At 64.2% G+C, this 110,357-nt stretch carries 115 protein-coding genes (2 of these 115 only partly in view); 66 read left to right on the top strand and 49 right to left on the bottom strand.

Going from position 1 to position 110,357, the window contains the following annotated elements:
- The 4 genes from BM154_RS10335 to BM154_RS10350 all read right to left on the bottom strand — a co-directional run.
- Positions 1-279, bottom strand: the start of a protein-coding gene (locus tag BM154_RS10335; RefSeq protein ID WP_139225432.1) for a polyamine ABC transporter substrate-binding protein. The gene continues 798 nt to the left of window position 1, outside the view; the window shows 279 of its 1,077 coding nt (coding positions 1-279); its start codon is at positions 277-279; its stop codon lies off the left edge, out of view.
- 183 nt (positions 280-462) lie between these two features.
- Entirely contained in the window at positions 463-804 is a 342-nt protein-coding gene (locus tag BM154_RS10340; protein ID WP_074882921.1) for a cupin domain-containing protein, read from the bottom strand.
- Between the two features lie 34 nt (positions 805-838).
- The gene (locus BM154_RS10345; RefSeq protein ID WP_074882923.1) at positions 839-2,245 is read right to left on the bottom strand and encodes an NAD(P)/FAD-dependent oxidoreductase; all 1,407 of its coding nucleotides are present in this window, start codon (positions 2,243-2,245) and stop codon (positions 839-841) included.
- Between the two features lie 43 nt (positions 2,246-2,288).
- Positions 2,289-3,104 carry an AraC family transcriptional regulator gene (locus tag BM154_RS10350; RefSeq protein ID WP_074882924.1) on the bottom strand — a complete coding sequence of 272 codons (816 nt, stop codon included), beginning with the start codon at positions 3,102-3,104 and terminating at the stop codon, positions 2,289-2,291.
- A gap of 193 nt (positions 3,105-3,297) precedes the next feature.
- Here BM154_RS10350 and metE point away from each other — a divergent pair, with 193 nt between their 5' ends.
- A complete protein-coding gene (gene metE, locus BM154_RS10355; protein ID WP_074882926.1) occupies positions 3,298-5,595 on the top strand; it encodes a 5-methyltetrahydropteroyltriglutamate--homocysteine S-methyltransferase in 2,298 nt (765 codons plus the stop codon).
- Positions 5,596-5,835: 240 nt separating this feature from the next.
- On the opposite strand, the gene BM154_RS10360 is transcribed toward metE, so the two are convergent.
- Entirely contained in the window at positions 5,836-6,384 is a 549-nt protein-coding gene (locus tag BM154_RS10360) for a cysteine hydrolase family protein (protein ID WP_074882928.1), read from the bottom strand.
- Positions 6,385-6,477: 93 nt separating this feature from the next.
- Here BM154_RS10360 and BM154_RS10365 point away from each other — a divergent pair, with 93 nt between their 5' ends.
- A complete protein-coding gene (locus BM154_RS10365) occupies positions 6,478-7,449 on the top strand; it encodes a GlxA family transcriptional regulator (protein ID WP_074882931.1) in 972 nt (323 codons plus the stop codon).
- An 18-nt stretch (positions 7,450-7,467) separates the two neighbouring features.
- Here the strand turns inward: BM154_RS10365 and BM154_RS10370 are convergent, their stop codons facing one another.
- Positions 7,468-8,142, bottom strand: a complete 675-nt coding sequence (locus tag BM154_RS10370) for a DUF1028 domain-containing protein (RefSeq protein ID WP_074882933.1) — start codon at positions 8,140-8,142, stop codon at positions 7,468-7,470.
- A 151-nt stretch (positions 8,143-8,293) separates the two neighbouring features.
- On the opposite strand from BM154_RS10370, the gene BM154_RS10375 reads away from it, so the two are divergent.
- The 3 genes from BM154_RS10375 to BM154_RS10385 all read left to right on the top strand — a co-directional run bounded on the left by BM154_RS10375 (position 8,294) and on the right by BM154_RS10385 (position 12,392).
- Positions 8,294-8,881: an RNA polymerase sigma factor gene (locus BM154_RS10375; RefSeq protein ID WP_074882935.1), complete on the top strand. Its 588-nt coding sequence runs from the start codon at positions 8,294-8,296 to the stop codon at positions 8,879-8,881.
- Positions 8,878-9,858: a FecR family protein gene (locus tag BM154_RS10380; RefSeq protein WP_074882938.1), complete on the top strand. Its 981-nt coding sequence runs from the start codon at positions 8,878-8,880 to the stop codon at positions 9,856-9,858. The genes BM154_RS10375 and BM154_RS10380 overlap by 4 nt, the downstream gene beginning before the upstream one ends.
- A gap of 104 nt (positions 9,859-9,962) precedes the next feature.
- Positions 9,963-12,392, top strand: coding sequence for a TonB-dependent siderophore receptor (locus tag BM154_RS10385; RefSeq protein ID WP_083414535.1), 2,430 nt, complete (start codon positions 9,963-9,965; stop codon positions 12,390-12,392).
- 196 nt (positions 12,393-12,588) lie between these two features.
- Here the strand turns inward: BM154_RS10385 and BM154_RS10390 are convergent, their stop codons facing one another.
- Positions 12,589-14,112 carry a fumarate hydratase gene (locus BM154_RS10390; protein WP_074882939.1) on the bottom strand — a complete coding sequence of 508 codons (1,524 nt, stop codon included), beginning with the start codon at positions 14,110-14,112 and terminating at the stop codon, positions 12,589-12,591.
- 196 nt (positions 14,113-14,308) lie between these two features.
- Here BM154_RS10390 and BM154_RS10395 point away from each other — a divergent pair, with 196 nt between their 5' ends.
- Complete coding sequence (locus BM154_RS10395; RefSeq protein ID WP_074882942.1) at positions 14,309-15,436, top strand: GGDEF domain-containing protein; 1,128 nt, start codon at positions 14,309-14,311, stop codon at positions 15,434-15,436.
- A complete protein-coding gene (locus BM154_RS10400) occupies positions 15,429-16,367 on the top strand; it encodes an iron-sulfur-binding ferredoxin reductase (protein WP_074882944.1) in 939 nt (312 codons plus the stop codon). Before BM154_RS10395 ends, BM154_RS10400 begins: the two co-directional genes overlap by 8 nt.
- 60 nt (positions 16,368-16,427) lie before the next feature.
- On the opposite strand, the gene pyk is transcribed toward BM154_RS10400, so the two are convergent.
- Both pyk and BM154_RS10410 read right to left on the bottom strand, forming a co-directional pair.
- Positions 16,428-17,879: a pyruvate kinase gene (pyk, locus tag BM154_RS10405; RefSeq protein ID WP_074882946.1), complete on the bottom strand. Its 1,452-nt coding sequence runs from the start codon at positions 17,877-17,879 to the stop codon at positions 16,428-16,430.
- Positions 17,880-17,950: 71 nt separating this feature from the next.
- A complete protein-coding gene (locus BM154_RS10410) occupies positions 17,951-18,859 on the bottom strand; it encodes a universal stress protein (RefSeq protein ID WP_074882948.1) in 909 nt (302 codons plus the stop codon).
- A gap of 188 nt (positions 18,860-19,047) precedes the next feature.
- Here BM154_RS10410 and BM154_RS10415 point away from each other — a divergent pair, with 188 nt between their 5' ends.
- The 3 genes from BM154_RS10415 (at position 19,048) to BM154_RS10425 (ending at position 20,299) form a co-directional block, all read left to right on the top strand.
- On the top strand, positions 19,048-19,425 hold the full coding sequence (locus tag BM154_RS10415; RefSeq protein ID WP_074882950.1) for a tetratricopeptide repeat protein: 378 nt from the start codon (positions 19,048-19,050) through the stop codon (positions 19,423-19,425).
- A gap of 33 nt (positions 19,426-19,458) precedes the next feature.
- Complete coding sequence (locus tag BM154_RS10420; protein WP_074882952.1) at positions 19,459-19,881, top strand: DUF4124 domain-containing protein; 423 nt, start codon at positions 19,459-19,461, stop codon at positions 19,879-19,881.
- A 61-nt stretch (positions 19,882-19,942) separates the two neighbouring features.
- The gene (locus BM154_RS10425) at positions 19,943-20,299 is read left to right on the top strand and encodes a PilZ domain-containing protein (RefSeq protein ID WP_074882953.1); all 357 of its coding nucleotides are present in this window, start codon (positions 19,943-19,945) and stop codon (positions 20,297-20,299) included.
- 575 nt (positions 20,300-20,874) lie between these two features.
- Here the strand turns inward: BM154_RS10425 and fdxA are convergent.
- Both fdxA and mutS read right to left on the bottom strand, forming a co-directional pair.
- Positions 20,875-21,198, bottom strand: a complete 324-nt coding sequence (gene fdxA / locus BM154_RS10430; protein WP_074882955.1) for a ferredoxin FdxA — start codon at positions 21,196-21,198, stop codon at positions 20,875-20,877.
- Between the two features lie 142 nt (positions 21,199-21,340).
- A complete protein-coding gene (gene mutS / locus BM154_RS10435) occupies positions 21,341-23,914 on the bottom strand; it encodes a DNA mismatch repair protein MutS (protein ID WP_074882958.1) in 2,574 nt (857 codons plus the stop codon).
- Between the two features lie 78 nt (positions 23,915-23,992).
- On the opposite strand from mutS, the gene BM154_RS10440 reads away from it, so the two are divergent.
- From BM154_RS10440 to recX, 3 genes are all read left to right on the top strand, one after another.
- Complete coding sequence (locus tag BM154_RS10440) at positions 23,993-24,505, top strand: CinA family protein (RefSeq protein ID WP_074882960.1); 513 nt, start codon at positions 23,993-23,995, stop codon at positions 24,503-24,505.
- Positions 24,506-24,588: 83 nt separating this feature from the next.
- Positions 24,589-25,644, top strand: coding sequence for a recombinase RecA (gene recA / locus BM154_RS10445; RefSeq protein WP_074882962.1), 1,056 nt, complete (start codon positions 24,589-24,591; stop codon positions 25,642-25,644).
- On the top strand, positions 25,644-26,108 hold the full coding sequence (recX, locus tag BM154_RS10450) for a recombination regulator RecX (RefSeq protein WP_074882964.1): 465 nt from the start codon (positions 25,644-25,646) through the stop codon (positions 26,106-26,108). Before recA ends, recX begins: the two co-directional genes overlap by 1 nt.
- 68 nt (positions 26,109-26,176) lie before the next feature.
- On the opposite strand, the gene BM154_RS10455 is transcribed toward recX, so the two are convergent.
- On the bottom strand, positions 26,177-27,238 hold the full coding sequence (locus tag BM154_RS10455; RefSeq protein ID WP_074882966.1) for an LOG family protein: 1,062 nt from the start codon (positions 27,236-27,238) through the stop codon (positions 26,177-26,179).
- A 51-nt stretch (positions 27,239-27,289) separates the two neighbouring features.
- A complete protein-coding gene (locus BM154_RS10460) occupies positions 27,290-27,691 on the bottom strand; it encodes a quorum-sensing-regulated virulence factor family protein (protein WP_074882968.1) in 402 nt (133 codons plus the stop codon).
- A 243-nt stretch (positions 27,692-27,934) separates the two neighbouring features.
- Here BM154_RS10460 and BM154_RS10465 point away from each other — a divergent pair, with 243 nt between their 5' ends.
- A complete protein-coding gene (locus tag BM154_RS10465; RefSeq protein ID WP_074882970.1) occupies positions 27,935-28,645 on the top strand; it encodes a tRNA-uridine aminocarboxypropyltransferase in 711 nt (236 codons plus the stop codon).
- Here the strand turns inward: BM154_RS10465 and BM154_RS10470 are convergent.
- A complete protein-coding gene (locus BM154_RS10470; protein ID WP_074882972.1) occupies positions 28,629-29,525 on the bottom strand; it encodes a DMT family transporter in 897 nt (298 codons plus the stop codon). The genes BM154_RS10465 and BM154_RS10470 overlap by 17 nt on opposite strands.
- A 158-nt stretch (positions 29,526-29,683) precedes the next feature.
- Between BM154_RS10470 and erdR the strand changes: the two genes are divergently transcribed.
- Both erdR and BM154_RS10480 read left to right on the top strand, forming a co-directional pair.
- Positions 29,684-30,334, top strand: a complete 651-nt coding sequence (erdR, locus tag BM154_RS10475) for a response regulator transcription factor ErdR (protein WP_074882974.1) — start codon at positions 29,684-29,686, stop codon at positions 30,332-30,334.
- Between the two features lie 75 nt (positions 30,335-30,409).
- Positions 30,410-30,775, top strand: coding sequence for a diacylglycerol kinase (locus BM154_RS10480; RefSeq protein WP_074882976.1), 366 nt, complete (start codon positions 30,410-30,412; stop codon positions 30,773-30,775).
- 11 nt (positions 30,776-30,786) lie between these two features.
- On the opposite strand, the gene BM154_RS10485 is transcribed toward BM154_RS10480, so the two are convergent.
- Positions 30,787-31,713, bottom strand: coding sequence for a LysR family transcriptional regulator (locus BM154_RS10485; protein WP_074882979.1), 927 nt, complete (start codon positions 31,711-31,713; stop codon positions 30,787-30,789).
- 122 nt (positions 31,714-31,835) lie between these two features.
- On the opposite strand from BM154_RS10485, the gene fpr reads away from it, so the two are divergent.
- Positions 31,836-32,615, top strand: coding sequence for a ferredoxin-NADP reductase (gene fpr, locus BM154_RS10490; protein WP_070885588.1), 780 nt, complete (start codon positions 31,836-31,838; stop codon positions 32,613-32,615).
- 231 nt (positions 32,616-32,846) lie between these two features.
- Here the strand turns inward: fpr and bfr are convergent, their stop codons facing one another.
- The 5 genes from bfr to pyrC all read right to left on the bottom strand — a co-directional run bounded on the left by bfr (position 32,847) and on the right by pyrC (position 36,602).
- Complete coding sequence (gene bfr / locus BM154_RS10495; RefSeq protein ID WP_074882981.1) at positions 32,847-33,317, bottom strand: bacterioferritin; 471 nt, start codon at positions 33,315-33,317, stop codon at positions 32,847-32,849.
- 204 nt (positions 33,318-33,521) lie between these two features.
- A complete protein-coding gene (locus BM154_RS10500; protein WP_070883855.1) occupies positions 33,522-33,740 on the bottom strand; it encodes a bacterioferritin-associated ferredoxin in 219 nt (72 codons plus the stop codon).
- 206 nt (positions 33,741-33,946) lie between these two features.
- Positions 33,947-34,879, bottom strand: a complete 933-nt coding sequence (gene argC, locus BM154_RS10505; protein WP_074885270.1) for an N-acetyl-gamma-glutamyl-phosphate reductase — start codon at positions 34,877-34,879, stop codon at positions 33,947-33,949.
- 5 nt (positions 34,880-34,884) lie between these two features.
- A complete protein-coding gene (gene rnt / locus BM154_RS10510) occupies positions 34,885-35,559 on the bottom strand; it encodes a ribonuclease T (protein WP_074882984.1) in 675 nt (224 codons plus the stop codon).
- Complete coding sequence (gene pyrC / locus BM154_RS10515; protein WP_074882985.1) at positions 35,556-36,602, bottom strand: dihydroorotase; 1,047 nt, start codon at positions 36,600-36,602, stop codon at positions 35,556-35,558. The genes rnt and pyrC overlap by 4 nt, the downstream gene beginning before the upstream one ends.
- 148 nt (positions 36,603-36,750) lie before the next feature.
- On the opposite strand from pyrC, the gene BM154_RS10520 reads away from it, so the two are divergent.
- Together BM154_RS10520 and BM154_RS10525 are read left to right on the top strand one after the other, a co-directional pair.
- Positions 36,751-37,692 carry a flagellar protein MotY gene (locus BM154_RS10520; protein WP_074882988.1) on the top strand — a complete coding sequence of 314 codons (942 nt, stop codon included), beginning with the start codon at positions 36,751-36,753 and terminating at the stop codon, positions 37,690-37,692.
- A 99-nt stretch (positions 37,693-37,791) separates the two neighbouring features.
- Positions 37,792-39,009, top strand: a complete 1,218-nt coding sequence (locus tag BM154_RS10525; RefSeq protein WP_074882991.1) for an argininosuccinate synthase — start codon at positions 37,792-37,794, stop codon at positions 39,007-39,009.
- A 214-nt stretch (positions 39,010-39,223) separates the two neighbouring features.
- Here the strand turns inward: BM154_RS10525 and BM154_RS10530 are convergent, their stop codons facing one another.
- The 6 genes from BM154_RS10530 to BM154_RS10555 all read right to left on the bottom strand — a co-directional run bounded on the left by BM154_RS10530 (position 39,224) and on the right by BM154_RS10555 (position 42,332).
- Positions 39,224-39,565: a HopJ type III effector protein gene (locus tag BM154_RS10530; RefSeq protein WP_074882994.1), complete on the bottom strand. Its 342-nt coding sequence runs from the start codon at positions 39,563-39,565 to the stop codon at positions 39,224-39,226.
- Positions 39,562-39,864, bottom strand: coding sequence for a DUF1244 domain-containing protein (locus BM154_RS10535; protein ID WP_074882996.1), 303 nt, complete (start codon positions 39,862-39,864; stop codon positions 39,562-39,564). Before BM154_RS10535 ends, BM154_RS10530 begins: the two co-directional genes overlap by 4 nt.
- A 75-nt stretch (positions 39,865-39,939) precedes the next feature.
- Entirely contained in the window at positions 39,940-40,311 is a 372-nt protein-coding gene (gene folX, locus BM154_RS10540; RefSeq protein ID WP_074882999.1) for a dihydroneopterin triphosphate 2'-epimerase, read from the bottom strand.
- Between the two features lie 3 nt (positions 40,312-40,314).
- Positions 40,315-40,875, bottom strand: a complete 561-nt coding sequence (gene folE, locus BM154_RS10545) for a GTP cyclohydrolase I FolE (protein ID WP_074883002.1) — start codon at positions 40,873-40,875, stop codon at positions 40,315-40,317.
- A gap of 21 nt (positions 40,876-40,896) precedes the next feature.
- Positions 40,897-41,607: a dihydromonapterin reductase gene (folM, locus tag BM154_RS10550; RefSeq protein ID WP_074883005.1), complete on the bottom strand. Its 711-nt coding sequence runs from the start codon at positions 41,605-41,607 to the stop codon at positions 40,897-40,899.
- A 152-nt stretch (positions 41,608-41,759) separates the two neighbouring features.
- A complete protein-coding gene (locus tag BM154_RS10555) occupies positions 41,760-42,332 on the bottom strand; it encodes an antibiotic biosynthesis monooxygenase (protein ID WP_074883008.1) in 573 nt (190 codons plus the stop codon).
- A gap of 386 nt (positions 42,333-42,718) precedes the next feature.
- Between BM154_RS10555 and BM154_RS10560 the strand changes: the two genes are divergently transcribed.
- The gene (locus tag BM154_RS10560; protein ID WP_074883011.1) at positions 42,719-43,672 is read left to right on the top strand and encodes a MerR family transcriptional regulator; all 954 of its coding nucleotides are present in this window, start codon (positions 42,719-42,721) and stop codon (positions 43,670-43,672) included.
- 12 nt (positions 43,673-43,684) lie between these two features.
- Here the strand turns inward: BM154_RS10560 and BM154_RS10565 are convergent, their stop codons facing one another.
- Positions 43,685-44,287, bottom strand: a complete 603-nt coding sequence (locus tag BM154_RS10565; RefSeq protein WP_074883014.1) for a hypothetical protein — start codon at positions 44,285-44,287, stop codon at positions 43,685-43,687.
- A gap of 61 nt (positions 44,288-44,348) precedes the next feature.
- Entirely contained in the window at positions 44,349-44,801 is a 453-nt protein-coding gene (locus BM154_RS10570) for a PAS domain-containing protein (RefSeq protein ID WP_074883017.1), read from the bottom strand.
- Between the two features lie 129 nt (positions 44,802-44,930).
- Between BM154_RS10570 and BM154_RS10575 the strand changes: the two genes are divergently transcribed.
- Positions 44,931-45,398 carry a flavodoxin gene (locus BM154_RS10575; protein ID WP_074883020.1) on the top strand — a complete coding sequence of 156 codons (468 nt, stop codon included), beginning with the start codon at positions 44,931-44,933 and terminating at the stop codon, positions 45,396-45,398.
- A 104-nt stretch (positions 45,399-45,502) separates the two neighbouring features.
- Positions 45,503-45,916, top strand: coding sequence for a hypothetical protein (locus BM154_RS24290; protein WP_074883024.1), 414 nt, complete (start codon positions 45,503-45,505; stop codon positions 45,914-45,916).
- Between the two features lie 60 nt (positions 45,917-45,976).
- Here BM154_RS24290 and BM154_RS10585 read toward each other — a convergent pair whose 3' ends face one another.
- Positions 45,977-47,509, bottom strand: coding sequence for a sigma-54-dependent transcriptional regulator (locus BM154_RS10585; protein WP_074883027.1), 1,533 nt, complete (start codon positions 47,507-47,509; stop codon positions 45,977-45,979).
- A gap of 170 nt (positions 47,510-47,679) precedes the next feature.
- Here BM154_RS10585 and mdcA point away from each other — a divergent pair, with 170 nt between their 5' ends.
- From mdcA to BM154_RS10625, 8 genes are all read left to right on the top strand, one after another.
- Entirely contained in the window at positions 47,680-49,347 is a 1,668-nt protein-coding gene (gene mdcA, locus BM154_RS10590) for a malonate decarboxylase subunit alpha (protein WP_074883029.1), read from the top strand.
- A gap of 140 nt (positions 49,348-49,487) precedes the next feature.
- A complete protein-coding gene (locus BM154_RS10595) occupies positions 49,488-50,369 on the top strand; it encodes a triphosphoribosyl-dephospho-CoA synthase (protein ID WP_074883032.1) in 882 nt (293 codons plus the stop codon).
- A gap of 1 nt (position 50,370) precedes the next feature.
- Positions 50,371-50,670 carry a malonate decarboxylase subunit delta gene (locus BM154_RS10600; protein ID WP_074883035.1) on the top strand — a complete coding sequence of 100 codons (300 nt, stop codon included), beginning with the start codon at positions 50,371-50,373 and terminating at the stop codon, positions 50,668-50,670.
- Positions 50,663-51,514 (top strand): biotin-independent malonate decarboxylase subunit beta, encoded by an 852-nt coding sequence (locus tag BM154_RS10605; protein WP_074883038.1) that lies wholly within the window; start codon positions 50,663-50,665, stop codon positions 51,512-51,514. Before BM154_RS10600 ends, BM154_RS10605 begins: the two co-directional genes overlap by 8 nt.
- A gap of 2 nt (positions 51,515-51,516) precedes the next feature.
- Entirely contained in the window at positions 51,517-52,323 is an 807-nt protein-coding gene (gene mdcE / locus BM154_RS10610) for a biotin-independent malonate decarboxylase subunit gamma (RefSeq protein ID WP_074883040.1), read from the top strand.
- Between the two features lie 9 nt (positions 52,324-52,332).
- A complete protein-coding gene (locus BM154_RS10615) occupies positions 52,333-52,965 on the top strand; it encodes a malonate decarboxylase holo-ACP synthase (protein WP_074883044.1) in 633 nt (210 codons plus the stop codon).
- Positions 52,962-53,897: a malonate decarboxylase subunit epsilon gene (gene mdcH / locus BM154_RS10620; protein WP_074883047.1), complete on the top strand. Its 936-nt coding sequence runs from the start codon at positions 52,962-52,964 to the stop codon at positions 53,895-53,897. Before BM154_RS10615 ends, mdcH begins: the two co-directional genes overlap by 4 nt.
- Positions 53,898-54,151: 254 nt before the next feature.
- Complete coding sequence (locus tag BM154_RS10625; protein WP_074883052.1) at positions 54,152-55,498, top strand: SLC13 family permease; 1,347 nt, start codon at positions 54,152-54,154, stop codon at positions 55,496-55,498.
- A 49-nt stretch (positions 55,499-55,547) separates the two neighbouring features.
- On the opposite strand, the gene BM154_RS10630 is transcribed toward BM154_RS10625, so the two are convergent.
- Complete coding sequence (locus tag BM154_RS10630; RefSeq protein WP_074883054.1) at positions 55,548-56,465, bottom strand: LysR family transcriptional regulator; 918 nt, start codon at positions 56,463-56,465, stop codon at positions 55,548-55,550.
- Positions 56,466-56,535: 70 nt separating this feature from the next.
- A complete protein-coding gene (locus tag BM154_RS10635; protein WP_074883057.1) occupies positions 56,536-56,847 on the bottom strand; it encodes an I78 family peptidase inhibitor in 312 nt (103 codons plus the stop codon).
- 248 nt (positions 56,848-57,095) lie between these two features.
- On the opposite strand from BM154_RS10635, the gene BM154_RS10640 reads away from it, so the two are divergent.
- From BM154_RS10640 to BM154_RS10660, 5 genes are all read left to right on the top strand, one after another.
- Entirely contained in the window at positions 57,096-58,022 is a 927-nt protein-coding gene (locus tag BM154_RS10640) for an ABC transporter ATP-binding protein (protein WP_074883060.1), read from the top strand.
- Complete coding sequence (locus BM154_RS10645; RefSeq protein WP_074883063.1) at positions 58,019-58,780, top strand: ABC transporter permease; 762 nt, start codon at positions 58,019-58,021, stop codon at positions 58,778-58,780. Before BM154_RS10640 ends, BM154_RS10645 begins: the two co-directional genes overlap by 4 nt.
- Before the next feature lie 93 nt (positions 58,781-58,873).
- Complete coding sequence (locus BM154_RS10650; protein WP_074885274.1) at positions 58,874-59,476, top strand: CoA pyrophosphatase; 603 nt, start codon at positions 58,874-58,876, stop codon at positions 59,474-59,476.
- Positions 59,477-59,498: 22 nt separating this feature from the next.
- A complete protein-coding gene (locus BM154_RS10655; protein WP_074883066.1) occupies positions 59,499-60,023 on the top strand; it encodes a gamma carbonic anhydrase family protein in 525 nt (174 codons plus the stop codon).
- Positions 60,023-60,214: a DUF1289 domain-containing protein gene (locus BM154_RS10660; RefSeq protein WP_074883068.1), complete on the top strand. Its 192-nt coding sequence runs from the start codon at positions 60,023-60,025 to the stop codon at positions 60,212-60,214. The genes BM154_RS10655 and BM154_RS10660 overlap by 1 nt, the downstream gene beginning before the upstream one ends.
- A 20-nt stretch (positions 60,215-60,234) precedes the next feature.
- Here the strand turns inward: BM154_RS10660 and BM154_RS10665 are convergent, their stop codons facing one another.
- Positions 60,235-60,906 carry a COG3650 family protein gene (locus BM154_RS10665; RefSeq protein ID WP_074883071.1) on the bottom strand — a complete coding sequence of 224 codons (672 nt, stop codon included), beginning with the start codon at positions 60,904-60,906 and terminating at the stop codon, positions 60,235-60,237.
- Positions 60,907-60,972: 66 nt separating this feature from the next.
- On the opposite strand from BM154_RS10665, the gene BM154_RS10670 reads away from it, so the two are divergent.
- A complete protein-coding gene (locus BM154_RS10670) occupies positions 60,973-61,368 on the top strand; it encodes a DUF488 domain-containing protein (RefSeq protein WP_074883075.1) in 396 nt (131 codons plus the stop codon).
- Positions 61,369-61,567: 199 nt separating this feature from the next.
- Here BM154_RS10670 and BM154_RS10675 read toward each other — a convergent pair whose 3' ends face one another.
- From BM154_RS10675 to BM154_RS10685, 3 genes are read right to left on the bottom strand one after another with little or no spacing between them, the layout of a single operon-like run.
- Positions 61,568-61,882 (bottom strand): NIPSNAP family protein, encoded by a 315-nt coding sequence (locus tag BM154_RS10675; protein ID WP_074885277.1) that lies wholly within the window; start codon positions 61,880-61,882, stop codon positions 61,568-61,570.
- Positions 61,883-61,941: 59 nt separating this feature from the next.
- Positions 61,942-62,193 (bottom strand): hypothetical protein, encoded by a 252-nt coding sequence (locus tag BM154_RS10680; protein WP_074883078.1) that lies wholly within the window; start codon positions 62,191-62,193, stop codon positions 61,942-61,944.
- 8 nt (positions 62,194-62,201) lie between these two features.
- A complete protein-coding gene (locus BM154_RS10685; RefSeq protein WP_074883080.1) occupies positions 62,202-63,077 on the bottom strand; it encodes a LysR family transcriptional regulator in 876 nt (291 codons plus the stop codon).
- Positions 63,078-63,163: 86 nt separating this feature from the next.
- Between BM154_RS10685 and BM154_RS10690 the strand changes: the two genes are divergently transcribed.
- From BM154_RS10690 to guaA, 4 genes are all read left to right on the top strand, one after another.
- Complete coding sequence (locus BM154_RS10690; RefSeq protein WP_074883083.1) at positions 63,164-63,628, top strand: multidrug/biocide efflux PACE transporter; 465 nt, start codon at positions 63,164-63,166, stop codon at positions 63,626-63,628.
- A gap of 93 nt (positions 63,629-63,721) precedes the next feature.
- Positions 63,722-64,258, top strand: coding sequence for a sugar ABC transporter ATPase (locus BM154_RS10695; RefSeq protein WP_074883086.1), 537 nt, complete (start codon positions 63,722-63,724; stop codon positions 64,256-64,258).
- Between the two features lie 254 nt (positions 64,259-64,512).
- Complete coding sequence (gene guaB / locus BM154_RS10700; RefSeq protein ID WP_074883089.1) at positions 64,513-65,982, top strand: IMP dehydrogenase; 1,470 nt, start codon at positions 64,513-64,515, stop codon at positions 65,980-65,982.
- 211 nt (positions 65,983-66,193) lie between these two features.
- On the top strand, positions 66,194-67,771 hold the full coding sequence (gene guaA / locus BM154_RS10705) for a glutamine-hydrolyzing GMP synthase (RefSeq protein ID WP_074883092.1): 1,578 nt from the start codon (positions 66,194-66,196) through the stop codon (positions 67,769-67,771).
- A 146-nt stretch (positions 67,772-67,917) separates the two neighbouring features.
- Here the strand turns inward: guaA and BM154_RS10710 are convergent, their stop codons facing one another.
- A complete protein-coding gene (locus BM154_RS10710; protein WP_074883095.1) occupies positions 67,918-69,864 on the bottom strand; it encodes a putative bifunctional diguanylate cyclase/phosphodiesterase in 1,947 nt (648 codons plus the stop codon).
- Between the two features lie 550 nt (positions 69,865-70,414).
- Between BM154_RS10710 and BM154_RS10715 the strand changes: the two genes are divergently transcribed.
- Positions 70,415-72,541, top strand: coding sequence for a TonB-dependent siderophore receptor (locus BM154_RS10715; RefSeq protein WP_074883098.1), 2,127 nt, complete (start codon positions 70,415-70,417; stop codon positions 72,539-72,541).
- 174 nt (positions 72,542-72,715) lie between these two features.
- Here BM154_RS10715 and BM154_RS10720 read toward each other — a convergent pair whose 3' ends face one another.
- Complete coding sequence (locus tag BM154_RS10720; protein WP_074883101.1) at positions 72,716-73,087, bottom strand: PH domain-containing protein; 372 nt, start codon at positions 73,085-73,087, stop codon at positions 72,716-72,718.
- A gap of 85 nt (positions 73,088-73,172) precedes the next feature.
- Entirely contained in the window at positions 73,173-73,739 is a 567-nt protein-coding gene (locus tag BM154_RS10725; RefSeq protein ID WP_244157129.1) for a TetR/AcrR family transcriptional regulator, read from the bottom strand.
- Positions 73,740-73,893: 154 nt separating this feature from the next.
- Here BM154_RS10725 and BM154_RS10730 point away from each other — a divergent pair, with 154 nt between their 5' ends.
- The 6 genes from BM154_RS10730 (at position 73,894) to BM154_RS10755 (ending at position 80,217) form a co-directional block, all read left to right on the top strand.
- Positions 73,894-74,907, top strand: coding sequence for a saccharopine dehydrogenase (locus BM154_RS10730; RefSeq protein WP_074883104.1), 1,014 nt, complete (start codon positions 73,894-73,896; stop codon positions 74,905-74,907).
- A gap of 155 nt (positions 74,908-75,062) precedes the next feature.
- A complete protein-coding gene (locus tag BM154_RS10735) occupies positions 75,063-76,082 on the top strand; it encodes an extracellular solute-binding protein (protein WP_074883107.1) in 1,020 nt (339 codons plus the stop codon).
- Between the two features lie 2 nt (positions 76,083-76,084).
- Positions 76,085-77,659, top strand: coding sequence for an ABC transporter permease (locus BM154_RS10740; protein ID WP_074883110.1), 1,575 nt, complete (start codon positions 76,085-76,087; stop codon positions 77,657-77,659).
- 143 nt (positions 77,660-77,802) lie between these two features.
- Positions 77,803-79,179 (top strand): multicopper oxidase family protein, encoded by a 1,377-nt coding sequence (locus tag BM154_RS10745; RefSeq protein ID WP_074883113.1) that lies wholly within the window; start codon positions 77,803-77,805, stop codon positions 79,177-79,179.
- A 15-nt stretch (positions 79,180-79,194) separates the two neighbouring features.
- Positions 79,195-79,671, top strand: a complete 477-nt coding sequence (gene tadA, locus BM154_RS10750; protein ID WP_074883117.1) for a tRNA adenosine(34) deaminase TadA — start codon at positions 79,195-79,197, stop codon at positions 79,669-79,671.
- Positions 79,672-79,758: 87 nt separating this feature from the next.
- A complete protein-coding gene (locus tag BM154_RS10755) occupies positions 79,759-80,217 on the top strand; it encodes a hypothetical protein (protein WP_074883120.1) in 459 nt (152 codons plus the stop codon).
- Positions 80,218-80,228: 11 nt separating this feature from the next.
- Here BM154_RS10755 and BM154_RS10760 read toward each other — a convergent pair whose 3' ends face one another.
- Complete coding sequence (locus BM154_RS10760; protein ID WP_074883122.1) at positions 80,229-80,732, bottom strand: lipocalin-like domain-containing protein; 504 nt, start codon at positions 80,730-80,732, stop codon at positions 80,229-80,231.
- A 1-nt stretch (position 80,733) separates the two neighbouring features.
- Entirely contained in the window at positions 80,734-81,567 is an 834-nt protein-coding gene (locus BM154_RS10765; RefSeq protein WP_074883125.1) for an SDR family oxidoreductase, read from the bottom strand.
- A gap of 100 nt (positions 81,568-81,667) precedes the next feature.
- Here BM154_RS10765 and BM154_RS10770 point away from each other — a divergent pair, with 100 nt between their 5' ends.
- On the top strand, positions 81,668-82,558 hold the full coding sequence (locus BM154_RS10770) for a LysR family transcriptional regulator (protein ID WP_074883128.1): 891 nt from the start codon (positions 81,668-81,670) through the stop codon (positions 82,556-82,558).
- Positions 82,559-82,585: 27 nt separating this feature from the next.
- Here the strand turns inward: BM154_RS10770 and mltF are convergent, their stop codons facing one another.
- The gene (mltF, locus tag BM154_RS10775; RefSeq protein ID WP_074883131.1) at positions 82,586-84,049 is read right to left on the bottom strand and encodes a membrane-bound lytic murein transglycosylase MltF; all 1,464 of its coding nucleotides are present in this window, start codon (positions 84,047-84,049) and stop codon (positions 82,586-82,588) included.
- Positions 84,050-84,238: 189 nt separating this feature from the next.
- On the opposite strand from mltF, the gene purL reads away from it, so the two are divergent.
- Both purL and BM154_RS10785 read left to right on the top strand, forming a co-directional pair.
- Positions 84,239-88,135 carry a phosphoribosylformylglycinamidine synthase gene (gene purL / locus BM154_RS10780; RefSeq protein ID WP_074883134.1) on the top strand — a complete coding sequence of 1,299 codons (3,897 nt, stop codon included), beginning with the start codon at positions 84,239-84,241 and terminating at the stop codon, positions 88,133-88,135.
- Positions 88,136-88,411: 276 nt separating this feature from the next.
- Complete coding sequence (locus BM154_RS10785) at positions 88,412-88,729, top strand: YqfO family protein (protein ID WP_074883137.1); 318 nt, start codon at positions 88,412-88,414, stop codon at positions 88,727-88,729.
- A 72-nt stretch (positions 88,730-88,801) separates the two neighbouring features.
- Here BM154_RS10785 and tatC read toward each other — a convergent pair whose 3' ends face one another.
- From tatC to tatA, 3 genes are read right to left on the bottom strand one after another with little or no spacing between them, the layout of a single operon-like run.
- Positions 88,802-89,548 (bottom strand): twin-arginine translocase subunit TatC, encoded by a 747-nt coding sequence (tatC, locus tag BM154_RS10790; protein WP_074883140.1) that lies wholly within the window; start codon positions 89,546-89,548, stop codon positions 88,802-88,804.
- Positions 89,545-89,832 (bottom strand): Sec-independent protein translocase protein TatB, encoded by a 288-nt coding sequence (tatB, locus tag BM154_RS10795; protein ID WP_074883143.1) that lies wholly within the window; start codon positions 89,830-89,832, stop codon positions 89,545-89,547. The genes tatC and tatB overlap by 4 nt, the downstream gene beginning before the upstream one ends.
- Positions 89,832-90,065 carry a twin-arginine translocase TatA/TatE family subunit gene (tatA, locus tag BM154_RS24645; protein WP_074883145.1) on the bottom strand — a complete coding sequence of 78 codons (234 nt, stop codon included), beginning with the start codon at positions 90,063-90,065 and terminating at the stop codon, positions 89,832-89,834. The genes tatB and tatA overlap by 1 nt, the downstream gene beginning before the upstream one ends.
- Positions 90,066-90,215: 150 nt before the next feature.
- On the opposite strand from tatA, the gene gspK reads away from it, so the two are divergent.
- On the top strand, positions 90,216-91,187 hold the full coding sequence (gene gspK / locus BM154_RS10805) for a type II secretion system minor pseudopilin GspK (RefSeq protein WP_074883148.1): 972 nt from the start codon (positions 90,216-90,218) through the stop codon (positions 91,185-91,187).
- Between the two features lie 338 nt (positions 91,188-91,525).
- Here the strand turns inward: gspK and BM154_RS10810 are convergent, their stop codons facing one another.
- On the bottom strand, positions 91,526-93,571 hold the full coding sequence (locus tag BM154_RS10810) for a PhoX family protein (RefSeq protein ID WP_074883152.1): 2,046 nt from the start codon (positions 93,569-93,571) through the stop codon (positions 91,526-91,528).
- 242 nt (positions 93,572-93,813) lie between these two features.
- Between BM154_RS10810 and BM154_RS10815 the strand changes: the two genes are divergently transcribed.
- The 12 genes from BM154_RS10815 to BM154_RS10870 are packed head-to-tail and all read left to right on the top strand — an operon-like array spanning position 93,814 to position 104,478.
- A complete protein-coding gene (locus BM154_RS10815) occupies positions 93,814-95,448 on the top strand; it encodes a bifunctional UDP-sugar hydrolase/5'-nucleotidase (RefSeq protein WP_074883154.1) in 1,635 nt (544 codons plus the stop codon).
- Positions 95,445-95,870, top strand: a complete 426-nt coding sequence (locus BM154_RS10820; RefSeq protein WP_074883156.1) for a pilus assembly protein PilZ — start codon at positions 95,445-95,447, stop codon at positions 95,868-95,870. Before BM154_RS10815 ends, BM154_RS10820 begins: the two co-directional genes overlap by 4 nt.
- 3 nt (positions 95,871-95,873) lie before the next feature.
- The gene (gspD, locus tag BM154_RS10825) at positions 95,874-97,826 is read left to right on the top strand and encodes a type II secretion system secretin GspD (RefSeq protein WP_083414538.1); all 1,953 of its coding nucleotides are present in this window, start codon (positions 95,874-95,876) and stop codon (positions 97,824-97,826) included.
- A 5-nt stretch (positions 97,827-97,831) separates the two neighbouring features.
- Complete coding sequence (locus tag BM154_RS10830) at positions 97,832-99,280, top strand: GspE/PulE family protein (RefSeq protein ID WP_083414575.1); 1,449 nt, start codon at positions 97,832-97,834, stop codon at positions 99,278-99,280.
- Between the two features lie 2 nt (positions 99,281-99,282).
- Positions 99,283-100,485 (top strand): type II secretion system inner membrane protein GspF, encoded by a 1,203-nt coding sequence (gene gspF / locus BM154_RS10835; RefSeq protein WP_074883162.1) that lies wholly within the window; start codon positions 99,283-99,285, stop codon positions 100,483-100,485.
- A gap of 14 nt (positions 100,486-100,499) precedes the next feature.
- Positions 100,500-100,934 (top strand): type II secretion system major pseudopilin GspG, encoded by a 435-nt coding sequence (gspG, locus tag BM154_RS10840; RefSeq protein WP_074883165.1) that lies wholly within the window; start codon positions 100,500-100,502, stop codon positions 100,932-100,934.
- A 3-nt stretch (positions 100,935-100,937) separates the two neighbouring features.
- Positions 100,938-101,387: a type II secretion system minor pseudopilin GspH gene (gspH, locus tag BM154_RS10845; protein WP_074883168.1), complete on the top strand. Its 450-nt coding sequence runs from the start codon at positions 100,938-100,940 to the stop codon at positions 101,385-101,387.
- Positions 101,384-101,749: a type II secretion system protein gene (locus BM154_RS10850; RefSeq protein ID WP_074883171.1), complete on the top strand. Its 366-nt coding sequence runs from the start codon at positions 101,384-101,386 to the stop codon at positions 101,747-101,749. Before gspH ends, BM154_RS10850 begins: the two co-directional genes overlap by 4 nt.
- Positions 101,746-102,336, top strand: a complete 591-nt coding sequence (locus BM154_RS10855; RefSeq protein WP_074883174.1) for a prepilin-type N-terminal cleavage/methylation domain-containing protein — start codon at positions 101,746-101,748, stop codon at positions 102,334-102,336. The genes BM154_RS10850 and BM154_RS10855 overlap by 4 nt, the downstream gene beginning before the upstream one ends.
- Complete coding sequence (locus tag BM154_RS10860) at positions 102,333-103,439, top strand: GspL/Epsl periplasmic domain-containing protein (protein ID WP_083414576.1); 1,107 nt, start codon at positions 102,333-102,335, stop codon at positions 103,437-103,439. Before BM154_RS10855 ends, BM154_RS10860 begins: the two co-directional genes overlap by 4 nt.
- A complete protein-coding gene (gene gspM, locus BM154_RS10865) occupies positions 103,436-103,822 on the top strand; it encodes a type II secretion system protein GspM (protein ID WP_074883180.1) in 387 nt (128 codons plus the stop codon). Before BM154_RS10860 ends, gspM begins: the two co-directional genes overlap by 4 nt.
- Complete coding sequence (locus tag BM154_RS10870) at positions 103,819-104,478, top strand: general secretion pathway protein GspN (RefSeq protein ID WP_074883183.1); 660 nt, start codon at positions 103,819-103,821, stop codon at positions 104,476-104,478. The genes gspM and BM154_RS10870 overlap by 4 nt, the downstream gene beginning before the upstream one ends.
- Positions 104,479-104,499: 21 nt before the next feature.
- Here BM154_RS10870 and BM154_RS10875 read toward each other — a convergent pair whose 3' ends face one another.
- From BM154_RS10875 to BM154_RS10885, 3 genes are all read right to left on the bottom strand, one after another.
- Positions 104,500-105,003: a L,D-transpeptidase family protein gene (locus tag BM154_RS10875; protein WP_074883186.1), complete on the bottom strand. Its 504-nt coding sequence runs from the start codon at positions 105,001-105,003 to the stop codon at positions 104,500-104,502.
- A 248-nt stretch (positions 105,004-105,251) separates the two neighbouring features.
- Positions 105,252-105,974: a pirin family protein gene (locus BM154_RS10880; protein ID WP_074883188.1), complete on the bottom strand. Its 723-nt coding sequence runs from the start codon at positions 105,972-105,974 to the stop codon at positions 105,252-105,254.
- Positions 105,975-106,094: 120 nt separating this feature from the next.
- A complete protein-coding gene (locus tag BM154_RS10885; protein WP_074883190.1) occupies positions 106,095-106,982 on the bottom strand; it encodes a LysR family transcriptional regulator in 888 nt (295 codons plus the stop codon).
- Between the two features lie 97 nt (positions 106,983-107,079).
- On the opposite strand from BM154_RS10885, the gene BM154_RS10890 reads away from it, so the two are divergent.
- Entirely contained in the window at positions 107,080-108,228 is a 1,149-nt protein-coding gene (locus BM154_RS10890) for a pyridoxal phosphate-dependent aminotransferase (protein ID WP_074883192.1), read from the top strand.
- 70 nt (positions 108,229-108,298) lie between these two features.
- Entirely contained in the window at positions 108,299-109,081 is a 783-nt protein-coding gene (locus BM154_RS10895) for an amidohydrolase (protein ID WP_074883195.1), read from the top strand.
- Positions 109,082-109,103: 22 nt separating this feature from the next.
- Here BM154_RS10895 and BM154_RS10900 read toward each other — a convergent pair whose 3' ends face one another.
- A complete protein-coding gene (locus BM154_RS10900) occupies positions 109,104-109,505 on the bottom strand; it encodes a MerR family DNA-binding protein (RefSeq protein WP_074883198.1) in 402 nt (133 codons plus the stop codon).
- Between the two features lie 67 nt (positions 109,506-109,572).
- Between BM154_RS10900 and BM154_RS10905 the strand changes: the two genes are divergently transcribed.
- Positions 109,573-110,357 carry the 5' portion of an SDR family oxidoreductase gene (locus tag BM154_RS10905; RefSeq protein ID WP_074883201.1) on the top strand. Its footprint extends 286 nt past the window's final position, so only the first 785 of its 1,071 coding nucleotides appear in the window; the start codon lies at positions 109,573-109,575; its stop codon lies beyond the right edge, outside the window.

Genomic DNA, 110,357 nt, shown 5'->3' on the forward strand with positions numbered 1-110,357 from the left:
GCTCTTGTCCAGCTCCTTGAGCGCGCCGCCCTGGATCTGCCGGGCCATGAAGTGGTTGGAGGGAAACACCACATCATAGCCAGAGCGGCCGGCCATCAGCTTGGCGTCGAGGGTTTCGTTGCTGTCGTAAACGTCATAGTGGGGCGTCACGCCGCTGGCCTGCTGAAAGCTCTTCAGCGTGTCGGGAGCGATGTAGTCGGTCCAGTTGTAGATGCGCACGTCCTGCGCCGCCTGGCTGACCGAGGCGACGAGCATCAGCGGGATAAGCGTTTTCAGCATGGGAAACCTCAACCGTTGTTGTCGATGTTGTGGAGGCAGCACAGGACCTGTTCAAAGTCTGCTGCGCGTCGGCACTGCTGCGTTAAAAACAGACTCAGAATGCTCATTTACAGCGCGTAAACTGCGCTTCTTCGCCTGTTTTTGCCTTGCATTGCTCTAGCTCGCGAAACTTTGAATAGATCCTCAGAAAATCAGTACATAGGTCTTGCGCAGCGTTTCTTGTATGTCCCAGACGCCTGTGGTGTTGGCCGGCAACATCAGTGCGTCGCCCGCTTTGATTTCGATGGGCTCGCCCACGTCGGGAATGAAGGTGCAGCGCCCGGCGATGAAGTGGCAGAACTCCTGCTGCACGATCTGCCGGCGCCAGCGCCCGGGCGTGCATTCCCAGATGCCGGTTTCCACACCATCGTCGCGCTCCACGCAGGTCACCGAGGTGATCGCGGCAGGTTCGCTGAGCGGCACGGCGACCGGATTGTGTTCGTCGAGGGAGGCGCTGGCGGTATCACGGAAGTGGGTGATGTTCATGACTTCAAACCTTAAATAATGTGGGAGAGAACCTTCACTTCATGAAGCCTTCCATCAGGCTGGCGATGCGCTGCGCCATGTAGCGCTGCCAGGGCCGGCTGGCTGGGTCGGCGAGCAGTTTGTCTTCGCGCACGAAGCTGCGGATGATCGCGTTGTAACCCAGCCAGCGACAGGGCTCGGGCTCCCAGCGCGGCAGGTCCTGTACGCGGGTATCGTGGCGCACCCAGGGCTGGCGGGTGAGCGCGGTGCTGTGGCCGAGAATCAGGTCGGCCAGGGTGCGCCCGCCGAGGTTGCTGGCGCCCACGCCTTCGCCGCCGTAACCGCCGGACAGGGCGATGCCATTGCCGCGGTCGCAGAGCATGTGCGGGTGGAAGCGCCGCGCCATGCCCAGATTGCCGCCCCAGGCGTGGGTGATGCGCACGTTGCGCAGCTGTGGGAACAGCTCGCTGAACAGGTAGCGGCGCAGGCCGCGCTCTTCGTCGTTGAGGTTGAAGTCGCTGCGCAGCTTGCTGCCGAAACGATAGCCACCGCGGGCGCCGAAGATCAGCCGGTCGTCGCGGCTACGCTGGCCGTAGGTAACCTGGCGGCTGGCTTCGCAGAATGCCTGGCCGCGCTCCAGGCCGATTTCCGCCCAGGTCGAGGCCGGCAGCGGTTCGGTGGCGACGATCAGGCTCTGCACCGGAATCTGGTGGCGACCCAGCGGCGGCAGCCTGGGTGAATAGCCCTCGACGGCCGGCACCACCCAGTCGGCGCGCACCTCACCGGCCTCGCAACGCACGCTGCCGGCCTGCCAGCTCAGGGCCGGGGTGCCTTCATAGATGCTCACGCCCATGGCTTCCACGCAGCGGGCCAGGCCGCGCACCAGGCGGGCCGGCTGGATGGTCGCGCAGTGCGGGCTGTGAATCGCCCCGTAGGCACCGGGGATGCGCAACTGCTGGGCCAGCTCTTCGGCGGGTAGCCAGCGGTAGTCATCCTCGCCCAGGCCTTCCTCACGGTACCCGCGCAGGTACTCGCGCAGGCGCAGTTCCTGCTCCGGATAGCGAGCCGCGCAGTACAGCACACCGCCCTTGCGGTAGTCGCAGTCGATGTCTTCGCGCGCCAGTACCTGGCCGACTTCATCGGGAATGCCGTGCAGCAGCTCGTAGGATTCGCGCCGCGCCTCGGGAGTGAGGCCGGCGAGCAGGCGATCCTCGCCGAGCAGGTTGCCCATCAGCCAGCCGCCGTTGCGCCCGGAGGCGCCGAAGCCGGCGATCTTCGCTTCGAGGATGACGATGCGCAGCTCGGGTGCCTGGCGCTTGAGGTAGTAGGCCGTCCACAGCCCGGTGTAGCCCGCGCCGATGATCGCCACGTCGGCTTGCAGGTCGCCGGGCAGAGCCGGGCGTGGCGTCAGCGGCTCATCGAGTTGATCCATCCACAGGCTGATGTTGCGCCAGTCGTTCATGCACCGCTTCCACAAGATATATGGGACAAGACTAGAGGCCGACTCAGCTGTTGTCTTGCGTGCGTGCCCGCGCGTAAAGGTCTTTCAGGTAGGCCTTGGGCGTCATTCCGGTGCTGCGGCGGAAGGTGCTGTAGAAGGCGGTCAGGGAGTTGAAGCCGGCTTCGAAGGCCAGTTCGTCCATGCGCCGCAGGTCGCTGCCGGCCTGCAGGCGCTCGAGCAGATGCTGCAGGCGCGCCTGATTGACGTAGCGGTAGAAGCTCTGGCCGAGCACCTGGTTGAGCAGGTAGGAAATCTGGTTACGGCTGTAGCCGGTTGCGCTGGCCACCTGCTGAAGACTCAGGGCGGGGTCGAGAAAGGGCTGACGACGCTGGAAGTAATCCTGCAGGTCCTGGGCCATGAAGCCCAACTGGCGGGTCGACAGGCCCAGCTTGCTGATCGCCGCGCTGTTTTGCATCGGCGCCCGCGCATCGGGGCCTTCGTGTACCAGCGAAGCGTATTCGTTGACCCGCCAGATCAGCCCGTCGCGCACGGTGATGGCCTCGGCGGTACGAAACGACACCAGCCCCTCGCCGCCATGCAGCGTGGTGCGGTACTGGATGAACGCGGTATGGCCGTCGATGCGGATGCGGTCGGTGTGTTCCAGCGCCTCGTCCGGGTGGCGCGGCATGGTGCTGAGCACGTAGTCGCGCAGCTCCGCCAGGCCCATGGCGCGGTTGAGGAAGAAGTCGTGGTACTCGACCTCGGGGTGATAGAGCGTCATCACCGCGTCGAGGTCACGGTACTTCCAGCTGTAGTGATAGCGCAGCACGGTTTCGCGGGTGCGTTCGGTCTGCGCGGGGTCGTCGGGAAGCTCAGGCATGCGGGTTGGGTCCAGAAGGCTGTCGTCAGCTTGCCCGACTGCGCCAGCCACCTCAAGCCGAGGAGCGGCGCTCATGAGGCGGACTTGTTTAACATGAAGGAAACTTGTTTTTAACGTTAAAAGGTTGAGTTTGTTTCACTCGGCTAGAGCCTCGACAATGCATGCCATCATTTTATGCAGTGGAGATAACGCCATGGCCCTGGCACACAGCCTCGGATTTCCCCGAATCGGACGTGACCGCGAACTGAAGAAAGCCCAGGAGGCCTTCTGGAAGGGCGAACTGGACGAAGCCGGCTTGCGCGCCGTGGGCCGTGAGCTGCGTGCCCGGCACTGGCAGGTGCAGAAGGATGCCGGCCTCGACCTGCTGCCGGTGGGCGATTTCGCCTGGTATGACGGGGTGCTCGCCCATTCGCTGACCTTCGGCGTGATTCCCGAGCGCTTTCGCCCGGCCAGCGGCAAGCCAACCCTGGAGACCTTGTTCGCCATGGCCCGTGGCGTCAGTGGCGATACCTGTTGCGGCGGCGCCCATGCCCAGGAGATGACCAAGTGGTTCGATACCAATTACCACTATCTTGTGCCCGAGTTCAGCGCCGACCAGCAGTTCGCACTGAGCTGGGAGCAGCTGTTCGAGGAAGTGGCAGAAGCCCAGGCCCTCGGCCATAGCGTCAAGCCGGTGATCATCGGCCCGCTCACCTACCTGTGGCTGGGCAAGCTCAAGGGCGATACCCAGGGCTTCGACAAGCTGGAACTGCTCGAACGCCTGCTGCCGTTATACGGGCAGATCTTCCAGCGCCTGGCCGAGCAGGGTGTGGAATGGGTGCAGATCGACGAGCCGATTCTGGTGCTCGATTTGCCCCAGGACTGGAAGAACGCCTTTGAGCGTGCCTACAACAGCCTGCAGCGCGAGCCGCTGAAGAAGCTGGTCGCCACCTACTTCGGCGGCCTGGAGGACAACCTCGGCCTGGCCGCCAACCTGCCGGTGGACGGCCTGCATATCGACCTGGTGCGTGCGCCAGAGCAGTACCCGACCATTCTCGACCGCCTGCCGGCCTACAAGGTGCTGTCCCTCGGCGTGGTCAATGGCCGCAACGTATGGCGCTGCGACCTGGAAAAGGCCCTGGCGGTGATCGGTCATGCCCACAGCCGCCTTGGCGAACGCCTGTGGGTGGCGCCGTCCTGCTCGCTGCTCCACAGCCCGGTCGACCTGGAGCGTGAGGACGGGCTGGATGCCGAGCTTAAAGGCTGGCTGGCCTTTGCTACCCAGAAGTGCGCCGAAGTGGCGCTGCTGGCGCGGGCCGTCAACCAGCCCGATGCCCCCGAGGTACGCACGGCACTGGCTGAGAGCTGCGCCGTGCAGGCCAGCCGTGCGGCGTCGCCACGCATCCACAAGCCACGGGTGCAGGCTCGCCTTGCAGCGGTGAAGGCCAGTGACAGCCAGCGCCGTTCACCGTTTGCCCAGCGTATCGCCAAACAGCGTATTGGCCTGGCCCTGCCACCATTCCCCACCACCACCATCGGCTCCTTTCCGCAGACCTCGGCGATTCGTCTGGCCCGCCAGGCGTTCAAGCAGGGCAAGCTGTCGCTGGGTGATTACACCGATGCGATGCACAGTGAGATTCGCCATGCGGTGGAGATTCAGGAGCGCCTGGGCCTGGACGTGCTGGTACACGGCGAGGCCGAGCGCAACGACATGGTCGAGTACTTCGCCGAGCAGCTCGATGGCTACCTGTTCACCCGTTTCGGCTGGGTGCAGAGCTACGGGTCGCGCTGCGTCAAACCGGCGATCATCTATGGCGACCTGAGCCGCCCCAAGGCCATGACCGTGGAGTGGATCCGTTATGCCCAGAGCCTCACCGCCAAGGTGATGAAGGGCATGCTCACCGGCCCGGTGACCATGCTGATGTGGTCGTTCCCCCGCGAGGACGTCAGCCGCGAAGTGCAGGCCCGGCAACTGGCCCTGGCACTGCGCGATGAAGTGGTGGATCTGGAAGCGGCCGGCATCAAGATCATCCAGATCGACGAGGCGGCGTTCCGCGAGGGCCTGCCGCTGCGCCAGGCCGAGTGGCAGCGCTACCTGGACTGGGCGACCGAGTCGTTCCGCCTGTGTGCCAGCGGGGTGCGCGACGAAACCCAGATCCACACCCACATGTGCTACAGCGAGTTCAACGACGTGATCGAGTCCATCGCCGCCATGGATGCCGACGTGATCACCATCGAAACCTCGCGTTCGGACATGGAGCTGCTGCAGGCTTTCGAGGCCTTCGAGTACCCCAACGAAATCGGCCCGGGCGTCTACGATATCCACTCGCCGCGGGTGCCGGACACCGCCGAGATGGTCAAGCTGATGCGCAAGGCGGTGCAGCGCATCCCGGCCGAGCGGCTGTGGGTCAACCCGGACTGCGGCCTGAAGACCCGTGGCTGGCCGGAGACCGAGGCAGCGCTGGTCAATATGGTCGCGGCGGCGCGACAGCTGCGCAGAGAGCTGGCCTGAGTCTTAAGGTCGCCACCTGTTAAACCTGCGGCCTGCTCTCATGTAAGAACTGGCGGGGGTGCCTAATCCATGCCGGTGAACTCGCGCGCATGGCGCGCTCCCGCAGGTGCTGGCACCGTCTGCCGATGACTTACAGCATGTAGGATGGGTGCCAACCCATCTATTTGCCGATGGGTTGGCACCTACGCGGCCCGACCCATCCTACAGACTCGCATTGCGGGCTTTTGGCCGAGGAGCTGTTCAGCCCGCCAGGTACTGTTCGGCCGAGGTGACGGTCGCATAGGCGAAGGCCAGGGCGGCCATATAGGCTGCCTGCACCTGCGCGGCCGGCACCTGTTTGCCCTCGAACTCCTGATCGCGGGTCGCGCAGGCATCGTGGATCACCGTGGTGGCGTAGCCGAAGTCGGCGCTGGCGCGGGCGGCGGCGTCGATGCACATATGGCTCATGGCGCCGACCAGGGTGATCTGCTCGATGCCTGCCTCGTCCAACCGTGCTTTCAGATCCGTACCGAGAAACGCATTGACCTTGTGCTTGAGCACCACGGCTTCGCCGGCCAGCGGCTGCACCTCGGCATGGATCTGCGCGCCCGCTGAGCCAGGGGCGAAGAAGGGTGCGTCCAGGCTTTCGAACTCGTGGCGCACATGCACCACGGTGTCGCCAGCAGCGCGGGCGGCGGCCAGTACACGTGCCGCGTTGGCGGTGGCGGTGTCCATGCCGTGCAGCGACCACTTGCCGCCCACGAAGTAGTCGTTCTGGATGTCGATCAGGATCAGGGCGCGCTTGCTCATGGTGTTCTCCTTGGGATATATGCCCTACACCTTAGCCCCGGCGCGCCGCTGCGGGCATGGGCAGGGCCGACAATCTGCGGGGAAAAACTGACAATGAAGCGCTACCTGGAGATCGGCCTGTTGCTTTACCCCGGCGTTCAGTTGGCGGCGGTACATGGCCTGGGCGACCTGTTCACCGTGGCCAACCGCATGGCTGCCGGCCAGGGGCGTGAAGGTTTGCCCACGCTGCGGGTCAGCCATTGGCAGGTGGTTGAAAGCGGGGCGCTGGAGCGCGTGTACGACAGCGCGCCGGGCGAGCAGAGCAGCCTGCGGGTAATCATCGTCGCGCCGTGTCTGCAGCCCGTTCCCGGGCGCTTGCTGGGCGAGCCTTATTGCGCCTGGTTGCGCGAGCAACACGCGGCGGGCGTCATCTTGACCTCGGTGTGCGCCGGCGCCTTCCCTCTGGCCGAGGCCGGGCTGCTCGATGGCCGCTCGGTGACCACCCATTGGGCGCTGGGCGGCGAGCTGGCCCAGCAGTATCCGCAGGTTCGGGTGTTGCCGGAGCGCATGCTGGTGGAGGATGGTGACCTGATCACTGCCGGCGGCCTGATGGCCTGGACGGATTTGGGCCTGGCCCTGGTCAACCGTTCGCTCGGCGCCACCATCGCGGCGGAAACCGCGCGCTTTCTGGTGGTCGACCTGAACCGCACCTCGCAGCTGCACTTCAGCCATTTCGTCCCGGTGTTCGACCATGGCGATGCGCCGATCCTGGCCGTGCAGCACTGGCTGCAGGGGCAGGCCACGGTGGAGGCGAGCCTGGCGGAGATGGCCGAGCGGGCGTGCCTGGGCGAGCGTACCTTCCTGCGCCGTTTCCGGGCGGCCACGGGGATGAATCCCACCCAGTACTGCCAGCAATTGCGGGTCGCCAGGGCGCGGGATCTGCTCGAATTCACCCGCCAGAGCATCGATCATGTGGCGTGGCAGGTGGGTTACCGCGACAGTGGCGCCTTCCGCGGCGTGTTCACCCGGTTGGTCGGCCTGTCGCCGGGAGATTATCGCAAGCGCTTCGCTGCTTCGGCGCACTAGCGACGCAAGGGCCTGGCCTCACACCGAATCTTCGCCAGCTTTTCCCGCCGGGTTATCGCGGGTTGGCATGGCGAGGATTTCCGGCAGCACCTCGCGGGCGAACACGGCGTGCAGGCGCCACAACTCGGCGACCGGGTCGCGATGATGGTCGACGCGGATATCCCACAGCGGGTATTCCTCGCGGTCGACGATATAGATGACTGCCGAGGACTCGCCCTCACGGTCGCCACCACGATCATCGCCTGCTTCCAGGGCGTCGATCAGGCGCTCGACCAGTGGGCGCTGTTCACCGATGCGAAAGGCGTCGGCGACTGCATCGAGCACCTGCGGGCCGGCCAGGCGGTTGCCCTGTACCGAGAACTGCTCCCCGGACAGCGAGCCGGCCCAGGGAATGCACTCGCCGCCCGTCCAGCACACGCTGTCGCCGTTACGGTCGATCAGCGCCAATTGGCGCAGCTGCATGCATGGGTCGGTGTCCATCAACTGCTTCAGGGCCGCTGGCGCCGAATGGCCTTCGCGTAGCAGCGCCAGGCCGTCGAGGCCCAGGTACGGGTTGACCTGGGCCTGGGTTGCCACGGCCCCTGTGCCAGCGGCGGCGTGGCTGAGCAGTTTGCCCACGGCGGGCATGGCGGTGGCGGCGGCAACGCCGAACTGGCCGGTGCGTGGGCAGCGGGCGACGATGGAAAAGGTCATGGGCAACTCCTGATGGCGCGTGTGGCTTAGGCCGCATGCTGCGCTTGATCGTTCCGCCTGTCGTACTGCTATCAGTATTTGTTGATAAGCATTATCATTCTCTGCTCTGCCGCCTCGCTTCTGTCCGTATCGCCACGAGCAGCCCGTTTACATGGTCGATCTCCCGTCCTCGCCCGAATCTCGCCAGCCCGATCCGTCCCTAACGGAGCCGCTGCAACAAGATGCGTTCGTGCGCACCTTTCTCGCCCGTCGCGAGCAGATGGAGGCGGTGCTGCGCCGGCGTGTCGGCTGCCGCGCGACGGCGGCGGACCTGGTGCAGGAGCTGTTTCTGCGCTTCTGGCGACGCCCCGGCGCGCCCCTCGAAGACCTGGGCAGTTACCTGATTCGCAGCGCCCACAACCTGGCCATCGACCACCTGCGCAGCGAGGGCGCACGCACCCGTAACGAGGCTGGTCTGCTGCCGGAGCAGCGTGGCGATTCGAGCGTTTCGCTGGATGCAGCGCTGGAGGCGGGCAGCGATCTGCGGCGTGTCGAGGCCGCCTTGCGGGGGTTGCCGGAGCGCACCCGACACATCTTTCTGCTCAACCGCATTCACGGCCAGACCTACGGGCAGATCGCCCGCAGCATGGCGCTTTCCCAGAGCAGCGTGGAAAAACATATGATGCGCGCCCTGCAAGTCTGCAAGGCCAGCGTCGCTGAAGCGCCGGCCGCCCCTTCACAAGCAAGTGATGCGCCATGAGCCAGCCCACCGTTGAGCACCAGGAGTCGCTGTCGCGTATCGAACAGGACGCCTGGCTGTGGCTCGGCCGCCTGCAAGGGCAGCCGGGCGATGGCGTGCAGATGGCGTTCGAACGCTGGCTGGCCGCCGCCCCCGAGCATGTCGACACCTTCGTGCGCATGCAGTCTCTCTGGCACCTGAGCCGCCCGGCCGCCCAGCAACTGGCTGATGAAGAAGCTGCAGCCCTGCAGCAGTACCTGCGCAACCCCGTGAGCAAACGTCCTTACTGGGCCTCGGCACTGGCGATGGCCGCCTGTCTGCTGATCGTGGTGTGTTGGGCGGGTTGGCAGCCGCTGCGCTGGGTGGATGACCTGGGCGCGGATTGGGTGTCGGCACCCGGCGAGGTGCGCACGGTGGCGCTAAGCGATGGATCGCGCGTGGTGCTGGACGCCGATAGCGCCATCGCCGTGCAGTACAGCGCGGGCGAGCGGCATGTCGAGCTGCGCCGTGGTGCGGCGTACTTCAGCGTGGTACCGGGCGAGATTCCCTTTACCGTCGCTGCCGCCGGTGGCGAAGCACGGGTGCTCGGCACGCGCTTCGAAGTGCGGCGCCTGGGCGAGGGCGCCCGGGTGTCGGTGCAGCAGGGGCGGGTGGCGGTACGCGGCGGGCCGCTGGAGGCGCCGCGGGTGCTGACTGCCGATCAGCAGGTAAGTTACCGGGATGGCGTCAGCGGCAATCCCCTGGCCGTCGACACCGCTGCGCTGACCGCCTGGCGCGATAGCCGACTGAGTTTCTACCGTGCCCCGCTGGGCGAGGTGCTCGACGAGCTGCGCCGCTATTACCCGGGGCGCATCGTGCTGCTCAACGATGAGCTGCGCGGCAAACGGGTCAGCGGCAGCTTCGCCAGCCAGGATCCCCAGGCGATTCTCGATGCCCTGCAGGGCGTGGTCGGCTTCGAGCAGCACGAGCTGCTGGGTCGGTTGATCATCCTGCGCTGAAAAATATTTTCGGGCCGAGGTGAGGTATGGCCCCGCGGCATCCGTGTAGTGCTGTGAATGCGACTTTTTCGCACTGAGAGTCAGCGCCCCGGATGAAGAGAACCATGAACCACCGCACCAAGCGCCAACAGCAAGCCGCCCTGAAACACCTTGGCCTGGCCACGTGGCTGATAGGCACCTCACTGCTGCCCCTGGCACCCACCGTGCTGGCCCAGGCTGTTGGCGATCAGGCCGCTACCTATGAGTTCGCCGTTGCCGCCCAGCCGCTGCCCCAGGCACTCGACGCCTTCAGCCGCGCCACTGGCCTTAACGTGGTCTACACCGCCGAAGCGCCTTACACCGTGCAGGCTCCTGCCGTGCAGGGGCGCATGAGCGCCGAGCAGGCGCTGACCCGCTTGCTGGCCGGCTCAGGGTTCACCTTCGGGCGCACGGGCGCCAACACCATTACCCTGCAGGCACTGCCCGCTGACGGTGCGGTGAATCTGGGCGCGGTGAATATCCAGTCGCAGCGTACGCCGAGCACCAGCTACCAGCCGCCGGAAACCACCTCGCTGACGCGCAGCGACACGCCACTGCTGGAAATCCCCCAGGCGGTAGCCGTGGTGCCGGCGCAGGCGCTGCAGGATCAGCAGCCGCAGAACCTCGATGAGGCGCTGGTCAACGTCAGCGGCATCACCCAGTCCAACACCCTGGGCAGCACCCTGGATGCGGTGATGAAGCGCGGCTTCGGCGACAACCGCGACGGCTCCATCCTGCGCGACGGCATGCGCACCATCCAGGGCCGCAACTTCACCGCCACCGCCGAGCGCGTCGAAGTGCTCAAGGGGCCGTCGTCGATGCTCTACGGCATCCTCGATCCGGGCGGCGTGATCAACGTGGTGGGCAAGAAGCCGCAGCTGGAGAGTTACCGCGCCATCACCGGCCGCGCCTCGACCTACGGCCATGGCAAGAACGGCAGTGGCGGCACCCTGGATGTCACCGGCCCGCTGGGTGAAACCGGCCTGGCCTATCGGCTGGTCGCCGATTATGACGACGCCGATTACTGGCGCAGCTTCGGTACCAACCGCGACAAGACCTTTGCGCCCTCGCTGGCCTGGTACGGCGAGGACACCACGGTGACCCTCAGCCACGAGTACCGCGAGTATTCGGTGCCGTTCGATCGCGGCACCCTGTTTCGCAACGGCAAGCCGCTGGACATTCCCGCCGAGCGCCGCATGGACGAGGCCTACAACATCACCGAAGGTCGCTCGCACCTGACCATCTTCGACCTCTCGCACCAGCTCAACGAAGACTGGAAGGCGCACTTCGCCTACAGCTACAACCGTGACCGCTACGACGATTACCAGGCGCGCATCTTCCGTGAGCCCCGGGTTGCATCCAGCAACGCGTATGAGCGCCGACTGGACGGCACCCGCGGCGCAGTCAGCACCTCGCACTTCGCCACTTTCGACCTGGATGGCAAGGTGCAACTCGGCGGTATGCAGCACGACCTGCTGATGGGCGTGGACCACGAATACCGCAAGTTCTATCGCGAAGACCTGCTGCGTCAGAACACCGCCATTCGTTTCGACCCGTTCAACCCGGTATACGGCAATGTGCCGGTGCCCACCACGGTGGTGGCCAGCGACAGCGACCAGACCGATCGCGTGGTCACTCAGTCGGCGTTCTTCCAGGATTCGGTGCACTTGAGCGAGCAGTGGATCTTCGTGGTGGGTGCCCGCTATCAGCTGTATGACCAGATGTCCGGGCGCGGCCGGCCGTTCAGCAAGAACACCGATATCGATGGTCAGGTCTGGGTGCCTCGGGTGGGCCTGGTCTACAAGCTCAACGACGAGCTGTCGCTGTATGGCGGCTACACCGAGTCGTTCAAACCCAACTCGACAATCGCGCCGTTGACCAATGCCGCCTCCATCAATGGCGTGCAGCCGGAGGAGGGCAAGAGCTGGGAGATTGGCGCCAAGCTGGATATGCCCGGACGCATCACCGGCACCCTGGCACTGTTCGATATCGTCAAGGAAAACGTACTGGTGACCCAGACCGACAATGCTACAGGGCTCACAGTGGCGACTGGCGCCGGTGAAGTGCGCTCCCGCGGGGTGGAGCTGGACGTTACCGGGCAGCTGACCGACGATCTCAGCCTGATCGGCAGCTATGCCTTTACCGATGCCAAGGTGACAAAGGATCCGGAGCTCAAGGGCAATGGCCTGCAGAACGTGGCCCGGCATACCGCGTCGCTGTACGGCGTGTATGACTTCGGCCAGCTATTCGGTGCCGACCGGGTGCGCGCCGGTGTAGGCGCTCGCTACGTGGGCGACCGGGAAGGCGATGCGGCCAACAGTTTCACCCTGCCGTCCTACACCGTGGCCGATGCCTTCACTAGCTACGACACCCGCCTGGGCGACAACAAGCTGAAGCTGCAGCTCAACGTGAAGAACCTGTTGGACAAGACCTACTACAGCTCGGCGGTGAACAACCTTGCCGTTTCCGTCGGTGAGCCACGCCAGGTACAGCTCTCCAGCACCCTGGAGTTCTGACGGCTGTCGTAGCCCAGGTCGAGCGCAGCGACACCCGGGAGATGGAGCCTGGGTATCGCTGCGCTCAACCACAGGCTACGACGGTCGCCGGTAGCCCGGCGTTGAGCGAAGCGATACCCGGGGATGGTTACGGCCTAACCACCAGAACGCAAGAGCCCGGCACTAGGCCGGGCTCTTGTCTACCGCAGGGCGATGCTTACTGCACCTCCACCGCCAGGCTTTCGGCGATCTTCTTGTTCCAGATCGCAGGACCCGTGATGTGCACCGACTCGCCGTTGCTGTCGACTGCCACGGTGACCGGCATGTCCTTGACCTCGAACTCGTAGATCGCTTCCATGCCCAGCTCGGCGAACGCCAGCACCTTGGACTTCTTGATCGCCTGGGCCACCAGGTAGGCGGCGCCGCCGACGGCCATCAGGTAGACGGCCTTGTTGTCCTTGATCGCGTCGATGGCGGTCGGGCCGCGCTCGGACTTGCCGATCATGCCCAGAAGGCCGGTCTGCTCGAGGATCTGCCGGGTGAACTTGTCCATCCGCGTGGCGGTGGTCGGGCCGGCTGGGCCTACCACTTCGTCGCCGATCGGGTCGACCGGGCCCACGTAGTAGATGAAGCGGCCTTTCAGGTCGACCGGCAGTTCTTCATCCTTGTTGAGCATCTCGACCATGCGCTTGTGCGCCGCGTCGCGGCCGGTGAGCATCTTGCCGTTGAGCAGGATGGTTTCGCCCGGCTTCCAGCTCTGCACGTCTTCCGGGGTCAGGGTGTCGAGGTCGACGCGGCGCGCCGACGGGCCGGCTTCCCAGACGATTTCCGGATAGGCGTCCAGGGGCGGCGCTTCCAGCTCGGCCGGGCCGCTGCCGTCGAGCACGAAGTGGGCGTGGCGGGTGGCGGCGCAGTTGGGGATCATGCATACCGGCAAGGACGCCGCGTGAGTCGGGTAATCCATGATCTTCACATCGAGCACGGTGGTCAGGCCACCCAGGCCCTGGGCGCCGATGCCCAGCTGGTTGACCTTCTCGAACAGCTCCAGACGCATTTCTTCGATCTTGTTCTGCGGGCCGCGAGCCTGCAGCTCATGGATGTCGATGTGCTCCATGAGCACTTCCTTGGCCATCACCGCGGCCTTTTCGGCGGTACCGCCGATGCCGATGCCGAGCATGCCCGGTGGGCACCAGCCGGCACCCATGGTCGGCACGGTCTTGAGGACCCAGTCGACGATCGAGTCGGACGGGTTGAGCATGGCCATCTTCGACTTGTTCTCGGAGCCGCCGCCCTTGGCTGCAACGTCCACTTCCACCTTGTCGCCAGGGACGATGGAGTAGTGGATGACGGCCGGGGTGTTGTCCTTGGTGTTCTTGCGGGCACCGGCCGGGTCGGCCAGGATCGAGGCGCGCAGCACGTTCTCCGGCAGGTTGTAGGCGCGGCGAACACCTTCGTTGATCATGTCGTCGACGCCCATGGTGGCGCCGTCCCAGCGCACGTCCATACCGACCTTGACGAACACGGTGACGATGCCGGTGTCCTGGCAGATCGGGCGGTGGCCGGTGGCGCACATGCGCGAGTTGATGAGGATCTGCGCCATGGAGTCGCGGGCGGCCGGCGACTCTTCACGCAGATAGGCCTCGTGCATCGCCTGGATGAAGTCGACGGGATGGTAATAGGAGATGAACTGCAGGGCGTCGGCGACGCTCTGGATCAGGTCATCTTGCTTGATCACGGTCATGTGGGGGCGCTCCCTTGTAGGGCAGGAACTGCAAATGCCGGAACGTTGCCGGCTCGTTCTAAAAGGCGCGGCAGTATACCGCGGGGGCGGCGCCCGGGACACCCGTTGGACGGCCGCGATAACTCCATCCGGTCACTAGGCTTTTTCATGGCGCACGGTTAGAGTGGAGGCCAGTTGCCAGTATGGGAGGGAGCCCATGACCTCCAGCAACAAGCCACTCAATCAGAAGACCCTGCAGCGCTTGCTGGTCAAGCGTTTCGGTATGGCCGTGGCCAGCTATCTGGCCATCTTCGCACTGGTGTCGATCGCACATTACTACGGTCTGTTCGCGGCCGCCGGCGGGGCGGTAGCGCTTCTGCTGGCCGCTGCCACTGCCAGCCAGCTGCTGTTTTTCGGCCTGTTCCTGAGCGGTCGCAATCAGTCCTTTCGTGACCCGAGCCTGACCGAGGCGCAGGTACTGGTGGCTCTGGGCTTGACCACGGTACTGGTCGCCATGCTCGACCAGGCGCGCGGCAGCCTGCTGGTGCTCTATCCGATGTCGATGCTGTTCGGCCTGTTCCAGTTGCGGGTCTGGGTGTTCTTTCGCTGTGCCTGCCTGGCATTCGTCTGCTTTGCGGGCATCAACCTGTACGAGTTCCAGGCCGGCCTCATCCAGGATATAGGCCTGGCGGTGCTGCAGACCTGCGTGTTGGCGCTGGTGCTGGCGTGGCTGAACCTGTTTGCCTGGTACATGCAGCAGATGCGTCAGCGCATGCGCAAGCGGCGCTTCGCCCTGCAGGCTCACCAGGAGACCCTGCGTGGCATGATGCGTCAGCTCGAAGACATGGTGGCCACCGACGAGCTTACCGGCCTGTGCAACCGGCGCCATTTCCTGCGCATGGCCGCCCAGGCGCTGGAAACGCTGACGCCCATGCGCCAGCATGGCCTGGCGCTGATCGATCTCGACCACTTCAAGCACATCAACGACCGTTATGGCCATGCCGCGGGCGACCGCGTGCTGCAGGCATTCGCGAGTGTGGCCAGCGAGTGCCTGCGTGACGGCGACGTGATCGCTCGTTATGGCGGTGAGGAGTTCGTGCTGCTGATACCCGATACCGATGCCGATGCCTTTCGGGCTTGCTGCGAGCGCCTGCGCGTGGCCTTCAGTGAGTGCAAACCGGTAAATGTTAAGGTGTCCAATCTCAGCCTTTCCGTGGGGATGACCCTGTTGTCCATGTACGACAATCTTGACGAAGCCCTGCACCGGGCCGATCAGGCGCTTTACCAGGCCAAACGCAGTGGTCGCAATCGCAGTGCATCGACCTGGGAACTGGCCGATGCCTGAACTGCGGGTCGGCGAGCGGCACTGGCAGGTCGCCGAGGCCAGCAATCTGCTCGACGCCTTGCTGGATGCGGGAGTGGCAGTGCCCTACAGCTGCCGCGCTGGCAGTTGCCAGGCCTGCCTAGTGCGCTGCGTGGCGGGCGAGCCACGCGACGCCAAACCCGATGCTCTTGATTTCGCGCGCCGCGAGCAGGGCTGGCGGCTGGCTTGCCAGTGCAGCGTGGTCGAGCCCTTGCAGGTGGAAGTGTTCGACCCGACCCGCGATGGGCTACCGGCACAGGTACAGGCCCTGGATTGGCTCAGCGAGCGGGTAATGCGCCTGCGCCTGCAGCCGCAGCAACCCCTGCGCTACCGGGCGGGCCAGCACCTGCTGTTATGGACGGCCGAGGGTATCGCCCGACCATACTCGCTCGCCTGTCTGCCTGGGGAAGACGCCAGCCTGGAATTTCACATCGATTGCGGCCGGCCTGGCGCTTTCTGTGATGCCGCCCGGCAGCTTCAGACGGGCGACAGTCTCCGCCTCGGAGCGCTGAGCGGCGGCGCGCTGCGCTACGACGCTGACTGGCAGGAACGGCCGCTTTGGCTGCTCGCCGCTGGAACCGGCCTGGCGCCCTTGTGGGCCGTATTGCGCGAGGCGCTGCGTCAGGAACACCAGGGACCGATCCGCGTCGTGCATCTGGCCAGTACGGGTGACGAGCATTACCTGGCGCAGGCGTTGCGAGAAGTCGCCGAGCATAATCCGCAGGTGCAGGTCGAGCTGATCGAGGCGGCGCAGTTTCCCGCTTTCCTGTCGACCCTGCGCCTCGCGTCCCGGCAGACGGTGGCCTTGCTCTGCGGCGGTTCCGAGGCCGTGGAAGCGTTCTCACGGCGCCTGTACCTGGCCGGCCTGCCGCGCAGCCAGCTACTGAGCGACCTGTTTCTGCCCCACGCCTGATTATCCGGCACACATGAAAAGGCCCGCATCGATGCGGGCCTTTTCGTTGCTGCGCCAGTCTCAGACGAGTGCGTCACCGACGTGCAGGATCTTCATGCCGTTGGTGCCACCGATGGTGTGGTAGCTGTCACCCTTGGTAAGGATGACCCAGTCGCCTTGCTCGACGAGACCGCGCTTGAGCAGCTCGTCCACCGCGGCCTGGCTGACTTCGCCCGGTGGCAGGGCCGCCGGGTCGAAAGGGATGGTATACACGCCGCGGAACATCGCCGAACGCGCCTGGGTATCGCGGTGCGGGGAGAACGAGTAGATCGGCACCGAGGAACGGATACGCGACATAATCAACGGCGTGTAACCGCTCTCGGTGAGGGCGATGATCGCCTTCACACCCGGGAAGTGGTTGGCCGTGTACATGGCCGCCAGGGCGATGCTCTCGTCGCAACGTTCGAAGGTCTTGCCGATACGGTGGCTGGAACTCTTGCCGGTCGGGTGACGTTCGGCGCCCACGCAGATGCGTGCCATGGCCTGCACCGCTTCCAGCGGGTAGGCACCGGCCGCGCTCTCGGCTGAAAGCATGACGGCGTCGGTGTAGTCGAGCACGGCGTTGGCCACGTCGGAGACTTCGGCACGGGTCGGCATCGGGTTCTGGATCATCGACTCCATCATCTGAGTCGCGACGATCACCGCCTTGTTGTGACGGCGCGCGTGCAGGATGATCTTCTTCTGGATGCCCACCAGTTCGGCGTCGCCGATTTCCACACCCAGGTCGCCTCGGGCGACCATCACCACGTCGCTCGCCTTGATCAGGCCGTCGAGGGTTTCGTCATCGGCGACCGCTTCGGCGCGTTCGATCTTGGCGACCAGCCAGGCCTTGCCGCCGGACTCGTCACGCAGCTGGCGGGCGTATTCCATGTCCGCTGCATCGCGCGGGAAGGAAACGGCCAGGTAATCCAGGTCCATTTCGGCCGCCAGCTTGATGTCGGCCTTGTCCTTCTCGGTCAGGGCCGGTGCGGTCAGGCCGCCACCACGGCGGTTGATGCCCTTGTGGTCGGACAGCGGGCCACCGATCAGCACGACACATTCGAGGGTAGCGGGGGTGGTGCTTTCAACGCGCATGACCACGCGACCATCGTCGAGCAGTAACTCGTCGCCGACGCCGCAATCCTTGACCAGATCCGGGTAGTCGATGCCGACCACCTGCTGGTTGCCCTCGGTCAGCGGATGGCTGGTGGAGAAGGTGAAGCGATCACCGACTTCCAGCTCGATACGCTTGTTGGCGAACTTGGCGATGCGGATCTTCGGGCCTTGCAGGTCGCCCAGCAGAGCCACGTGGCGGCCATGCTTGGCGGCGATGTCGCGTACCAGCTGGGCGCGTGCCTTGTGCTCGTCCGGCGAGCCGTGGGAGAAGTTCAGACGGGCGACATCCAGCCCAGCCAGGATCAGCTTTTCCAGCATCTGCGGCGAGTTGCTGGCTGGGCCGAGGGTGGCGACGATTTTGGTGCGGCGAACGGTCATGCGCGGACTCCTTAATTGAAGCAGACCGCGAGGCTACTACGCCGCCGCGTTGTAGTCATTGTTCCGCTGCACTACTTTTCGGCCGGCAGCTTGACCACCAGCAGGTCGCAGTCCACCGACTCGAGCAGGCGCTCGGCGGTGTGGCCGATGAGGATGGTGTCCAGCCGGCCGCGGGCGATGGCACCCATCACCAGCAGGTCGATTTCCTGCTTGCGCACGAAGCGCGGCAGCATGTTTTCCGGCGCGCCCTCGAGCAGGTGGGCCGATTGCGGAGCGATGCCGTGTTGCCCCACCAGGTCATCGAAGGCCTGGTGATGCTGCTGGGCGTCATCCTGGAGGTACTGCTGATAAGTGGCCAGCAGTTCGGTGTTGTTGAGCAGCGTACGCGGCAGCGGCGCGTGGCAATGCACCACGTCGGCATGCATGCCGAGGGCCGTGGAGAGAGCCTGGCTGGTGCTGATCAGGTGGTGGTCGAGCGCGGCGGGCTTGTCATCCTTGTGCAAGGGGTCGACGGCGGTGCATAGCTTGCCGCCACGCCATTCGGCATGGTGCACCAGCCACAGCGGGAACGGACAATGGCGCATCAGCTGCCAGCAGCTGTCGGTCAGCAGCAGGCGACGCAACAGGTTGTTGTGGGCGGCAGACTTGAGCACCAGATCCGGCTGCAGCTGATCCGCCACTTCAAGAACGCTTTCATGCAGGCGCTTGCCCCAGCGTACGTCCAGCTGCAGGGCCAGGCCCTCGCTCTGCAGCGGCGTCAGCAATTCCTGCAGCCAGGTGCTGCGCTGCTCGAGCAGGGCCTCACGGGCCTGGGTCTGCAGGCTGTTTTCCAACGTGCTGCCATCCAGGGCAGCACTATACTCGACCAGCAGCACATGCAGGTGCGCCTGGGTTCTGCGGGCCAGCCAGGCGGCGCGCTCCAGGGCAGGGTGGCTGGGTTGGCTGGCATCGATAACGACCAGTAGCTTATCGAGTTTCATGGGAGCGACCTCGCTGGTGATTAGCGCGCATTGCAGCCCGTTGGCGGAGGGCCTGCGTTGACCTGCATCAGCCTAAAGGATCGCCGCCGATTATTCGCTGCCAGGCAGCGGCGAACGCAATGCAGCATGTTGCGAGTGTTCAGTTTTCGCGGGCCGCGCCGATACGCTGCTCATTGGAGGAGAAACCCATGCGTATTCTGTTACTGCTGTGCTGTGTTCTGGCCATTGGCGGGTGCTCCCGCATGTCGCTCGACCACCATCTGAACAAGGCTTATCAGGCTTACGACCGAGGCGATTGCGAAGACGCCCTGCTGTACCTGTCCCAGGCCGAACGAGTGAGCCGTTCGCGCAGCTACATGCAGCCGGAAATCTCCCTGCTGCGCGGGCAGTGCCTGGAGCGCCAGAACCTGTACCTCGATGCCGCGCAGACCTATCAGTTCATCATCGGTCGTTATCCCACCAGCGAATATGCGTTCCGTGCCCGCGCCCGGCTGGAAACCCTGCGCCAGCTCGGCCATCAAGGCGTGTCGGAGCCTGCCAAGGTCTCCCCCGCAGGTGCGCTCTGACGGTACTGCAATGCTTACCTGGGGATTGCCGCGATGCGCGCCTTGATGGCTCTGCTATTGGTACCGTGCCTGGCCGTCGGGCAGGTATACCGCTGGGTCGATGACCAGGGGCAGGTGCACTACGGCCAGCAGCCGCAAGGGGCCAACGCGCAGGCCGTCGAGCTACGCCCGCAAGTGGTCGAGCGTGATGCCGCCACCCAGGCGCGCGAGCAGCGTGCCGAGCGTTACTTCCAGGCCCGTCGCGACGAGCAGGCCAAGGCCACCCAGGCGCGGCGCGAGCAGCAGGCGCAGCTCGCCAAGGCATGCGCCCAGCTACGTGCGCAACTGGCGTCGATGCCCGCCGGACGGCGCTATTACCAGCCCGGCGCCGATGGCGAGCGACGCTACTACACTGACGAGGAGCTGGACGCCGCCCGGGCCCGGCTCGCGAGCCAACTGTCAGAGCGCTGTGATTGAGTGCTGGTCAGTTCTTCACCTAGGCGGCATACTCGGCAAATACTCATAGCCTTCTGCCATCATGAACGCCAATCGCCATATCGAGCGGCATCAGCTGCCTTATTATCTGAACGTCTTCAATGCCTTCACTGACAAGCCCGTCGGTCATTTGGGTAACGTGTCGGCGGACGGCCTGATGCTGATCAGCCAGTTGCCGCTACTGGTCGGTGGCCGCTTCGATCTGCGCCTGAAGATTCCGGGCTGTGACGGCTTGCGTTACATCGACTTCAGCGCCACCTGTCTGTGGTGCCAGGAAGACGTGACCCCCGGCAGCTTCGACTCGGGCTTCGCCCTTGAAGCTCCGCCAGGTGACTACCTGGAGATGGTCGAGGCGCTGCGTTATTACTTCAGTTTTCATCCCCTCGCCGCATCGGTGTGAGGCTTGCCTGGTGTCAGTCAGGCAGATCGATTGCGCGTCTCTCTCGTTGTTCCACTAATTTTCTTCGCGTCCTTGTAAGCCATTGCTTACGGCGTCTGTAAGCCATGATGGCTTTTCGGCGTTTGAAAGCTGACTTTCAGCGGTTTTGATTTCATAAGTAATTGAAATTAAAGGATTTATTTTTTAAGTCTCGACTAGGTTGCTGTTTGTACGCCGGCAACGGGTCGTTGTGATTAATTCCTGAGTCGTTAATATTCGAACCGTGCACAGGGACAAGCACAGGCTGTTAAGGAAAACGGCCAGGACATCGCGGGACGCGATCCATCAGGATGATGAGTTGGGAGTTTCAGGGAATAGGGACAAAAGAGTGGGCGGGTAAAACCGCCCCTTTTTTTTGCCTGCAGAAAAGCAGCCTCGCTCAGTGCCCTGCGGTCTGGGCAAGCTCCTCGGCCGAGCCACTTGGCCTCCCGGCGGGCCAGGGCTGGGCGATCGCGCTCCCCATTGCAGGCGCCGATAAAAAATGCCGCGACCCTTGCGGGCGGCGGCATCTCCGGTGGCGGTCAGTGCCGCCTCGCTCAGCGCTCGAGGTGCTGCAGCTTGTCTTTCACGCCGTCCCACTCTTGCGCATCGGGCAGTGCGTCTTTGCGTTCGGTGATGTTCGGCCAGATTTCCGCCAGCTCGGCGTTGAGCTCGATGTATTCCTGCATGCCATCGGGTATCTCGTCTTCGGAGAAGATGGCCTGCGCCGGGCACTCAGGCTCGCAGAGCGCGCAGTCGATGCACTCATCCGGGTGGATCACCAGGAAGTTCGGGCCCTCGTAGAAGCAGTCCACCGGACAGACTTCCACGCAGTCGGTGTACTTGCACTTGATGCAGTTGTCGGTGACGACGAAGGTCATTTCTAGTTTTCTCCTCGGGCTACGGCAGCGAGCGGTTTCTTGAATCGGCCGCTCTCAGGCTCTGGAGTGGGCTTGCGTGCCAGGCTAACGGCCGCAGCGCTCCCGGAGCGCGCGGGATTCTATCAGCTAGTTGGCTCCGGCGTTAGACCCGCGCCTTCCATGCATATAACAGTTCGAGCGCCTTGCGCGGGCTCAGTTCGTCCGGATTGACCTGCTGCAGCTCCTCCAGCACCGGGTGGGGCAGGCTGGCGAACAGGTCGCTCTGCATCGGTGCGGCGGATTTTCCTGCGCCCTGGGGTGGCAGATCGTGGGGCAGGCTGGTGGTCTCCAGGCGCGCCAGATGCTCGCGGGCACGCAGGATCACCGGGCCCGGCACACCCGCCAGTTGCGCCACCGCCAAGCCGTAGCTCTGGCTCGCCGGGCCGGGTAGCACGTGGTGCAGGAAGACGATGCGCTCGTTGTGCTCGGTGGCGTTGAGGTGCACGTTGGCCACCGCCGGCTGGCTTTCCGGCAATATCGTCAGCTCGAAATAATGGGTGGCGAACAGCGTGTAGGCACGTAGGCTGGCCAGCTGTTCGGCAGCGGCCCAGGCCAGGGACAGGCCGTCGAAGGTGCTGGTGCCGCGGCCCACTTCGTCCATCAGCACCAGGCTGCGGTCGCTGGCGTTGTGCAGGATGTTGGCAGTCTCGCTCATCTCCACCATGAAGGTCGAGCGGCCGCCGGCCAGGTCGTCGCTGGAGCCGATGCGGGTGAAGATGCGGTCGACCATCGACAGTTCGCAGCGCGCCGCCGGTACGAAGCTGCCGATATGGGCGAGCAACACGATCAATGCGGTCTGGCGCATGTAGGTGGACTTACCGCCCATGTTCGGACCGGTGATGATCAGCATCCGCGTGGCATCGTCGAGCTTCAGGTCGTTGGCCACGAACGGCGTGGTCAGCACCTGCTCGACCACCGGATGACGACCTTGCTCGATCAGCATGCAGGGTTCGTCGACGAAGCGCGGGCGGTTGAGATCCAGGTTCAGGGCGCGTTCGGCCAGGTCGCTCAGCACGTCCAGCTCGGCCAGCGCGGCGGCACTGTCCTGCAGCGGGCCGAGATGGCCGATCAGGCGCTCGAGCAGCGCTTCGTAGAGCTGCTTTTCCCGGGCCAGCGCGCGGCTCTTGGCCGACAGCGCCTTGTCTTCGAACTCCTTGAGCTCGGGGGTGATGAAGCGCTCGGCACCCTTGAGCGTCTGCCGGCGAATGTAATCCGCTGGCGCCGACTCGGCCTGCTTGCTCGGCAGCTCGATGAAATAGCCGTGCACGCGGTTGTAGCCGACCTTGAGGTTGGCCAGGCCGGTACGGGCCTTCTCGCGGGTTTCCAGGTCCATCAGATACTGTCCGGCATTCTCGCCCAGCGACTGCAGCTCATCGAGCTCGGCGTCGTAGCCGGTCTTCAGCACACCGCCGTCACGGATGACCGCCGGCGGGTTGTCGATGATCGCCCTGGCCAGCAGTTCGGCCAGCTCAGGGTAGGTGCTCACGGCGCGCGCCAGGCTTGTCAGGTGCGGCGATTCCAGCTCGGCCATCGCGCTTTGCAAGGTCGGCAGGGCGGCGAGGGCGTCGCGCAGGCGGGCCAGGTCGCGCGGACGGGCGTTGCGCAGGCCGATGCGGGCGAGAATGCGCTCCAGGTCGCCGATCTCCTTGAGCTGCGGCTGCAGGGTTTCGAACCGGTAGCGGTCCAGCAGGCAGGCAATCGATTCCTGGCGTGCCTCGAGCACCGCGCGATCGCGCAGCGGGCGGTTCAGCCAGCGACCAAGCAGGCGACTGCCCATGGCGGTCTGGCAACGGTCGACCACCGATTGCAGGGTGTTATCGCGGCCGCCGGCGAGGTTGACGTCCAGCTCCAGGTTACGGCGGCTGGCCGCGTCGAGGATCACCGTGTCGTCGATGCGTTCGTGGCGCAGGCTGCGCAGGTGGGGAAGGGCGGTGCGCTGGGTTTCCTTGGCGTAGGCCAGCAGGCAGCCGGCCGCGCCGATGGCCAGGGTCAGGGTCTCGCAGCCGAAGCCCTTGAGGTCCTGGGTGCCGAACTGCTGGCACAGGCTCTTCTGCGCGGTGTCGCGCTCGAAGTCCCAGGGCGCGCGGCGACGCGAGCCGCGGCGTTTCTCGGCCGGCAGGCCTTGCGGCCAGTCATCGGGAATCAGCAGCTCGGCCGGGTTGAGGCGCTCGAGTTCGGCGAGCAGGTTTTCCCAGCCCTTGATCTCCAGCACGCTGAAGCGGCCGCTGGTGATATCCAGCACAGCGAGGCCGAACAGACGCTCGTCACCCAGCACGGCGGCCAACAGGTTGTCGCGGTGCTCGTCGAGCAGCGCTTCATCGCTGATGGTACCGGGGGTGATGATACGCACCACCTGGCGCTCCACCGGGCCCTTACTGGTGGCCGGATCGCCAATCTGCTCGCAGATCACCACCGACTCACCGAGCTTGACCAGCTTGGCCAGGTAACCCTCGACGGAGTGAAACGGAATGCCGCACATCGGAATCGACTGGCCTGCCGACTGCCCGCGGGCGGTCAGGGTGATGTCCAGCAATTTGGCGGCTTTCTTCGCATCCTCGTAGAAGATCTCGTAGAAATCACCCATGCGATAGAACATCAGCTGATCCGGGTGCTGGTTCTTCAGTCTCCAATATTGCTGCATCATCGGGGTATGGGAGCTGAGGTCGCTTTGGCTCATCGTGTCGAGTGTCCGGCTGAATAGCAAAAGCGCCTAGTGTACGGTATCGACCCCCCACGCTTTAACCCCGGAGTGCAGATGAATAGCGTTGATCAGCCCATCACCGGGCTCGCCGCCCGACTCGGTGAGGCGTTGCAGGCTCAGGGTGCCCAGGTGACCACGGCGGAGTCCTGCACGGGCGGTGGTATCGCCGAGGCCATCACGCGCATCGCCGGCAGTTCAGCCTGGTTCGAGGCCGGCTTCGTGACCTATTCCAATGCCCAGAAAACCCGCCAACTGGACGTACCCGAAGCACTCTTCGCCAGCGTCGGCGCGGTCAGTCGCGAGGTGGTCGAAGCCATGGTGCGTGGTGCTCAGGCCCAGAGCGGTGCCTGTTATGCCACGGCGGTCAGCGGTGTGGCCGGGCCGGGCGGCGGTAGCGCGGAGAAGCCGGTCGGCACCGTGTGGATCGCCTGGGGCGATGGCAGCCGGCTGTTCAGCCGGCGCTTCCAGTTCCCTGGGGATCGCGATGCGGTGCGCCGGCAGACCGTGGAAGCGGCGCTGCAGGGATTGTTGCGACTACTGGTAGAAGAAAATCCTGCTGCGGGGTAGGCGAGTGCCGAACCCTGTGGAATAATACTGTCTACTTATACAGTTATTGGCCGTCAGGCCCTTCTGATCACGTGAGGAATACAATGGACGAGAACAAGAAGCGCGCGTTGGCGGCTGCCCTGGGCCAGATCGAGAAACAGTTCGGCAAGGGCGCGGTGATGCGCATGGGCGACCATGATCGCCAGGCGATTCCAGCCATTTCCACCGGCTCTCTGGGCCTGGATATCGCGCTTGGCATTGGCGGCCTGCCTAAAGGTCGTATCGTCGAAATCTACGGCCCGGAATCCTCGGGTAAGACCACCCTGACCCTGCAGGTCATCGCCGAAGCGCAGAAGGCCGGTGCCACCTGTGCCTTCGTCGACGCCGAGCACGCGCTGGACCCTGACTACGCCGGCAAGCTGGGCGTCAACGTCGACGACCTGCTGGTCTCGCAGCCGGATACCGGTGAGCAGGCCCTGGAAATCACCGACATGCTGGTGCGCTCCAACGCCATCGACGTGATCATCGTCGACTCCGTTGCCGCCCTGGTGCCGAAGGCGGAAATCGAAGGTGAAATGGGCGACATGCACGTCGGCCTGCAGGCGCGTCTGATGAGCCAGGCGCTGCGCAAGATCACCGGTAACATCAAGAACGCCAACTGCCTGGTGATTTTCATCAACCAGATCCGCATGAAGATCGGCGTGATGTTCGGCAGCCCGGAAACCACCACCGGCGGTAACGCCCTGAAGTTCTATGCATCGGTTCGCCTCGACATCCGTCGCACCGGCGCGGTGAAAGAGGGCGACGAGGTGGTCGGCAGCGAAACACGTGTCAAGGTGGTCAAGAACAAGGTCGCGCCGCCATTCCGTCAGGCCGAGTTCCAGATTCTCTACGGCAAGGGCATCTACCGTAACGGCGAAATCATCGATCTGGGTGTGCAGCAGGGCCTGGTCGAGAAATCCGGTGCCTGGTACAGCTACAAGGGCAACAAGATCGGCCAGGGCAAGGCCAATGCCGCTAAGTTCCTGGAAGATAACGTGGAAGTGGCCCGCGAGATCGAAGGGCAGATTCGCGACAAGCTGCTGGTGGTCTCCGGCCCCGCTGCTGCCAAAGCCAATGCCACTGTCGATGATCTGGCGGATACCGAAGCCGACTTCTGATGCCCGTTGTTCTGGATAACACCGCGGCGGTGCGCCATGCCGCCATGGATTTGCTGGCGCGCCGCGAACACGGGCGTGTCGAGCTGGCGCGCAAGTTGCGCCAGCGCGGTGCCAGCGACGAGCATATCGAGACAGCCCTCGATCGCCTGAGCGAGGAAGGGCTGCTGTGCGAGGCGCGTTATCTGGAAAGCTTCATCAGTTACCGCGCACGCTCGGGTTTCGGCCCGCAGCGCATTCGCGATGACCTGTCGCAACGGGGCCTGGCCAGAGCGGATATCGACCAGGCGCTGCGCCACAGCGGTATCGATTGGCGTGAAGGCTTGCGGGAAACCTGGCAACGCAAGTTTGCCGGGCAGCTTCCGGGCGATGCTCGCGAACGGGCCAAGCAGATGCGTTTTCTGGTGTATCGCGGTTACCCGATGGATCTGGTCGGTCAGCTGCTACGCGGCGCCTTCGACGACTGACCCAGCCTTTCATTAACCGTCCGGTTCGCCATAGCGGCGCCCAGACGTTCCTTCCCCATTCCACTGCTTCAGCTCAGCCAATGTTCCGGCTGGTTGATCACGTCGAGCAACTCCCGCAGCCGTCCGGCATTACGCCCACTGAAGGCGAACAGCAGCCTTGGCAATCTGCACAGGTCGGGACCATCGAGGCGTTCATCGCCGGTTTGCTGTTGCTGGATGTCGCCGTGCTTGCACAGGTCGCTGAACTGCAGATTCAACTGGGCCAGTGCCGCTTCGCTCAGGGCATGGCGCATACGCACCACGAACTGATCCTTCAACCAGCGGCTGGAATGATAATTGGCGTAGAAACGGTCGATTTCCTGGGCGGCCGACTCGGCGTCGTGCACCAGGCGCATCAGGTTAAGGTCGCTGGAGAGGATATAGCCGTTGCTGTCCAGGTTTTGCTGGATGTAATCGAGCAAGCCCTGCCAGAAGGTGCCATCCGGCTCGTCGAGCAGGATCACCGGCACCAGCGGGCTCTTGCCGGTCTGGATCAGGGTGATCACTTCCAAAGCTTCATCCAGGGTGCCGAAGCCACCGGGGCAGAGCACCAGGGCGTCGGCTTCCTTGACGAAGAACAGCTTGCGCAGAAAGAAGAAATGGAAGGACAGCAGGTTGTCGCTGCCTTTCATGACCGCATTGGCGGATTGCTCGAAGGGCAGGGTGATGTTGAAGCCCAGGCTGTTGTCGCGCCCTGCACCCTCGTGGGCGGCGGCCATGATGCCGCCACCGGCGCCGGTGATCACCATCAGGTCATGACGGGCCAGGGTCTTGCCCAGCTCCCGCGCCAGGGCATATACCGGATGACCGGGTTGGGTGCGCGCCGAGCCGAACACCGTGACCTTGCGGCGCTGGCGAAAGCGCTCCAGCATGGCGAAAGCGCGCTCGAGCTCACGCAGGGTCTGCAGCATGATCTTGGCGTCCCAGCGGTTGCGGTCGGCCTGGGCCATGCGTGCGACGGTGGCGAGCATTTCCCGGTACAAGGCGCCATTGGCGCTACCGGCTGGCGTTATCCGCGTTGCCAGGGCGTCCAGCTCGGTTGCCAGCGCATCGCCACTTGCGGGCAGGTCGCCGTTCGCGTGATCGTCCATCGCGCTACTCCTTATCCCTCGATGCCCTGCGTTCTACTCTGGGTGCATGGCTTACAGACGGCAGTCGATCTTGTTGAATCGCTCGGTGGTAATGGGGCGGTTGCTCTGGATCTCGCTGAACTCATAGCGCAGCACCGCGCCGCTGGCCAGCAGCTTGCGAAACCCGGGGTTGCTGCACACGCTGTTGGCCAGTTGCGCACGGACCGTATCGGGATTGCCGCGCATCTGCGAAGCGTGCGCAGGGCGCACGCTGAGGTGGTTGATCAATTCGTTGCCTTCGACGCTGTAGCCGCGGTCGAGAATGTCCTCGTTGATGGCTCGTGGGGTGCCGGCGCTGCTTTCCTTGGCCACTTTTTCAAGGGTTTTGGTGAGCTCGTAATCCTTCAGCGACGCGGCGTGGGCGGCTGGCAGGAGCAGGCTGGCGAGTAGAACGGATAGGGCGATACGCTGCATGGGCAGACTCCTGAAGGCAGTGAGCGGTAATAGACCGAGCTGTTCTGGTTATGTTCGTATGGCGAATCAAGTCGACAACCGATGATCGATGTTACCAAGCTTGTTGTAGGTGCGGCGCATGTATTGAGCGGCACCGGGCGGCCTGCCCTTGGTAGACTACGCGCCCCTCTTGTCAGGCGGTCCGCCAGCCATGCTTTGCCTTGCTTTCAACTGCGCGATCTCGAGTAAACCGAGCGTGCGCCCATGAGTCACGCCGTCCACGCCCTGCGCGCCGCGCGCCTGGCGCGTAGTGTCAAACCCTTCCTGGCCCGTGGCTCGCGGGCGGCCCGTTGCCCCGACTGCCGCCTGGCGGCCAGCCATTGCCTGTGTGCGTGGAAACCTCAGGTTTCGGCCCGCTCCGGCGTTTGTCTGGTGATGCACGACGTCGAGGCGTTGAAGCCGAGCAATACCGGCTGGCTGATTGCCGACGTGGTAGCGGATACCTCGGCCTTTGGCTGGTCGCGCACCGAAGTCGATTCCGCACTGCCGGCTTTGCTCGAGGATGATCAATGGCAACCCTATCTGGTGTTTCCCGGCGAATATGCCGAGCCCGAGCGTGTGGTGAGCCGTGTCGAGGTGCCAGCGGGCAAGCGGCCATTGTTCATCCTGCTCGATGCTACCTGGACCCAGGCGCGCAAGATGTTTCGCAAAAGCCCTTACCTGGACGGCCTACCGGTACTCAGCCTGCAACCCGAGGCGCTGTCGCGCTACCGGCTGCGTCGCTCCAAGCGCGATGATCACCTGTGCACCGCCGAGGTCGCGGCGTTGTGCCTGGAGCTGGCGGGAGACGAGAGCGCTGCGGATGCGCTCAATGCCTACCTGGATGTTTTCAGCCAGCACTATCTGGCCTCCAAGGCACCGCACGCGGTTGATCTTGGCGATGCCTTGCACGAGCGCCTCAAGCCCTTCCTGTAAGCGCCGCAGGTTTTGGCCACAGCTGGGCGAGCAGCATGCCGGCGAACATCAGCGCGCAACCGAGGTAGCCGCGCGAGGACAGCGATTCGCCCAGCAGCAGGGCACCGGCAATGGCGGCAAACACGGCTTCCAGAGACAGGATGATCGCCGCGTGGGAGGCGATGGCATGTTTCTGGGCGACGACCTGCAGGGTGAAACCCACCGCCACGCCAAAGATCCCGCCATAGAGGATTGCAGGCAGCGCCTCGGCGATCTCAGCGCCGGGCAGGTGCTCGAAGCCCAGTGCCAGGGCCAGGCTGATCAGCGCGCAGGTAATGAACTGCACCAAGGCCAGTACCAGGGCGTCGTGGCGGGCGGCGAACACACCTACCAGCAGCACATGGATGCCCCATACGAAGGCGCCGGCCAGTTGCAGCAGATCGCCCGAGGCGACATGGAAGCCCTCGCCAACGCTGAGCAAAAACATGCCGACTACCGCCAGCGAGGCGCCCAGCCAGATGCCCAGGCCGGTCTTGTGGCCCAGCAGCAGGCCGAGCAGGGGCACCACGATCACATAGAGGCCGGTGATGAAGCCCGAATTGGTGACGCTGGTGAACAACAGGCCGACCTGCTGCAGGTTGATGCCCAGTGCCAGTACCGCACCCAGCAGGCCGCCGCCAAGCAGCAGCGGTCGGCTGATGGGCGAGGCCGGTTTTGCACGGCGGCGGCGCAGCAGCACGATCAGCGGCAATAGCACGATTACCGCCAGGGCAAAGCGCAGACCACTGTAGAGAAATGGGCCGATGGCTTCCATGCCCAGGCGCTGGGCGACGAACGACGAACCCCAGATCATCGCGGTAATCAGCATCAGTAGATCGGCGCGCAGCGCATGATTGGGCATTGCTGGTGGGCTCCCTGCAGAAGGGCGCAGACTTTGCCGCAAAGCGCCGCGCTTGACCACCCCGCCCGGGCTGGGCATGCTGGTGGGCGCCGTACGCTACGCTGTCAGGCAGATGGAGCCTGCAGCACGGCCTGCCTATAAAAAGAACAGGATCTGCCATGGTCGCTTATGAAATCCTGATAGCCGATGATCACCCCTTGTTTCGCAGTGCGCTGCAGCAGGCCCTGACCATGGGCCTTGGTGCGGGCGTGCGGCTGGTGGAAGTGGCCAGCATCGCCGAGCTGGAAGCACGGCTGGCCGAGAAGACCGACTGGGATCTGGTCCTGCTCGACCTGAACATGCCAGGCGCCTACGGCTTCTCGGGGCTGGTGTTGCTGCGCGGGCAATACCCGCAGATTCCGGTGGTGATGATCTCCGCCCAGGAGGAGTCTGCCGTGGTGGTACGCGCCCGTGAGTTCGGCGCCAGTGGCTTCATTCCCAAGTCCAGTTCGCTGGAAGTGATCCAGCAGGCCGTGCGCCAGGTGCTGGAGGGCGAGGTGTGGTGGCCCCCACAGGGCGAGGAAGCCGCCAGCCTGTCATCCGAAGCCAGGGCCGCCAGTGCAGGCCTGGCCAGCCTGACGCCCCAGCAATTCCGTGTGCTGACCATGGTCTGCGAAGGCCTGCTGAACAAGCAGATCGCCTATGAGCTGAGCGTCTCCGAAGCCACGGTAAAAGCCCATGTTACGGCCATCTTCCGCAAGCTGGGTGTGCGCACCCGAACCCAGGCGGCGCTGCTGTTGCAGCAGCTGGAGTCGGTGCCGGCTGCCTGATGGCGTGGATTTTACGGGATTTTCACGGTGCGCTGGCGTACCCTGCGCGCCTTTCCCTGTCATAGCCCATTGCCCATGTCGCCGTTCAAAGGACAAACCGGTCTAAAGCGTATTCTCAATGCCGCAGGCTATTCGCTCGATGGTCTGCGCGCCGCCTTCACTGGCGAAGCGGCATTTCGTCAGCTGGTACTGCTCAACGTCGTGCTGATTCCCATCGCGCTGCTGCTCGATGTCAGCCGTGGCGAACGGGCGCTAATGGTTGCCGCGTGCCTGCTGGCGCTGATCGTCGAGCTTCTGAATTCCGCTGTCGAGGCGGCGATCGATCGCATTTCCCTGGACCTGCATCCGCTGTCCAAGACCGCCAAGGATATGGGCAGCGCTGCGCAACTGGTGTCGCTGACGCTGATCGGCAGCGTCTGGGCGATCATCCTGCTGGGCTAGGGTCAGCAGCCCTAGCGCACCTGGGGTAGCACGATCTCGTCGCTGCGGCGGATGCCGGCGGTCAGTGCCCGGCACATGTCGAGGAACTCGCGCATCGCCGCAGTCTGGTACTTCTGTCGATGCCAGATGAAATAGAACTGGCGGCGCAGATCCAGGTCGGGGGTTTCCACCGGCACCAGGCTGCCGCGGCGAAAGGCATCGCGTAGCGCCAAGCGTGAAATGCAGCTGATGCCCAGGCCGGACTCGACGGCCCGCTTGATCGCCTCGGTGTGTTCGAGTTCGAGGCGCACGTTGAGGGCGTCGGAATGGTGGCGCATGGCCTGGTCGAAGGTCAGGCGTGTGCCGGAGCCCTGTTCGCGAAGGATCCAGTCCTCGCCGCTCAACTCGCGAATGCCTGCATGGCCGCGCCGTGCCAGCGGGTGGTGGGGCGCGCAGAACACCACCAGCTCATCCTCGACCCAGCTCTGCACCTCGATGTCGGGGTGATTGCAGTCGCCCTCGATTAGACCCAGGTCAATTTCGTAGTGAGCCACCTGCTGCACGATATGTGCGGTGTTCTGCACGTGCAGTTTCACCTGGCTTTCCGGGTGGACCTTCATGAACCCGCCGATCAGCAGGGTGGCCAGGTAGTTGCCAATGGTCAGGGTGGCGCCGACCGCAAGTGAACCGAATCCCGATTTGCCGTTCAGAAGGTCTTCGATTTCCTTGGCCTGGTCGAGCAGGGCGACCGCTTGCGGCAGCAGCTGGCGCCCCAGGGCATTGAGGCTCAGGCGTTTGCCGGCACGATCGAACAGTTGGCAGCTCGATTGCCGCTCCAGCTCGGTGATCGAGGTGCTGGCCGCCGATTGCGACAGGGCGAGCAGCGTCGCGGCCTTGGAAACGCTTTCCTGCTGGGCGACGGCGACGAATACCTGGAGTTGACGAAGCGTAAATCGCATATCTATATAACCGATAACCCATATCTTGATAATTCATTTAACAGATATTCTGGCCGCGATTAGAATGCCGCGCAATTGCGCTTAAGAATCAGCGTGCCCGACGTTTTCAGGAGCCCCCATACATGAGCAACATGAACCACGAACGCGTTCTGAGTGTTCACCACTGGAATGACACGCTGTTCAGCTTCAAGTGCACCCGCGACCCGGGCCTGCGCTTTGAGAATGGCCAGTTCGTGATGATCGGCCTGCAGCAAGAAAATGGCCGTCCGCTCATGCGTGCCTATTCCATTGCCAGCCCGAACTGGGAAGAGCATCTGGAGTTTTTCAGTATCAAGGTGCCCGATGGCCCGCTGACCTCGCAACTGCAACACCTCAAGGAAGGCGACGAGGTGATCATCAGCAAGAAGCCCACCGGCACGCTGGTGCTCGACGACCTCAACCCCGGCAAGCACCTGTACCTGCTCAGCACCGGTACCGGCCTGGCGCCGTTCATGAGCGTCATCCAGGACCCGGAAACCTACGAGCGTTTCGAGAAGGTGATCCTGGTTCACGGTGTGCGCTACGTCAACGAAGTGGCCTACCGCGAGTTCATTACCGAGCACCTGCCGCAGAACGAGTTCTTTGGCGACGCGCTCAAGGAAAAGCTGATCTATTACCCCACCGTGACCCGCGAGCCGTTCGAGAACCAAGGCCGCCTGACCGACCTGATGCGCAGCGGCAAGCTGTTTGCCGATATCGGCCTGCCGCCGATCAACCCGCAGGACGACCGCGCGATGATCTGCGGCAGCCCGAGCATGCTCGACGAAACCAGCGAAGTGCTCGACAGCTTCGGCCTGAAGATTTCGCCGCGCATGCGCGAACCGGGTGATTATCTGATCGAGCGCGCCTTCGTCGAGAAGTGATCTGTTGAGCAGCTGCGCGTCGGCCCTGCTGCGTTGAAAGAAAGCTCAAAATGCTCATGTACAACAGTACATTCCGCTTTTTCGCTTACTTTCGCCTTGCATGGCTCTAGCTCGCAAGCTCCTTGAGGTAGTAGAGAATCGGAGCGTATTTAAGCGCTTCGATTTTTTTTGCCCAGATCAAAGGCATAAAAAAACGGGAGCCTTGGCTCCCGTTTTCGTTGCAGTTGACGCTTATTCGTCCATCTGCGACTGCAGGTAGTTCTGCAGCCCAACAGCCTTGATCAGGCTGAGCTGGGTTTCCAGCCAGTCGATATGTTCTTCCTCGGACTCAAGGATGTCTTCGAGCAGTTCACGGCTGGCGTAGTCGCCCACCGTCTCGCAATACGCGATGGCCGCTTTCAGGTCGATATGGGCCTTGTGCTCGATGCGCAGGTCGCACTCGAGCATTTCCTGGGTGTTCTCGCCGATCAGGATCTTGCCCAGGTCCTGCAGGTTTGGCAGACCCTCCAAGAACAGGATGCGCTTGATGAGCTTGTCCGCGTGTTTCATCTCGTCGATGGACTCGTGGTACTCATGCTTGCCCAGCTTGGTCAGGCCCCAGTCTTCATACATGCGGGCGTGCAGAAAGTACTGGTTGATCGCGACCAGCTCGTTGCCGAGGATCTTGTTCAAGTGCTGAATTACTGTCTTGTCGCCTTTCATGATGAAGCCCGTCCTGCCTGGAATTAAGTAACCGATGGCGAATTCTGGGCTTGCAAAATACGACTGTCAAACGTAAGTTATTGAAATATAAGTGAAAATAAATATAAATGAGAGTGTTTAAGTTATGCGTCTTGGCGCTAACTCATTGAATTCTGAGCATAAAAAAACCGGATACGAGATCCGGTTCTTCGAAAACAGCACGCTTCAAGCCGCAACAAAATTTCCTGGGTAGGCCATGGCTACCTGACTTTGCTGCACTTCGCCCAGGGTTTCCCGCACCACCTGCTTGGCCAGGCACGCGCATTTGCCGCACTGGCTGGCAACGCCCAGCGTTTCACGCACTTCACGGTAGCTGCAGCAACCTTCATAGATCGCTTCGCGGATCTGACCGTCGGTGACACCTTCGCAAAGGCAGACGTACATAGGCTTGGCCCGTCGCATGGCTGAGACTGATGGCAAAAGATACTAATGTTAATGAGAATGCGTGTCAAAGATAAACCGGCTCCTGATTAGCATAATTTCTCAACTTTCGATGAGCGGCAATTCGGCGCCATCATCGGTTCGCAGCCCAGATAATGGGCCACAAAAAAACCGGCTCACGAGCCGGTTTTTGTAGGTGGGGGTAGGGCTCACGCAATTTGCGTGCAGAGTCCTTCTTCCAGGCCGAGCATGATGTTCAGGTTCTGCACGGCAGCCCCTGATGCCCCCTTGCCCAGGTTGTCGAGCTTGGCCACCAGCAAGGCCTGGTTGCCGCTGCTGGCGCCGAAGACCTGCAGTTCTGCACGGTTGCTGCCGCTCAGGCCGTGGGGCGTGATGAACGGGGCAGTGTCGGCGGCGATCTCGTTGTAAGGCTGCACCTGCACGAACTGTTCACCCTGGTAATAGGCGCTCAGGGCTTTGTGCAGCTCGCTGCCATTGCTGCCTTGCAGCGGGATCATCACCAGCATGCCCTGGTCGTAGCTGCCGACCGCCGGCTGGAAGATCGGGCGCGCGTTCAAACCGCTCCAGTGCTGAATTTCCGGGATGTGCTTGTGATCGAAGCCCATGCCGTAGGCGGCGTAGATTGGCGCGCCTTCGCCTTCATAGCGTTCGACCATCTTGGTGCCGCCGCCGGTGTAGCCGGAGATGGCGTTGATGCACAGCTCGCGATCGGCAGCCAGCAGCCCGGCATCGATCAGCGGGCGCAGCAGCAGGATGGCCCCCGTGGCATAGCAGCCCGGGTTGCTCACCGCAGCGGCCTTGGCGATGGCTTCGCGCTGGCCCTTGGCCAGTTCAGCCATGCCGAACACCCAGTCACTGGCGGTACGGTGCGCGGAACTGGCGTCCAGCACCCGGCAGCCGACTTCACGGGCCTGGGCAGCCGTTTCCTTGGCGGCGTCGTCCGGCAGGCACAGCACGGTGACGTCGACCGAGCGCATCAGTTCGAGCTTGGCCTGCACGTCGCGACGCTTGTCGTGGTCGATGGTGACCACCTCGATCTGCGGGTGGTTGGCCAGGCGCTGACGGATCTGCAGGCCGGTGGTGCCGGCCTGCCCATCGATGAAGATCTGGTATTTTTTCATGGCATTCACTCGTCGAAGTCTTCCCAGCCGCCCATTTCCTTCCAGCGATTGACGATGCCGCAGAACAGCTCGGCAGTCTTCTCGGTGTCGTAGCGGGCGGAATGGGCTTCACGGCCATCGAACTCGATGCCGGCGGCCTGGCAGGCTTTGGCCAGCACGGTCTGCCCGTAGGCAAGGCCGGCGAGGCTGGCGGTGTCGAAACTGGAAAAGGGGTGGAAGGGATTGCGCTTGAGGTCGCAACGCGCGACCGCGGCGTTGAGGAAGCCCAGGTCGAAACTGCTGTTGTGGCCGACCAGAATCGCGCGTTTGCAGCCATTGGCCTTCAGGGATTTGCGCAGGCCACGGAAGATTTCAGTCAGCGCATGCTCTTCGCTCACTGCCATGCGCAGCGGATGGTCGAGCTTGATGCCGGTGAAATCCAGCGCCGCCTGTTCGATATTGGCACCCTCGAAGGGTTCGACCCGGAAGAAATGGGTGTGGTCGGGATACAGGAAGCCACCTTCGTCCATGCCGATGGTGGTGGCGGCGATTTCCAGCAGGGCATCGGTGGCACTGTTGAAACCGCCGGTCTCGACATCCACGACCACCGGCAGGTAGCCGCGAAAGCGTGCCGCCATGGGGTGGCGCGCACCGCCGCTGCTCGGCTGCTCGAGGTCGTCTTCGTACTGTTCTTCGCTCATTGACCCGCCTCCAGCAAGCGCCAGCGCAGGCTTTCACCAGCGCGCAGGGGAATTACCGTCTGCTCACCGAACGGCAGGCTCGCCGGAGCAACCCAGGCTTCGCGCACCAGGGTGATGCTGTCGGTATTGCGTGGCAGGCCGTAGAAGTCGGCGCCGAAGTGGCTGGCGAAGCCTTCCAGCTTGTCCAGTGCACCACGGTCTTCGAAAGCCTCGGCGTACAACTCGATAGCGGCATAGGCGGTGTAGCAGCCGGCGCAACCACAGGCGTTTTCCTTGGCATGCCTGGCGTGTGGCGCCGAGTCGGTACCCAGGAAGAACTTCGGGTTGCCGCTGGTGGCGGCATCGAGCAGCGCCTGCTGGTGGGTGTTGCGCTTGAGGATCGGCAGGCAATAGAAGTGCGGGCGAATACCGCCGACCAGCATGTGGTTGCGGTTGTAGAGCAGGTGCTGGGCGGTAATCGTGGCGCCGACGTTGTCTGGTGCCTCCTTGACGAACTGCGCGGCATCGGCGGTGGTGATGTGCTCGAACACCACCTTGAGCGTCGGGAAGCGCTCGACGACGCGGCACAGGTGCTCGTCGATAAAGGCTTTCTCACGGTCGAACACATCGATTTCCGAACGGGTCACTTCACCGTGTACCAGCAGCGGCAGGCCTGTCTCTGCAAGGGCCTCCAGCGCGCCGGTGATGTTGTCCAGGCTGGTGACGCCCGAATCGGAATTGGTGGTCGCACCCGCCGGGTACATCTTCGCTGCGTAGACATAGCCGCTGGCCTTGGCGGCGCGGATGTCGTCGCCCGTGGTGCGGTCGGTGAGGTAGAGCACCATCAGCGGCTGGAACTGGCTGCCGGCTGGACGGGCGGCAAGAATGCGTTGGCGATAGTCGCCTGCCTCGGCGGCGTTGCGCACCGGAGGAACCAGGTTGGGCATGATGATCGCGCGGGCGAAGGTGCGGGCGACATCGCCTACGGTGTGGGGCAGTACGGCGCCGTCGCGCAGGTGAATGTGCCAGTCGTCGGGACGCAGCAGGGTGATGCGGTCGGTCATTGAGGCTTCCAGGCGGGGGCGAAACATGCCCGGAATGCTACCGGAAAAGGGCGGCGGGGGCACGCCGCAGATAGGCGGGCGGCGCACTCAAGTTTTCCCGGTCGCCACCGATACCAGAAGGGTACCTTGCATTTGCCCGGAGCTCGCTGTGCGTCAGCCCCTTTTCCTTCTCATCGGATTGATCCTCAGTGCTGGCGCGAGCCTGCCCGCTGCCGCGATCAGCTTCCAGACGCGCCTGGAAAAGGTCGAATGGCAGGTGGCCGGCGACAAGTTCGAATGCCGCCTGAGCCAGCCGATCACCGATTTCGGCGCCGGGGAATTCGTGCGCCGGGCAGGCGAACAGGCGACCTTTCGCCTGCAGGCCCGCGAACACTGGCTGGGCAACGGCTCGGCCACCTTGCTGGCGGCCGCTGCGCCCTGGCAGCCGGGGCGCGGTGATATCAACCTCGGTGCGGTGAGCGTCGGCAGTGGCGAGGTGCCGTTCAACAGCAGCCAGGAGCAGGCCGGGCGCCTGCTTACCGGCTTGCTCGAGGGGCGCAGCCCACTGGTGCGCCACCGCACCTCCCTGGGCAGCGAAAGCCTCGAGGTGCGCCTGCTGCCGGTGCGCTTTCGCAAGGCCTACGACGATTACCTGAAGTGCACCGCCAAGCTGTTGCCGGTCAATTTCGATCAGGTGCGCCAATCCAATATCGGTTTTCCCGGGGGGGGCACCGAACTCGATGCCATGGCCAAGGCCAGGCTGGAGATCATCCTCGACTTCATGAAGGCCGACCCCACGGTCAACCGCATCGAGCTCGACGGGCATTCCGACAACAGCGGCAATCGCCTGACCAACCGCGACCTGTCGCGCCGCCGTGCGCTGGCGGTGATGGACTACCTCAAGGCCCAGGGCGTGCCCGATGAGCGCATCATCATGCGTTTCCATGGTGAGCGTTATCCGCTGGCGCCCAACATCAGCGCCGCCAATCGTGACAAGAACCGTCGGGTGTCGGTGCGCCTGGACAAAGTGCCGGAAGCGCCCGTGCAACCGACCGAACAGGCCGCACCCGCCGCGCCAGCGGTACCGGCAACACCCGCTGCCACCTCCTGATCCTGTCGCCTTGACGCCATCACCTGTCGCACCCCTGTAAATCGTGGCTCATGGGCAGTAGAATCACGGGCTTTTCGAACAACCCGTGGAGTGGATGGCATGGCGGACGTCAAAAAGGTGGTTCTGGCCTATTCCGGTGGCCTGGACACCTCGGTGATCCTCAAGTGGCTGCAAGATACCTATAACTGTGAAGTGGTGACCTTCACCGCCGATCTCGGCCAGGGCGAAGAGGTCGAGCCGGCCCGCGCCAAGGCCCAGGCCATGGGCGTCAAGGAAATCTACATCGACGACCTGCGCGAAGAGTTCGTGCGTGATTTCGTGTTCCCGATGTTCCGCGCCAACACCGTCTATGAAGGCGAGTACCTGCTGGGTACTTCCATCGCCCGTCCGCTGATCGCCAAGCGCCTGATCGAAATCGCCAACGAGACCGGCGCCGATGCCATCTCCCACGGTGCCACCGGCAAGGGTAACGACCAGGTGCGTTTCGAGCTGGGTGCCTACGCGCTCAAGCCAGGCGTGAAAGTCATTGCCCCGTGGCGCGAGTGGGACCTGCTGTCGCGCGAGAAGCTGATGGACTATGCCGAGAAGCACGCCATCCCGATCGAGCGTCACGGCAAGAAGAAGTCGCCGTACTCCATGGATGCCAACCTGCTGCACATCTCCTATGAAGGCGGCGTGCTGGAAGACACCTGGACCGAGCACGAAGAAGACATGTGGCGTTGGACCAAGTCGCCGGAAGCGGCGCCGGATACCCCGACCTACATCGAGCTGACCTACCGCAACGGTGACATCGTCGCCATCGACGGCAAGGACATGAGCCCCGCCACCGTGCTGGCCGAACTGAACCGCATCGGCGGCGAGAACGGCATCGGTCGTCTGGATATCGTCGAGAACCGTTTCGTCGGCATGAAGTCCCGCGGCTGCTACGAAACCCCCGGCGGTACCATCATGCTCAAGGCGCACCGCGCCATCGAGTCGATCACCCTGGATCGTGAAGTCGCTCACCTCAAAGACGAGCTGATGCCCAAGTACGCCAGCCTGATCTACAACGGTTTCTGGTGGAGCCCGGAGCGCCTGATGCTGCAACAGATGATCGACGCCTCCCAGACCAGCGTGAACGGCGTGGTACGCCTGAAGCTGTACAAGGGCAACGTCATCGTCACCGGCCGCAAGTCCGACGACTCGCTGTTCGATGCCAATATCGCCACCTTCGAAGAAGACGGCGGCGCCTACAACCAGGCCGATGCGGCGGGCTTTATCAAGCTCAACGCCCTGCGCCTGCGCATTGCCGCTGGCAAGGATCGCAAGCTGCTGTAAGCGCTGGCATCCCGCTCACCACGCAGCCCCGTGTTCGCCGGGACTGCGCTGGGCGATCACGATTCGGTTTTCTTCATCCGAGCCTCGTCCTTTCACCGCTCTGGCTGTATGGCCGGCAGGGGCGATGAGTTGTGGGCGTGATGAGTCTCGGCGGGGAATGCTCCCGCCAGGTATGCACCCGCCAAGCGTGCGCCTGGCGGGCGAGGGGAGGGCGTCAGGGTTTGCGGGTCAGCGGCTGCTGGTCGAACTTGACGCCAGCCAGGCCGGTTTTCATCAGGGCGCGGATATTGCCGTGGTCACTGCCTTCGGGCGTGGCCAGCACGCTGCGGTAGTGTTCGCCGAAGCACAGCAGGGCTTCCTGATCGCTCAGGCCTTCGAGCAGGGCCAGGCCCAGAGTCTTGCACGAGCCTTCGTTCTGGCCGGCTGCGTTCTCCACCTCACCGTTGCGAAAGGCGCCGGGCTGGTAGTCGTAGTGCTCGGCGACAAAGGCCAGGGTTTCGGCAAAGGCGAAATGCTCGGCCGCGAGGCGGGCGCGGAAGTCGTTCAGGTGGCTCATGCGGATCCTTTCGGGTTCTTGGCGTTGAAGGCAGCCTGTTGCTCGGGGCTGGCTTCGGTCTGGTACTTGGCCTTCCACTCGGCGTAGGGCATGCCGTAGACCTCTTCGCGGGCCTGGTCCGGCGTCACGGCGACATCCAGGTCATCGGCCGCGGCCTTGTACCATTTGGACAGGCAGTTGCGGCAGAAACCGGCCAGGTTCATCAGGTCGATGTTCTGCACGTCCGGGCGTTCGCGCAGGTGTTGAACCAGGCGGCGAAAGGCGGCGGCTTCCAGTTCGAGACGTTGTTGGTCATTCATGGCGATGCTCTCTCCGGGAGGGATGGCGCGATGATAGAAGCCGGCAGGCCGCTCGGCAACCAGGCGGCCGATGGCTCAGCGGTGGCCGGCGAGGGTGATCGACACCGACTCGGCGAAGCGCAGGGCGTGGGGCTTGTCGACCTCCACTTCGGCGTAGCGCACGGCCTCGTGGGTCATCACCAGGTCGAGAATCTCCTGAGTCAGGCGCTCCAGCAACGCGAAGCGGTTGCCTTCCACGTGGGCGATGATGGCCTTGGTGATGGTGCGGTAGTTGAGGGCGTGGTCGATGTCGTTATCACGTACCGCATCGACCGCCGGGTAGAGGATGGTCAGGTTGATCAACACGTCCTGCTTGTTGTTGATCTCTTCTTCCTTGATGCCGATGAAGGTACGCAGGCGCAGATCCTTGACGCGGATGCGCGCCATGCCGGGTTCCAGTCTGGGCATGGGTTACTTGCTCCGTCCGATCAGTTGCAGGAATTCATGACGGGTATTGTAGGACTCGCGAAACGCACCGAGCATCACCGAGGTGCTCATTACCGAATTCTGCTTTTCCACGCCACGCATCATCATGCACATGTGCTGGGCCTCGATCACCACCGCCACGCCGGCGGCCTGGGTGACTTCCTGGATGGCACTGGCAATCTGCCGGGTGAGGTTCTCCTGGATCTGCAGACGGCGCGCGTACATGTCGACGATGCGCGCGATCTTCGACAGACCGAGCACCTTGCCGGTGGGAATGTAGGCCACGTGCGCCTTGCCGATGAAGGGCAGCAGGTGATGCTCGCAGAGCGAGTAGAGCTCGACGTCCTTGACGATCACCATCTCGTCGCTGTCGGAACTGAACAGCGCGCCGTTGACGACTTCCTCGAGGCTTTTCTCATAGCCGTTGCACAGGTACTGCATGGCCTTGGCGGCACGCTTTGGGGTGTCGAGCAGGCCTTCGCGCTCGGGATCCTCGCCGAGGCCGAGGAGGATTTCACGGTAGTGGTTGGGCAGTAAAGGGTTCATCGTCAGGGTCCTCGCGGCGCCTCACTTGAGGTGGCGGCCGCCGTTCACGGTCAGGTTGGTGCCGGTGATATAGGGGGTGTCCAGCAGGTAGCGCAGGCTCTGGTAGATCACATGGGGCCCGGGTTCGAAGCCCAGGGCGGATTTGTCCAGGGCCTTGGCCCGGTATTGGGCGTCGTCGTCTTCGTTGAACATCAGCAGCGCCGGGGCAATGCCGTTGACCTTGATGGCCGGCGCGAGGCGTGCGGCAAAGGACTGCGTCAGGCTGTCCAGGCCTGCCTTGCTGGCGCAATAGGCCGGGCGATTGGCAGAGCCCTTGCGTACCACGTCGTCGCTGATATGAACGATATCCGCCTGTTCGCTGCGCTGCAGCAGTTCGGCGCAGTGCAGGTTGATGAGGTAGGGCGCCAGCATGTGCACGGTGAACAACTGCGCAAAGGCTGCCGCTTCCTCGCCGGGCGCCTCGGCGAACCAGGCCGACGCGTTATGCACGATGGCGCGCAGGCTGTCGGTATGGCTCTTGAGCTGTTCGACAAAGGCCAGAATGCTGGCCTCGCCGGTGAAGTCCGCGTGCAGGGTCAGGGCACCCCGTTCGCGCAAGCGCTGCAGGCCTGGCTTCTCGCTGCGATAGGTCACGATCAGCGAATGGCCGTCGTCAAGCAGGCGCTCGGCGCAATACAGGCCAACGCGCTGACTGGCGCCGGTAATCAGGATCGGGGCTTTGCTGAGGCTCATGGGCAAGTGGCCGACAGTGGACGGGAAGGCGCCATGATGGAGGCCATTGGCCCTGGCCCTGCAACGTTATAGGAGCCATACACGCTGTACAACCCTTCGTACAGTGCGGGAAAGCCTGGCGCCATGGCTACGCGAGCCATGGCGCTACCCGTTCAGGTGCCGGTGGACGGGCTGGTGCGGCGAAGCAGGCCGGCGGGCCGGTTGCCCTGCAGCCACGGGGCGAGCAGGCGGCTGACCAGGGGGATGAACAGGTAGGTCATTAGCGGCGTCAGTGCCAGGGTGCTCAGCAGTACGCGGGTGACCAGGGGGACGTCCGCCAGCAGATCGCCGAACAGCAGATTGAAACACAATGAAACCGGAAAGAACGCCAGCCAGATGGCGATGGTTTGTTTCCAGCGCGGTGGCTGGCGCAGGCCGCTGCCGAACCAGGCGTCGAGGCCCAGCGCACGCTGCTCGTGAGGCTGGGCGAACAGGCCCTTGCCACGTTCCAGCCAGGCGCGTCGCGAGGCCGAATGCTCCCAGGTGGCCATGGTGCGCTCGTCGGTGAAGCGAAAGATCATCTGGAATTCATCGTCGCCGGGCGGAGGCGCCAGCACGCCGGAGCCCAAGTAGCCGGGAAAGTCGGTAGCCAGCTGCTCGCCTTCGCGCAGCCAGGCGATGAAATCGTGATAGCGCTCGGCAGCCACGCGGCGTGCCACCATCAGGGTGACCGGTTCGGTAGACATCGTGTATCTCCTGCTAGGCACCTGGCCGGGGTAAGGTCAGGCGAATGGCGCGGGTCGGGGTGGTGAGCCGCGTCGTGATTGCAGCAAGGATTATTCCTGTTTCCCATAAATTAGCCAGCAATGTTCGATGGGGCGCACAGGAAAGTGGCCAGGTGCCGCCATATACAAGGGCGCCGAGTTAATTGCCGTTCGTCGGCAAGCAGCGTCCGGGGCCCGTGGCTGGCAAATATTCACCTCAACTTTGCACCCGTTGCAGCAGTCTGGATTGCTGAAGAAGCACTTAAACCAGACTCTTGACGCCTGTACAGGACTTGTACAAGTAAAGTCATCGGCGGGCCGAGCTGGAGTAAACTTGTGAAATCCTGACCTCTGCAACGGTTTTTTCTATGTCCGATCTGGTTGGTTCCGCGCCTTTCAACGTCAATGCCTTCAAGGAAGAGGATTTGTTCCCGATCCGTGAGGTGGCACGGTTGACAGGCGTGAACCCGGTGACCCTGCGCGCCTGGGAACGGCGCTATGGCCTCATCCAGCCGGTGCGCACCGACAGCGGTCATCGCCTCTACTCGCCGGCGGATGTCGAGACGGTACGCAGCGTCCTGGCGTGGATCGAGCGCGGCGTGCCGGTCAGCAAGGTCGGCCGGATCCTGACCCGCAACGAAACTCTTCAGGCCAATGCCACGCCCACTTACGAGTCGGCTACTTCCGGCGAGTGGGCGCAGTGGCAGGGGCGCCTGCTGGCAGCCGTGCAGGCATTCGACGAAGCCGAGCTGGACAGGGTCTACGGCCAGGTATTTTCCAGCTACCCGCTTTCGGTGACCTTCCAGGACATCATCATGCCGCTCTGGCAGCGTCTGCTGCTGCGTTACGGGCGCCCTGGCTACGGTAGCGAATGGCTGTTTTTTGACACCTTCTTGCGTGGCCGCGTGTTGCAGAGGCTGCACAACCTGCGTGACCAGCCGGACAGAAGGTTGTTGCTGGTTGCCCTGCCGGGGCGTTGCCGCGAGCTGGAGTTATTGGTGACCGGCCTGCTGCTAAACCCGGTCGACGCTGCCGTGCATGTGCTGGGCATCGGCCAGGCCCTGGAGGAGTTGCCCCAGGTATGCGGCAAGATGCAGCCGCTGGCGGTGGTGGTGTTTTCCAATCAGCCGCCAGCGGCGGACACCAAGCATGCACTGGAACGCCTTGCCCTTAGCCTGGAGTGCCCGGTCGCGCTGGTCGGCGAGGGCGCCGACCTGCTCGAAGACTGCTTCCGGGGTTCGCCCATCGCCTGCCTCGGTAGTGACGGGCGGCTGATAAGGCGGCGCCTGCGGCAGTTTCTCGCCGGGCGCCTGGATACCTGAGAGGCTACACCATCAAAGGCTGTGGGCCTGGGGATAGCGCTTGCGATGCTGCTGGTACAGGTGGTTTTGCAGGCGCTCGCTGCTGTCTTCGTCCAGCGTCAGTTCGTAGGCCAGTAAGCCGTCATCGGTAATACGCACCAGGCTGCCCTGGAGGATCACCGGCTCGACATCCTCGATATCCAGACCCAGGCTGAAGCGTTGCGGCGGCGAGGCCTTGGCGGTCTGGGCCATGAGCAGGCCGCTCAACGACAATTCATGAACGACCAGGCTGCTTGGCTGCCCGTCACGTCGCAGCAAGGGCTGTGGCGGATCCAGGGGCAAGCGCCAGGAACGGTGAAAGGAGCCTTCCTCGAATATCTGCGGAACACCCAGTTCCAGATGTGGCTTGTTCTGGGCATCGGTAACCAGATGGGGGGTGAAGGTCAGGCGCTGATTGTCGATATGCGCCTCGATGGTCAGCTGCTCCTTGGCGGCGCAGCTGGCAAGCAGTTCGGCGGTCTGGCGTGCGGCATCGACCTGCAGAACCGGATCCGGTTCGGCTGGGGCAGGGGTGCTTTCCGTAAGCTGCTGGATGAATTCCATTTCCAGCGGAGTTAACAGGGACGAATCCTGCATAACGGCTTCTGTGCGAGTGGGAGGGCTCCCTTGTGACAACTCGTCAGGCGCTTCGTTACCGCTACGAAGATTTTTTCAGTGCGGCCAATTCGGCGCGCAAGCGCTCCAGCTCGGCTTCCAGTGCTTGCACGCGCTGCCGATTCTCCACATGTTCACTGACGTCCTTCTGGATGCCGATGAAATAGGTCAGTTGATCCGCTTCGTTGAACACCGGCGTGATGGACAGCTCATTCCAGAACGTGCTGCCGTCCTTGCGGTAGTTGCGAATCACCTCGCGACATGGCTGGCGGCGGTGAATGGCCTTGCGAATCAGCGCTGCGGCCGGCTGATCATGTTCCTCGCCCTGCAGGAACCGGCAGTCCTGATAGAGGATTTCCTCGCTGTCATAGCCAGTGAGCGCTACGAACGCCGGATTGGCGTAAATGAGGATATGGTCCTCGCCCTCTTGTTCCGCGACCACGATGCCATCGTTAGAGGCTTCGACCACCCGTTGCAGCAAGTTGGCATTGATCATCACATGCGTCCCCCGTCGATTTTCACCAGTTTACCAGAGGCGCGTGGATTGCCTGCTGGCTCTGTAACGCCGTACGGCGCAGGGCACGATCGGGCATAATGGCGCGCTGTTCTAGGTGAAGGAGTTCCCATGAAAGTCGCTATTTTCTCCGGCTCGGTTTACGGCACTGCCGAAGAAGTGGCCCGGCACGCCGAGTCGCTGCTCAACCAGGCCGGCCTGGTGGCGTGGCACAACCCACGCGCGAGCCTGGATGATGTGCGAGCCTTTGCCGCCGAAGCCTTTCTGGTGGTGACCTCGACCACCGGCATGGGCGAGCTGCCGGACAACCTGCAACCGCTGTATCACGATATCCGCGACCAGCTGCCAGCCTGGAGCGGGTTGCCAGGCGGGGTCATCGCCCTGGGCGATTCCAGCTATGGCGATACCTATTGTGCCGGTGGCGAACAGGCACGTGAACTGTTTGCCGAACTGGGCATTCGCGAGGTGCTGCCAATGCTGCGTATCGATGCCAGCGAGAGCGTCACGCCCGAGCAGGATGCCGAGCCGTGGATCGGCGAATTTGTCGAGATGTTGCAGAAACGCGACCGTCCATCCTGATGCTCGAACGTTGTTGAACCCAGGCCAGTCGGGTGTAGGGAGCGTTCGTTTTCCGTGACGAAGACGGATGAACTTGCACACCAACTGGATGAAAGGTGACGACAATGAACAAGATGAAGATTCCTGCCCTCGTACTCAGCGGCCTGCTGGCCGGTGCCGTTCTGCCTGCCGTTGCGGACTCCAGCGCTCCTGCTCCCGGCACCACCACACCGCAGCAGTCGACCACGCCGGGGGCTCCGCCTACCGATAATGGCATGATGACGCCCGGCACGCCGGCTCCAGGTACCGATGGCACCACTACCAATCCAGGCACCGGTACGGGTACCGGCAACGGCACCGGAGCCGGCTCTGACCCAATGCCGGGTGGCACTGGTTCCGGCACCAATGGCGGCGGCACAGGCGGTACGGGTACCGGAACTGGCACCGGCACTGGGACCGGCGGCGGCATGGGTGGCGGAACCGGTGGTGCGGGCGGTGCAGGTGGCACTGGCGGCGGTGCCGGTGGCTCCGGCCAGTAAGCGCTGATGCGGTTCGGGTGTTTCCGACTCAGCGGTCGGAGGCACCCGCCCTTGGCTGAGCTAGCGGCTGGCCTTGATACCGTATTTGCGCAGCCGCGTGGCGATGGCGCTGTGTGACGTCTGAAGGCGTACCGCCAATTGCCTAGTCGAGGGATGGCTGGCGTACAGCGTTTCCAACAACTCCTTTTCGAATGCCGACACAGCCATTTCCAGGCTGGTCACTTCTCCCCCCGGTTGTTGCTGGGCCACGGCCGTACCGGCAATATCCAGATCGTCGATCTGCACCAGATTGCTGTCGCAGATGGCCGCTGCCCTGAAGATCACGTTCTGCAGTTGCCTGACGTTACCTGGCCAGCGGTTGCCAAGCAGCGCAGGATAGGTTTCCGGTGTCAGGCGGCACTGGGTGCGCTGGATCTGCGCGCAGGCCTGCTGCATGAAATGCCTAGCCAGCAGCAGAATGTCCTGGCCGCGTTCGCGCAGCGGCGGAACCTGCAGATTGAGCACGTTGAGGCGATAGAACAGATCCTCGCGAAATTCGCCTTCGGCGACCATGCGCTCCAGGTCGCGGTGCGTGGCGCTGATGATGCGCACGTTGACCCGTTCTTCACGGTCGCCGCCGACGCGGCGAAAGGTGCCGTCACTGAGAAAACGCAGCAGCTTGGCCTGCAGGTAGGGTGACATCTCGCCGATTTCATCGAGAAACACCGTGCCCTGGTTGGCCAGCTCCAGCAGCCCGGGCTTGCCACCGCGCTGGGCACCGGTGAAGGCGCCGGGGGCGTAGCCGAACAGCTCGCTTTCGGCCAGGCTCTCCGGCAGCGCCGCGCAGTTCAGGGCCAGGAAAGGCGCGCCATGGCGCGGGCTCAGGGCATGACAGGCGCGTGCTACCAGCTCCTTGCCGGTGCCGGTTTCGCCATGGATCAGCAGCGGCGCATCCAGTGTGGCCACCCGTTGCGCACGGGCCTTGAGGGTGCGGATGGGCAATGAGTCGCCAAGCAGTGAATCGAACCCTTCCGCATGGTCATGGTGCAAGGCGGCCAGGCGCGCACCGATGCGGCTGGGCTCGTAAAGGGTCAGCAGGGCGCCGGCCAACTGGCCCATGTCCGCCGATTCGCTGATGGGGGCGGCGTCGAGCAGCAGCGCCTGGCCGTTCAGCGTCACCTCCCGCATGGGCAAGCGGAAGTGCTGGTCGAGCAGGGCCTGTTGCAGGTCCGCCTCGGCGAACAGTTCGCCAAGCGCCACGCCTTCGGGCTCGCGACCACACAGGGCGATCAGCGCCGGGTTGGCGAGCAGCACGCGGCCATGGGCATCCACCGCCAACACCGGGTCGCTCATCGCCGCCAGCAGCGCGTCGAGCTGCAGGCGCCGACGTTGCCCCGGCAGGATGTCGACCACCGTCACCGCCTGCACGCCGCGCACCTTGAACAGTGCATCGCGCAGTTCGTCGAGCACTTCGGCGCTGAGCGTCGGCGCGTCGATGTAGACGTTGGGCGGCACCATCTCCACGGCGTCGAGATTGAGGTTGCGACCGCCCAGCAGGGCGAGCACCTCCTGGGTAATGCCGACGCGATCAATAAAGGTGACGTGAATGCGCATGGTGGGCCGGGCAGCGGAAGACGGTGGCGCAGTATGCCCGGTCTGACCGGGGAGGTTAACCGCCACTCTATCGTTAACCTGATCGTAACGATAAAGCGCGGCGCTTGATTGATGAGCCAAGGCCACGCTTCTACTGTGATGCCACGACAGCGGAACTCGTGGAGTCATCGATGACAACAACAATATCCCCACCGCCGCAGTGGTCGCGCCGTCGCGCTGAAAAGGCGCGGCGCCTCGACCAGGTGCGTCATCTCGCCGATGGTGTGGTGCTGCCGGGCGACAAGATCGTCGCGGCCCTCGAAGCCTTGATCGCGCCCGGTGACCGCGTGGTGCTCGAAGGCAACAACCAGAAGCAGGCGGATTTCCTCTCCCGCTCGCTGGCCCAGGTCGATCCCGGTCGCCTCCACGATCTGCACATGATCATGCCCAGCGTCAGCCGCGCCGAGCATCTCGACCTGTTCGAGCGCGGCATCGCCCGCAAGCTCGACTTCTCCTTCGCCGGCCCACAGAGCCTGCGCATCGGCCAGTTGCTCGAGGACGGCCTGTTGGAAGTCGGCGCCATCCACACCTATATCGAACTCTACTCGCGCCTGCTGGTGGACCTGATCCCCAACGTCGCGCTGGTCGCCGGCTTCCAGGCCGACCGCCACGGCAACATCTATACCGGGCCGAGCACCGAGGACACCCCGGCGCTGGTCGAACCCACCGCGTTTTCCGACGGCATCGTGATCTTCCAGGTCAACGAGATCGTCGACGAGCTGCCGCGGGTCGACATTCCCGCCTCCTGGGTCGACTTCGTGGTGGTGGCCGACAAGCCGTTCTACATCGAACCGCTGTTCACCCGCGACCCGCGCCATATCAAGCCGGTGCACGTGCTGATGGCGATGATGGCGATCCGCGGCATCTACGAAAGACACAATGTGCAGTCGCTCAACCACGGCATCGGCTTCAATACCGCGGCTATCGAGCTGATCCTGCCCACCTACGGCGAGTCCCTAGGCTTGAAGGGCAAGATCTGCCGCAACTGGACGCTCAACCCGCATCCGACGCTGATCCCGGCCATCGAGACCGGCTGGGTGCAAAGCGTGCACTGCTTCGGCACCGAACTGGGCATGGAGAGCTATATCGCCCAGCGCCCGGACGTGTTCTTCACCGGTCGCGACGGCTCGATGCGTTCCAATCGCCTGATGTGTCAGTTGGCTGGGCAGTACGCGGTGGACCTGTTTATCGGCGCTACCTTGCAAGTAGATGGTGATGGCCACTCTTCGACCGTCACCCGTGGGCGCCTGGCCGGCTTTGGCGGTGCGCCGAACATGGGCCACGATCCGCGCGGGCGTCGGCACAGCACACCGGCCTGGCTGGACATGGCCACGCCAGGCGGCGAAGGCCCGGTGACCCTGCTCGAACGCGGCAAGAAGCTGGTGGTGCAGATGGTCGAGACCTTCCAGGAGGGCGGCAAGCCGACCTTCGTCGAGCGTCTGGATGCCGTGGACGTGGCGAAGAACTCTGGCATGCCGCTGGCGCCGATCATGATCTACGGCGACGACGTCACCCACCTGCTGACCGAGGAAGGCATCGCCTACCTCTACAAGGCGCGCTCGCTGGAGGAGCGCCAGGCGATGATCGCCGCCGTCGCCGGCGTCACTGCCATCGGCTTGCGCCATGACCCGAAAGAAACCGCACGCATGCGCCGCGACGGCTTGATCGCCCTGCCCGAAGACCTCGGTATCCGCCGCACCGATGCCAGCCGAGAGCTGCTCGCGGCCAAGAGCATCGCCGAGCTGGTGGAGTGGTCGGGCGGCCTGTACAACCCGCCCGCCAAGTTCAGGAGCTGGTGATGAAGGCACTGACTGCAATTCAGCCACATCTGGGTGCCTCCAAAAACGTAGACGAGGCAGACAGCGCAAGGCAAGAGCAGGCGAAAAAGCGCAGTTTACGAGGTGTAAATGAGCATTTTGAGCCTGCTCTTAACGCAGCGATGGCAACGCAGGTAGTTTTTGGAGACGCCCAGCTCTCGTTGGGGGATCGGCTGGCCGACCTTGCCGTCGTCGCGCTGATCGACGAGGCCGACCTGTCGCCCAAGCCGGGCCTGGTCGATCGTCGCGGCAGCGGCGCGCACAGCGATTTGCACCTGGGCCTGATGCATGCCTCGGCGTTGGCGCTGTGGCCCAGTTTCAAGGCCATGGCCGAGGCCGCCCGGGAGCGTGGCGAGATCGATCTGCACCTACGTGAAGAGGTGGGCCGCATCGGTCGCGAAGGCGAGGAAGAGATGCTGCGCGTCACCGGCGGCGTCAACACCCATCGCGGCGCGATCTGGGCGCTGGGGCTGCTCAGCGCCGCGGCTGCGCTGAATGTCCGCGAGCTGACACCGGCCCAGGTCGCCCTGCGTGCCGCCCGCCTGGCCTTGCTCGATGACCGCGCGGCGCCCGTCACCGGCGCCAGCCATGGCGCCCAGGTCTGTCGCCTGTATGGCGTGCACGGTGCGCGCAAGGAAGCGCAGCTGGGCTTTCCCGCAGTGATCCAGCAAGCCTTGCCGCAACTGGCACGCAGCCGCGCTGCCGGGGCAGGGGAGCAGAACGCGCGCCTGGATGCGCTGCTGGCAATCATGACCCAACTGGCCGACACCTGCGTGCTGTATCGCGCCGGCATGGCTGGGCTGACCCGCATGCAGCGCGGCGCCCGCGCGGTGCTCGCCGCCGGTGGCTGCGCCAGTCTCGATGGCCGTCGCCGCCTGCGCGAGCTGGAGCGCGACATGCTGCACCTGCGTGCCTCGCCTGGCGGCGCAGCCGATCTGCTCGCCGCCACCCTGTTCCTCGACCGCCTGCAGCATGGCCTGCCGGCGCAGCTTGGGAGTCTGTGAAATGGAAACCCTGTCTTTTCGATTTCCCGCCGGGCAGCCGGCCAAGGGCCGTGCGCTGGTGGGCTGCGTCGGCTCCGGCGACCTGGAAGTGCTGCTCGAACCCGGCCAGGCCGGCACCCTGGCCATCGAGGTGGTCACCTCGGTCAACGGCAGCGCGCCACGCTGGCAACTGCTGTTCGAACGCATGTTCCGTGAGCAGCAGCTGCCGGCGCTGAATATCGCCATCCATGATTTCGGCGCCACCCCCGGCGTGGTGCGCCTGCGTTTGGAGCAGGGCCTGGAGGAACTGAACCATGGTTGAGCAGAACATCCAGCGCCTCCTGGCGCAGCGCAGCTTTACCGAACTCGGTGCCCGCGAGCGGGCCCGCGCACTGCTCGATGCAGGCAGCTTCCGTGAGCTGCTCGACCCCTTCGCCCGGCTGATGTCGCCCTGGCTGCCCAGGCAGGGCATCGTGCCCCAGGCCGATGACGGCGTGGTGGTGGCCAAGGGGCTGATCGATGGCGCGCCTGCCGTGGTGATCGCCATCGAGGGTGCCTTCCAGGGCGGCAGCCTGGGCGAAGTGGGCGGCGCGAAGATCGCAGGCAGCCTGGAGCTGGCCGCCGAAGACAACCGCAATGGCACGCCCACCCGCGCCGTGCTGCTGCTGGAAACCGGCGGCGTACGCCTGCAGGAAGCCAACCTGGGCCTGGCGGCGATTGCCGAGATCCAGGCGGCCATCGTCGAGCTGCGCCAATACCAGCCGGTGATCGGCCTGGTCGCCGGCCCGGTGGGCTGCTTCGGCGGTATGTCCATCGCCGCCGGACTGTGCAGCTATCTGCTGGTGACGCGCGAGGCGCGCCTGGGCCTCAACGGCCCGCAGGTGATCGAGCAGGAGGCGGGTATCGATGAGTACGACTCGCGCGACCGCCCTTTTATCTGGAGCCTCACCGGCGGCGAGCAACGCCATGCCAGCGGCCTGGTCGATGGCTACGTAAGCGATGACGTCGAGGCGATTCGCAGCGAACTGCATGGCCTGTTCGCCAAGGGCAAACCGGCCCAGGAACGCAGCCGTCGCCATGCATGGTTCCTGCAGCGCCTGCGCGCCGTCGATACCGCCGTCCAGGCCGATGCCGCTGCCGTGCGCAGCGCCTACCAGGGAGCATGAATATGACGACTGCACAGCAACAACGCGGCCTGCATTGGTTCCAGGCTCTGGCCGGCGATGCCCAGCCGTTGAATGACCTGCCCGCCTCACTGCGGGTGGCCGACAGCGAGCTGGCCGGTCAGTCGGTGCGTTATCTGGCGGTGATCGCCGATGCGAACAACCCGTTCCCCCGTACCCGCGATGGCGAGGTCGGCCTGCTCGAAGGCTGGGGCCTCGCCAAGGCGGTCGACGAGGTCATCGAGGCCGACCGCGACAAGGCGGCCAAGCGCGCACTGATCGCCATCGTCGACGTACCGAGCCAGGCTTACGGGCGCCGCGAGGAGGCCTATGGCATTCACCAGGCGCTGGCCGGTGCAGTGGACGCCTATGCCCGTGCCCGCCTGGCTGGGCACTCGGTGATCGGTCTGCTGGTGGGCAAGGCGATGTCCGGCGCCTTCCTGGCCCACGGCTACCAGGCCAACCGGCTGATCGCCCTGCGCGATCCCGGCGTCATGGTGCATGCCATGGGTAAGGCCGCCGCCGCGCGCATCACCCTGCGCAGCGTCGACGAACTGGAGGCGCTGGCCGCCACGGTGCCGCCCATGGCCTACGACCTGGACAACTACGCCTCGCTCGGCCTGCTCGCCGAGGTACTCGATGTTGAGCAGGTCGTGCAGCCGACGGCGGCCGACCTGACCCGCGTGCAGGCCGCCTTGGGCCGCGCCCTGGCCGATATCGCCGGCAGCCCACGTGACCTGCGCAACCGCCTGGGCGCCGCCAACCGCGCGGCCTCCGCACAAGTACGCGAGCTGCTGCGCGCGCAGTGGTAGGAGCCGGTCATGCACTCCCCCCGTCCACATGATCTGCTCTGGGGCCTGCGCCCCAAGCAACTGCCCGAGGAGGCACCAGCCTGGGCTTGCGCCGCCCTGGGTGAGCATGTGCCGGTGGTGGTGCGTAGAGCGCCGGCCGAGCCCGGCTGGGTTGCGGTGGGTATCCGTGGCGCCGCGCGTGAACAACGACATGCCGCCTGGATGCGCCTGAGCGAGATCAGCCGCCTGGTCAGCCCGCAGACGGTGGCCCGGGCCGGGCGCTGGCGCAATCACGCTCAGCCACATTGGCCGGCGCTGCGAGCCCTGAGCCAGTTGGCGCCCCGTCTCGACGACCTTGGCCTGAGCTGGGGGGTGACCGGCAGTCTCGGCTTCGAGTTGGCCAGCGGTATCAGCGCCGCACACCCGGGCAGCGATCTCGATCTGCTGCTGCGCGCGCCCCAGCCTGTTTCTCGTGTCGAAGCGCAGACATTGTGCGTATTGCTGGATGAGGCCCCGGGTCGCGTCGATCTGCAACTGGAGACCCCGCACGGCGCCGTGGCACTGCGCGAATGGGCCGGTGAGGCGCCGCGCGTGTTGCTGAAAACCCAGAACGGCCCGCTGCTGGTCAGCGATCCGTGGCAGCTGCAACAGGTGGCGGCATGAGCACGCTCTGGGCCTTCCCCGGCCAGGGTGCGCAGCACCCCGGCATGCTGCACGATTTGCCGGCTGAGCCCATCGTTCAGGCGTGCCTGGCGGAGGCCGAGGCAGTGCTCGGCCAACCACTTGCCGAGCTGGATTCTGCCGAGGCGTTGCAAGGCACCCGCGCCGTGCAACTGTGCCTGCTGATTGCCGGGGTGGCGGGTGCACGCCTGTTGAAGGCGCGTGGTCAGTCTCCCGATTACGTAGCGGGCCTGTCCATCGGCGCCTATGCCGCAGCGGTCGCCGCCGATGCACTGAGTTTCGCCGATGCCCTGCGGTTGGTTGCCCTGCGCGGCCAGCTGATGCAGCAGGCCTATCCCCAGGGCTACGGCATGACGGCGATCATAGGCCTGGACCTGAACGGTATCGAGCGCTTGCTGGCCGAGGTGAACGGCCCGCAATCACCGGTGTTCCTGGCCAACATCAACGCCGAAAACCAGATGGTGATCGCCGGTAGCCACGCGGCGATGCAGACGGTGGGCGAGCGCGCCCGGGCCGCCGGAGCAGGAGCCGTTAAGCCTTTGGCAGTCAGTGTGCCTTCGCATTGCGCGCTGCTCGCCGAGCCGGCCGAAAGGCTGGGTGAGGCGTTCGCCGAGGTTGTACTGCGGCGTCCTGCCGTGCGCTACCTGAGCGGCAGTACCGCGCGGCTGTTGAGCGAACCCGAGGCCCTGCGCGACGACCTGGCCAACAACATGTGTCGGGTCGTGGACTGGGCCGGCGTTCTCCGAACGGCGTTCGAGCGGGGCGTGCGATTGCACCTCGAACTGCCGCCCGGCAGCGTGCTGAGTGGTCTGGCTCGGCGTGTGTTCGAGCCAGCACTGGTCGTCGCCTTTCAGGGCGCACGCCTGGATACGCTGGAGGCGCTGTTGCGTCAGGAGGTGAGCCAGAGCCGATAACGACGTCCGATTGCCGAAGCACAAGAACAATAACTTCGATGCGTCAACGAGGATAAAAACAATGATCACCTACCGACGAACTCCACTCGCCACCTTCATTCTGCACGGCCGTAGCACGCCGCCAGCCGTCATGAAGCGGATGGGCACCACCTGGGGGCGCGCATGAGCAGGCGCGCAGCAACGCAAGACCAGGCAGTACCCATGGATGGCGTGTCGCCATCGGATGAAACCAACCAGGTGTCTCGGGAGGGCGTATGAGTCCGGAAATCGCAACGATCATCGGTCTGGTGATCATGTTCATCGTGGCCACGGCCCTGCCCATCAACATGGGCGCCGTCGGTTTTGCATTGGCATTCATCGTCGGCGGCATCTGGGTGGGTATGGGTGGCAAGGAAGTCCTGGCGGGCTTTCCCGCCGATCTGTTCCTGACCCTGGTTGGCATTACCTACCTGTTCGCCATTGCCCAGAAGAACGGCACCATCGACCTGCTGGTGCATTGGGCGGTCAAGGCCGTGCGCGGCCACATCGTGGCCATTCCGTGGGTGATGTTCATCGTCACCGCGGTGCTCACCGCGTTCGGCGCCCTGGGGCCGGCGGCGGTCGCGATCATCGGCCCGGTCGCCCTGCGTTTCGCCAAGCAATACCAGATCAATCCGCTGATGATGGGTCTGTTGGTGATCCACGGTGCCCAGGCGGGCGGCTTCTCGCCGATCAGCGTGTACGGCGGCATTACCAACCAGGTGGTGCAGAAGGCCGGGCTGGACGTCACGGAAATGGCCGTGTTTCTCACCAGTCTCGGTTTCAACCTGCTGATGGCGTTCATCTGCTTCTTCGCCTTTGGCGGCATCGCCCTGCTGCGTCGTGGCCGTGCGGTGGCGAGCGAGCCGTTGATCGCTGGCGTGCAGGCCTCGTCGCGGCAGTTCGCCATCGAAGGCCACGGGGCGGTGGTCAGTGCCGGTGGCGGCACCCTGTCCAATAATCCGCAGGCGCTGGATGAGGTGCGTATCAACCGCGATCACCTGATCACCCTGGTCGGCCTGTTGGGCCTGGGCATCGCGGCACTGGCGTATGACCTCAACGTCGGCCTGGTGGCGATCACCGTCGCCGTCGCCATCGCGATAATTTCGGCGTCGGCGCAAAAGGGCGCAGTGGACGGCATCAGCTGGTCCACGGTACTGCTGATCAGCGGCGTGGTGACCTACGTCGCCGTGTTGCAGAAGGCCGGTGCGGTCGACTTCGTCGGCCACGGCGTCAGCTCCATCGGCATTCCGCTGCTGGGTGCGCTGCTGGTCTGCTATGTCGGTGGCATCGTCTCCGCCTTCGCGTCTTCGGCGGCGGTACTGGGTGCAACCATCCCCCTGGCGGTGCCGTTTCTGATGCAGGGCCACCTCAGTGCGGCAGGTGTTATCTGTGCGCTGGCGGTTTCTTCCACGGTGGTGGACGTCAGCCCGTTCTCCACCAATGGCGCCCTGGTGGTGGCGTCGGCGGCCAAGGACGAGCGCGAAGCCCTGTTCCGTCGCTTCCTGGTCTACAGCGGCCTGGTGGTGGCCTTCGGCCCGCTGCTGGCCTGGCTGCTGTTCGTGGTGCCGGGCTGGATGTAAGCCGGGCGCAGGAGGCGACCGCGGATCGCCCTGTGCCGATTGTCCGGCCTCACGCCGTCTGCCCGAGGCTGTACATGCGGCATTCGGCTAGGAGCGCGAGCAGGTTGGGGTCGCGCTCCTTGGCTTTCAGGAACACCACGCCGATATGCTGCTGCATGTGATACCTCGCCTGTAGCGGGATCAGCTTCACACGGTTCTCGTAGACCGCTGCGATGCGCCCCGGCAACAGCGCATAGCCCACGCCCGAGCTGACCATGCTGAGCAGGGTGAAGATGTCGTTCACCTGCATCGCCACGTTGGGTTCGAAGCCTGCCTGCTCGAATACCCGCACACCGTCCTGGTGGGTGGCAAAACCCTGGGTCAGGGTGATGAAGGTGGATTCGCGCAGGTCGGCCAGGTCCACTTCGGCCTGCTCGGCAAAGGGCGAATCCACCGGCACGGCCAGGAAAATATCATCGGAAAACAGCGGCAACTGCTCGCAGTCGGGGTGCGGGTCGGTATCGTTCAGGGCGACCAGAATGGCGTCCAGCTCCATGTTCTTGAGCTTGTACATCAGGTCGATGTTGGAACCCAGGATCAGGTCGATATTCAGCTCGCTGCGGCGAATCTTCAGCCCCATGATCAGCTGCGGTACGGTTTTCACCGTCAATGAATACAGCGAGCCGAGCTTGAAGCGCTCGGCCGAGAACCCCGCGGCTTCGCGTGTCAGGCGCACCGTTTCGACCACGTCCTGCACCAGCTTGCGGGCCTTTTCCTCCAGCACGTAGGCGCTTTCCAAGGGGATCAGGTTGCGCCCTTCGTGCTTGAATAACGGGCAACGCAGGGCGTTCTCCAGCGAGTGGATGGCGCGGTGCACGCTGACGTTGCTGGTGTTGAGTTCGCTGGCCGCGCGGGCCAGGTTGCCGCTGCGCATGAAGGCCAGAAAGATTTCCAGCTTCTTGAGGGTCAGTTCTTCATCGATCTGCATGGGCCAGATCCAATCCTTGGCGAGATGGAAGTGGCCAGATTGTGCCGCAGATGATCGGTGCCGTGGCGAATCAGCCGCAGGCGATGCGCTCGATCACTTCTGCTTCGGTGATGTCGATGTTCAGGCGCTGGGAATCGTAGTCCAGGGTGACCATGTCACCGGGCGACAGCACACGGGCGGTACGGGCGCCGGACTGTGCGCGGGCCTTCTCGACGACTTCGGCGGTGGCGACCTGGCCAAGCAGGTTCTGTGCAGCCTCGGCGCTGCATTTGCCGTTGCTGTTGGCGGGTTTCGAGGCCTGGGTGGGTGCTGTGTCGGTCGAACTGCAGCCGGCGAGCAGGGCCAGCAGAGCGGCGCCGCCAATCAGGTGTTTGAAAGCCATTGCTTGATCCTTGTGTGTGAAGGGTTCGCGGTTGAGTGGGTCAGTGTGCCGTGTATCGGACTCGGTTGTCGTGCCCGTGTTCCGAATTCAGCGAATTGTGGCGTGACCCAGTTGCGCACGGTGGGCGCGGCGACAGGTGCAGACGGCAGGCAATCTGGCATCGCCCATGGTCACAGTCGTCAGGCGGCTCAGCGGGCAGGGCAACATTTCTTTACAATGGCCAGCTGTTTTCAGGATCGAGGCGTATCGTGCAACCGGTCATTTCCATCCAGCAATTGAACAAGACATACGCGTCCGGCCATCCGGCGCTCAAATCCATCGACCTGGACATCCACCAGGGCGAGATCTTCGCACTGCTCGGCCCCAACGGTGCGGGCAAGACCACGCTGATCAGCATCATCTGCGGCATCGTCAACCCGGGCAGCGGCTCGGTTACAGTGGCTGGCCACGACATCCTGCGCGACTACCGCGCGGCCCGCTCGAAGATCGGCCTGGTGCCTCAGGAACTGTTCAACGAAGGCTTCGAGAGCGTGTGGGCGGCGGTGCGCTTCAGCCGCGGGCTGTTCGGCAAGGCGCCGGACAACGCCTACCTGGAGCAGCTGCTGCGCGACCTGTCGCTATGGGAAAAGAAGGATGCGCGGATCTTCGAACTCTCCGGCGGCATGAAGCGCCGAGTGATGATCGCCAAGGCGCTGTCCCATCAGCCGCAGATCCTGTTTCTCGACGAGCCGACCGCCGGTGTCGACGTCGAGCTGCGCCGCAACATGTGGGAGATGGTGCGCAAGCTGCGCGAGCGCGGCGTGACCATCATCCTCACCACCCACTACATCGAAGAAGCCGAGGAGATGGCCGACCGCATCGGGGTGATCCGCAAGGGCGAGATCATTCTGGTGCAGGACAAGGACACCCTTATGCGTCAGCTCGGCAAGAAGCAGCTGACCCTGCACCTGCAGCAGCCACTGAGCGAACTGCCGCCGGCCTTGCAGCGCGACGACTTGCAATTGCGTGACGACGGCCATGAGCTGGTCTACAGCTTCGACGGCCAGCAGGAGGACACCGGCATCGCCGAGCTGCTGCAGGCCCTGGCCCAGCACGGCATCGCCTTCAAGGATCTGCAGTCCAGCGAGAGCTCGCTGGAGGACATTTTCGTCAGTCTCGTGAAGGAGCAGGCATGAATTTCTACGCGATCCGCGCCATCTATCTGTTCGAGCTGGCGCGTACCTGGCGCACCCTGCTGCAGAGCATCGCCACCCCGGTGATCACCACTTCGCTGTACTTCGTGGTGTTCGGCTCGGCCATCGGTTCGAGCATGACCCAGGTGCATGGCGTCAGCTACGGCGCCTTCATCATTCCCGGGCTGATCATGCTGGCGCTGCTCACCGAGAGCATTTCCAATGCCTCGTTCGGCATCTACATGCCCAAGTACTCGGGCACTATCTACGAGGTGCTGTCGGCGCCGATTTCCTACCTGGAAATCCTCCTCGGCTATGTCGGCGCGGCGGCCACCAAGTCCATCGTGCTGGGGCTGATCATCCTCGCCACCGCGCGGCTGTTCGTCGATTTCGAAATCCTCCATCCGTTCTGGATGCTGGCTTTCCTGGTGCTGACGGCGCTGACCTTCAGCCTGTTCGGCTTCATCATCGGGGTGTGGGCCGATGGCTGGGAGAAGCTGCAGATCGTCCCGGCGCTGATCGTCACGCCGCTGACCTTTCTCGGTGGCAGCTTCTACTCGATCAGCATGCTGCCGCCGGTATGGCAGACGGTGACCCTGTTCAACCCGGTGGTGTATCTGATCAGCGCGTTTCGCTGGAGCTTCTACGGCGTGTCGGACGTCAACGTGATGGTCAGCCTGGGCATGATCCTGGGCTTTCTGCTCGCCTGCATCCTGACCGTTGGGTGGATTTTCAAGACTGGTTATCGCCTGAAAAGCTAAGGCAATGGCGCTGGGCTGACTCAGGCAGCCCGGGGTTGGGCAGCGCCATGCTTTCGTGCCATTATCCGGCGCAGAAGAATGCCGAGAATGCCCATGCTGGACGAGCTACTCCAACGTGTACGCGATTACAGCCCGCGCTTCATGGAAACCCAGGAGGGCTTTCCCGAGGCGGCGGTGCTGGTGCCCATCACCCGCAGCGACGAACCGGAAGTGGTGCTTACCCTGCGCGCCAGCGGCCTGTCCACCCATGGCGGCGAAGTCGCCTTTCCAGGTGGGCGCCGCGATCCGGAAGACCGCGACCTGATCGATACCGCCTTGCGCGAAGCCGAGGAAGAAATCGGCCTGCCGCCAGGCCTGGTGGAGATCGTCGGCCCGCTGGGCACCCTGGTCTCCCGGCACGGTATCCAGGTCACGCCCTATGTCGGCGTGGTGCCGGATTTCGTCGACTACCAGGCCAACGATGGCGAGATTGCTGCGGTGTTTTCGGTGCCACTGGAGTTCTTTCGCAGCGATCCTCGCGAGGTCACCCACCGTATCGATTACCTCGGGCACAGCTGGTACGTGCCGAGCTATCGCTACGGCGAATACAAGATCTGGGGGCTGACGGCGATCATGCTGGTCGAACTGGTCAACCTGGTTTATGACGCCGGTATCGACATGCGCCGTCCACCCGAGCATTACGTTCACCTCACGTGAACCAGCCTGCGAGATCCCTGCCATGAAATACCGCCTGGGCAATACCCGCGTCGACCAGCACCCAGAGAGCTGGATCGCCCCCAACGCCACGGTGATCGGCAAGGTGCGCCTCGACGAGGGCGCCAGCGTCTGGTTCGGCGCTGTGCTGCGTGGCGACAACGAGCTGATTCATATCGGCGAGAACAGCAACGTGCAGGACGGTGCGGTGCTGCACACCGACCCGGGCTCGCCGCTCACCCTGGGCACTGGCGTGACCGTCGGCCACAACGCCATGCTGCATGGCTGTACGGTGGGCGATTACAGCCTGGTTGGCATCAATGCCGTGGTGCTCAACGGTGCGCGCATCGGCAAGCACTGCATCATCGGCGCCAATGCGCTGATCGCCGAGGGCAAGGAGATTCCAGACGGCTCGCTGGTGGTCGGCTCACCCGGCAAGGTGGTGCGCGAGCTTACCGAGCAGCAGAAGAAAATGCTCGAAGCCGGCGCCGCCCATTACGTGCAGAACGCCAAGCGCTACGCCGCCGAACTCAGTGAGCAGGACGACTGATGCAGACCCTCGAACGCCCGGTCGCCTCGCCCTGCGTGCATGTCTGTGCGCTGGACGAAGAAGACATCTGCATCGGCTGCCAGCGCAATGTCGACGAGATCACCCGCTGGAGCCGCATGGACAATGACGAGCGCCGTCAGGTGTTGCAGCTGTGCCACGAGCGGGCCCGCGACAAGGGCATCCTGCTGTAGCCGATGCCCATATCCACCAACTAGTCGTTGCGCGCGCCGCCGAACGAAGCGCAGCCGCGCATCAGCTTGCCGTTGAGGCGCAGCTGGGCCGTCATGTGCTCGACCGCGCCACTCATGCTGTTGACGCAACGCTGCGGCGCCAGCCACAGCTCCACGCGCTCGCCATTGGCTTCACTGGTCAGGTTGATGCGCCCCTCGGGCAGCTGCTCTTCCATATAGGGCAACGCCAGCGGTGCGCGGTCGGGCCCGCTGAGCACCATGCCCTGATTGCTCACCGTGACGCTCCAGAACGGCTCCTGGCCGGCGGCGCGCACCAGCGTGCGTTTGAAGTTGGGGTCGTCGCAGCCGTGGCCTTCGGGTTGCAGGCGGTATACCCGGCCGACCTGCATCGCGCCGTCGGCACCACTGACCTGGGTCGAGCCCATGACCCCACGCAGGTCGGCGAACAGAGCGGAATGGCCGTCGCCCAGCAGCTCGCTGGCATCCTGAGTGATGGTGGTGTTGCCCTCGGTGATCGCAAAACGCCGTGGATCCTCGCAGGGCTTGAGCCACAGCTGGCCGTTCTCGCGGGTCAGCTCGCCCTGCAGGCGTGTCTCGGATTTCTCGGGGGACACGGGTTTGCCCGTGTACACCGCGCAACTGGCGAACAGCGGCAACAGGGTAAACACTAAGAATTTGCGGCTGATGTGCATGGGGCTCTCCATCTGGCGAGCGGCCACGTTACCGATGCCGTGGGTCAATCTCAAGGAGGCCTGGCAATGATTTGCTGCAAGCGGGTTTACCAGCCGGTTGAAGATGATGACGGCTACCGGGTGCTGGTCGATCGGCTGTGGCCGAGGGGCGTGAGCAAGAGTCGATTGCAGCATGACGAGTGGCTGCGCGAGGTGGCGCCATCGACCGAGTTGCGCCGCGAATTCGCCCACCGTCCCGAGGCATTCGCGGCCTTTGGCGAGGCCTATCGCCGTGAACTGGCGGCCCGCCCGGAGTATTGGCAGGGCCTGCTGGCACGCGCCGCAGCAGGAAAGCTGACGCTGCTGTACGCCACCCGCGATCAGGAGCACAACAACGCATGCGTACTGCAGGATTTTCTCGAGGATGAACTGGAGCGGCGGGGCACGGGCAGCTCACCGGTGTGCTATGCCGGTGAGCTGTAGGGCTTAGAGCTGGTTTCCGGGCATGCACCGTAATGACTGCAACTGGGGAAGCGGCCACCGGCGCAGTATCTGTGGGAGCGGGCCATGCCCGCGAAAAAATCACGGGCATGGCGCGTTCCTACAGGTAAAACAACAATGTCTGCTTTTGCTTTATTGCAACCGATTCACTGGATCCAAGTGCCCAGAAACCAGAAGATCGTTAACGGGGTTCAACGCCAACCGGGCGCATAAAGCTGCGCTCGTAGCTGAGAATGCAGCGGTTCTGCTGGGCGTAGGCGAACGCGGCCAAGCACTCTTTGTCCTGCATGGAGCGCTCGCGGTAGTCCTCGTAGGCGGCCAGGCTGGGAAAGCTGAACAGCGCCAGGGCCACGTTGTTGGCACCTTCGCTAGGTAGGAAATAGCCGTGGTGCTGGCCGCCGAATTTCTCCACTAGGGGAATCCACAATTTGGCGTAGTGCTCGAATTCGGCCAGCTGGTAAGGGTCGATGATGTAGCGCAGGTAGCAGGTGATCATGGTCTTCTCCTTGACGGGGCGAGCAGCATAGCCCAGCTCGCAGAAGCCCGGCATCATGCTCAGCCGAAGGTGTCGCCAAGCATCTTCAAGGTCTCGTGGGTGTTACGCAGGGTGTTATCCTTGGCGAAGACGCTGAGATAGATCAGCAGGCTATTGGGCAGCAGCAGAAGACCTGCCAGCCACAGGTTGAAGGCCGTCGCGACCAGGGTGTACAGCGACCCGCCAACTGCCAGCACCATGATCACCAGAAAGACGCAGCGCAGTCCCGTGAAACTGCGGCGCTCGAGATCGATTGGCGTGAAGCTCTTCATGGTCCCCCTCATGCGCTCAACAGTCGTTCCAGCAGCCATGAGGCCGCTGGTCCCAGGGGCCTTACCCGGGACCAGACCACATCGACGGGCACTTGTTTCGGCCAGCCATTGACCTTGAGTTCGTGCAGGTTTTCGCCGCCGTGGTTCTGCACCAGTTGCCGAGGCAGGGCGGCCCAGCCGAAGCCAAGGGCGGCCATTTCCAGCAACAGCAGGTAATCCGGCGCGGACCAGCAGCGACCGCCGCTGCCGGGCAGGTCATCCAGCGCATCACCCTGATCGGCCACGGTGCTCAGGCGCAGCACCCGCCAGTGCACCAGGTCTTCCAGGGTAACGCGAGGCAACTGGCTGAGCGGGTGGCCCTTGACCACGAACAGGCCGAAGTCCGCTGCATCGGCCAGGCTCGCATGGGCCAGCTCGGGCGGGTAGGCGGCCTGGGCGGCAAGCAGGCCCAGGTGGGCGCGACCCTGGCCGACCAGGTCGAGCACATCGGCGTGTTCGGCGAAGAAACACTCGAACTCCAGATCAGGGTAGCGCTCATCCAGCTCGCTCAGGCGCGCCTGGTACTGGCTGGCCTGGTAGGCATCGGAAAGCACCAGGGTCAGCTTGGGCTCCAGGCCCGCCGCCAGCTGGCTGGCCTGGCGCAGGAGGCGGTCCGAGGCGGCCAGTACGTCCTGCACGCGGCTCAGCAGGCTGCTGCCGGCTTCGGTCAGTGCCAGTTGCCGGGCGCCGCGCACGAATAGGGTAACGTCGAGGTCGACTTCGAGGCGCGAAATCGCCTCGCTGATCGTCGACTGGCTTTTGCCCAGGCGCCTTGCCGCAGCACTGAACGAGCCGGTGGCAGCCGCCTGGGCGAAGGCCTGCAAGGATTCGGGTGAAAGGTTCATATCGGTTTAGCCGATGGCTGTTAATTTCTATCTGGCAGTTTTGCCGATGAGAATAGCGCCATTCCAGATCACCTAGCGAGTCTGATATGAAGCAGTCAAACATAGTTGCCCGGCGCTCCATGAAGGAGCGCGTATTCCACGCCACCCTGTTCGAACTGATCGCCGTGGTGGTGTGCGCGCCGCTACTGGCCTGGGCGATGGGCAAGTCGCTGGCGCATATGGGCGCCCTGACCCTGATGTTCTCGGCCATCGCCATGCTCTGGAACATGATCTTCAACATCCTGTTCGATGCCGCGCAACGACGCATGGGCTTCGAGCGTGGCCTGTGGGCGCGGATCAGCCATGCGCTGCTGTTCGAGGCTGGCCTGATTCTGGTGCTGGTACCGCTGGCGGCGTGGTGGCTGTCGATCAGCCTGGTGGCGGCGTTCTTCCTGGATATCGGCCTGATCCTGTTCTTCCTGCCGTATACCCTGGGCTACAACCTGGCCTACGACAAGCTGCGCGAGCGCTACTTCAGCCGGCGTCAGGACCGCACCCTGGCGTGCTCCTGAGCGGCAAGCGCGTATAACCGTCAGTCCCGGTCGACTTGTGGCCGGCTGGCGGCTGCCACTAAGCTGCGCGGTTTCGATATCCGAAGAGTCGGCATGGCCACGCAAAGCATCATCGTCCCGCGCATTTCCAGCTTTCCCGGTCACGAACGCAAGGCGCAGCAGATCCTGCGCTGGCTGGCCAAGCGCGATATCGTCGAGGCATTGCCCACTACCTGCGGGCGCAGCGGCATGGCCTACGCCATCGCGCCGGGGGCGAGCAGGGTGGTCGAGTCCGCCGAGCGGCTGCCGTTCGGCCAGCCCGTCAATGGTCTTGAGGTCATCTACCGGCGCTGCATCTACACGCCCATCGAGGATTTTCTCGAGGAGGCGGGTTGCCCCGAGTGCCGCCGGGAAGTCGGCGAGGCGTTGTTCGAGAGCCTGGATGAATGGATGCCTGGCGACACCGACAACTTCACCTGCCCCGAATGCCGGCACGAAGATGACATCAACGGCTTTCTGTTCCTGCAGCCCTGCGGCTTTTCCAACTTGGGGTTCATCTTCAACGGCTGGGCCGATGCGCGCTTTACGCCAGCCTTCGTCGAAGAGTTCGCCGAACGGCTGGGGTATCCGGTGGCGCTTGTGCAGGCCTGAGACAGCGTGTTGCCGATGCTGCACCGACGCTGCGGCATGTTGATCAGCATGCTGGTGCGGCGCTACAGGGAGAGGGGAGCTCTTCCTTGAGCCTGAAATAGATCAGGCTGCATGAATCCCCATCGGTTCCCCGCTCGTTGAGAATCATTGATATTAATTGCCGAACGGTCGATCCGCCATTCTTTACATTGAGTGACAGAGACTGACTCGGTATAATGGCGCGCTTCCAATTTTCCCGCCTGGGAGCCCCCGCCATGCTGCGTATCAGTCAAGAAGCCCTTACCTTCGACGACGTTCTTCTTATTCCCGGTTTTTCCGACGTTCTGCCGAAGGACGTGAGCCTCAAGACTCGCCTTACCCGCGGCATCGAGCTGAATATCCCGCTGCTTTCCGCGGCCATGGATACCGTCACCGAAGCTCGCCTGGCCATCGCCATGGCGCAGGAAGGCGGCATTGGCATCATCCACAAGAACATGACCGTCGAGCAGCAGGCTGCCGAAGTGCGCAAGGTCAAGAAGTTCGAGTCCGGCGTGGTCAAGGACCCGATCACCATCGAGGCCGATGCCACCGTGCGTGATCTGTTCGAGCTGACCCGCCAGAACAACATCTCCGGCGTGCCGGTGCTGAGCAATGGCGACCTGGTGGGCATCGTCACTTCCCGTGACGTGCGTTTCGAGACCCGCCTGGACGCCACCGTCCGTGAAGTGATGACGCCCAAAGAGCGCCTCGTCACCGTCAAGGAAGGCGCTGCCAAGGAAGCCGTTCGCGAAGTGCTGCACAAGCACCGCATCGAGAAAGTGCTGATCGTTGACGACGCATTCACGCTCAAAGGCATGATGACCGTCAAGGACATCGAAAAGGCCAAGGCCTACCCGCTGGCCAGCAAGGACGACCAGGGTCGTCTGCGCGTTGGTGCAGCCGTCGGTACTGGCGCCGATACCGGCGACCGCGTTGCCGCACTGGCCCATGCCGGCGTCGACGTGATCATCGTCGACACCGCCCACGGTCACTCCAAGGGTGTGATCGAGCGCGTGCGCTGGGTCAAGCAGAACTTCCCGGACATCCAGGTGATCGGCGGCAACATCGCTACCGGCGCTGCTGCGCTGGCGTTGGCTGAAGCCGGCGCTGACGCGGTCAAGGTCGGCATCGGCCCAGGCTCGATCTGCACCACCCGTATCGTCGCCGGTGTTGGCGTGCCGCAAATCTCCGCCGTTGCCAACGTCGCTGCTGCGCTGCAAGGCACCGGTATCCCGCTGATCGCCGATGGTGGCATCCGCTTCTCCGGTGACCTGTCCAAGGCCATCGTCGCCGGCGCCTCTGCCGTGATGATCGGCTCCATGCTGGCCGGTACCGAAGAAGCGCCGGGCGAGATCGAGCTGTTCCAGGGCCGTTCCTACAAGGCCTACCGCGGCATGGGTTCGCTGGGCGCCATGTCCCAGGCTCAGGGGTCTTCGGATCGTTACTTCCAGGACTCCGCCGCCGGTGCCGAGAAGCTGGTACCCGAAGGCATCGAAGGCCGTGTGGCCTATAAGGGCGCCATGGGCTCCATCGTTCATCAGCTGATGGGCGGCCTGCGTGCCTCCATGGGCTACACCGGCTGCGCGACCATCGAAGAGATGCGCACCAAGCCCGAGTTCGTGCGCATCACCGGTGCCGGCATGGCCGAATCCCACGTCCACGACGTGCAGATCACTAAAGAGGCCCCGAACTACCGCGTAGGCTGAAAAATCGATTTGACGCTGCTGCGCTTGAGCATGCTGCGTTGGAGAGAAGCTCGAAATGCTCATTTGCTCCAGCAAACTCCGCTTTCTCGCTTCTCTCCGCCTTGCCTGCTCATCGCTCGCGACGCGGCAAATCGATTTTTGAACTGAATTAAGAACGGGGCTGTATCGACAGCCCCGCGTTGTTTCTGCTTCCACTGACGAGAACAGAGTCATGGCCCTCGACATTCACGCTCACCGCATCCTGATCCTCGACTTCGGTTCCCAGTACACCCAGCTGATTGCCCGCCGTGTGCGCGAGATCGGCGTGTTCTGCGAACTGCACCCCTGGGACATGTCCGAAGAGGACATTCGTGCCTTCGCTCCGCGCGGCATCATCCTCGCCGGCGGCCCGGAGTCGGTACATGAAGCCGACAGCCCGCGCGCGCGCCAGGCCGTATTCGACCTCGGCGTGCCGCTGCTGGGTATCTGCTACGGCATGCAGACCATGGCCGAGCAACTGGGCGGCAAGGTCGCCGGCTCCGACCTGCGCGAATTCGGTTATGCCCGCGTCGATGTAGTCGGCAAGAGCAAGCTGCTCGACGGCATCGAAGACCATGTCGACGCCGACGGCGTGCTGGGCCTGGACGTGTGGATGAGCCACGGCGACAAGGTCACCGAGCTGCCCGGCCAGTTCAACATCCTGGCGAGCACCCCGAGCTGCCCGATTGCCGGTATGTTCGACGACGCCCGCGGCTACTACGGCGTGCAGTTCCACCCGGAAGTGACCCACACCAAGCAGGGCGGTCGTATCCTTACCCGTTTCGTGCAGGACATCTGCGGCTGCGAAGCCCTGTGGACTCCGTCCAACATCGTCGAAGACGCCATCGCCCAGGTGCGTGAGCAGGTCGGTTCGGCCAACGTGCTGTTGGGCCTGTCCGGCGGCGTCGACTCATCCGTGGTTGCCGCGCTGCTGCACAAGGCGATCGGCGACCAGCTGACCTGCGTGTTCGTCGACAACGGCCTGCTGCGCCTGCATGAAGGCGACCAGGTGATGGCCATGTTCAAGGAGAACATGGGCGTCAAGGTGATCCGCGCCGATGCCGAGCAGCAGTTTCTCGACAACCTGGCTGGCGAAGCCGACCCGGAGAAGAAGCGCAAGATCATCGGCCGCACCTTCATCGACGTGTTTGATGCCGAAGCCAGCAAGCTGGACAACATCCAGTTCCTCGCCCAGGGCACCATCTACCCGGACGTGATCGAGTCGGCTGGCGCCAAGAGCGGCAAGGCCCACGTGATCAAATCGCACCACAACGTCGGCGGCCTGCCGGAGGAAATGAACCTCAAGCTGGTCGAGCCGCTGCGCGAACTGTTCAAGGACGAAGTGCGCAAGATCGGACTGGAACTGGGCCTGCCCTACGACATGGTCTACCGCCACCCGTTCCCGGGCCCGGGCCTGGGCGTGCGCATTCTCGGTGAAGTGAAGAAGGAATACGCCGACATCCTGCGCCGCGCCGACCACATCTTCATCGAAGAACTGCGCAAGGCGGACTGGTACCACAAGACCAGCCAGGCCTTCGTGGTGTTCCAGCCGGTACGCTCGGTGGGCGTGGTCGGTGATGGCCGTCGCTACGCCTGGGTCGTCGCCCTGCGCGCCGTGGAAACCGTGGACTTCATGACCGCGCGCTGGGCGCACCTGCCCTACGAGCTGCTGGAGACCGTCAGCGGCCGGATCATCAACGAAATCGACGGCATCTCCCGCGTTACCTACGACGTGTCGAGCAAGCCGCCCGCGACCATCGAGTGGGAGTGACTCCGCATCCGGTGTAAGCCGGCATCAGGTCAAAAAAACCCAAAGCCCGCTTAATGCGGGCTTTGGGCATTATGGGGCTGGCAAATCCGGGTAGCGCTTATGGGGCTCGAGATATGAGCGCGGGTTATGCCTGTCCTGTCGCCGGATCAAACCACCTGCGCCCTGGCCAGTCTCTCGCCTTCAAGCCAGGCGCGGATGTCGCAGGCAGGCATGGGTTTGGCGAACAGGTAGCCCTGGGCCCAGGTGCAGCCGAGTTTTTTCAGGGCGCCGAGTTCGTTGGCGGTTTCCACGCCTTCGACGATGCACTCCAGCTGCATGTCCTGGCATAGGGCAATCAGCGACTTGACGATCTTGAAGCTGGCCGGGTCGACGTCGATGGCGGTGACGAAGGTGCGGTCCACCTTCAGTTTGGTCAACGACAGCGCGTGGATGTGGCTCAGGCTGGAATAGCCGGTGCCGAAGTCGTCGAGGGAAATGCCGCAGCCCAGTTCGCGCAACCGGCTGATCGTCCGCTGGGTCTGCGGCAGGTCCTGGATGGCCGCGGTTTCGGTGATCTCGAGATCGAGACGGGCCGGGTCGAAGGGGCTGCGCTTGATCAGTTCGACGATCTGCTGGGCGGCGTCCTGCGAACCACAGTCGTGGGCCGACAGGTTGAATGACAGGCGCATACCTGCAGGCCAACTGGCGGCCGTATCCAGTGCCTCTCTCAGCAATGGCACCGTGAGGCGATTGACCATGCCGACGCGCTCGGCTATCGGGATGAACTCACCTGGCGGCACGTTACCCAGCTCCGGGCTTTCCCAGCGTGCCAGTGCCTCGAAGGCGACGGTTTGCGAACGGTGAATATCCACGATCGGTTGGAACACCACGTGAAACTCAGTAGCCAGATCGGCCCTGCGCAGGGCCTGTTCGGTAAGCCCTTCGCGGTTGAGCTGCTGGCGATGGGCTGCGCTGAACAGGCACACCGTGCCGGGGCGGTGGCGCTTGCTCTGGTACAGGGCATAGTCGGCGTATTCGTACACCTGGGTGGGGCTGGATGCCTGGTCCGGAAAGGTCGCGATGCCCAGTGACCCACTGATCTGGATGGGGATGTCAACCAGCAGGAAAGGCTCGCGCAGGCTGGCGCAGATTTTCTCGCCAAACGCCCGCAACTGGCCGTCGCTCATGGCTTGGGTGATGATCAGCGCGAACTCGTCGCCGCCGAGCCGGGCCAGGTGCACACCCTCGTCGAGCAGCCCGGTCAGGCGCTGGCCAACCTGATAGAGCAGCCGGTCGCCAACGCTATGGCCATACAGATCGTTGACCGGCTTGAAGCCATCCAGGTCGATCAGCCCCACGGCCAGGCGAGTCTGTTGCTCGCAGGCACGGGACAATTGCGTGTCGAGGCGGGAAAAGAACTGCCGTCGATTGGCCAGCCCGGTGAGGCTGTCCTGATTGGCCAGATGGAGGTTTTCCTCGCTGAGTTTTGCCGTTTGCGCCTGCATGTTCACCAGCCGGGTGAAGTCGGCGTACTGTGCCTTGAGGATGACCAGCATGGCGATGGACACCAGCAGCACGTCAATCGCCGTGGCAACGAAGGTAATGATATTGGTCGATGCAAAGAACACCACGAACGCCGTGTTGACCACTGCCGTGGTGGCCAGGGCGGCTGGCAGCAGGTGCATCATGCAGAAGATGCAGCCGATGACGGTGATCGCCATATAGAAGGCGACATGCGCCTGGGTGTAGCCATCGCCATAAGGAAACAGTGCCAGCGACCAGGCGGTGAAGGCCACGGCCACGAACGGTGCGAGCATGTTGGTGCGTTTCAGTGCCGTCAGCATCTGCGCCGGGCTGCGCGTCCGCTCGCGCGTACGGAACCATTCCACGGCACGAATCACGCCGAACAACGTCATGATCGCCGGGCAATACACCACCAGCCAGCGCGGTGCGACCGCAAAGTGGGTGCCTGCCAGCATCAGCGTGTTGACCAGCAGGATGAAATACATCATCGGTAATTGACGAGCCAGCGCGATGTATTGCGCCTTGACCAGGCCAGGGTTGTCCTTGGGTACGGACATCAGCGCTCGTACGCCGAGCAGGGTTTTGTTCATCAGGCGAGGCTCTGAAAATAGACTAGATAAGTAACCGAGCGGATTATCCTTTCCAGCCTGGATCGAGCAGGATTGCGCGCTGCTCTCATGGGATCGTGTCGGCCGATCTTCAGTTTTCTGCAATCTTTACGACTAGTGGCACTTTGATTTCGTTCCGTCAGCCGATCGTGAGGGTGGCGGGTGAGATGGGAGGTGGTGGCAGGTTAGAAAGACGACCAGGCGCTCATTCAGCACCCACCGGGGCCGCGTCTACCGCCTATGAACGGTAAATCTGAAATCCCTGCTATAGCGGGCTTCGTGATGTTCGCGTGCAGAATCTTGCTCGGACCGGCGTGATCCGAGACCTTCAATTGGTGGAGAGCATTGGGCGGTGGCGGTGTTCGGAATCCAAACTGCGAATTTTTATGTAACAGTCGGGAACTTTATTGTTAATGACTATCGTTGTGATAAAGGTTTTCGAATATGATTGTTGTACGACCTCTGCTGACCTCTGCGGCAGCGCCGAATGGCGCGCAGGGCAGGGGGCTTCCAACAATCAAGGATCTTGAGCATGACTCACTGCAAACCCAGGGCCATTCCCACCAGCGTGTCCTGGCAGCGAACCGCTACGGCCGCCCTGTTCTGCACGCCGCTGGTTGCCGTTCCCCTGAGCGTAACTGCCCAGGAGGCCACCACTATCAGTGAGGAGGAGGCCTATCGCCTTGCACCGATCATCGTCAACACGCAGGCGACCGCCAGCGATGATGCCAACACGGTGGTCGCTCAGGAGCTCTGGGTGGGCGGCAAGGTTGCGACCAGCATTCTCAATACGCCGGCTTCGGTTTCGGTCGTTACCGAGAAGGAAATCGAGCAGCGCAGCGTCAATACGACTGAAGAACTCCTGCAGTACACGCCGGGTATCATCACGGATTACTACGGTTCGGACGATCGCAACGACTATTTCAAGATTCGTGGCTTTCAGGCCACTACCTATCGCGATGGTCTGACCCTGGGCTCGATGCGTGGTGTGCGCGAAGAACCATTTGCCTACGAGCGTGTTGAAGTCCTGCGCGGCGCCAACTCCACACTGTTTGGCGCCGCCGATCCGGGTGGCTCGGTCAACTTCGTGACCAAGAAGCCGCGCTTCGAAAAATTCGGTCAGGTCTACGCCACTTATGGTTCGTTCAACCATAAGGAAACCGGCATCGACGTCGGTGACTCGTTGAACGCCGACCAGACCGTTGCCTACCGTTTTACCGGCAAGCTTCAGGACAGCGACCGAGAATACGATCACTCGCGGGACGACAATGGCTTCGTGATGGGGGGCCTGACCTGGGCGCCGACAGCCTATACCTCGGGTACCTTGACTCTGGATCACCTCAAAACCAAAAGTTCGCCCAATAGCGGCGGGTATCCGCTGGATCGGGAATATGACCGCAGCGATTTCTTCGGGGAACCTGGTTACAACTTCCATGATGTCGAGCGAACCAGCATCAGCGGTAACGTCACCCACGATTTCGACAATGGTTTCGTGCTGCGCAGCAATCTGCGCTACAGCGAACTTACCGATGATTTCGCTTACCTGTATTTGAACGGTACGGGGACCGGGACCCTACGCAATCGTGATGTTTTCGGCACTGATACCGAAGCCGACCAAGTCAACGGCAACCTGATGCTGCAGTACGATGCCCGTTTCGAGAATATCGACAGCAGCACCATGGTGGGTGTGGAGTATGGCGATTCGTCTACCGACGCTGAGTCCATCTATCAGCAGGGGGTTTCCGCGATTGATATCGCCAATCCCGTATACAGTGGTGCTCCGGCAGGCCTAGTCCCCTATCTTCGGACGAAACGGGACTACACAACCAAGTCGGTATTCCTGCAGCAGAATCTGTCGTTCTACGAGCGCTTTATCGTCACCGCTGGCGTGCGTAACGACTCGATGGATCTTGCCGAGACCGACAAGCTCAGTTCGACCAAGACCTCCGACAGCTTCTCTGAAACCTCCCTGCGCGGGGCGCTGACCTATATCGTTACTGACGAGGTTTCCACTTATGTCAGCATGGTGGAGTCCGTGTCGCCACCCGAGATTGGTACCACGCCGAAGCGCGGCAAACAGTACGAGGTTGGTGTGAAGTATTCCCCGATGGGGATGAATGCGTTGTTCTCGGCTGCGATCTACGACCTCACTCAGGAAGATGTCACCATCGCGGTAGTCGTGCCTGGTGGGGGTATACAGCAGCAAAATGTTGGCGAGACAAATGTGCGTGGTCTTGATCTGGAGGCGAAAGCGGAGCTTACCGAGAACCTGAGTCTGGTTGGCGGTTATTCGTATATGAAGTCGGATGTGGTTCGTGGCACGTTGTGGGACGGTACTTCCCTCAAGGGCAACGAATTCGAGGTGACGCCGCAGCACTCTGCTTCGCTCTGGACCTACTACGACCTGCCTGGTACCGCCATGAGCGTAGGGCTGGGAGCGCGTTATGTTGGCTCCTACTACTTCGACCCAGCTAACACCAGCAAGAGCGAAGCAGCCACGCTCTTTGACGCTGCCTTCAACTACAACATCGCCAAGGGGACTGACCTGTCGGTTAACCTCAGCAACCTGCTGGACGAGCAACACGTGGTTGGCTCCGGTACTGCGAACTACTACAACCCTGGCCGAGAAGTCACTGCCAAGGTGAGTTACAACTGGTAAGTCGGTAAATCGTCGCCCGAGCGGTGCACTATGCTCGGGCAATGTTCCTTGATTGCCGTTGGCCTTCTTTGAGCCCAGGCAATAACTGAAAATGTATCGCCAATGAAAAAGGCGCTAATCGTTAACCGATTGGCGCCTTTTTTATTGGCATCGACCCCTTACCGCTCGCTTGCTTCAGCCAAGAACATGAGTCGAAATCAGCTTGGAAATCTCCACCATCGCCGTCTTGCCAGTGAATTCGAACTTCACTTTGCCCAATGAGGAGAAATAGATCTCCAGTTCCGAGTCAAGGTCGAAGGTGCCGGACGTTTCGATGGAATAGGCGACGATGTTCTTGTAGGGCAGGGAGGTGAAATCCTTCTTGCTGCCGGTAAGACCCTGCACGTTGACCGCGATGATGCGCTTGTCTGTGAACACCACGCCGTCGCGCATGGATTTGTAGGCGTCGATGACCTGTTCGTTTTCAAGCAGCAAGTCGCTGACGCGCTGGGCGTATTCGTCGTTCTGCTTGAGTTTGAAAAAGCCCTTGTTATTGAAGTCGATCATCTGCTGGTCTCTTTTTTAGGTTTGAATCGTTCTGTACTTGAAGACTGCCGCGGTGCGTTTTGGCAACTCACCCGCACCAGGCGGCTCAGGCAGGCTGCTGCAGCGCGCCCTGAATCAGCGAGGTAAAGGTGGCGATCACCTCCGCCTTGGCATACCGGCTGCGCACCAGCGCGCCTGCCAACGCTTCGCCCGCGCCGACCAAGCCGGCGCAGCGCCGCTCCAGCTCGGCAGCCGGCAGGTTGGCGTGGGGCTCGAGCACGCTGACGAACATCTGCACGCAGTTATCGAGCAGCTCTTGGAATACCGCGGCCTTCTCATCGCTGCCCGCCAGGGCGGCACCTACTGCGTAGAACTCGTCAGTGTTGTTGGATGCGCAGTCGATATAGGCGCTGGACAACAGCTGCGCCGTATCCTCCAGGCTGCGGGTGGTACCCGCCATCAGTTCGCGAAAGGCATTGATCCGTTCGATGTCGATCCACCGGTACAGCTCGATCAACAAGCCGGAACGGGTGCCGAAGTGGTCGTAGACCACCGGCTTGGACACTCCGGCGCAAGTGGCCAGATGGCCGAGAGTCAGACGGTCGGCACCTTCATGGCGCACCACCTGCCGCGCGGTTTGCAGCAGCTGATGTCGACGTTCGGCTTTGGACAACCGGCCTCTCGATGGGGTAGTGGCAGAGTGATGGTTTTTTTGCACGTCGTCGGGTTCCAAAACAGAAACCTACCAATGGTAGGTTAAAGAGGCTAGGCTCATTTACAGGTTCCTACTAAAGGTAGGTTAAGCCAGTAAACGGAGGACGTACAGCATGTCTATTGATCCTGTTCTGTTGATGGGTGGCTCTGGAGCCATCGGTAACCACACGGCTGCGGCGCTGCGTGCCCAGCATCCCGACCTTGCCTTGTTGATCGCTGGTCGCGATCTGGCCAAGGCTCAACAAGCCGCCGAGCGAATCGGCAATGCGCAGGCGGTGGTGCTGGATCCCGCTGCCGATGACCTTGGCCTCGGCGATCAACCGGTCAGTGCGGTGGTGGTCTTCTATATGGATCACGCCCTGGCTGGCCTGCGCTTCGCCCAGAAACGCGGCGTGCCGCACCTGAGTATTTCCTCCGGGGTGTTCGAGATCGCCCCGGAGATCGCCACCTACATGCACAACCCTGACGCTGCGCCCATCGTGCTGGGTTATGAATGGATGGTGGGCGCCACTACGGTGGCCACGCTGCGCATTGCCGAAGCGTTTCGGCGGGTCGATGAGATCCGTATCAACGCCCTGGTCGACGAGCAGGATACCGGCGGGCCGACCGTCGCCACCGACTTCGAGCACCTGAACCGGATGCTTCCTGCAGCGCTGACACGCCGTGATGGCGTTTATATGTGGCGTGAGGACGACCAGGCAAAAGCCCGCTTCCGCGCCGTGGACGGCACGCCGATCGAAGCTGGCGGTTTTTCATCCATTGATGTCGTCGGTCTTGCGGCGGCCACGGATGCGCCGAACGTGCAATTCAACATGGCCATCGATGTCAGCTCCACCAGCCGTCAGGGCGGAGCCATGTCGACGGAGATCCTCATCGAGCTGTCCGGTGAGGATCTGCAAGGCAAGCCGCTGCGCACCCGTCATGCCGTCATGCATCCCAAGGGCGCTGCATTGCTGACTGCCCTGAGCGTAGCAATGCTTATCGAACGCCTGTTGGGCCTGGACGGAAAGGCGGCAACAAAACCTGGCCTGTACTTTCCCTACCAGTTGCTGGATCGCTCGCGCTATCTGCAACGGTTGCAGGCGGAGGGAGGTGAGTTGCGCGAACTGCAGGTGGACGAGGACTAGGCCGCAAAATGATGTGGCAGGGCGCGAGCGGTGCATACCGCTCGCGTTTCGGCGTTTCATCAGCGCTGAATTCATCTCGTGGATTTTCCTGAGAATCAAACGCAGTTGGCCCGTATAATCCCCTGGTAACTATTTGTTTCGAGGGGAAGAGGCTTATGTCGGTACATCGAGTAACCGGATTGGCGCGCGTGATCAGCGCCAGCGTCCTGTCCTGCGGCCTGCTGCTGAGCGGCCTGGCCCATGCCGAGGATCCGGTGACCCTGACCCTTTACAACGGCCAGCACGAGGCCACCGGCAAGGCCGTGGCGGCTGCCTTCGAGAAGAAGACCGGTATCAAGGTGCTGATCCGCAAGGGCGGCGGTGGCCAACTGGCCAACCAGATCGCCGAGGAGGGCGAGCGCTCGCCGGCCGACATCGTCTACACCGAAGAGGCGCCGCCGCTGATCAAGCTCGGTAGCCAGGGCCTGCTGGCCAAGGTCGATGACAGCACGCTCAAGCAGATCGACGCCAAGTTCTCCGATGACAACGGCAATTGGATCGGCATCACCTCGCGGGTGCGCGTGCTGGCCTACAACCCGGATCTGGTCGCTGAAGCCGAACTGCCGAAGAGCGTGCTAGAAGTCGCCGACCCCGAGTGGGCTGGCAAGATCGCCTTCGTGCCGAGCAGTGGTGAGTTCCTCGGCCAGACCGCCGCGGTCATCCGCCTCAACGGCCGCGAAGCCGCCGAGGAATGGCTGACCGGGCTCAAGGCTTTCGGCTCTACCTACACCAACAACGTGATCGCCATGAAGGCCGTGGAGAACGGCGAGGTTGGTGCCGCGCTGGTCAACAGTTATTACTGGACGGCGCTGAAGAAAGAGAAAGGCGAGCTGAAATCCAAACTGCATTACTTCGCCGATGGCGATGCCGGCGGCCTGTCGAGCGTCTCCGGCGCAGCCGTGGTCAAGGCCAGCAAGCACCCGAAAGAAGCGCAGCAGTTTCTCGCCTTCATGATCAGCGAGGAGGGCCAGAAGGCCGTGCTCACCCAGTCCGCCGAATACCCGGTCAACCCCAAGGTGCCGGCCGACCCGCTGCTCAAGCCCTATGACCAGCTCAAGCCGCCGGCCATCACCGCGGCGCAGATCGGCCTGGCCGAGGATGCCCTGGAGCTGCAACGCGAAGTGGGTATGAACTGATCATGCAGCCTCAGGCGGTCACCCCGGAACTGCCGCTGCCTGCGGTTACCATCAGCAGCCGGCGTCGCAAGGCGCCGCCGATCTGGCTGCAGTTGCCGGTGCTGGCGCTATTGCTGGTCGCGGCGCTGCCTCTGTTCTTCGTGGTAGTGCGCGCGGCCCAGGTTGGGCCCCACGAGGCCTTCGCGCTGCTGTGGCGACCGTTCGTGTTCGGCTTGCTGGCCAACACCCTGAAGCTGATGGTGCTGGTGACCCTGGGCTGTGCGCTGCTTGGCCTGGCCCTGGCCTGGCTGGTGGAACGCAGCGACCTGCGTTGGCGCAACCACTGGAACGTGCTGCTGTGCCTGCCGTTCGCCATTCCCTCGTTCGTCAGCGGCTTTACCTGGGTGTCGATCAGCCCGTTGTTCGAGGGCCTGGGCGGCACGGTGCTGGTGATGATCCTGTCCAAATACCCGCTGATCTACCTGCCGGTGGTGGCGGTGTTGCGCAACCTCGACCCAGCTCTCGAAGAGTCGGCGCGCATGCTCGGCTGCAGTCGCCGTGAGGTGTTCTGGCGCGTCACCCTGCCGCTGCTGCGCCCGGTGCTGATGGCCACCAGCCTGTTGGTGGCGGTGCACATGCTGGTGGAGTTTGGTGCGCCGTCGATCATGCGCTACCAGACCTTCACCACCGCCATCTATCAACAGTTCGAGCTGGAGTTCAGCGGCAGCAACGCGGCCATGCTGTCAGCCTTGCTGCTGGGGCTGTGCATGCTGCTGCTGTGGGGCGAATTCCGTCTGCGCGGGCGCGGCTACGCGCGCACCGGCCAGGGCGTGGCGCGCAATGCCGCCCGGGTACGCCTGGGGCGCTGGGGCATCCTGGCGCAGGCGCTGCTGTTGGTTCTGGTGGCCGTTGGCTGCGGCGTGCCGCTGGTGATGCTGGGTTTCTGGATCGTTGAAGGCAGCTCGGCCAGCTTCCCGGTCGCGGAGATCGTCGCAACGCTGTGGTCGTCGCTGCGCTATTCCTTCGGCGGCGCCTTGCTCAGCTGCCTGCTGGCGCTGCCGGTGTGCCTGGTGGTGGTGCGCTACTACGGGCGCATGGCCAACCTGGCCGATCGCCTGCCGTATCTGCTGCACGCCTTGCCAGGCCTGGTGATCGCCCTGTCGCTGGTGTTCTTCGCCCTCGGCTACGTGCCGGCGCTGTACCAGACCAGCATCCTGCTGTTGGTGGCCTACGCGCTGCTGTTCATGCCCATGGCCCAGGGGCCGATCCGCGTCGCCCTGGAAAAGGCCTCGCCACAGCTCGAAGAGGCGGCGCGCACCCTTGGGCACACGCCGCTCGCGACCTTTCTGCGAGTGACCCTGCCGATCATCTCTCCGGCCATTGGCGCCGGCTTCGTGCTGGTGTTTCTCGACTGCATGAAAGAGCTGACCGCCACCTTGATTCTCGGCCCAACCGGACTGGAGACCCTGGCCACCAAGGTCTGGTCGCACACCGGCAACCTGGAATATGCCGGCGCTGCGCCTTATGCCGCGCTGATCGTGTTGGTCTCGGGGCTACCGGTTTACTTGCTAACTACCCGCGCTTACCGGCGTTCTTGAGCGCGGGCTAGGCCCGATGTCACGGTGTCGTGGCTTAACGCCCCGGCGCTCAAGGTGTATCGTTCGCAGCTCTCCAGCGCCCGCAGAGGCGCCCGAAATCACCTGATTAGCATCACCGCAGTCCCGCTTCAGGAGCAGGCTTCATGAGTTTCACCCGTAGACAGGTGTTGGGCGGTCTGATCGGCCTTGGCGTGGTCGGTCTCGGCGCTGGCGGCGCGCGCTATTGGCTGGGGCGCCCGTTCGACCGCAAGACCCACGACTACGAGCTGATCGCCGCGCCCCATGATATCGAACTGGTACCCGGCCATGTCACCCCGGCCTGGACCTTTGGCGGCCAGGCCCCCGGCGTGGAGCTGCGTTGCCGCCAGGGCGACGAATTGCGGGTGCGTTTCATCAACCACCTGCCCGAGCCCACCACCATTCACTGGCACGGCATCCGCCTGCCACTGGAAATGGATGGCGTGCCCTATGTGTCCCAGGCGCCGGTATTGCCGGGCGAGTTCTTCGATTACCGCTTCGTCACCCCGGATGCCGGCAGCTACTGGTACCACCCCCACGAGTCCAGCGCGAAACAGCTGGGCCGCGGGCTGGTCGGCCCGCTGATCATCGACGAGCGCGAGCCGACCGGTTTCCGCCATGAGCGCACCCTGTGCCTGAAGAGCTGGCATGTGGACGAGGAGGGCGCCTTCACCCAGTTCAGCGTGCCCCGCGAGGCGGCGCGGGAAGGCACCCGTGGGCGCCTGTCGACCATCAACGGCGTGTCGTTGCCGACCCTGGAACTGCCGGCTGGGCAAGTGGTACGCCTGCGCCTGATCAACGTCGACAGCACCATCACCTACCGGCTCAACCTGCCCAAGGGCGATGCGCGAATCTACGCCCTGGACGGCAACCCGATCCAGCCGCGCCCGCTGGGCAAGGAATACTGGCTGGGCCCGGGCATGCGTATCGACCTGGCGCTCAAGGTGCCGGCGGTTGGCAGCGAAGGGCTGTCGCTGCGCAACGGGCCGCTGCGCCTGGCCACCATCAAGCCTGTCGCCAGCAGAGAACCTTCCGCCGAGTGGCCGCCGGCGCTGCCGCCCAACCCGGTGGCCGAGCCGGACCTCGCGCAGGCCGAAACCCTGCGCTTCAACTTCGAATGGGCGGCCTCCCTGGCATCGCCTGCCGATGAAGCTGCCGGCCGCTACAAGTACTGGCAGATCAACGGCCAGGCCTGGGACATCAACGACAAGACCTGCGCCGACCGGCCCATCGCCAAGCTGAAAAAGGACGGCCACTACATCTTCGTGCTGCGCAACATGGCCCAGTACCAGCACCCGATCCACCTGCATGGGTTGATCTTCAAGGTGCTGGATTCCAACCGCCGCAAGATCGAGCCGTACTACACCGACACCTTCCTGCTCGGCAAGAACGAGACCGCGCGTATCGCCTTCGTGGCCGATAACCCAGGGGTGTGGATGTTCCATTGCCATGTCATCGACCATATGGAAACCGGCCTGATGGCCGCCATCGAGATCGCCTGATTTGAGAGCCCGGATTTGAAAGCCCCCTTGATCATCGACCGCAGCCAGGACCAGCGCTTTATGCGCGAGGCGCTGGCGCTGGCTGCCGAGGGCGCTGCCCGTGGCGAAGTGCCGGTCGGCGCCGTACTGGTGCAGGGCGGCGAGGTGATCGGCCGCGGCTTCAACTGCCCGATCTCCACCTCGGACCCCAGCGCCCACGCCGAAATGGTCGCCATCCGCGCTGCTGCCCAGGCCGTCGCCAACTACCGCCTGCCGGGCAGCACCCTGTACGTGACCCTGGAACCCTGCGCCATGTGCGCGGGGCTTATCGTCCACTCGCGTGTACAGCGCGTGGTATTCGGCGCCAGCGAACCCCGCGCGGGCATGGCGGTAAGCCGCGGCCAGTTCTTCGACCAGAGCTTTCTCAATCACCGCGTGCTGGTGGAGGGCGGAGTTCTTGCAGAGGAGTGCGGTGAGGTGTTGAAGGCGTTTTTCAAGGCGCGGCGGGGTTAGTCGGGTTAAAGAACTAGGCCATAGGGCCAGGGATTCCCACAGGCCCGTGACAACACTCGAGGAGCATTGAGATTGATCAAAGCAGGGATGTTTGCAGTAGCGGCACTGCTGGGCGTATCTGCCCAGGCGGCGGAGCGGCAGGTGTATCTGGTGGCCACGGCGCAGTTGGACGGTTCCAATCTGGCCCAGAGCATCTTTCTGCATGAGCCGCAGATCACCGAGTTGCAGGGCTGTCTGGATGCCGTGCGCAAGGGCCAGCGCGGGCGCGACTGGCTGCAGTATCACCACATCTTCCAGCGCGATAGATTCAAGGGCTTCACCGGCCATATGCGCTACCGCTGTGTCTACAGCGACCTGCAGATCAGCGCCTGGTACGACAAGGTGCGCTACAACCAGCCATACCTGATCAGCATCGACGACGACGCGGTACTGAGCATCAGCCGCCCACCGAGCCTGGCGCAGTGCTCGACACGGTTGCGTGCCTTGCCAGCGAAGCAGCAGGCGCAGAGTTTTTGCGCCATGGGCAATCAGACCGTCACGCGCTGAGCCGTTCTCGCCTATCGAGCGCGCTCGAACACCAGGCTGACCTTGGCACCGCCAGGGCGCTGGAAGCTTTCGATCATGCGCTCGCCTTCTACCTCCATGCGCAGTTCCCGGGTGGTGCGCACGTCGCCGGTCCAGTTCGGGAACGACGAGCCTTCCACGGTGTTGCCACTGAAGTTGCCTTGCTCATCGACGGTATAACGCCCATACAGCGCCAGGCTGCCGGCCATCACCGCACGGTTTTCCGCGTCGGTGCCGCCGCCCCGCTGGTTGGACTGGAAGCGCGGAATGCGCGGATCGTGCAGAAATTCCACGAAGTGCAGATCCGGCGTGAACACCAGCCGGCCCCGCGGTTCGGGGCCGTAGGGATGGCTGATCACGCCGTCGCTTTCGACCGTGGCGGCGACCAGGTTCCAGGTGCCGGCAACCTGGTTCGGTTTCGGCTCGGCGTGGCTGCCCATGGCAGCCAGCAGCAACGCCGCCGCAGCGGCCAGGCGGATCAAGGAATGCGGGTACATATCAGGCCTCCCGACTGTCAGCCGAGAAGGCCACATCGCGTTGGGCTTCGAGGATCGCGAGGCGCTGGTTCAGGGCGCGGTGGATGTTCTCATAAGCGGTGCTGCCCAAGGGCAGGCGCAGGGGCGGGTTGGCCGCGTCGGCCGCCTGGATGATCGCCGCGACCGTATTGACGGCATCGCCGCGGATCTCGAATTCGCCACTGGCGATCATCCCGTGAACCTGGTCGGCCGGTGTGTCGCGATAGGCACCCGAAGGCGCAGCCAGGTCGAGCGCCGCGGCGAAGTTGGTGCGAGTCGGGCCGGGCTCGGCGAGGATGAAGTCGATGCCGAAGGGCGCGACCTCCTGGGCCACGGCTTCGACGAACCCTTCGATCCCCCATTTGCTGGCGTGGTAGAGGCTGAAGCCGGGGTAGGCGATCTGCCCGCCCTCGGACGACACCTGCACGATGCGCCCGCCGCCCTGGTCGCGCAGATGGGCCAGGCTGCGGCGGATCAGCTGGATCGAGCCGGTCAGGTTGGTGGCCAGCAGCCGGTCGATCTGCTCGTCGCTTACCTGCTCGGCCGGGCCGAACAGGCCGTAGCCGGCGTTGCTGACGATCACGTCGATACGGCCGAAGCGCTGGAAAGCGTGATCGATCACACGGCTAATCTGCGCGGTGTCGGTGAGGTCCAGCGCGAGCATCTGCAACTGCTCGCCATAGGCGCTCGCCAGGTCCTGCAGGGCCTCCTGACGGCGCGCGGTGGCGATCACCCGATCGCCGCGTTCGAGCAACTGGGTGGTCATGATCTTGCCGAGCCCGGACGAAGCGCCGGTGATAAGCCAGGTCTTGTTCATGCTGTGCTCCTTGATCATTACGTGAAGCGTTCACTCTAGTCCGGTTATTTGTTGCGATAATCGGCTTTAATCCGCATGAGCTGGTGAATGGGAGCGAACAATGAACAGGCCCACGCTGACCGATCTCACCGCCCTGATGGCGGTGGCGCAGCACCGCAGCTTTCGCAAGGCGGCCGATGAACTGGGGATCTCGCGCTCGTCGCTCAGCCATGCCATCGCCGCGCTGGAGCGTCGGCTGGGTGTGCGGCTGCTGCATCGCACCACCCGCAGCGTGGCGCCGACCGAGGCTGGCGAGCACTTCCTGCAGCGCCTGGCGCCGGTGCTGCAGGAACTGGATCAGGCCATCGATGCGCTGACCGAGGAGGGCGGCCATCCCACCGGCACCTTGCGCATCAACGGTGGCGAGGAGGCGATGCGTGTGTTGCTCAAGCGCGTGGTGCCGGCCTTTCTGCAGCGCTACCCGCAGGTTTCCCTGGATCTGGTCAGCGACGGTCACCTGGTGGATGTGGTGCGCGAAGGCTTCGATGCCGGCATTCGGCTGGCCGAGGCGGTGCCCCAGGACATGATCGCGGTCGCCCTGAGCGAGGATTTCCGCTTTCTAGCCGTGGCGTCGCCTGAGTACCTGGCCAGTGCCGGGCGCCCCGTTACGCCGGAGGACCTGCGCGCCCATCGCTGCATCCGCCAGCGCCTGCCCAGTGGCAAGCTGTACCGTTGGGAGTTCGAGCAGCGCGGCCAGGAGGTCGTGGTCGATGTGCCAGGGGCCATGACCCTCAACCATACGCAACTGATGATCGAGGCGGCCGTGGCCGGGATGGGCATCGCCTATGTGCCGGATATGGCGGCGCAGCGCTGGCTGGCGGACGGCAGGCTGGTCGCCGTGCTGGAGGACTGGTCGCCGCCAGTGGGAGGGTTGCGCCTTTATTACCCGAGCCACCGGCATGTATCGGCCGCGCTGCGGGCGTTTATCGAGGTGATGAGAGAGGTTCGATAGCTGTCGGGAGCCAGCGCCGCAGAGGGCTTAGAGCGGCGCCTTTTCCTGCTGCTCGGGGTGATCCTTGGAGACCCCCGGCACGTGCAAGCCGCTTTCGGCGACCTGGCTGCCTTCCAGCTGCGGCTGGGTCACCCAGGTGAGGATGTCGTAGTAGCGGCGGATGTTGCGCACGAAGTGCACCGGCTCGCCGCCCCTGGCGTAGCCGTAACGGGTCTTGCTGTACCACTGCTTTTGCGACAGGCGCGGCAGGATCTTCTGCACGTCGAGCCATTTGTTGGGGTCCAGGCCCTCGGCTTCGGTGAGCTTGCGCGCGTCTTCCAGGTGGCCGCCGCCGATGTTGTAGGAGGCCAGGGCGAACCAGGTGCGATCCGGCTCCTGAATGCTGTCCGGCAACTGCTCCTTGACGTGCACCAGGTACTTGGCGCCGCCCTGGATGCTCTGCTGCGGGTTGAGACGGTCGGACACCCCCATCGCCTGGGCGGTGCGCAGGGTCAGCATCATCAGGCCGCGCACGCCGGTCTTGGAAGTGGCGCCCGGTTGCCAGAGCGACTCCTGATAGCCCACCGCGGCGAGCATGCGCCAGTCCAGGCCGTGTTCCTGGGCGGCCTTGCGAAAGTGCTTCTCGTAACGGGGCAGGCGCTGCTGCAGGTGCTGGGCAAAGGTGTAGGCGCCTACGTAGCCGAGTACGTCGACATGGCCGTAGTAGCGCTCCTTGAGGCGCTGCAGGCTGCCGTTGTCCTGGGAGCGGCGCAGGAAGCCGTCGACCTGCTCGAGCAGGCTGGTGTCCTCGCCAGGTGCCACGGCCCAGCCGAGGTTGCGCGAGTCGCCAAGGTCGAAGCCGACCCGCACGTTGGGGAAGTACACCTGGTTCATGGCCAGTTCGTTGGAGTCGACCAGGGTCAGGTCGATCTCGCCTTCGTCGACCATGCGCAGCAGGTCGACCACCTCGACATCCGCCGACTCTTCATATTGCAGTTCCGGCTCCTCGAGCTTCAGCGCGGCGAGTTGCTCGGCATGGCTGCTGCCCTTGAGCACCAGGATGCGTTTGCCGACCAGGTCCGCCGGGCGGCTGGGGCGGCGCTGGCCGTTGCGGTAGACGATCTGCGGGGTGACTTCCAGATAGGGAACGGAAAAGCGCGCGCTCTGCTGGCGGCCTTCGCTCTCGACCAGGCCGGCGGCGGCCAGCACCGGGCCACCCGGTTTGCCGAGGCGGTCGAAGAGATCGTCGAGGTTGTCGGCGGTCTGGATTTCCAGCTTCACGTCCAGATCGTCGGCGAAGCGCTTGACCAGCTCGTATTCGAAGCCGGTTTCGCCGTTGCGATCCTGAAAGTAGGTGGCCGGGCTGTTGCGGGTTATCACGCGCAGCACGCCTTCCTCCTTGATCCGCTCCAGGCTGCTCGGAGGTTCCGCGCAGCCGCTGAGCATCAGGAGTAATCCGATCGCCGACAGCCAGCCGGCGTAGCGCTTGCCAATCAGGTAAGGAGAGGGCATCGGCGCAGTATACGCCAACGTCGTGCCGTGCCATATCTGGACAGCGCGGCTGTGCTCTGCTAGGCGAAAGCGCTTTGGCAGAGGGGCGCTGGCTGGCGGGCCAGGGCATGAGCGGGCGTGCCGCGCTCGTCGCTTTAGGCTAGAATATGCGCCCTCAAAGCACACCCCCTTCCCAGAGGCTGTCCCCTGATGCTGATCCTGCGCGGCGCTCCCGCCCTTTCCGCTTTTCGCCACGGTAAATTGCTCGAGCAACTGACCAGTAAAGTGCCTGCTGTGACCGGCCTGTACGCCGAGTTCGCCCACTTTGCCGATGTCGACGGTGCGCTGAGTGCCGACGAAGAGCAGGTACTGGCCCGTCTGCTCAAGTACGGCCCGAGCGTGCCGGTGCAGGAACCCAGTGGCCGCCTGCTGCTGACCATCCCGCGTTTCGGCACCATCTCGCCGTGGTCGAGCAAGGCCAGCGACATCGCTCGCAACTGCGGCCTGGAAAAGATTCGCCGCCTGGAGCGGGGCATCGCCTACTACGTAGCCGGCGAGCTGAGCGACGCCGAGGTGCAGCAGGTCGCCGCGCTGCTGCATGACCGCATGACCCAGCTGGTGCTGAGCAACCTGCAGGACGCCGCCAAGCTGTTCAGCCATGCCGAGCCAAAGCCGCTGACCGCCGTGGACATCCTTGGCGGTGGCCGCGCCGCGCTGGAAAAGGCCAACGTCGAGCTGGGCCTGGCCCTGGCCGAAGACGAGATCGATTACCTGGTCAATGCCTTCCAGAACCTTGCGCGCAACCCGCACGACATCGAACTGATGATGTTCGCCCAGGCCAACTCCGAGCATTGCCGCCACAAGATCTTCAATGCCAGCTGGGACATCGACGGCGAGAGCCAGGAGAAGTCGCTGTTTGGCATGATCAAGAACACCTACCAGATGCACAGCGAGAACGTGCTGTCCGCCTACAAGGACAACGCCTCGGTGATCGTCGGCCACACCGCCGGGCGCTTCTTCCCCAATCCTGAAACCCGCCAGTATGGCGCGGTGCAGGAGCCGGTGCACATCCTGATGAAGGTGGAAACCCACAACCACCCGACGGCGATTTCCCCGTTCTCCGGCGCCTCCACCGGCTCCGGCGGCGAGATTCGCGACGAAGGCGCTACCGGTCGCGGTGCCAAGCCCAAGGCCGGCCTGACCGGCTTCACCGTCTCCAACCTGAACATCCCCGGCTTCGAGCAGCCCTGGGAGCAGGCTTACGGCAAGCCCGAGCGTATCGTCACGCCGCTGGACATCATGATCGAAGGCCCGCTGGGCGGCGCCGCGTTCAACAACGAATTCGGCCGTCCGGCGCTGACCGGCTACTTCCGTACCTTCGAGCAATCGATCAGCACCCCCCACGGCGACGAAGTGCGCGGCTACCACAAGCCGATCATGCTCGCCGGCGGCATGGGCAACATCCGTGAAGACCACGTGCAGAAGGCCGAGATCACCGTTGGCGCCAAGCTGATCGTGCTCGGTGGCCCGGCCATGCTGATCGGCCTGGGCGGCGGCGCCGCGTCGTCGGTGGCCACCGGTGCCAGCTCGGCGGACCTGGACTTCGCCTCGGTACAGCGCGAGAACCCGGAAATGGAACGCCGCTGTCAGGAGGTCATCGACCGTTGCTGGCAGCTGGGCGACGCCAACCCGATCGCCTTCATCCATGACGTCGGTGCCGGCGGCATCTCCAACGCCTTCCCGGAGCTGGTCAACGATGGCGGCCGCGGTGGCCGTTTCGAACTGCGCAACGTGCCCAATGACGAGCCGGGCATGGCCCCGCACGAGATCTGGAGCAACGAGTCCCAGGAGCGTTACGTACTGGCCGTCAGCGCCAAGGACTTCGACCGTTTCCAGGCCATCTGCGAGCGCGAGCGTTGCCCGTTCGCGGTGGTGGGTGAAGCCACCGAAGAACCGCACCTGACCGTGACCGACAGCCATTTCGGCAACACCCCGGTGGACATGCCCCTTGAAGTGCTGCTTGGCAAGCCGCCACGCATGCACCGTTCGGTCACCCGCGAAGCCGAGCTGGGTGATGATTTCGACCCCCGCACCCTGGACATCGGCGAAGCCGCCGAGCGCGTACTGCGCCACCCGGCCGTGGCCAGCAAGAGCTTTTTGATCACCATCGGTGACCGCAGCATCACCGGCCTGGTTGCCCGTGACCAGATGGTTGGCCCCTGGCAGGTGCCGGTGGCCGACGTGGCCGTGACTGCCACCAGCTTCGACGTGTACACCGGTGAAGCCATGGCGATGGGCGAGCGCACCCCGCTGGCGTTGCTCGACGCCCCGGCCTCCGGCCGTATGGCCATTGGTGAGACCCTCACCAACATCGCCGCCTCGCGCATCGAGAAACTGTCCGACATCAAACTGTCGGCCAACTGGATGTCCGCTGCCGGTCACCCAGGTGAAGATGCCCGCCTGTACGACACCGTCAAGGCCGTCGGCATGCAACTGTGCCCCGAGCTGGGCCTGACCATTCCGGTCGGCAAGGACTCGATGTCGATGAAGACCAAGTGGAGCGAAGAGGGCCTTGATAAGAGCGTCACCTCGCCGCTGTCGCTGATCGTCACCGGTTTCGCGCCCGTCGCCGACGTGCGCCAGACCCTGACCCCCGAGCTGCGCATGGACAAGGGCGAGACCGACCTGATCCTCATCGACCTGGGCCGTGGCCAGAACCGTATGGGCGCCTCGATCCTCGCCCAGGTGTACAGCAAGCTCGGCAAGCAGGCGCCGGACGTCGACGACGCCGAAGACCTCAAGGCCTTCTTCGCGGTGATTCAGGGCCTCAACGCCGATGGTCACCTGCTGGCCTACCATGACCGTTCCGACGGTGGCCTGTTGGTCAGCGTGCTGGAAATGGCCTTTGCCGGCCATTGCGGCCTCAGCCTGCAGCTCGACGGCCTGGTCGAAAGCCGTGAAGAACTCGCGGCCTTCCTGTTCAACGAAGAGCTAGGCGCGGTGATCCAGGTTCGCCAGGACGCCACCCCGGACGTGCTCGCCCAGTTCAGCGCTGCCGGCCTCGCCGACTGCGTGGCGGTGATCGGCAAGCCGGTCAACAATGGCGACGTGGCGATCAGCTTCAACGATCAGCCGGTGTTCAGCGGCCAGCGTCGTCTGCTGCAGCGTCAGTGGGCGGAAACCAGCCACCGCATTCAGCGTCTGCGTGACAACGCCGACTGCGCGGATCAGGAATTCGACGCGCTGCTGGAAGAGGACAATCCGGGCCTGTCGATCAAGCTGGGTTTCGACGTCAACGACAACATCGCGGCGCCGTACATCAAGAAAGGTGTGCGCCCGCAGGTCGCCGTGCTGCGTGAGCAGGGCGTCAACGGCCAGGTGGAAATGGCAGCGGCCTTCGACCGCGCCGGTTTCGCCGCGCTGGACGTGCATATGAGCGACATCCTTGCCGGTCGCGTTGACCTCAACGACTTCAAGGGCCTGGTTGCCTGCGGCGGCTTCTCCTACGGCGACGTGCTCGGCGCCGGTGAAGGCTGGGCCAAGTCGGCCCTGTTCAACGCCCGTGCCCGCGATGCCTTCCAGGGTTTCTTCGAGCGCAAGGACAGCTTCACCCTCGGCGTGTGCAACGGTTGCCAGATGCTCTCCAACCTCAGCGAGCTGATCCCTGGCACCGAGTTCTGGCCGCACTTCGTGCGCAACCGCTCCGAGCAGTTCGAAGCGCGGGTGGCCATGGTCCAGGTGCAGGAGTCGGCATCGATCTTCCTGCGTGGCATGGCCGGTTCGCGCATGCCGATCGCCATCGCCCACGGTGAAGGCCATGCCGAGTTCGAAAGCGAAGAAGCCCTGCTCGAGGCCGACCTGTCCGGCACCGTGGCACTGCGTTTCATCGACAACCACGGCAAGGTCACCGAAGCCTATCCGGCCAACCCCAACGGCTCGCCGCGCGGGATTACCGGCCTGACCAGCCGCGACGGTCGCGTGACCATCATGATGCCGCACCCCGAGCGGGTGTTCCGCGCCGTGCAGAACTCCTGGCGCCCGGACGAGTGGCAGGAAGACGGCGGCTGGATGCGCATGTTCCGCAATGCACGGGTATGGGTCGACTGACCGACCTGCGCGCCCCATGAAAAACGCCAGGCAATTGCCTGGCGTTTTTTATTCAGGGCATTTGAAAGGTGCGGCGATTTCGGCTTCGCTTTGCTAAGGATTCGAATCGCCGAAGGTAGGCCGATGACCGCCTCTCGGCGCCAGTGAACGTCGCCCGATCCGGTCAGTCCGAATCTTCAGCAGTGTTGGCTGTATCACGAATCTCGCTAGGCAATGTGCCATTATGCTGTGGCATGATTAGCACATTGTTTTCAGCGACTTGCAGTGGAGTAGTTGATGTACAAACTGTGTTTCTACGTACCAGAGAGCCACCTGGAAAGCGTGAAAGCCGCGGTATTCGCGCAAGGCGCAGGTCGCGTCGGCGGATATGAGCACTGCTGCTGGCAGGCCCAGGGGCGCGGCCAGTTCCGCCCGCTGGAAGGCAGCAAACCGTTCATCGGTCAAAGCGGTGAGCTGGCCACGGTTGCCGAGTGGAAAGTCGAGATGGTGGTCGCTGACGAGCTGATCCATAACGCCGTCAAGGCGCTGAAGAAAGCCCATCCCTATGAAGTGCCCGCCTTCGAAGTGTGGCGCTTGTCCGATCTGCAATTCTGACCAGGCCCGCTGGTTGCCAGCAGGCCATCGATAGCACCATCCCGCCATTCATCCGCGCGCTTGGCGCCTGCCTCACTCGGAGATGGCCAGTTCCTGCGCGCTCTGCTGTGGACGGCGCTGGATGCTGCCGCAGGCCAGCAGGCCGACTTCGAACAGCAGCCACATCGGCACCGCCAGCATGGTCTGCGAGAACACGTCCGGCGGAGTCAGCAGCATGCCGACCACGAAGCAGCCAACGATCACGTAGGGTCGGCTGCGGCGCAGCGTGTCGACATCGGTCAGCCCGGCCCAGACGATGATGAAGGTGGCCACGGGAATCTCGAAGGCCAGCCCAAATGCCAGGAACAGGGCGAGGATGAAGTCCAGGTACAGGGCGATATCGGTCATCATCTCCACGCCATCGGGCGTGACGCTGGCGAAGAAGCCGAACATCATCGGGAATACCGCGAAGAACGCGAAGGCCATACCGGCATAGAACAGCAGGATGCTGGAGACCAGCAGGGGCACGGCGATGCGCCGCTCGCGGCGATACAGCCCCGGTGCCACGAAGCCCCAGGCCTGGTGCAGCAGCACCGGCATGCAGAGGAACACGGCAACCATCATCGTCAGCTTGAACGGCGCCAGGAACGGCGAGGTCACGCTGGTGGCGATCATGCTCGCGCCCTCGGGCAGGTAGCGGCGCAGCGGTTCGGAGATCAGCGTGTAAAGGGTCTGCGCGAACGGAAACAGGCCCAAGAAGGCCAGCACAATCGCCAGCAGGCAGCGCACCAGGCGCTTGCGCAACTCGCCCAGGTGGGCGGTCAGCGGCATGCTGCTCATGGGGTGCCCTCCGGTTTGCCGGCCACTGACTGCGGCGCGTGCAAGGTGGTGGCGCGGCGCAGATCCTGCTCCAGTTGCCGCAACGGCAGTGCATCGAGTTCCTTGTTCACGGCCTCGGCATCCAGCTCACGTTCCACTTGATCGCGCAGCATGGTCATTGCCCGTTTTGCCTGACCGAGGCCGCGGCCCAGGGTGCGGGCCGCCACCGGCAGGCGTTCCGGGCCGAGCACCAGTAACGCCACCACACTGACCAGCAGCAGTTCGGTGAAGCCTATCTCGAACATCAGGCCTGGCGATCCGTATGGCTGTGCGATTGCTGGGCGGCTCCCGACAGCGGCGCCTGCTGTTGCACCTGGGCTGGCGCGTCGTCCGCTTCGCTATTGCTGGCCATGGATTTGCGGAAACCCTGGATGGTTTCACCCAGATCGCCACCCAGACTTTTGAGGCGTTTGCTGCCGAACAGCAGGAACACGATCAACAGCACGATGACCAGTTGCCAGATACCGATGCCACCCATGAAAACTCTCCAACGCCATGAAATTGAAGGGCTAATCTGCCTGGGCTTTATGACGCTACGGTGACGCGGCGATGACGAAAAAAGGCGGCTGCCACCTCTCTGCAACATTCAGCCTGTTGACTGTCGGCTCTCTGCTTCGAGGGGTGAGCGATGGGGTGCAGGCAACAACGCGGTGCAGCGTTATTGATGGTGCTGGTGGCCCTGGCCATGCTCGCCGCTGGGCTGGCCTGGATGGTGCAGCAAGGGCGCCAGCAGGTCGACGCGGTGCGCCTGCAACAGCAGCGCATCCAGGCACGGGCTCTGGAGGTCGCCGGCCTGGCATTCGCCGAGCAGGCGCTGCGCGATCCTGCCTGGCGGCAGAGCCCGCTGTTCTGGCAAGCCCTGCGTGGGCAGCCACTGCGCTATGACTTCGCCGGCGGCGCGGCGACCCTGCGCATCCGCGATCTGCACAGTTGCTTCAACGTCAATGCGCTGGCCGGTCAGGAGGCCGAGCGGGCCGAGCGTCAGCTGCAGTATCTGCTCGGTGACGACCTGGCCGCCGAGCAACTGGTGCAGGCCCTGGCCGACTGGATCGACAGCGATGGCCAAAGCCGCCTGCACGGCGCCGAAAGCGATCAGTACCTGCGCCAGACGCCACCTCGGCTGGCGGCCAACCAACCCATGGTGGACATGAGCGAGCTGAATCTGCTGCTTACCCCGCAGCCGGAGCGGCAGCTCAGGTATCCGCAGCTCTGTGCATTGCCGCAGACATCGGGCTGGCGACTGAATGCCAATGCCCTGACCCTTGAGCACGTGCCCCTGCTGGAGGCGCTCTACGAGGGCGAGTTCGCACGTTCGCTGCTGGCACGCATCGTCACTGGCCGACCGGCCAACGGCTATCGTGATGCGGCGGCCTTGCGCGAGGCATTGGGCGCGGTGGACGACCTTACGTTCGAGCGGCTGAGTGAAGGACTCCTGCTCAACAGCGGCGATTTCATGCTGCAGCTCGAGTTCGAGCAGGATGGCCGTTTGATCAGCAGCCAATTCCAGGTGCAGGCTCAGGGGGTGGTGCGCTGGCACGCACAGGTGCCCGCGCAACGGGTGCAGGTGATCAGCCGGGAACCCTTGCCGTTCGCCTTGTAGCTAGGGTGATAGCAGGCGGTAACCTGAGACCCGTTCACGATCTCTGGCTATCTGGGCGCCTGTATCCTGTGAATCGATTGCAACAAGGCAAAAGCGGCCATCGAGTGTAGGAGGGGCTTTAGCCCCGAGCTTTTTATCATGGCAAACAAAGAACTCGAGGCTAAAGCCACTCCCACGAATTACGCGACCGGCTGCTTTCGCCCCACTTTGCAGCCATTACCGGTGCAATTACGGCGAGTGATCGTGAACGGGTATGAGAAGTGAGGGCCTGGACCTCGCTGCTGCTCGATCTAGGCGAAAAGAGGCGGCACGGGATTGCCCCGTGCCGCATGGGCAGGTCAGACGCCGATTTCGCCGCCGTCGTTACGCTGGATCACCACCGTCGAGGAGCGCGGGCGGACGGTGATGCCGGCTGGCGTTTCCTCGGTGGCCACGTCGGTATAGGGCCAGTTGCCCGGGTGCTGGATGTTGATGAACATCGACTTGTTGTCCGGGGTGAAGGCGATGCCGGTCACCTCACAGCCGTTGGGGCCGACGAAGAAGCGGCGCAGGTCCACCTGGTTCTGTGCGTTGACCGGTACCTGCTGGCCATTGGTGTCGACCAGGTTGGTGGGGATTACCGCCAGCATCTGGTCGTTGGTGTAGCTGGTCACGCTCGATTCGCCGTTGTCGGTCTGGATCCACAGGACCCCGCGGCTGTCGAAGCTCATGCCATCCGGGCTGGCGAACTGGTTGAGCTCGGTCAGGCCGGAGCGGTTGATGTCGGGAGTTCCCGAGGCATTGGCACCGAACACGAAGATGTCCCAGGTAAAGCTGCGCTGGTCGTCGCTGTCGTGCCAACGGATCACGTGGCCGTGGCGGTTCGGGCCACGCGGGTTGGCGGCGTCGACCTGCGCGGCGGTGCGCGCGCTGTTGTTGGTGAGGGTCAGGTAGACATCGCCATTGAGCGGGTTGACGGCGGTCCATTCCGGGCGATCCATGGGGGTCGCACCGACGGCATCGGCCGCGCCCCGGGTATTGAGGATGATCCCCGGCAGGTCGGTGAACTTGGCGTCCAGGGTACTGCCATCGGTGGTCGGGGTGGTCGCTACCAACGGGATCCACGCACCGGTGCCGTCGGCATCGAAGCGCGCCACGTACAGGGTGCCGTTGTCCATGTACTTGGCGCCGGTGGCCAGGCGGTCGCTGGGGTTGGCGTCGGCTGCCTCCCAGAGGGCATCGGACACGTACTTGTACAGGTACTCGTTGTTCGAGTCGTCGCCACTGTAGAACACCACCGGCTTGCCGACCACCGGCAGTCCCGGCCAGCAGCCCTCATGGCGGAAGCGGCCCAGGGCGGTGCGCTTCACCGCACGGGTGCTGGGATCGAAAGGGTCGATTTCGACGATGTAGCCGTAAGTGCTGGCTTCGTTGCGGTAGTCGTCGGTGGCCGACGCCCCGCTTGGGGTGACGTTGAAACGGGTGAATTCGTCGTTCTGCTCCGAGGCGTCCCCGGCGGCGGTTTCCCAGCCATATCGGCCGGTGCTGGTAGCGATACCGATACGTGCCTGATCGGCAGGGCGGGTGCTGGTATTGATGAAGATCGACGGCCAGTTCTCTTCACAGGTCAGGTAGGTGCCCCAGGGGGTATAGCCGTTGCCGCAGTTGTTGTTGGTGCCGCGGGTCTGGGTGCCGGTCGGCGAGAACTTGGTCTTCAGGTGGTCGGTGCCGCTCAGCGGACCGGAAATGTCCATGACCGTGGAGGTGGTGAAGCGGCGGTTCAGTGGGTCGTTATCGACTACCTGCCAGCGACCATTGACCTTGCTGATGCGCACGACACCCGCGCCATGGGCGTTGATTTCCTTGCGCACTTCCTCGGCCGGGCGGCGGCCGTTGACCGTGGTCGGGCCGTTGGGGTGCAGGGCGTCTTCGTCGATATACTCGTAGTTGACCGCCAGCAGGCCGTCTTCGGAGCTGCCGTTGATGGGAAAGTAATGCATGCCGTCATGGTGCATGCCGGCGGCGTTTTCCTGGTCGGTGGCGGTGTTGCTGCCATCGGCTTTCCAGGGGTTGGCCAGGGAATTGAACGGGGTGCCCCAGGGGGCCAGCACGTAGGCGCTGTAACCGGCCGCTACCACGCAGGCATCGGTGCGCGAACCGGCGATGGACTGGAAGCCAAGGGCCAGTTTCGGCTCGGCCGGTGGCTCGCTCGGGGAGCTATCGTTGCTGGAGCCGCCGCCGCTGTCGAAGCAGCCGGTGAGGCCGGTGCCCGCGATCATCGCGATCGCGGCGCCCAGGCCTCCGCGCATCACGCTGCGGCGGCTCAGGTACGCATCCAGAACCGATGCCATGGGCAGGTTGCCACTGGTATTGCGATCCAGGTTATCGCCGGTATCTCGACTCATCAGATCATGTCCTTTTTTTGGTTAAGCGGCTTGAGGAAACCGGGACTTTAGAGACCGCGTGTGATGATTTTTTGGCAGTTGTGTTAATGGCTATTGAAAGCTTTATGACGCTAGCTTTCTGATTTATCTGAATTTTTCAAATTTGATTCGGCCCAGGGCTGTCGAATAACCGCCATTAAACTGTCACATAAGCTGCCCAGTATCCCGCCCCGACAATGCATAAAGGCGAGGCGGGCGAGGCGATGACAGGCATCGGCAGACGGGACGTGATGAGCTGGATGGGCATCGGCGCGATGGCGCCGCTGCTCAGCGCCTGCTCGGGCTTCGCGACCCCGCGGCCGGACGGGCACGCGGAGCTGGATCTGCTGTATGTCGCCGATACCCTGGATGCGCGCCAGCCGGGTCAGCCGGTGGTGCCGGCCACCCGGCTGGGACCGGTTTCCCACCTTGGACGCGCGCCCTGGCTCAGCGGCAGCCATGCCCACCAGGCGCGCAGCGAACTCAACCCGCTGCTTGATGCGCGCCTGGCCGAGGGCGTCAGCACCGGCGGCTATGCCGTGCTGGGCGCATTGCTCGAAGAACTGCGCCAGCGCCAGGGTGCCGAGCGCTGCCTGACCCTGGAGAACGGCCAGGGTTGGAACGGCAGCGGGCTGACCTATCTGACCCAGGGCGAGAGTGGCGTCCAGGGCAGCCAGCTGCTGGGCAGCGAGGTACGGGTCAGCAGCGATGAGCGAGTGTTGTGGCCACAACGCTGCGCCGGTCTCTATCGACAATTTGCCCGGCCGGTGCTGGGCGCGGGCCTGGCCGAGGATCGGGCGCAGGCACTGGGCGTGCAGCCCTTTACGCTGATCCGCCGCGCTGGCCTGCGGATCGCGGTGGTGGGAGTTACCGACCCTTATGCCGGGGACCAGCAGGCTTCCCTGAAACAGTGGTATCAGTCGCTGCTGCCGGCCTTCAAGCAGGCGCGTGGCCAGGCCGATCTGGTCATCGCCCTGGCCGATGTGGGCACCGGGCCCGGGCTGTGGCTGGCCGAGCGGCTGGGCGACGCCGATCTGCTGCTGTGCGCCCGCGGGCAGGATTTCTGGCCGGCACCCATCGAGGTGCTGCAGAGCAGCGGCAGGCGGGTGCCGGTGGTGCTCGGCGGCTGCCGGGCCAGCGGTGCCTTTCATATCGGCTGCAAGCGCCAGGCGGGGCAGTGGACCTTTGTCGCGCGCTTTCACCCGGCTTTCGAACAGTTGCTTTCCCCAGCAGGCCAGGCCCATGCGGCAAGCCTGCGTAGCCAGTTGCAGAGCCAGCGCGCGCCCCATGCCGCCTGGCTCGATCAACCGCTGGCCAGGGCACCGCAGGCGCTGTGGCGCCGTGATACCCGCGGTGGCAGTTGGGACCGCCTGCTGCACCAGGCACTCTCCGAGGACGGCCAGATGCAGGTGCTGCTGCCCGGCCTGCGTTACGACAGCCCGGTTGCCGCCGGCCAGGCGATCACCCGTGAACAGTTGATCAGCCTGACCGGCGGCTACCCGGCTGCCGTGGTCGAGGCGCCGGTAAAGCCGCTCGAAAGCGTGCTGGAAAACGCCGCCGACCAGCTGTTCGGCGACCCCTTGTTGCTCGACAACAGCCAGGACCTGCCGCGCTGGCAGGGGCAGGCCTGGCAGGTCAGCTACAGCCCTAGTGGCAAGCGGGTTTCCGGCCTGGCGCCACTCGAAGGCCTGTGTCGCAGCGTTTCCCTGAGCGCCGATGCTCGCGGTGAACCCCTCTGGCAACGCGTGGAAACCTGGCTGAGCAGGCAGCCGGCCGACTGGCAATTGCCGGCTTTGCAGCTGCCCAGCGTGCGCTACGTGCAGGGCCATCCCGGCTGGCACCCCAGAGGCGTCAGTTGACCAGCGCGCCGCGTCTGTGGAACGGCCTGTGGCTGACCCTCGCTGCGTGGCTGGCGGCGCAGTGCGTGCTGCTGCTCAGCCGTGAACCACAACCGGCCCGTGCCGCCGCCGTCGAGGTGACCGCGCCGCCCGGCCTGTTGGTGGGCCACTGGCAGTTGCAGGGCGATGACGGCGCAGTGCCGCTGACCCGCCTGCCGGTTCAGTACCTGGGCGGGCTGCGTGCGCAGCCGCTGAGCGCCACGGTGGTGGTGCTGCGCTACGACCAGCAGGTGCGCAGCTACCGCCGTGGGCAACGCCTCGCCCCCGGCATCGTGCTGCAGGACATCGACGAAACAGGGCTGATTTTCGATAACCAGGGGCGGCGCGAGCGCCTGCCCTGGCCGCCACGGCCTGCCGTGACCGGCTTCAAGCGGCAAGGATAAGAGATGATCGTTCGCTACTGCCTGGCCGCTGTGTTGACCCTGGGCGCTACCCAGATTCTGGCCGATGAGCTGCTCGACCTGCCGGTCGCCGAGTCGCCGCTGTACGAAGTGAATTTCGTCGACACCGAGCTCAGCGAGTTCATCGACAGCGTGTCGCAGATCACCGGCATCACCTTCATCGTCGACCCGCGGGTCAAGGGCAAGGTCACCGTGCGCACCGTCGAGCGCCATGACAGCGAGGCGATCTACGACATCTTCCTGGCCCAGCTGCGTGCCCAGGGCTTCGCTGCGGTCAACCTGCCCAACGGCAGCGTGAAGATTGTGCCTGACCAGGCCGCACGCCTGGAACCGGTGCCCGTGGACCCCAGCGGCGGGCAGCCGGCCGCCGGCGACGGTATCGCCACCCGGGTATTCAGTGTGCGCAACGCTGCCAGCGAGCAGCTGCTAGGCATCATCAAGCCGCTGATCGATCCTCGGGTCGGGGTCATCACCCCGTATCCTGCCGCCAACCTGCTGGTGGTCACCGACTGGCGCAGCAACCTGGCGCGTATCGACCGCCTGCTTGCCGAACTCGACCAGGTCAGTGACGAGCCGCTGCAGGTGATGCCCCTGCAGTACGCCAGCGCCGCCGACACCAGCGCGCTGATCACCCGCCTGCTGGCCAGCGACAAGGACAGCGATGCCGCCCAGGTGATCGCCGATCCGCGCAGCAACGCCCTGCTGGTGCGCGGCAGCGCCGACAGCCGGGAGCGGGTGCACGCCCTGCTGACGCAACTGGATCGCCCGGGCGGCGAGCTGCGCGCCTCCAACACCCAGGTGATCTACCTGCGCCATGCCAACGCCAGTGAGGTGGTCAAGGTGCTGCGCGGCCTCAGCCAGGAGGCGCCCCAGGCCCCGGGCGAGGGCACTCAGGGCGCTCAGGGCGCACGCCTGCCGATCAGCGATTCCGGGGTGCGCCTGGAATACGAGGAAGGCACCAACGCGGTGGTGATGGTCGGCCCGGACAGCGAACTGGCGGCCTACCGCTCGATCGTCGAGCAACTGGACATCCGCCGCGCCCAGGTGGTGGTCGAGGCGATCATCGCCGAGGTTTCCGACTCGCGCGCCGAGGAGCTGGGCGTGCAGTGGCTGTTCGCCGACGAGAAGCTCGGCGCCGGGGTGGTCAACTTCAGCGCCGGTGGCGCGAATATCGCCAGCATCGCCGGTGCGGCCGCCAGCGGTGACAACGCCGCCCTTGGCGAGCTGCTTTCGGGCGTCAACGGTGCGACCGCCGGCATCGGCAATTTCGGCGGCGGTTTCAATTTCGCCGTGCTGCTCAATGCGCTGAAGAGCAAGAGCGGCTTCAACCTGCTGTCCACCCCGACCCTGCTTACCCTGGACAACGCCGAGGCGTCGATCCTGGTGGGCCAGGAAGTGCCCTTCGTCACCGGTTCGGTGACCCAGAACAACAGCAACCCGTACCAGACCATCGAGCGCCGCGAGGTCGGCGTGAAGCTGCGTATTAAGCCGCAGATCAACATCGACAACAGCGTGCGCCTGGACATCGTCCAGGAGGTGTCGTCGATCGCCGATTTCGCCTCGGCCAGCGACGTGATCACCAACAAGCGCGAGATCAAGACCAAGGTGATGGTCGAGGACAACGGCCTGATCATCCTCGGCGGGCTGATCAGCGATGAAACCAGCAATACCGATCAGAAGGTGCCGCTGCTCGGCGATATCCCCGGCCTCGGCCGCTTGTTTCGCTCCACCGGCAAGAGCGGCGTGAAACAGAACCTGATGGTGTTCATCCGCCCGCGCATCCTGCGTGACGGGCCGAGCATCGCCAGCTTCAGTGCCGAGAAATACCAGAACCTGCAGCGCGAAACGGCCCTCAAGTTGCCGGCGGTGGACGGCGATGCCGGGCTGCAGAGGCTGTTCCCGGCCAGCCGCGCGCGCCTCGATGGGGGTGCCTGGTAATGAGCCTGTTGCCCTATCGCCTGGCCCGGCAAGCCGGCCTGGCCTGGGTGCCCGGGGAGGGCTGCTGGAACCTGTGGCTCTGTGAGGACGCCGACACCGACCAGTTGCAGGAGCTGTTGCGCGTCGAGGGTGTGCCGGCTGCGGTGTGTCGCTTGCCGCGGGGCGAGTTCGAACAGCGCCTGGGCCAGCTGTACCAGGCCGGCGAGGGGGCGAATGCGGCGCTGATCGAGGGTATTGGCGAGCAGGTCGATCTCGACAGCCTGATGAATGACATGCCGCGCATCGAGGATCTGCTGGAGAGCGATGACGAGGCGCCGGTGATCCGCCTGATCAATGGCCTGTTCGCCCAGGCCCTGCAGTTGCAGGCCTCGGATATCCATATCGAGACCTTCGAGCAGAGCCTGGTGGTGCGCCTGCGTATCGACGGTCACCTGCGCGAGGTGCTGCGCCCGCCACGGGCGTTGTCGGCGATGCTGGTGTCGCGGATCAAGGTCATGGCGCGGCTGGACATCGCCGAAAAGCGTCAACCCCAGGACGGCCGTATCACCCTGCGCGCTGCTGGTCGCGAGGTCGACGTGCGAGTGTCCACCCTGCCGGGCATCCATGGCGAACGGGTGGTGATGCGCGTGCTCGACAAGCAGGCCAGCCTGCTGGCACTGCCCAACCTGGGCATGCCGCCTGCGGTGGAGCAGGGCCTGCGCGCCTGCCTGGGTCGCCCCAACGGCATCGTGCTGAGCACCGGGCCGACCGGCTCGGGCAAAACCACCACGCTGTATGCCAGCCTCAACAGTCTGAACGACGGCAGCCGCAATATCCTCACCGTCGAAGACCCGGTGGAGTACGCCATCACCGGCATCGGCCAGACCGCCATCAACCCGCGTGCCGGGCTGACCTTCGCCAGTGGCCTGCGAGCGATCCTGCGCCAGGACCCGGACGTGATCATGCTTGGCGAAATCCGCGACCGGGAGACCGCGCAGATCGCCGTGCAGGCCAGCCTCACCGGGCACCTGGTGCTGTCGACGCTGCACACCAACAGCGCGGTGGGTGCGGTGACCCGGCTGCGCGACATGGGTATCGAGCCCTTTCTGATCGCCTCCTGCCTGCGCGGCGTGCTCGCCCAGCGCCTGGTTCGCCGCCTGTGCAGTTGCGCCGAACGACGCCCCCTGCAGGCCGCCGAGCGACAGCTGATGCCGGAGCTGTCCGGGCTCGACCACAGCTTTCATCCGGTCGGTTGCGTGCAGTGCCAGGGTAGCGGCTACCAGGGCCGCCTGGGACTGTACGAATTCATCGAGCTGGACGACGGGCTGATCGCGCTGCTGTACAGCGGCGCCAGCGAGGTGAGCATGCACGCCTACCTCGAGGAGCGCCGGCAGAGCCTGGCGGCCATGGCCTGCGATTGCCTGGCCCGCGGCGACACCAGCCTTGCCGAAGTGCTGCGCGCGGTGCAGGGCTGAGCATGCCGACCTATCGCTATCAGGCCGTCGACCTGGCCGGCAAGACGCACAAGGCCAGCCTGCAGGCGGACAGCGAGCGCCATGCCCGGCAGTTGTTGCGCGAGATCGGTTTGTTCGCCCGTGAGTTGCAGCGCCATGATCCGCAAAGCCGCCAACCGCGCCGCCAGCGGGTCAGCCGCGCGCAGCTGTGCGAACTGACCCGGCAACTGGCGACCCTCATCGGTGCCGGCATTCCGCTGGTCGACGCCCTGGGCACCCTGGAGCGGCAACTGGTTCAGCCGGCCCTGCGCAGCCTCTTGGTGGCGGTACGCGGCTCGCTGGCCGAGGGCGTCGGCCTGGCCCGCAGCCTGGCCCGCCAGGGCGGGGTGTTCTCGACGCTGTATTGCGCGCTGGTCGAGGCCGGTGAGCGCTCCGGCCGCCTGGCCCAGGTACTGGGGCGCCTCGCCGAGCACCTGGAGCAGGTGCAGCGCCAGCAGCACAAGGCACGCACCGCACTGATCTATCCGGCGGTGCTGATGGGGGTGTCCCTGGCCGTGGTGATCGGCCTGATGACCTTCGTGGTGCCCAAGCTTACCGAGCAGTTCGCCCATGCCGGGCAGAGCCTGCCGTGGATCACCACGCTGCTGATCGGCATCAGCAACACGCTGGTGCTGCTCGGGCCGTGGCTGCTGGGGGCGGCGGTGTTGTCGGTGGTACTCGGCAAACTGCTGCTGCGCAAACCGCACTGGTGCCTGCGCCGCGATGATCTGCTGCTGCGCCTGCCCCAGGTCGGCGTGCTCCTGCAGGTGCTGGAGAGCGCCCGGCTGTCACGCAGCCTGGCGATCCTGGTCGGTAGCGGGGTGCCATTGCTGGAAGCGCTGCAGGTGGCCACGGCCACGGTCAACAACCGGCGTATCCGCCTGGCCCTGGAACGGGTCGGCAGCGAGGTGAAGGGCGGCGTCAGCCTGCACCGTGCGCTGGAAGCCAGCGGCCATTTTCCGCCGCTGCTGTTGAACATGGTCGCCAGTGGCGAAGCCAGCGGCACCCTGCCGGACATGCTCGAACGCGTGGCGGACAACCAGGAACGTGGCTTCGCCCGCCAGGTGGACACCGCCATGGCGTTGTTCGAACCCTTGATGATTCTGGTGATGGGCGGCGTGGTGCTGTTCATCGTAATGGCCGTGCTGCTGCCGATCATGCGGCTCAACCAGGGCCTGACACTGTAAGGAGGAGCGCAATCATGCGCAGCAATCGTTTCACTCAACGGGGCTTCACCCTGATGGAAATCATGGTGGTGATCTTCATCATGGGGCTGTTGATCGCCGTGGTCGCACCCAGCGTGTTGGGTAGCCAGGACAAGGCCATGAAGCAGAAGGTGATGGCCGACCTGTCGACCTTCGAGCAGGCCCTGGACATGTACCGCCTCGACAACCTGCGCTTCCCCAGCAACGAGCAGGGGCTGTCGGCGCTGGTGGCCAAGCCGACCGTGGAGCCGCTGCCGCGCGCCTGGCGCGCCGACGGCTATATCCGCCGCCTGCCCGAGGACCCGTGGGGCAATCCTTATCAATACCGCAGCCCCGGCGAGCATGGTCGGGTCGATGTCTACTCGCTGGGCGCCGATGGTGTCGCGGGCGGCGAGGGCATCGATGCCGACCTGGGCAACTGGGAGCTTTGACAGGTGTCAAGGCAGCAGGGATTCAGCCTGCTGGAGCTGCTGGTCGTGCTGTTTATCGCCGGCCTGCTGACCAGCTTGAGCGTGGCCTGGCTCGACAGCGGTGAGGCGCCGGCGCAGCAGGCGTTGGAGCGCCTCGCTGCCGCCAGCCGCGCCCAGGCTGCAGAGGCGTTGCACGCCGGGCAGATTCATGGCCTGCGCTGGAACGGCCAGCGCCCGGAGTTCGTGCGCCAGGTGCGCGATCGGGAGGGGCTGCGCTGGCAGATCGAAGCGGTCGCGCTGGGCGAGTGGCCGGCGTTGCTGAGGCCCGACTGGCCGGCTGCCGGCGAGCCGCGCCTGGTGTTCACGCCAAACGGTGTCGGCCGTGCGCAGGTGTTGCGCTGGCACTGGCCCGATGGCGGCGAACAGTGGCAGTGGGACAGCGCCGGGCGCTTGCAGCGGGTGTCGCTGCCATGAAGCGCCAGCGCGGTTTCACCCTCCTTGAGGTGACGGTCGCCCTGGGTATCGCCGCCACGCTGGCGGTCATGACCAGCCAGGTGCTGCGTCAGCGCCTGGCCGTGCAGCAGAGCGTTCAGCAGCATCAGCTCGGGGCGCTATGTGCCCGTGAGCTGGAAGCACGTTTCGCGGTCGAGCAGCTGTGGCCGGCGCAGAACAGCCTCGCCGGGGTGCTCGTCCAGGGCCCCGGCAGCTGTCACTGGCAACTGCAGATGCAGGGCACCGGGGTACGCGACCTGCGGCGTGCCGAGCTGAGCCTGTTCGCCGATGGCGAGCGCCGTGAGTCGCTGGGGCTGTATCAGCTGTTTCTGGTGCGCCCGTGAGCGCCAGGCAGGGCGGTTTGACCCTGATCGAGCTGCTGGTCGCCCTGGCGCTGACGGCCTTGCTCGGTGTGCTGCTGGCCGCCCTGGTCAACGGCTGGATCAATGTGCGCGAGCGCCTGTCCCAGGGCTCGCCAGGTATGCCGGTACTGGATTTCTGCCTGGCCCTGGAGCGTCGTTTCGATACCACCGTGCTGCGTCAGCTGCACGAGCGCCGCTTGCCGCTGGCGTTGAACTGGCTGGACTGGCAGCCAGACGCGCCGCAACTGCAGTGGGTGGCACTCGGCGCCTGGCCGAGCGCCGAGGGCGGCGCCCGTCTGCAGCGCCAGCGTCTCAGTTACGACCGTCGCGGCCAGCGCCTGCTGCTGCATACCTCCAGTGATCTGTACGCCGCCGGCGCACCGCTGTGGACCCTGCGTGAGCAGCTGGAACAGGTGGAGTCGGTGAGTTTCAACTTTCGCCAGGACAGCCGCTGGCTGGCCTGGCCCTCGACGGACAGGTTGCGCCCGGACCGGGGCGTGCGCCTGACCTTTCAGCGTGATGGAGCGCCCTATGTCTGTACCTTCGCCCTGCCATGGGGCCGTTCATGAAGCTTGAGCGTTGGCGTCGCCGCGCGGCACGAGCCTGGTTGTTGCTGCGCCCGGGTACCCACGCCGAGGCCTGGCAGTGGGCGCGGGTCGAACAGGGCCGCGTGCAGGCTTCAGGTTCGGGAGCGCCGCCGGCGATACCGGGTGCCCGGGTGGCGCTGGTGCTGCCGGGCGAGCGCTGCAGCCACTTTCAGGTAGCGGCGCCGCCGGGATTGAAACGCCACGAGTGGCCGTTGTTGCTCGAGGACCGCCTGCTGCAGAGTGCCGAGGATCTGGCCTGTGGCTGCCTGGCCCGGGAGCCCGGCAGCCTGCAACTGGTCTGCGTCGAGCAGGCGCTGCTGGATGCCTGGCTGGCGCAGTGCGCCGAGTGGCAAGTCGATGTGCAGCGTTGCTGGGCGCAGTTCCAGCTGTTGCCAGTGCCAACGCCCGGCGCGGCCTGGTGCTGGCGTCAGGGTGCAGGGTTGAATCTGTTCGTCGGGCGCAGTGTCGAGGCCCGCCAGCATTGGCTGGCCTGGCCGGTGGAGCTGCAGGCGACAACGCCTGGCGGCGTATGGAGCGAACTCGAGACGCAGACCGTCGAGGGGCAGTGGCCCGAGCCGCTCGCCGCGCTGGATGGCCTGCCCAGCTTGTTCGAACGGTGCCGGGTGCAGCGCCAGGCCCGCCCGCTCAGCCCTGGCCTGTGGCGTCTGCCGGCTGGCTGCCTGGCCCTGGCCCTGCTCTGGACTGGGCTGTGGGCCAGCCAGCAGTGGCGGCAGCAGGGCGTCTACCAGGCGCAGGTGGAAGCCGTGGTCGGCCCGGTCACCTCGTTGCGCGAAGCCACGCAGCGGATCAAGCAGCAGCGCCAGGGCGCGGACGAGCGGCAGCTGCGCTCGCGGCAACTGCAACATCTGCAGGCCGAGCTCGATGGTTGGTTGCGCGCCAACGCCAGTTGGCAATTGAGCGCTGCGCAGTTCGATGGGCAGCGCTGGACGCTGCGGCTGCAGGGTCACGAGGCCGTCGACGAGTCGGCCTGGCAGGCGATGGCCAGCGCTATCGGCGTGGCGGTGCAGGTCTCCCAGGCCAGCGACGAACTCAATCTGACGTTCGACCTGGGAGGCGCATCATGAGCCTGAATCTCGAGCGCCGCAGCGTACGCCTGCTGGCGGTGGCGATCATCGTCGTGCTGCTGGCGCTGCTGGCCTGGCGTGAGGGCCAGCAGCGCTGGCAGGCCTTTGGCCAATGGCAGGCGCTGGCAGGTTCGACCCTGGCCCTGGGCGCCGGCAGGACACTGAGTGCCGATGACCTGCAGCAGGCCGCCAAGGCCCGTGATATCCGCATCGACACTCTGGAACCGGACACGGAGCAATGGCTGCTGCGCGGGCAACTGAAGGATGAGCGTGTGCTGCAGGACTGGCTCCTGCAGCTGCAGCTGGAGGGCGCCCAGCTGTTGCGCTGGAGCCTGCGCCGTGAAGAGTCGGCGCTGCACTTCGAACTGGCCCTGCAGCGATGAGTCGGCGCGCTTGGCTGTGGGCGTTGCTGGTATTCGCCCTGACCATGCTGGTCGAGCTGCCCGCCCGCTGGCTGTTGGCGCCACTGCCGGTTCCGCTGGCAGGTATCAGCGGCAGTATCTGGCAGGGGCAGGCCGAGCGCCTGGGCGATCTCGGCCCGCTGCGTTGGGCTTGGCAACCCTGGCGGGCCAGGGCCCAGGCGAGTGCCGGTTATCAGGGGCAGCGCTGGCAGTTGCAGATATCCGGCTGGCCCTGGCGCTGGCATGCCGCACTGCAGCCCACCAGCGATCCGCATACGCTGGCGACCGATTACCGCCTGGCGGGGCAGTGGCAGGGCCGTATCGTGCTGAGCGGCAGCGCGGCGCGTTGCCGGTCGGCCGAGGGCCAGTTGCAGGTTGATGGGCTGGCGCTGCAGTCGCCCTGGCAGCTGGAATTGGGCCAGGCGCGCCTGGCGCTCGATTGCAGCACCCGCTGGAAACTGGCAGGGCAGCTGAGTTTGGCCGGTCAGCACCATGCCGACCTGGCGGCCGATCTGTTCGCCCGGCAGGCCAGGTTGACGGGGCGCGTCGAGCCAGGCGCGGCGCTGCAACCGCTGCTGGTCAGCGCGCAATGGCTGGCGCCGGGCGGCACCCAGGTGGCGCGCACTATCCGTTGGTAATCACCCCAGCTTAACAGGCCGTCAGGGGCGAATCTCGATCAGCGTGCCGTCTTTAACCAGCGCCCACACTTCGCGCATGTCGGCGTTCTTCATGGCGATGCAGCCTTCGGTCCAGTCCAGGGTATGGAAGAACCACTCGGGGTATTCGTCGTCCAGCGGCGTGCCGTGGATCATGATCATGCTGCCCGGTTTCACCCCGGCGGCCTTGGCTTGGGCCTGGTCACGGGCGTTGGGGTAGGAGATGTGCATGGACAGGTTGTACTTCTCGCTTTTGCGCCGCCAGTCGATCCAGTAGAAACCTTCCGGCGTGCGCAGGTCGCCCTCGCGCAGCTTGGCGCCGAGCGGCTGCTTGCCCAGGGAGATGCGATACGACTTGAGCGTCTTGCCCTGGCTGATCAATTGCAGCCGGCGCTGGGATTTCTCCACCAATACCTTGTCGACCGTCGCCACGGGAGCGGCGGGCGCGGTGGCGGCATGCCCGGCCAGGGCCAATGAGAAGAGCGTGAAGGCGAGCAACCAACGCATGGGGATTTTCGACTGAGCAAATGGCCGGCGTGCGGCGGAGGCTCATTCTAAGGCAGGCGTATATAAGCGCCTAGGGGCAGGCGACCTGTGCATCGAATTGCCTGAGTAGCCTGGCGTAGCGCGCAGTGAAACCCCAAAAAGCGTTGTCCGCTCTGCCCGAGTTCAGCGACAGGCTACGAAAAGCAGCAGCGATACCTGAGGTCACTCCCAGGTATCGCTGCGTTGCGCGCCAGGTTAAAGCGTGGCTGTCAGTACAACGACGGCAGCTCGTTGGGGCGCAGGTCGAACACCAGCACTTCGGCTTGCTGGCCATTGCTCAGGTGCAGGTCGCGCACGTCGCGCAGGCGCACACCATCACCGGCCTGCAGCTGCTCGCCGTTGAGCTGAACGCTGCCGCTGGCCACATGCACGTAGGCGTAGCGGTTTTCATCCAGTTGCAGGTGAGCCTGCTCGTCACCGTCGAACAGCCCGGCATACACCCGCGCATTCTGGCGCACGCTCAGCGAACCGTCGGCGCCATCCGGCGAGATGATCAGCTGCAGGCGGCCGCGTTTCTGCGCCTCGCTGAAGTGCTCCTGCTGGTAGCGCGGCTCGGCCTGGCGTTCGCTCGGCACGATCCAGATCTGCAGGAAGTGCACCGGCTCGCTGGGCGAGTGGTTGAATTCGCTATGCGACACACCGGTACCGGCGCTCATCAACTGTACGTCGCCAGGGCGGATCACCGAGCCGGTGCCCAGGCTGTCCTTGTGTTCCAGGGCGCCTTGCAGCACGTAGGAGAAGATCTCCATGTTGCGGTGCGGGTGCTCGCCGAAACCCTGGCCGGCGGCCACGGTATCGTCGTTGATCACCAGCAGGTCGGAGAAGCCGCGCTCCTTCGGGTTGTTGTAACTGGCGAACGAAAAGGTGTGGAAGGAATTGAGCCAGCCATGATTGGCATGGCCACGGTCGGTCGCTTTACGGATAGCCAGCATGATGAATCCTCCAGTTGATGGCGCTGCCTTTATCGGCGGCATGGAGGAGATACTACTGACTATCGATGGATTGATTAACTGGCTGAAATTGGACTTATTGTCCTATTCAGGTTGACGAGCTCAGGCGCTCAGATGCTCGATCTGCTGCTTGATGAAATCCGAGAACACCTGCACCGCGCGGGCGGATTGTCGGTGCTGCGGATACACCGCATACACCGCCGCCGAGGCCGGCCAGTGCTGTTCGAGTATCGGTACCAGCGCGCCGCTCTCCAGAGCCTGACCGACGATAAAGGTGGGCAGGTAGGCGATGCCCATGCCCGCGACGGCCGCATCGCGGATCAGCTCGCCGTTGTTGGCGCGCAACTGGCCGCGCATGCTCAGGCTCTTGGGTTTGCCGGCCTCGCGCAGGCGCCATTCCACGTGGCGGCTATGGCCGTAGAGCAGGCAGGCATGCTGCTGCAGTTCGTCGAGGTTGGCCGGCGTGCCGTGTTCCTCGAGGTAAGCGGGGCTGGCGCAGAGGATGGTCTGCATGTCGGTCAGGCGCTTGGCGATCAGGCTGGAGTCTTCCAGGGTGCCGATGCGGATCGACATGTCGTAGCCGTCGGCGAGCAGGTCGACGGCGCGATCGTTGAGGTCGATCTCCAGGTTGATGTACGGGTGCTGCTGCATGAACAGTGGCAGCACCTGGCTCAGGTGCAGGGTGGCGAAGGTCATCGGCGCGCTGACCCGCAGGGTGCCGCGCAGGGAAGCGCCCTGGGCCGAGACCAGTTCCTGGGCATCGCGCAGGTCGGCGAGGATGGTGGTGGCCTTGTCGTACAGCAGCAGGCCCAGCTCGGTGGCCTGCAGGCGGCGCGTGGTACGGTTGAGCAGGCGTACGCCGAGCAGCGCTTCGAGGGCGGCGACGCGGCGGCTGACGTACTGCTTGGTCACCCCGAGGGTGTCGGCGGCAGCGGTGAAGCTACCCGCGTCCAGGGTGGTGACGAACAGGCGCAGGTCTTCGACGTTCATGGGCTTCTCATCAGTTGGCCTGCGATTATTACCGGGTGCGTGGGCTTCGCGCCATCGGCTATCCTCGGCGTCTGCCTCAACTGCCCAGGACGCTTCGATGTTCACCAGCAAGTTGCCCGCTGTCGGCACTACCATCTTCACCACCATGTCCCAGCTGGCGGCCCAGACCGGCGCCATCAACCTGTCCCAGGGCTTCCCGGACTTCGATGGCCCCGAAGCGCTGCGCGAGGCACTGGCCCGGCACGTGGCGGCGGGGCACAACCAGTACGCACCGATGGCCGGCCTGCCGGCGTTGCGTGAGCAGATCGCCATGAAAATCGAGCGGCTCTACGGTCGCAACGTCAGTGCGGACAGCGAAGTGACCGTCACGCCGGGCGCCACCCAGGCGATCTTCTGCGCCATCCAGGCGCTGATTCACCCGGGTGACGAGGCGATCGTCTTCGACCCCTGTTACGACAGCTACGACCCCAGCGTGACATTGGCTGGCGGGCGCTGCATTCATGTGCCGCTGGCCCAGGCTAGCTTCGCCATCGACTGGCAGCGCCTGGAAGCGGCGCTGAGCTCGCGTACCCGCTTGATCGTGCTCAACACGCCGCACAACCCCAGCGGCGCATTGATCAGCCGCGACGAGCTGGACCGCCTGGCCGCCCTGATCCGCGACCGGGACATTTATATCGTCAGCGATGAAGTCTATGAGCACCTGGTGTTCGACGGCCGCCAGCACGCCAGCGTACTGGCCCATGACGAGCTGTACGCCCGGGCCTTCGTGGTCAGCTCGTTCGGCAAGACCTACCACGTGACCGGCTGGAAGACCGGCTACGTGGTGGCGCCGCCGGCGCTGAGCGCCGAGCTGCGCAAGGTGCACCAATACGTCAGCTTCTGCGGGGTGACGCCGCTGCAGTGTGCGCTGGCCGATTTCATGGCCGCCTGCCCCGAGCACGTGAGCGAGCTGCCGGCGTTCTACCAGGCCAAGCGCGACCTGTTCTGCGACCTGCTGGCCGGCTCGCGTTTCACCTTCACGCGTACGCCGGGCACCTATTTCCAGTTGGCCGATTATTCGGCGATCCGCCCGAACTGGGACGATGTGGCCATGGCCCAATGGCTGACCCGCGAGCATGGCGTGGCGGCGATTCCGGTGTCGGTGTTCAGCGAAAGGCCGGACCCGGCGCAGCGTCTGGTGCGCTTCTGCTTCGCCAAGCGCGAGGACACCCTGCGCCAGGCCGCGGAAAAACTCAGCGCCATCTAGCACCTCGTAGGGTGGACGACCGCGAAGCGTTGTCCACCGCTTGGCAAGCGATATCACGGGAGCGACATCGATGAGCAAACAAGACCATCTCGAACTGGCGCTGATCCAGAGTGACCTGGCCTGGCACGACCCTGCGGGCAACCGCGCTCACTTCGAGACGCAGTTGCAGCAGGCCGCGGGCGCCGATCTGGTGATCCTGCCGGAGATGTTCAGCACCGGCTTTTCCATGCAGTCCGCCGAGCTGGCCGAGCCGGAAGGCGGGCCGACCAGCCAGTGGCTCAGCGAGCAGGCGCAGCGCGTCAATGCGGTGATCACCGGCAGCCTGATCATCCAGGCCGCCGATGGCAGTTACCGCAATCGCCTGCTGTGGGCGCGGCCGGACGGGTCGCTGGCTCATTACGACAAGCGCCATCTGTTTCGCATGGCCGGCGAACACCAGCATTACGCCGCTGGCGAGCGCCAGGCGCTGTTCGAGGTCAAGGGTTGGCGGGTGCGCCCGCTGATCTGCTACGACCTGCGCTTTCCAGTGTGGAGCCGCGATGCCGAAAGCACCGACCTGCTGCTCTACACCGCCAACTGGCCGGCAGCGCGACGCCTGCACTGGAACCGCCTGCTACCGGCACGGGCCATCGAAAACCTCTGCTACGTGGCGGCGGTCAATCGCATCGGCGTGGACGGCAAGGGCCATCCCTACAGCGGCGATTCCCAGGTTCTGGATTTCCAGGGCGACAGCCTGCTCGATGCCCACGACAAGGCCGGCGTGTTCCATCAGCGCCTCGATAGTGCGGCCTTAACCGCCTACCGCGAGCGCTTCCCGGCGCACCAGGATGCCGATCCGTTCGAGTTGCGCTAGCGAGCAGCCAGTAGACGCGATTTCACACCGGCTTGATGGACGTGCAGCCCGAGCTACCAGCCAATGCCGCCTGGGCTGCCGCACTTGCCTCGAGGCGTCGGTGTTCCTGGCGCAGATAGGCGCGCATGGCATGAAGCTCTTCGATCCGGCTCTCGATCTCCTGCAGTTTGCCGGCGACCAATAGTGCGCCCTGCGCGCAGTCGATCTGCTGCGCACGCCTGGCTTTCAGGATGCTGCCGATCTCATCGAGTGAAAAGCCCATGCGCTGGCCGGTCTGGATGAAGTGCAGGTCTGCGAGGCTGTGGTCAGGGTAGTCGCGGTAATTGTTCGCCAACCGCCTTGCCTGGATCAGGCCCAGGGTTTCGTAGTAACGCAGGGTATGGCGGCTGACGCCGCCCCTGCGTTCGAGCTCGCCGATGCGCATGGTTGCCTCTTGACTGTAGAGCGGGCTCTATAGTTTAGACTGCGGCTTCCTTATCGAGTGAGCCGTTATGGATACATCCTGTCTGGTTACCGGCGGCAGTGGTTTTATCGGTCAGCACCTGCTGGTCAATCTCAGCCGCCACGGCTACTCGCCGGTGGTGCTGATGCGGCGTATCAGCGAGTTTCCATTGCTTTGCCAGCGGGTAACCGAACTGGGTGGCAATGCGCGGATGCTGAGTGCCGTGCAAGGTGATCTGTCTCAGCCCGGGCTAGGCCTGGACGCAGCCGCACGGCGTCAGGTGGCGGGCTGTGCAACCTTGTTTCATCTGGGGGTTCAGTTCGCCTGGGGGCTGTCGCCGGCCCAGGCCCGTAAGGTGAACGTCGATGGTGCGCAGCGGATTGCGCAACTGGCGCTGCACAACGATGCTCGGCTGCTGATGGTAGGCGGCTACATGCTATGCAATGCGCAGCATTTGGCGAGGGTTGGGGTAAAGGCAAGGCAGCCGGAGCTCACCGATTGGCCCGCCGTGTATCGGCGTGTGGGCGGTTATGAAGGGAGCAAGCTGGAGGCCCACTATCGCGTGCACGCCGAAATGAGCGTTAGGAGCGGCGCACTGACCGTGGTTCATCCGGCCACGTTGTGCGGCCACACTCAAACCGGCCATATGCTGCCGGGGCAGCCGTTCGCTGAGCTAGCGCGACAGTTGAGTGAGCGGCGCTTACGCGCAATACCGGGCTCGTCGCAGCACTGGCTGCCACTGATCAGTGTGGATTTTCTGGTGGAGCTGATCCGTCTGGCGGCTTTCGATCCGCAAATGATCGGGCAGTCGTTATTGGCGCTGGATGCGCGCAC

The organism is Phytopseudomonas argentinensis (assembly GCF_900113905.1).
GTDB classification, from domain to species: Bacteria; Pseudomonadota; Gammaproteobacteria; order Pseudomonadales; family Pseudomonadaceae; genus Aquipseudomonas; species Aquipseudomonas argentinensis.

Bases quoted from the DNA above. Each gene is read 5' to 3' on its own strand.
- BM154_RS10340 (WP_074882921.1), bottom strand. From the start codon at position 804: ATGAACATCACCCACTTCCGTGATACCGCCAGCGCCTCCCTCGACGAA.
- BM154_RS10345 (WP_074882923.1), bottom strand. From the start codon at position 2,245: ATGAACGACTGGCGCAACATCAGCCTGTGGATGGATCAACTCGATGAG.
- BM154_RS10350 (WP_074882924.1), bottom strand. From the start codon at position 3,104: ATGCCTGAGCTTCCCGACGACCCCGCGCAGACCGAACGCACCCGCGAA.
- metE (WP_074882926.1), top strand. From the start codon at position 3,298: ATGGCCCTGGCACACAGCCTCGGATTTCCCCGAATCGGACGTGACCGC.
- BM154_RS10360 (WP_074882928.1), bottom strand. From the start codon at position 6,384: ATGAGCAAGCGCGCCCTGATCCTGATCGACATCCAGAACGACTACTTC.
- BM154_RS10365 (WP_074882931.1), top strand. From the start codon at position 6,478: ATGAAGCGCTACCTGGAGATCGGCCTGTTGCTTTACCCCGGCGTTCAG.
- BM154_RS10370 (WP_074882933.1), bottom strand. From the start codon at position 8,142: ATGACCTTTTCCATCGTCGCCCGCTGCCCACGCACCGGCCAGTTCGGC.
- BM154_RS10375 (WP_074882935.1), top strand. From the start codon at position 8,294: ATGGTCGATCTCCCGTCCTCGCCCGAATCTCGCCAGCCCGATCCGTCC.
- BM154_RS10380 (WP_074882938.1), top strand. From the start codon at position 8,878: ATGAGCCAGCCCACCGTTGAGCACCAGGAGTCGCTGTCGCGTATCGAA.
- BM154_RS10385 (WP_083414535.1), top strand. From the start codon at position 9,963: ATGAACCACCGCACCAAGCGCCAACAGCAAGCCGCCCTGAAACACCTT.
- BM154_RS10390 (WP_074882939.1), bottom strand. From the start codon at position 14,112: ATGACCGTGATCAAGCAAGATGACCTGATCCAGAGCGTCGCCGACGCC.
- BM154_RS10395 (WP_074882942.1), top strand. From the start codon at position 14,309: ATGACCTCCAGCAACAAGCCACTCAATCAGAAGACCCTGCAGCGCTTG.
- BM154_RS10400 (WP_074882944.1), top strand. From the start codon at position 15,429: ATGCCTGAACTGCGGGTCGGCGAGCGGCACTGGCAGGTCGCCGAGGCC.
- pyk (WP_074882946.1), bottom strand. From the start codon at position 17,879: ATGACCGTTCGCCGCACCAAAATCGTCGCCACCCTCGGCCCAGCCAGC.
- BM154_RS10410 (WP_074882948.1), bottom strand. From the start codon at position 18,859: ATGAAACTCGATAAGCTACTGGTCGTTATCGATGCCAGCCAACCCAGC.
- BM154_RS10415 (WP_074882950.1), top strand. From the start codon at position 19,048: ATGCGTATTCTGTTACTGCTGTGCTGTGTTCTGGCCATTGGCGGGTGC.
- BM154_RS10420 (WP_074882952.1), top strand. From the start codon at position 19,459: ATGCGCGCCTTGATGGCTCTGCTATTGGTACCGTGCCTGGCCGTCGGG.
- BM154_RS10425 (WP_074882953.1), top strand. From the start codon at position 19,943: ATGAACGCCAATCGCCATATCGAGCGGCATCAGCTGCCTTATTATCTG.
- fdxA (WP_074882955.1), bottom strand. From the start codon at position 21,198: ATGACCTTCGTCGTCACCGACAACTGCATCAAGTGCAAGTACACCGAC.
- mutS (WP_074882958.1), bottom strand. From the start codon at position 23,914: ATGAGCCAAAGCGACCTCAGCTCCCATACCCCGATGATGCAGCAATAT.
- BM154_RS10440 (WP_074882960.1), top strand. From the start codon at position 23,993: ATGAATAGCGTTGATCAGCCCATCACCGGGCTCGCCGCCCGACTCGGT.
- recA (WP_074882962.1), top strand. From the start codon at position 24,589: ATGGACGAGAACAAGAAGCGCGCGTTGGCGGCTGCCCTGGGCCAGATC.
- recX (WP_074882964.1), top strand. From the start codon at position 25,644: ATGCCCGTTGTTCTGGATAACACCGCGGCGGTGCGCCATGCCGCCATG.
- BM154_RS10455 (WP_074882966.1), bottom strand. From the start codon at position 27,238: ATGGACGATCACGCGAACGGCGACCTGCCCGCAAGTGGCGATGCGCTG.
- BM154_RS10460 (WP_074882968.1), bottom strand. From the start codon at position 27,691: ATGCAGCGTATCGCCCTATCCGTTCTACTCGCCAGCCTGCTCCTGCCA.
- BM154_RS10465 (WP_074882970.1), top strand. From the start codon at position 27,935: ATGAGTCACGCCGTCCACGCCCTGCGCGCCGCGCGCCTGGCGCGTAGT.
- BM154_RS10470 (WP_074882972.1), bottom strand. From the start codon at position 29,525: ATGCCCAATCATGCGCTGCGCGCCGATCTACTGATGCTGATTACCGCG.
- erdR (WP_074882974.1), top strand. From the start codon at position 29,684: ATGGTCGCTTATGAAATCCTGATAGCCGATGATCACCCCTTGTTTCGC.
- BM154_RS10480 (WP_074882976.1), top strand. From the start codon at position 30,410: ATGTCGCCGTTCAAAGGACAAACCGGTCTAAAGCGTATTCTCAATGCC.
- BM154_RS10485 (WP_074882979.1), bottom strand. From the start codon at position 31,713: ATGCGATTTACGCTTCGTCAACTCCAGGTATTCGTCGCCGTCGCCCAG.
- fpr (WP_070885588.1), top strand. From the start codon at position 31,836: ATGAGCAACATGAACCACGAACGCGTTCTGAGTGTTCACCACTGGAAT.
- bfr (WP_074882981.1), bottom strand. From the start codon at position 33,317: ATGAAAGGCGACAAGACAGTAATTCAGCACTTGAACAAGATCCTCGGC.
- BM154_RS10500 (WP_070883855.1), bottom strand. From the start codon at position 33,740: ATGTACGTCTGCCTTTGCGAAGGTGTCACCGACGGTCAGATCCGCGAA.
- argC (WP_074885270.1), bottom strand. From the start codon at position 34,879: ATGAAAAAATACCAGATCTTCATCGATGGGCAGGCCGGCACCACCGGC.
- rnt (WP_074882984.1), bottom strand. From the start codon at position 35,559: ATGAGCGAAGAACAGTACGAAGACGACCTCGAGCAGCCGAGCAGCGGC.
- pyrC (WP_074882985.1), bottom strand. From the start codon at position 36,602: ATGACCGACCGCATCACCCTGCTGCGTCCCGACGACTGGCACATTCAC.
- BM154_RS10525 (WP_074882991.1), top strand. From the start codon at position 37,792: ATGGCGGACGTCAAAAAGGTGGTTCTGGCCTATTCCGGTGGCCTGGAC.
- BM154_RS10530 (WP_074882994.1), bottom strand. From the start codon at position 39,565: ATGAGCCACCTGAACGACTTCCGCGCCCGCCTCGCGGCCGAGCATTTC.
- BM154_RS10535 (WP_074882996.1), bottom strand. From the start codon at position 39,864: ATGAATGACCAACAACGTCTCGAACTGGAAGCCGCCGCCTTTCGCCGC.
- folX (WP_074882999.1), bottom strand. From the start codon at position 40,311: ATGCCCAGACTGGAACCCGGCATGGCGCGCATCCGCGTCAAGGATCTG.
- folE (WP_074883002.1), bottom strand. From the start codon at position 40,875: ATGAACCCTTTACTGCCCAACCACTACCGTGAAATCCTCCTCGGCCTC.
- folM (WP_074883005.1), bottom strand. From the start codon at position 41,607: ATGAGCCTCAGCAAAGCCCCGATCCTGATTACCGGCGCCAGTCAGCGC.
- BM154_RS10555 (WP_074883008.1), bottom strand. From the start codon at position 42,332: ATGTCTACCGAACCGGTCACCCTGATGGTGGCACGCCGCGTGGCTGCC.
- BM154_RS10560 (WP_074883011.1), top strand. From the start codon at position 42,719: ATGTCCGATCTGGTTGGTTCCGCGCCTTTCAACGTCAATGCCTTCAAG.
- BM154_RS10565 (WP_074883014.1), bottom strand. From the start codon at position 44,287: ATGCAGGATTCGTCCCTGTTAACTCCGCTGGAAATGGAATTCATCCAG.
- BM154_RS10570 (WP_074883017.1), bottom strand. From the start codon at position 44,801: ATGATCAATGCCAACTTGCTGCAACGGGTGGTCGAAGCCTCTAACGAT.
- BM154_RS10575 (WP_074883020.1), top strand. From the start codon at position 44,931: ATGAAAGTCGCTATTTTCTCCGGCTCGGTTTACGGCACTGCCGAAGAA.
- BM154_RS24290 (WP_074883024.1), top strand. From the start codon at position 45,503: ATGAACAAGATGAAGATTCCTGCCCTCGTACTCAGCGGCCTGCTGGCC.
- BM154_RS10585 (WP_074883027.1), bottom strand. From the start codon at position 47,509: ATGCGCATTCACGTCACCTTTATTGATCGCGTCGGCATTACCCAGGAG.
- mdcA (WP_074883029.1), top strand. From the start codon at position 47,680: ATGACAACAACAATATCCCCACCGCCGCAGTGGTCGCGCCGTCGCGCT.
- BM154_RS10595 (WP_074883032.1), top strand. From the start codon at position 49,488: ATGGCAACGCAGGTAGTTTTTGGAGACGCCCAGCTCTCGTTGGGGGAT.
- BM154_RS10600 (WP_074883035.1), top strand. From the start codon at position 50,371: ATGGAAACCCTGTCTTTTCGATTTCCCGCCGGGCAGCCGGCCAAGGGC.
- BM154_RS10605 (WP_074883038.1), top strand. From the start codon at position 50,663: ATGGTTGAGCAGAACATCCAGCGCCTCCTGGCGCAGCGCAGCTTTACC.
- mdcE (WP_074883040.1), top strand. From the start codon at position 51,517: ATGACGACTGCACAGCAACAACGCGGCCTGCATTGGTTCCAGGCTCTG.
- BM154_RS10615 (WP_074883044.1), top strand. From the start codon at position 52,333: ATGCACTCCCCCCGTCCACATGATCTGCTCTGGGGCCTGCGCCCCAAG.
- mdcH (WP_074883047.1), top strand. From the start codon at position 52,962: ATGAGCACGCTCTGGGCCTTCCCCGGCCAGGGTGCGCAGCACCCCGGC.
- BM154_RS10625 (WP_074883052.1), top strand. From the start codon at position 54,152: ATGAGTCCGGAAATCGCAACGATCATCGGTCTGGTGATCATGTTCATC.
- BM154_RS10630 (WP_074883054.1), bottom strand. From the start codon at position 56,465: ATGCAGATCGATGAAGAACTGACCCTCAAGAAGCTGGAAATCTTTCTG.
- BM154_RS10635 (WP_074883057.1), bottom strand. From the start codon at position 56,847: ATGGCTTTCAAACACCTGATTGGCGGCGCCGCTCTGCTGGCCCTGCTC.
- BM154_RS10645 (WP_074883063.1), top strand. From the start codon at position 58,019: ATGAATTTCTACGCGATCCGCGCCATCTATCTGTTCGAGCTGGCGCGT.
- BM154_RS10650 (WP_074885274.1), top strand. From the start codon at position 58,874: ATGCTGGACGAGCTACTCCAACGTGTACGCGATTACAGCCCGCGCTTC.
- BM154_RS10655 (WP_074883066.1), top strand. From the start codon at position 59,499: ATGAAATACCGCCTGGGCAATACCCGCGTCGACCAGCACCCAGAGAGC.
- BM154_RS10660 (WP_074883068.1), top strand. From the start codon at position 60,023: ATGCAGACCCTCGAACGCCCGGTCGCCTCGCCCTGCGTGCATGTCTGT.
- BM154_RS10665 (WP_074883071.1), bottom strand. From the start codon at position 60,906: ATGCACATCAGCCGCAAATTCTTAGTGTTTACCCTGTTGCCGCTGTTC.
- BM154_RS10670 (WP_074883075.1), top strand. From the start codon at position 60,973: ATGATTTGCTGCAAGCGGGTTTACCAGCCGGTTGAAGATGATGACGGC.
- BM154_RS10675 (WP_074885277.1), bottom strand. From the start codon at position 61,882: ATGATCACCTGCTACCTGCGCTACATCATCGACCCTTACCAGCTGGCC.
- BM154_RS10680 (WP_074883078.1), bottom strand. From the start codon at position 62,193: ATGAAGAGCTTCACGCCAATCGATCTCGAGCGCCGCAGTTTCACGGGA.
- BM154_RS10685 (WP_074883080.1), bottom strand. From the start codon at position 63,077: ATGAACCTTTCACCCGAATCCTTGCAGGCCTTCGCCCAGGCGGCTGCC.
- BM154_RS10690 (WP_074883083.1), top strand. From the start codon at position 63,164: ATGAAGCAGTCAAACATAGTTGCCCGGCGCTCCATGAAGGAGCGCGTA.
- BM154_RS10695 (WP_074883086.1), top strand. From the start codon at position 63,722: ATGGCCACGCAAAGCATCATCGTCCCGCGCATTTCCAGCTTTCCCGGT.
- guaB (WP_074883089.1), top strand. From the start codon at position 64,513: ATGCTGCGTATCAGTCAAGAAGCCCTTACCTTCGACGACGTTCTTCTT.
- guaA (WP_074883092.1), top strand. From the start codon at position 66,194: ATGGCCCTCGACATTCACGCTCACCGCATCCTGATCCTCGACTTCGGT.
- BM154_RS10710 (WP_074883095.1), bottom strand. From the start codon at position 69,864: ATGAACAAAACCCTGCTCGGCGTACGAGCGCTGATGTCCGTACCCAAG.
- BM154_RS10715 (WP_074883098.1), top strand. From the start codon at position 70,415: ATGACTCACTGCAAACCCAGGGCCATTCCCACCAGCGTGTCCTGGCAG.
- BM154_RS10720 (WP_074883101.1), bottom strand. From the start codon at position 73,087: ATGATCGACTTCAATAACAAGGGCTTTTTCAAACTCAAGCAGAACGAC.
- BM154_RS10730 (WP_074883104.1), top strand. From the start codon at position 73,894: ATGTCTATTGATCCTGTTCTGTTGATGGGTGGCTCTGGAGCCATCGGT.
- BM154_RS10735 (WP_074883107.1), top strand. From the start codon at position 75,063: ATGTCGGTACATCGAGTAACCGGATTGGCGCGCGTGATCAGCGCCAGC.
- BM154_RS10740 (WP_074883110.1), top strand. From the start codon at position 76,085: ATGCAGCCTCAGGCGGTCACCCCGGAACTGCCGCTGCCTGCGGTTACC.
- BM154_RS10745 (WP_074883113.1), top strand. From the start codon at position 77,803: ATGAGTTTCACCCGTAGACAGGTGTTGGGCGGTCTGATCGGCCTTGGC.
- BM154_RS10755 (WP_074883120.1), top strand. From the start codon at position 79,759: ATGTTTGCAGTAGCGGCACTGCTGGGCGTATCTGCCCAGGCGGCGGAG.
- BM154_RS10760 (WP_074883122.1), bottom strand. From the start codon at position 80,732: ATGTACCCGCATTCCTTGATCCGCCTGGCCGCTGCGGCGGCGTTGCTG.
- BM154_RS10765 (WP_074883125.1), bottom strand. From the start codon at position 81,567: ATGAACAAGACCTGGCTTATCACCGGCGCTTCGTCCGGGCTCGGCAAG.
- BM154_RS10770 (WP_074883128.1), top strand. From the start codon at position 81,668: ATGAACAGGCCCACGCTGACCGATCTCACCGCCCTGATGGCGGTGGCG.
- mltF (WP_074883131.1), bottom strand. From the start codon at position 84,049: ATGCCCTCTCCTTACCTGATTGGCAAGCGCTACGCCGGCTGGCTGTCG.
- purL (WP_074883134.1), top strand. From the start codon at position 84,239: ATGCTGATCCTGCGCGGCGCTCCCGCCCTTTCCGCTTTTCGCCACGGT.
- BM154_RS10785 (WP_074883137.1), top strand. From the start codon at position 88,412: ATGTACAAACTGTGTTTCTACGTACCAGAGAGCCACCTGGAAAGCGTG.
- tatC (WP_074883140.1), bottom strand. From the start codon at position 89,548: ATGAGCAGCATGCCGCTGACCGCCCACCTGGGCGAGTTGCGCAAGCGC.
- tatB (WP_074883143.1), bottom strand. From the start codon at position 89,832: ATGTTCGAGATAGGCTTCACCGAACTGCTGCTGGTCAGTGTGGTGGCG.
- tatA (WP_074883145.1), bottom strand. From the start codon at position 90,065: ATGGGTGGCATCGGTATCTGGCAACTGGTCATCGTGCTGTTGATCGTG.
- gspK (WP_074883148.1), top strand. From the start codon at position 90,216: ATGGGGTGCAGGCAACAACGCGGTGCAGCGTTATTGATGGTGCTGGTG.
- BM154_RS10810 (WP_074883152.1), bottom strand. From the start codon at position 93,571: ATGAGTCGAGATACCGGCGATAACCTGGATCGCAATACCAGTGGCAAC.
- BM154_RS10815 (WP_074883154.1), top strand. From the start codon at position 93,814: ATGACAGGCATCGGCAGACGGGACGTGATGAGCTGGATGGGCATCGGC.
- gspD (WP_083414538.1), top strand. From the start codon at position 95,874: ATGATCGTTCGCTACTGCCTGGCCGCTGTGTTGACCCTGGGCGCTACC.
- gspF (WP_074883162.1), top strand. From the start codon at position 99,283: ATGCCGACCTATCGCTATCAGGCCGTCGACCTGGCCGGCAAGACGCAC.
- gspG (WP_074883165.1), top strand. From the start codon at position 100,500: ATGCGCAGCAATCGTTTCACTCAACGGGGCTTCACCCTGATGGAAATC.
- BM154_RS10850 (WP_074883171.1), top strand. From the start codon at position 101,384: ATGAAGCGCCAGCGCGGTTTCACCCTCCTTGAGGTGACGGTCGCCCTG.
- BM154_RS10860 (WP_083414576.1), top strand. From the start codon at position 102,333: ATGAAGCTTGAGCGTTGGCGTCGCCGCGCGGCACGAGCCTGGTTGTTG.
- gspM (WP_074883180.1), top strand. From the start codon at position 103,436: ATGAGCCTGAATCTCGAGCGCCGCAGCGTACGCCTGCTGGCGGTGGCG.
- BM154_RS10870 (WP_074883183.1), top strand. From the start codon at position 103,819: ATGAGTCGGCGCGCTTGGCTGTGGGCGTTGCTGGTATTCGCCCTGACC.
- BM154_RS10875 (WP_074883186.1), bottom strand. From the start codon at position 105,003: ATGCGTTGGTTGCTCGCCTTCACGCTCTTCTCATTGGCCCTGGCCGGG.
- BM154_RS10880 (WP_074883188.1), bottom strand. From the start codon at position 105,974: ATGCTGGCTATCCGTAAAGCGACCGACCGTGGCCATGCCAATCATGGC.
- BM154_RS10885 (WP_074883190.1), bottom strand. From the start codon at position 106,982: ATGAACGTCGAAGACCTGCGCCTGTTCGTCACCACCCTGGACGCGGGT.
- BM154_RS10890 (WP_074883192.1), top strand. From the start codon at position 107,080: ATGTTCACCAGCAAGTTGCCCGCTGTCGGCACTACCATCTTCACCACC.
- BM154_RS10895 (WP_074883195.1), top strand. From the start codon at position 108,299: ATGAGCAAACAAGACCATCTCGAACTGGCGCTGATCCAGAGTGACCTG.
- BM154_RS10900 (WP_074883198.1), bottom strand. From the start codon at position 109,505: ATGCGCATCGGCGAGCTCGAACGCAGGGGCGGCGTCAGCCGCCATACC.